Below are 112,475 nucleotides of genomic sequence, written 5' to 3'. Positions count from 1 at the left end.
GCATCGAGAATCCGCCGTCAGCGCCGCTCATCGGGCCCTGGGAGTAGCCCTCCGAATACATGGGCACGGAGAAGAAGATCGGCTGGGTATCGGCCACCGGCAGGTCGGGATGGCTCTTCCAGAACAAGTGCACCTCCGCTGGTGCTACATCACCGACCGGGACGGGTTCGGTCGTCGAAAAGATGACCGGGGAGAGCAGATGGTCCTGCAGGTTCTTACCCACTCCGGGCAGATCGTGCACTGGTTCGATACCGACCTCACGCAGCTCTGCAGCAGGGCCGATCCCGGAGCGCAGCAGAAGCTCCGCCGAATTGATCGCTCCAGCACAGAGAATCGTTTCCCCGGCGCGCACCGTCTTGGTCTCACCGTCGTGCTCGAACTCGACACCCGCGACCGTCGTGCCCTCGACGATCAATCGACGTACATGAGCACCCGTGAGAAGAGCCAGGTTTGCGTTCTCCACGACTGGACGAAGGTAGGCGTGCCAGGTATTGAACCGCTTGCCGTCACGGACATTGAGTTGCATGCGGGAGACACCCTCGACGTCGCCTGAGTTGTAATCGTCATTGAGCTTGACGCCTACTTCCACGGCGCCTTCCAGCATCGCCTCCTGGATGGGGTTTCGGCTGAAGTTCTGGACCACGTCCAGCAGTCCCGCATCCCCGCGCGTGTCTGAGGCACCGCCGTCATACTTCTCGATCGCTTTGAACACGGGAAGGACATCCTGCCATTCCCAGCCGGGGCATCCGGCTTCAGCCCAGCCGTCGTAGTCCGACCGGTCGCCTCGGACCCAGATAGTGGCGTTCAGCGCGTGCGATCCGCCCATGACTTTGCCGCGTGGCAGATGGATTCGGCGGCCGGCGCAGCCGACCTGCTCGGTGGTGAAGTAGTCCCAGTCCTGTGGGCTGTGCCAAAGGGCGCCGAGGTTGTAGAGGTGCTCGATGTTCGGGTTGATGTCCTGGTCGCCTGCTTCGAGGACGGCAACGCGCTTGCCGGCGTCGATGAGCCGACGGGCGATGACGTTACCGGAAGATCCGGCGCCAACGACGATGTAGTCGAATTCCTGATGTGTCTGAGTTGTCATGGCTGGCTTTCGGGTTGGTTGGCGCTGCTGTGCCGGAGGAAGGAGGACGACGTCAGCCGCTGATGACCTGCGGGGACCCGAGGCCCTTGAGGCCTTCGACGCCGAACTCCAGGCCGTAACCGGACTGCTTGGCGCCACCGAAAGGCATGCGGGGATCAACTGCCCCATGCTTGTTGATCCAGACTGTTCCGGCCTCCATGCGCGCTGCCACTTCCCGCGCCTGCGCTGGATCCGCGGACCAAACAGAGGCACCGAGGCCGACATCGAGGCCATTAGCCATGGCTATGGCCTCATCGACATCGGAGTACTTGATGATGGGAAGCGCCGGCCCGAATTGTTCCTCGGTGACCAGCGGATTGGTGTTGTCGATGTCCGCGATGAGCGTGGCGGGGTAGAAGTATCCGGGCTGGTCCTGCTGCGGGTTGGCCCCGACGACGACGCGGGCTCCTGCGCTTGTGGCCGCATCGACGAGGTTGGCGACGATGTCATATTGAGCTTTGTTCTGCAGTGGTCCCAGCACGTTGTTCTCGTCGAGGCCCACCCCCATCGGCATTGCTGTGGCCACCTCGGCCAGGGCTGCGACGACTTCCTCATAGATGTCCTCATGGACGTAGAGGCGCTTCAACGCGGCGCATGTCTGCCCGGTATTGATGAAAGCTCCCCAGAACAGGTTCTCAGCGATCGCCTTCGGGTCGGCGTCGGGCAGGACGATGCCGGCGTCATTACCACCGAGCTCCAATGTCAGGCGCTTCACCGTGTCAGCGCTGGAGCGGATGATGGCTTTCCCGGTAGCCGTAGAGCCCGTGAACATGACTTTGTCGATGTTCGGATGGGAGGCGAGGGCTTCGCCGACTTCCCGGCCGCCGGATACTACATGCAGCACCTCTGCCGGCAGTACCGTGTTCAGCACATGAGCGAGGGCAAGAACGGACAACGGGGTGTATTCGGAAGGCTTCATCACCACCGTGTTGCCCATGCGGAGGGCCGGGGCAAGCTGCCAGACGCTGATCATCATCGGCCAGTTCCAGGGACCGATCGCGCCGACCACGCCGAGCGGGCGGTAGTGGAGCTCTGCGAGTCCGCCCTCGTCGTCGACGAGCACTTCGGGGTCCAAGGCGAAGGAGGCAGTCGCGCGCAACCACGCGGCACAGGCACCGACTTCGAAGCGGGCGTTGGGCCCATTCAACGGCTTGCCCTGCTCGCGGGAGAGCAGTACGGCGAGTGGCTCCGCGTTCGCCTCGACGGCATCCGCGGCGAGGTTAAGGTAGTGGGAGCGCTGGGAGTGTGTCAGGGCGCCCCAACCGGGCTGGACCGCCTGCGCGGCGGCCACCGCTGCGTCGAGGTCTGCGGCAGTGTGCTCCGGGGCCAAGCCGACGACCTCCCCCGTGGCCGGGTCATCAATCTGCCTACCGCCCTCGAGTGGTTGGATGACGGCGAGGAGGTCATCTGCAGTTGCATAGACACTCTGGGTGGTTTCGGTGGTCATAGCGTTCTCCATGTTCGTCAATGAATTGTGGAGCGAATGAGTCAGTGGGCTACACGGGTAGGGGAACTACGGGCCCCGCAACAAATACGTGGTTGCTGGACAGGCATGTTCTCCTCCTTGAGAACGACTGACTTCTGTCCTTGCCAGTGTTCTCGCTCAGGCGCGCATGACTGTTAGCTTCACATGCACGCTAATAGTCACTGCGCGCACAGTTGTGTCCTGCGTCACCGAACTACCGCTTGGCGCGTTGCACTAGCACCGAAGTCCTGGAAAGCGGTGGGTCATGAGTGGCCGGGAAGTTCGTCGCCTTGCCCAGCTTCCATGACGGGGCAGAACCTATTCGCGGCAACAAGTCCAACGGGTGGAGGGGCACGGTGGATACCGCGTTTGCTCCCCCATGAAGCGCCGACCGTGCAGCCCGACGCATAGGCGAGAGGCAGCAAACTATGTCCGCAGGTTCAACCCGACATAACGGAGGTCATCGGCGATCTAGGATCAGACGTATCGCCGCTACTGCATAAGCACCCACGTGGTGCTTGCAGCTCCATCGTGCGGAACCGAACAGCACGCGTCGACCGCCTCACCCCTTCAACTCGTCACTGACCTTCAGCACTCCACGACGTTGACGGCCAGTCCACCCATGGCTGTTTCCTTGTACTTGGAACTCATGTCCCTGCCGGTCTCCCGCATTGTGATGATGACTTCGTCGAGGGACACCCGGTGTACCCCATCCCCCCAGAGCGCCATTTTGGCGGCGTTGATCGCTTTCGCCGCGGCGATGGCGTTCCGCTCGATGCAGGGCACCTGAACCAGGCCACCGATGGGATCGCAGGTCAGACCGAGATTGTGTTCCATTGCGATTTCGGCCGCATTCTCAACCTGCGACGGGCTGCCGCCCATCACTTCGGCCAGGCCGGCGGCAGCCATGGACGATGCAGAGCCCACTTCGCCCTGGCAGCCCATTTCGGCACCCGAGATCGAGGCTTGTTCCTTGTAGAGGACTCCGACCGCACCGGCGGTCAGGAGGAACTTGACCACTACGTCGTCGCGATCCTGCTGGTTGGCCTCCTGCATGCCGGGCGCGAAATGCAGGGCGTAGTACAGCACGGCGGGGATGATGCCCGCCGCTCCGTTCGTCGGCGCGGTGACTACTCTGCCCCCGGATGCGTTCTCCTCGTTGACGGCAAGGGCGATGAGGTTCACCCACTCCTGCCAGTATCGGGGGTCGCGGTCCTTGTCCTCCTTCAGCAAACGGTCATGCCAGTCGGGGGCGCGTCGACGGACCTTGAGTCCGCCGGGTAGCAGTCCTTCGCGGGTGAGGCTGACCTCTGCACACTTTTCCATGACCGAGTAGATGTGGAGGAGGCCCTGCCGGATCTCCTCCTCCGTGCGACTGCCCTTCTCGTTGGTCAGCATCACGTCGCTGATACCGAGGGAGGTTCGACGGCAGTGCTCCAGCAGTCCCGCAGCGGTTCGGAACGGTAACGGAAGCTCCGTCCTGGAGGTATCGAGGTCCTGCCGGGCGACGTCCTCCTCACCGTCCCGCGCGATGAAGCCGCCGCCGACCGAGAAGAAGGTGGCCTCATGGAGGACCTGCCCGGCTGGGCCGTAGACGGTGAAGGTCATGCCGTTGGTGTGACGGGGCAGGATCGTCAGGGGGCGCAGGACGATGTCCTTGACGCCGTAGCGCAAGGACACGCTTCGACCAAGCTGCAGGATGCCGGTGCTGGCGATGATCGCCAACCGCTCCTCCACCTCCTCGGGCTGGATCAGCTCCGGGTAGAAGCCTTCGAGACCGAGGAGGATCGCCGTCATCGTTCCGTGCCCGTGCCCTGTCGCAGCAAGTGACCCGTAGAGGTCGATTCGCAGTGATTCCACATCGGCGAGCACCCCGGAAACCCTCAACTCGTCGCTGAACGCCGCAGCAGCGCGCATCGGTCCGACGGTGTGCGAGCTCGAAGGTCCTATCCCGATGGAAAAGAGGTCGAAAACTCCTACAGCCATGTTGTAGATCCTTCGTGTCTTGGAGGCCCGATAGACGATCCTGTCGAAAGGCGTCGGTGATCCGCCGACGCGGGATTCGGACGAGCCTGACAGCAGATCCTGGACGCCAAAAGCCGTCAGGGGACCTCGGGCGAGGCGTACTCACGCATTGCATCGAGGAGCCACCGGCCCAGAAAGCCCGCGAAGGAGGCGCGGGGAAAGAGCCGGAAACTCTCCTCCCCGGTCTTCTCAAGGATCAGCGGAATGTTGCCCACCTCGGTGTTCACGGCTGTTCCCGGGAGGAAGATGCGGGGGTGCAGGTCCAGGGAGCAACCCTTTTCCAGGACGGCACGCGCCCGGGTGCCGGAGAGCTCGAAGATCGTGCGGTTCGCGGACAGGTCCACCACCTGGCCCGGGTCTCCGCCCAGGGCGGCGGCGAGGGAACCGATGAGGGTGCCGCCGAGCGAATCGTGGGCCTCTTCAGGTGCGACCACCAGGAACTCGCACGGCCCCAGCCAGAGGACGCTGACGCCGTCAGCGCCGCCCACCTCACTGCAGCGGGCAGGCAAGCCGCCGACCACGTCGGCAACCCGTGCGCCTTCCTCGGAGTGTGGGTCCACCCGGAGGCCGACCATGGTCTGGAACGGACTTTCCTCGAGGATCGCCGTCCCCTCGACGGAGCCGGCTTCCATCGCGGTGGCCAGGTGGGAGGCAGGGCTGCGCCGGATGTCCTGGAGTCCATTGATGCCGTCGAGTGCTGCTGTCTCAGCCATCCTTGCGGGTCCCTTCGGGGTCGAAAAGCACGGTTTCGGCGACGACGACGTCGACCAGCTGGTCGCCTGCAGCGGCCACGAGGGTCTCCCCGATGCGGTTGCGGCCGTTCTTGATCAGCGCCAGGGCGAAAGTCCGGCCCAGGGCGGCGCTGTGGTAGCTGGAAGTGACGAAGCCCTGCATCGGGACCGGACCGAGGGCGGGATCGACGTCAATGCCCTGCTCCACCAGTTGCGTGCCTTCGGGGAGCCGGAAGGAACGATCCACGGGCAACACGCTGACCAGGTGCTTGCGGTCCTCGCGCCGGGCATCGGCCCGGGCGTAGGATCGCTTGCCGATGAATTCCTTGGCCTTGGAGACCACCCATTCCATGCCCGCGTCCTGCGGGGTGACGGTGCCGTCGGTGTCCTGGCCGACGATCGGGTACCCCTTCTCCGCGCGGAGCACGTGCATGGTCTCGGTGCCGTAGGGAGTGATGTCGAATTCGGCGCCCGCGGCAGCCACGGCTTCCCAGGTGTTCAACCCGTACCAGGAAGGCACGTTGATCTCGTAGGCCAGTTCTCCGGAGAAGGAGATCCGGCAGACGCGAGCCTGCACGCCGGAGGCGAGGGTGGTCTCGCGGAAGGTCATGAACGGGAAGGCTTCTGCCTCCAGCCCTCCATTCGCTGCCAGGTCCGGTGCCAGCTTGGCGATGACGGCCCGTGATCTGGGCCCGACGACGGCGATGGTGCTCCACTGTTCGGTCACCGAGGTGCAGTGGACGTCGAGATCGGGCCACTCGGTCTGGAGCCATTCCTCGAGCCAGTCCAGCACCTTGGCGGCGCCACCGGTGGTGGTGGTCATGAAGTAACGCTCCTCATCGAGACGGAGCGTGACGCCGTCGTCGAAGATCATGCCGTCCGCCATGCACATGACGCCGTAACGGGCGGAACCCGGCGCGAGTTTCTTGAAGGCATTGGTGTAGATCCGGTTGAGGAACTCGCCGGCGTCCTTGCCTCGGATCTCGATCTTCCCGAGGGTGGTGGCGTCCATGAAACCGACGGAGTCGCGGACGGCCGCGCACTCACGCAGGACGGCGGCGTCCATGTCCTCGCCGGCGCGCGGGTAGTACCAAGGACGCTTCCACTGCCCCACGTCCTCGAACAGGGCGCCCCCGGCTTCGTGCCACGGGTGGATGGACGTCTTGCGGGCGGGGTCGAACAGTTCGCCGCGCTGTCGTCCGGCGAGTGCTGCGAAGGCCACCGGGGTGAACGGCGCACGGTACGTCGTGGTGCCGATGTCACCGATGCCACGCGACGCTTCGCCCGCTGTGCGAAGTGCGGCGGCGATGACGCCGATCGCGTTGACGCCGGAGGTCTTGCCCTGGTCGTTGGCGGTGCTGATAGAGGTGTAGCGCTTGATGTGTTCCACCGAGCGCATGCCGGCCCCGGTGGAGCGCAGGACATCGGCCACGGACTGGTCACGCTGGAAATCCACGAAGTGGTGGTGCCATCCATCCGGCGTGCCGACCTGGCCCGGGACCAGCCACAGTTGGCGGGTCGGGGCGGAGGACTTCGGCTCGCCGACGACCGACGGCTGCGTGGCGGATTCGAAGCCAGCGGCAGCGGCGGCGGATACGCCCGCGGAGATACCTTCGGCCACTACGTCCGCAAGTTCGAAGCTGCCGCGGCCGGAACCGATCGTCTGCTGGTCCGGGACCGCAGTGCTCGGCACGAAGGCAGCCAGTTCATCGTCCCAGCGCAGCTTGCCCTGCCGCTGGGAGTGGAGGTGCACCAGCGGGCTCCAGCCGCCGGAGACCGCCAGCAGATCGCAATGGATCTCCTCGACTCCGGGGGTGAGGCCGCCGTCGTCATCGATGGTGCGGACGGTGACGGTGTTCAGGCGGCCGGTGCCGTCCGCAGAGGTGTCGGCCACCACGCTGCTCATCAACACGCGGGAACCGGCTCCGACGGCGGCGGCTGCCACCGTCGTGAGGCTCGACCGGGCGTCGACGATGGCCGCGACCTCGATGCCGGCAGCACGCAGATCCGCGGCCAGGGTGTAGGCACTGTCGTTCGTGGTGCTGATGACCACACGGTGCCCCGCGGCCACTGCGTAACGGTTGAGGTAGCTGCGGACGGCGGAGGCGAGCATGATGCCGGGGCGGTCGTTGTTCTCGAAGACCAGCGGGCGTTCATGGGCACCGGGGGCCACCACCACCTGGTGAGCACGTACATGCCAGATACGCTGGCGGGAGACGCCGGGTGCTGCGGGGCTGGACAGGTGGTCGGTGCGGTTCTGGACCGCGATGACGTAGTTGGCGTCGTAGGCGCCGAACGCGGTGGTCCGGTTGAGAACGGTGGATTCGGAGCCTGACACCAGTTCGGCCTCGACGTCCGCCACCCATTCCAGGGCCGGCTTGCCCTCGATGGTCTCGGCCAGCCCGGGCGCGGTCGACCCGGACAGCAGGGATCCGCCGAGCTCGGGCTGGTCATCAAGGAGCATGACGCGGGCGCCGGTGCGGACGGCTTCGCGTGCGGCGGCCAGGCCGGCGGGGCCCCCGCCGACGACCAGGACATCCGTGTGGACGTACTTCTTGTCGTACTCGGCTCGGTCGTCCTCCGGGTCCAGCCTGCCCCGTCCGTTGAGCAGCTCTGCCGTCAGTCCGTCCACCAGGGTGACGGTGGTGGCCGGGAGCATGGACTCGGCCGCATGACCCGGGAAGCGTGGGTACACCTTCACCAGGGCGTTCGATTCCTCCACACCGGCGGACATGATGCCGCGTGGGCGGTCCTCGTACAGTGAGTTGCCGACGGCGATACGGCCGTTGGCGAGAAGTGCCGAGGCGAGGGTGTCGCCGGGGTGACCGGTGAAGTCCTCGCCGTCCACGCTGAAACGCCAGGAGATGGTGCGGTCGATGCGCCCACCGGCGTCGAGACGGAAGTTCTGGGACGTCACTTGGTTGCTCCTTCCGGGGCGGTCGTGCTGGCGGGGCCCGTGCTTGTGCCGGAGATGTCCGGAGCCGCCGTCCCGGTGGTGGTGCTGTCCGGGGCGGTGCTGGCGGTGCCGGACTCAGGAGCCGGCGCGGCACTGTCCGGACGGCCCGTACCCATGGGGTAGACCGCCTGGATCTCGTAGGTGACCGTGTCGCGGAGCATGTTGAACCACTGGCGGCAGCCGGTGCTGTGGAGCCAGCGTTCGGCGAAGGCGCCCCTGGTGTTGTCGCGGTAGAACAGGAACTCCGCCCATTGGCGGTCGTCCAGCTCCGCGGGGTTCTCGGGATAGGGCACGTGGGCCTGACCCCCGTAGTGGAATTCGGTCTCGTCGCGGGAGCCGCAGTTGGGGCATGAGATGAGGAGCATGTCCGGCCTCTCCTTCAGTGCGCCACGGCGGCTGCGCCGTGTTCGTCGATGAGGGCGCCGGTCTCGAACCGCTCCAGCGCGAACGGTCTGTTCAGTTCGTGGGGCGTCCCGGTGGCGATGGTGTGGGCGAAGGTGAGCCCTGCCGCCGGGGTCCCCTTGAATCCGCCGGTACCCCATCCGCAGTTGACGAACATATTGTCCACCGGGGTGGTACCGACGATGGGTGAGGCGTCCAGTGTGGTGTCGACGATCCCGCCCCAGGTCCGCAGCACATGTGCCCGCGCGAAGATGGGGAACAGTTCGACGGCGGCGGCCATCTGGTGTTCGATCACATGGAAGGAGCCCCGCTGGCCGTACCCGTTGTAGGCATCGACGCCGGCGCCCATGACCAGTTCACCCTTGTGGGCCTGGGAGACGTAGACGTGGACGTGGTTGGACATCACGACGGTGGGGTGGACCGGTTCGTGGAGTTCGGAGACCAGGGCCTGCAAGGGGTGGGATTGGATGGGGAGCCGGAAACCGGCCATCTCGGCCAGGACCGAGCTGTGGCCGGCAGCGCACAGCCCCACCTTCTCGGTATGGATGGTCCCCTGGTTGGTCTGGACGCCCACCACGCGGTTTCCGTCCTTCAGGAAGCCGGTGACCTCGCAGTTCTGGATGATGTCCACGCCGAGTTCGTCGCATTTGCGGGCGAAGGCCCAGGCCACGTGGTCGTGCTTCGCGATGCCGGCGCGCGGCTGGTAGGTGGCCCCCATGACCGGGTAACGGATGTTGTCGCTGATGTTCAGGATGGGACACAGTTCCTTGACCTGCTGGGGGTCGAGCCACTCGGCGTCCACGCCGTTGAGCCTGTTCGCGCCGACCCGGCGCATGCTCTCGCGGACATCGCCCAGGGTATGGGCGAGGTTCATCACGCCGCGCTGACTGAACAGGAAGTCGTAGTCGAGTTCCTCGGGCAGGATCTCCCAGAGCTTGAGGGCGTGTTCGTAGATGGCCGCGCTCTCGTCCCACAAGTAGTTGGAGCGGATGATGGTGGTGTTCCGGGCCATGTTGCCGCCCGCCAGCCAGCCCTTCTCCAGGACCGCGATGTTCGTCATGCCGTGGTTCTTGGCGAGATAGTAGGCGGTGGCGAGGCCGTGCCCGCCACCGCCGACGATCACCGCGTCGTAGCTCTTCTTGGGGGCCGGGTTGTGCCACAGGAATTCCGGGTGCTCCGGAAGCAGATCGGCCATCATGCCTCCTCGGGTGTGTCGGTGGAGAGGTTCGGGTAGAGGGGGAACTTCCCCGCCAGGATTTCGACCCGCTGCCGGAGCACCGCCACGGTCTCGTCGCTGAAATCGCGCTTGAGTGCTGCGGCGATGATGTCCGCGACCTCGGTGAATTCCGTCGTCCCGAAGCCACGCGTGGCCAGCGCCGGCGTGCCGATCCGAAGACCGGAAGAGACCATGGGCGGGCGCGGATCGAAGGGCACGGCATTGCGATTGACCGTGATCCCGACCCGGTCCAGGCGGTCCTCGCCCTGCTGGCCGTCCAGTTCCGAATCGCGCAGGTCCACCAGGACCAGGTGCACGTCGGTGCCACCGCTGACGACGGTCACACCGGACTCTGCGACATCGGCGGCCAGCATGCGTTCGGCAATGATGCGGGCGCCTTCGAGGGTGCGTTCCTGGCGGTCGCGGAACTCGGGCTCGGCAGCGAGCTTGAACGCGACAGCCTTCGCGGCGATGACATGCTCGAGGGGGCCGCCCTGCTGTCCGGGGAACACCGCGGAGTTGACCTTCTTCGCGATGTCGGCGTCATCGGTCAGGATCACACCACCGCGCGGACCTCCAAGGGTCTTGTGGGTGGTGCTCGTGACGATGTGCGCGTAAGGCATGGGGTTGGGGTGCAGTCCTGCGGCCACCAGGCCTGCGAAATGCGCCATGTCCACCATCAGGTAGGCGCCTACGAGGTCCGCGATCCGCCGGAACTCGGCGAAGTCCAGCTGCCGGGAGTAGGCGGACCAGCCGGCGACGATCAGCTTCGGCCTGGTCTCGACCGCCAGGCGCTCGACCTCGGCCATGTCGACCATGAAGTCATCTTCACGCACCCCGTACGGGACGATCGTGTAGAGCTTGCCGGAGAAGTTGATGCGCATGCCATGGGTGAGGTGACCGCCGTGCGCGAGATCCAGTCCGAGGAGGGTGTCACCGGGCTGGATGAGGGCGGACATCGCCGCTGCATTGGCCTGGGCGCCCGAGTGGGGCTGCACGTTGGCGTATCGGGAGCCGAACAATGACGTCAGACGGTCGATGGCGAGCTGCTCGACCACGTCCACGTGTTCGCAGCCGCCGTAGTATCGCCTGCCCGGGTAGCCCTCGGCGTACTTGTTGGTGAGCACAGATCCCTGCGCCTCCATGACTGCGGTCGGTGCGAAGTTCTCGGATGCGATCATTTCCAGGGTGCCCTGCTGGCGCAGCAGTTCCTGCTGTACAGCGGTATGGATCACGGGATCGGTCTCGGCGAGCGAGCGGGTCAACACGTCGACCATCTGTTCTCCTCCTTCTGCTGTCTAATATCCGCTTGATATATTAGTTCTGTGTTTCTAGTGTTCTACCTCCAGCGGGAAGTGTCAACAGGTCCCTGCGGCTCGGGCGGCGAGCCGTGCAGCAAAAAGGGGCGTGAAGGCGGCCCTCGAGCCGGGCCCCCTTCCTGAGGCGGGAACGTGCCTAGGCCGCGAAGAGGGTCTGGCGTACAGCGTGCTCGAAGCCGCTGACATGGATACGCGCGAGCTCCCCGGCCCGAACTTCGTCTCCGTCGATCACGGCACGGAGCAGGTCCACATGCTCATGCACGTGATGCGACAGATCGGGAAGGCGATCCAGGACCATGCACCAGATTCGTGTCGCGAGATTGTCGTACCGGATCAGGACGTCTTCGAGATGAGGATTGGCGGCGGCCGCGTAGATGCCCTGGTGCACGCGGGCATCCAGGCGCAGGGTCTCGACGACGGATGCCGCACCCGTGTCGAAGGACTCGACAGCATGCATGACAGTCCGCAGTTGCTCCCTCACCGACTCCGTCGCCACCCGCGCCGCCCGGGATGCCGCAAGAGGCTCCAGCTGGGTGCGGATCTCGGATATGAACGCGAGATCAGTGACCTCCACCCACGTCGCGAAAGTACCCCTCCGCGGATAGGAAACCACCAGGCGATCCAGCTCCAGCCGCTTCAAGGCTTCCCGTACAGGGGTCCGACCCACGCCGAGGTCCTTGGCGAGGTCGTCGTCATTGATCAGGTCGCCAGGCTTGATATCGAGCATCAGCAACCGGTCCCGTATGCGTTCGTACGCGACGTCGGCCAGCGACCTCTTCGTCGCATCAGTAGGTGCCAGACTCCCATAAGCCATCCCGTGGCCCCCTTCTCGAACAGGCCGACAGGCTGTTGACCTTCACTTCTGGCCAGTATACGCTCATGACCGGTTCTAATATATCAGTCGTAGGTTGTGGAATATATCTAAGGAGGGGACATGACTCTCGTGGCGACAGACTCATCGACCAGCACGCTGCCCCAGTCGGAGGCCCAGGTGGACGGCCAGACGCGGAGGTTCGTGCTCACACTGTCATGCGTTGAACGCGCCGGCATCGTCCAGGCAGTCACCACCTTCCTCTTCGATCGTGGCTTCAACATCGACGAGCACCAGCAGTTCGATGACGGCCTCCGCCAGACGCTCCATCTGCGGTCCGCCTTCTCCGGCTCGGCGGCCTACACCCCGGAGAGGCTCCAGGAGGAATTCCGCCCGATCGCTGACCGCTTCGACATGAAGTTCAGCTTCCACGACCAGACGAAGCAACGCATCCTCGTGATGGTGTCCAAGTTCGGCCACTGCCTGAACGACCTGCTCTTCCGCTGGCGGGGCGGAAGCCTCGGCGGCGACATCGCCCTTGTAGTCTCCAACCACGAAACCCACCGGGCCATGGCCGAAGCCGCCGGCCTCCCCTTCATCTACCTCCCGGTGACCCCCGAGACGAAGTCGGATGTCGAACAGCGCCTCCTGGACCTGGTGGACGAGCATGACATCGACCTCGTCGTGCTCGCCCGGTACATGCAGGTACTGTCCGACGACCTCTGCCGCGCTCTCGAAGGCCGGGCGATCAACATCCACCATTCCTTCCTCCCGGGATTCAAGGGCGCACGCCCCTACCATCAGGCCTACGATCGTGGCGTCAAACTGGTCGGCGCGACAGCCCACTACGTCACTGCGGAACTCGATGAGGGGCCGATCATCGAACAGGAAGTGATCAGGGTCGACCACAGCTTCGGACCGACCGCCCTCTCGACGGTCGGCCAGGACGCCGAAGCGCTGGCACTGTCGCGCGCCGTGCGGTGGCACTGCGAGCACCGCGTCCTGCTGGACCGGACCAGCACCGTCGTGTTCCGGTAAGAAACACCCCATCAGCAGAGCCACCACACGACCACCAGCAGGAGAAGCCACATGGCATCCACGCCAAGCATTGTCATCATCGGAGCTGGAATCGTCGGCACGAATCTGGCCGATGAACTGGTCGCCCGGGGGTGGAACAACATCACCGTCCTGGATCAGGGACCGCTGAACATGCCCGGAGGCTCCACGTCCCACGCACCGGGTCTTGTCTTCCAGACGAACCCTTCGAAGACCATGGCCGCCTTCGCAAAGTACACCGTCGAGAAGCTCCTGTCCCTGACCGAGGACGGCGTCAGTTGCTTCGACCAGGTCGGTGGGCTCGAAGTCGCCACCACCGAGGCCCGCCTGGCGGATCTGAAGCGGAAGCTGGGATACGCCGCATCGTGGGGTATCCATGGGAAGATCCTGACCCGCGCCGAGTGCAAGGAGCTCTATCCGCTCCTGAACGAGGAAGACATCCTGGGCGGGCTTCATGTACCCACCGACGGTCTCGCACGTGCAGCGCGGGCCGTTCAGTTGCTCATGAAGCGCACGGAGGCCGCAGGCGTCGAGTATCGGGGCAACACCACGGTCACGGGCATCGAGCAGTCCGGCCGTCGCGTAACCGGTGTAGAGACCTCCGACGGTGTCGTTCCTGCCGACATCGTGGTGTCCTGCGCAGGTTTCTGGGGCGCCAAGATCGGCGAGATGATCGGCATGGTCGTTCCCCTTCTCCCGTTGGCCCACCAGTACGTCACGACCACTCCGGTACCGGCCCGGAAGGGCTGCAACGAACTGCCCAACGGCGCTTCGCTGCCGATCCTGCGTCACCAGGACCGGGACCTCTATTACCGCGAACACGGTGACCGCTATGGCATCGGCTCCTATGCGCACCGTCCCATGCCCGTGGACCTTGCGGATCTCGGCTCCTACGAGGCCGCCACCATCAGCGAGCACAACATGCCCTCCCGTCTCGACTTCACGCTGGAGGACTTCCTCCCGGCGTGGGAGGACACCAAGCAGCTGCTTCCGGCGCTGCGGGAAAGCGACATCGAGGACGGCTTCAACGGCATCTTCTCCTTCACCCCCGACGGCGGCGCCCTGGTGGGCGAGTCGAAGGAGCTCGATGGTTTCTTCGTGGCAGAAGCCGTCTGGGTCACCCACTCGGCCGGTATCGCCCGGGCTGTTGCCGAGCTCCTGACCACCGGCAAGTCCCAGATCGACCTCGGTGAATGCGACATCCACCGCTTCGAAGCGGTGCAGCTGACCCCTGAATACGTCAACGAAACGTCCCAGCAGAACTTCGTGGAGATCTATGACGTCCTGCATCCGCTGCAGCCCAAGCTTTCCCCCCGCAACCTGCGCGTCAGCCCATTTCACGCCCGCCACAAGGCACTGGGAGGGTTCTTCCTCGAGTCCGGCGGATGGGAGCGCCCCTACTGGTTCGAAGCCAATGCCGACCTGCTGAAGGAGATGCCGGCCACGTGGCAGCCCCCGGCCCGTGATGCCTGGTCCGCGATGTTCAGCTCACCCATCGCAGCTGCTGAAGCCTGGAAGACCCGTACCGCGGTGGCCATGTACGACATGACCCCCCTCAAGCGCCTCGAAGTCTCCGGCCCGGGAGCACTGAAGCTCCTGCAGGGACTCACAACAGCGGACATGGCGAAAAAGCCCGGGGCCGTCACCTATACACTCCTGCTGGACCACGCGGGTGGCATCCGGAGCGACATCACCGTGGCCCGGCTGAGCGAGGACACCTTTCAGCTCGGAGCCAACGGAAACATCGACACCGCCTACTTCGAACGGGCAGCACGTCACCAAACCGAAAGCGGAACCGCGAACGACTGGGTACAGGTGCGCGACACGACAGGCGGCACCTGCTGCATCGGGTTGTGGGGCCCCCTCGCCCGGGACCTGATCAGCACCGTCAGCAGCGACGACTTCTCCAACGACGGTCTCCGGTACTTCCGGGCCAAGCAGGTGGTCATCGGTGGCGTCGCAGTGACCGCGATGCGCCTGTCCTACGTCGGCGAACTGGGCTGGGAACTGTACACCAGCGCAGACAACGGCCAGCGCCTCTGGGATGCCCTGTGGAAGGCCGGGCAACCCTACGGCGTCATTGCTGCAGGCCGGGCCGCCTTCAGCTCGCTGCGCCTGGAGAAGGGTTATCGTTCGTGGGGCACCGACATGACCACCGAGCACGATCCTCTCGAAGCCGGCCTCGGATTCGCCGTGAGGATGGCCAAGGAGGACTTCGTCGGAAAGGCCGCCCTGGAAGGGCGTACCGAGGAGAACTCGACCCGGCACCTGCGCTGCCTGACGGTCGACGACGGCCGGAGCGTCGTGCTGGGCAAGGAACCGGTCTTCTACAAGGACCAGGCAGTCGGTTACGTGACCAGTGCCGCCTACGGCTACACCGTCGCCAAGCCGATCGCCTACGCCTATCTTCCTGCCGCTGTGAGCATCGGGGGTTCGGTGGAGATCGAGTACTTCGGACGGCGCATTCAGGCCACCGTCACCGCGGATCCGCTCTATGACCCCACGATGACCAGGCTCCGCGGCTGACCCACCCGCCGTACCCGCCGGCGGAGCGCGTCGCCAGAGGTGGACGGGCAGCTGAAGCGTGAGCTCGGGACGTCGACGAAGGACACCACGGCGCACCAGCTGGTGAGCACCATCGAAGCCACGATTGCCCGGGACCCGTCGAGGACGGCTGTCGTCTTGGCTGCCTACCCTCCCGGTTCGATGACAGGAGCTCCCGACATCAGCACCGTGGAGAGGAGCCGGCCGGGATACTCACGAAGGCCGCTGCCATTCTTCAGGCGCTCGGGGCGACCTCTCCTGTATCCGCTCATACTGAGCGGGTACTCACCCTGGCTACAGCACGGCCCTGATGAGGTTCTCGAAGTCGGTGACGTGCCGGGTGGTCAACCGCGCAGCAGCGTCGGAGTCCCCAGCCGCGATGCACTCGAGCAGCTCGATGTGTTGGGCAATGTGCTCGGACACCGGCGGGAGCTTTTCGAGCACCAGGCTCCAGATCCGCGTCGCCAAGTTGTCGTACCGGACCAGGATGTCTTCAAGGTGCCTGCTTCCGGTAGCCCGGTAGATCATCCGATGCACCCGCATATCCAGGCGCATGAGATCTTGCTGCGACTGTATTCGGGGTAGCAGTTGCGCGACTTCGTGCGCGAAGTCGCGGATCTCCTTCCGGAGCTGCGGCGACGCATGTCGCGCAGCCCGCGCGGCGGCCACCGGCTCCAGGAGCTGTCGGATCTCGGAGATCTCGGCCAGGTCCTTGATGTCCACACCAGCGGCGAACGTCCCACGCCGGGGGTAGGCCACCACCAGATGGTCACTTTCGAGGCGTTTCATGGCTTCGCGGATCGGCGTCCTGCCAACGCCGAGTCGGCGGGAGATCACTTCATCATTGAGGGGCTCCCCCGGCTTGATGTCCAGAACGATCAATTCGTCGCACAACATCCTGTAGGCGAAGTCGGCAAAGGATTCCTCGTCGTGTCTCAGCGACGCCGAAGAAGCACCCGCCTCCACCGGTAATCGGCCAGCGTGCCCCATGTCCACGTCTCCTCCCGAGCTGCGTCAGGGCCTCGATGCCCCGACTGCTGTCACCCAGCCTTCCACCAACTGATATATCAATATCTAACCACGAGGACGCAGGGTCGGGTAACCGTGGTGGCTGGGATGGCCTAGGGGCCGGAGGCCTGTATCACCCGGCTGGATCGCAGGCGTGGCGCCGTCGGCTCCGCGCGTCGACGGCCGTCCAGGAACTCTGGACATACCTCCCTGCCTGCAATACAGTCATCTGATATATCAAGACCGGTAGTCAGAACATATCAAGGATTAACCTTCTGAACACAGAGGGAGTACGTCCGCGAAACCGGGGCGCCCGACCATGGAAGGGCTGCACCCACGAAGTTCATATCGTCGACGGAAACGTCATGATCGTCGCATCGGAAGAGGCCCCAGCCTTCCCGGTCTGACTCCCGAGGGCCCTGTGCAACCGCAGGCCCATGCCTCATCGAGCAAAGGACCCGCTCATGGCTTTTGATGGTGACCTCAGACCCCAAGACCCCCCGGAGTTGTCTGCTGAGAACGGGGCGCCACAGGGCTCGCGTGACGCGCAACCTGGAGGTGGGGAGCGGAGCGGAGCAGTCATCGCCGTCTCCACCGATTCCCACAGGATCCCGGCTGCCCCCGGTCCGGAGGGGGAGAACGCGCCCCTGCCGGATGTCGAGTACGAGGAGATCCTCGAGGAGCTGCGTCATGCCAGGACTGAGCAAGCAGTTGCGGATCGCCGGAACCACAAGCTCACCCTCGACAAGACCATCTTCGGCATCACAGGGGCCATCGCCATCGCCTTCGTCATCTGGGGCTTTGTAGGACGGGACAGTCTGTCCAGCACTTCCACGGGCGCCCTCAACTGGGTCATGGAGTACACCGGGTGGCTCTTCATGCTCATGGCATCGCTCTTCGTGGTATTCGTCCTGTGGCTGGCTCTGGGGAAATTCGGCAACATCCCGCTGGGCAAGGACGGCGAGAAGCCCGAATTCCGTACAGTCTCCTGGGTTGCCATGATGTTCGCCGCCGGGATGGGAATTGGGCTGATGTTCTACGGCGTGGCCGAACCGCTCTACCACTACATCTCCCCCCCACCTGGAACCGTGGATGGAAGGACATCGGAAGCAATCCAGACGGCAATGGCCACCTCGATATTCCACTGGACCCTGCACCCGTGGGCCATGTACGCCGTCGTGGGTATCGCCATGGCCTACGGGACCTACCGCTTGGGTCGCAGGCAACTGATCTCCGTCGCCTTCACGTCGATCTTCGGAGTCAGGACGGTCGAAGGACCGATCGGGAAGTTCATCAACATCCTTGCCATTTTCGCCACCTTGTTCGGTACCGCAGCATCCCTGGGCCTGGGTGCCCTGCAGATCGGCAGCGGCCTGACCTCCAACGGCTGGTTCGGCGAGATCGGCACGCCCGTGCTCGTGGCGATCGTCGCCGTCCTCACCCTGTGCTTCGTCGCTTCGGCCGTCTCCGGCATCAGCCGCGGCATCCAGTGGCTCTCCAACATCAATATGGTCCTGGCCGTCGTCCTTGCATTGATCATCTTCATCGCCGGTCCCACCCTTTTCATCCTCAATCTGATCCCCGCCGCGATCGGCGACTACGTCCGCGATCTGGCCGAGATGTCGTCCCGGACCGAAGCGGTCGGCGATGAGTCACTGCGTAGCTGGCTGACCGGTTGGACCATCTTCTACTGGGCCTGGTGGGTGTCCTGGACGCCTTTTGTGGGCCTCTTCATCGCCCGCATCAGCCGCGGCCGCACCATCCGCCAGTTCGTGACCGGCGTGCTGCTGGTCCCCAGCGTCGTCAGCGTCATCTGGTTCGCCATCTTCGGAGGCGCCGCCTTCCATGTCCAGCAGGAAGCCGACGACGCCAACACCCCCGGCCTAGTCACCATGGTCGACGGGACACCGTCCGTCAACTTCGACGGAGCGCTCTTCGACCTGGTCAAGAATCTGAGCATGCCCGACTGGGCCACCACCGCCGTTATCGCGCTGGCCATGGTTCTGGTCGCCATCTTCTTCATCACCGGCGCTGACGCCGCCTCCATCGTCATGGGATCGCTGAGTTCCAACGGCGCGGAGCACCCCCGCCGCGGAGTGGTCATCTTCTGGGGCTGCCTTACCGGCGCCGTAGCGGCGGTCATGCTGATGGCCGGCGGTGATGAACCATCGGAAGCCTTGGCCGGCCTTCAACGGATCACTATCGTGGCGGCGCTACCGTTCGTCATTGTCATGATGTTGCTCTGCTTCGCCCTCACCAAGGACCTGCGTCGCGATCCCCTCTCCTTGCGGCGACGCCTGGCCACGTCCGTGGTGGAGCGAGCCATACGCACCGGCGTGGAACAACACGGCGGGGTGCAGTTCGACCTCGTGACGAAGCACGACCGCGCTGGAAAGTGCGCCGACCCGGACTGCGTGGAAGGCACGTCCACAGAGAGCATTCCGACGGTGAAGGCCCAGCTGCCGGACCCGAACGGTAGATAGCGGCGCACCTCGAGTGGCTACGCACTCAGGCGGCACGCGGCCTGACCCGGCCCGTGCCGCCCGGGCACGCCATCTCGAGCGCGCGACCTGTTCGGTGAGGCGTAGCAGGCCGGCCTGCGGCGCCCGATCGCCTTCCGGACCTGCCGGCCCGGCGGCAACACACCGCGGTCATGCGATCTCAGAGATCGCCTTCGGGTCGGGCGGTGAGGATCCGATCCGCGCTGACCTGCAGGACGTCGAGCGACTCCTGGATCAGGGGGGATGTGATGCTGCCCCTGCGCACTGCAGCGACAATGCGGCGCGTGGGCTTCCCCCTGCCGGTGATGCGCAGACGAACTACGTTCTCGGCACTACGCAGGGGCGCCAGTCGCGGCAGCAGGCCTACGCCCAGCCCCGCACCGACGAACGCGATCTGTGTTTCCCATTCGACGGCCTCGTGGGCGATCCGCGGTGTCACCCCGACCGCCGTGAACGCCGCAGTGAACAGGGAACGATAGGTGGATCCGGCTGCATCGGTGATCCAGGGTTCCGACGCCAGCTCTTCGAGCGTCACCGTTTCCCGCGATGCAAGCGGGTGATCGCAGGGGAGGATCACATCCAGGGGATCATCAAGCAGCACGGTCTGTTCGAAACGGGGATCGTCCTCGACATAGGTGTCGGACTGCATGGCGACGACGACTGCGAGGTCGATCCGCTCGGCAACCAACAGGTCGAAGCAGCGGGCCGGGTCGGCCTCGAGTACCTGCACCTTCAGCCGGGGGCGTGTCGAGCGCAGCGTGGCCGCCAGCGGCGCGAGTAGCTGGGCAGCCGCCGTGGAGAATCCGCCGAGACCGAAATCGGACTGCACCTGGTCGCCGGCCTCCATGGCCGCGGCACGCAGGCTCTCCCATTCCGCAATGAGGGCATCCGAGCCCGCCACGAGAAAGCGACCCGTGGCGGTCAGCCGCACACCCCGACCGTCCTTCGTGAGCAGCTGCATTCCAAGCACGCGCTGGAGCTCCCGCAGTTGGGCGGAGACGGCGGAGGGCGAATAGCCCGTGAGCTCCGCGGTTGCCCCGACGGTGCCGCACTGGGCAAAGACCCGAAGTGTCAGGAGCCGCGGATCGATCATGCACCTATTGTGCACTGTCACCCCCTGAATGTTGCGCTTTTATTGCAGATCGATTCTCCCTACCATCATGACTACGGCGTTGTCGGCAGTGCCGGTCCCACCAGTAACCCCGGGTCTCTATGAATCGCACACTTACTCAGCCCTCCCGGGAGGAATCAGATGTCTGCACCAGTGAACGTGCCCCTGAATTCACGCGGAAGACTCGCTTCATCATTGTCTGCGGAACAGTCGGTGGAAATCACCGAGTTGTTCGCTTTCCGGCGCGCAGGATATTCCCTCGACGCCCCCTTCTACACCGATCCCACGATCTTCACCATCGATATGCAGGCCATCTTCGGTCAGCATTGGATCTTTGCAGCGAGTATCGCCGAACTCCCGGAGCCGGGCGACTACGTCACCGTCGATTACGGGCCCTACTCCCTGATCGTGCTGCGTAACGATGACGGCGGCGTGAACGTCCTGCACAATGTGTGCCGCCACCGCGGCGCCCGCGTCCTGACCGCGCCCGCGGGGACGACGGGAAACCTGGTCTGCGGCTACCACTCCTGGACGTACTCCCCCGACGGCACTCTTATTCATGCCTCGGCACCCGGGGAGACGAAGTTCGACAAGGGCTGCTTCGGCCTCAAGCGCGCTCACAGCCGCGTGGTCGCCGGACTGATCTTCGTCTGCATCGCGGACGAACCGCCAACGGACTTCGACGAGACCGGAAAGATCTTCGAACCCTATCTCGCGCCGCATGACCTGTCGAAGACGAAGATTGCCTACCAGCAGAACATCGTCGAGGAGGGCAACTGGAAGCTCGTCATGGAGAACAACCGTGAGTGCTACCACTGCGACGGCCACCCGGAACTCGCCTGTTCGCTCTTTCCCACCTGGGGTCTGACCGAGGGCCTGATTCCGTTTCATCTGGAGGAGGTGTGGGACCGCAACAAGGAAGCGCAGTCCTTGCTCGAGGAACGTTGCCGCCGCTACGGCCTTCCCTATGAGGTCGTCGAGGAGCTCGACACGCGCGTGGCGGGAATCCGCATCTCACGGGACTCGCTCGACGGTGACGGAGAATCGTTCTCGCCCGATGGGCGTCGACTCTCCAAGAAGCTGCTCGGCGATTTGCGGGATTTCCGCCTCGGCCGCTGCTCCATGCACCTGCAGCCCAATAGCTGGTTCCATTTCCTCGGGGACCACGTCATCACCTTCGCCGTCTTCCCCGTCAACGAACACCAGACACTGGTACGCACCACGTGGCTGGTCGCCGATGACGCCGAGGAGGGCGTCGACTACGACCTGAAACAACTCACCCACACCTGGAAGCAGACCAATCTGCAGGACAAGGCGTTCGTCGAGTTGTGCCAGAAGGGCGCCGGCAGCCCCGCCTACGAACCCGGCCCGTACATGAAGAGCGAATACCAGGTCGAGGCGTTCATCAACTGGTACGTGCAGCGGGTGCAGGAGCACATGGCATGATCGAACTCGGCACCGTCACGGCAACCGAGGAACCACAGCGCATACGCGGTCTGGAGATGCCGTGGAACAGGGTGATGAGCAGCACCGAGGGACCCGCCGGTGCAGCCCGCGCGTTGGGCCCCTGGCATCCGCAGGAGTTCATGGCCGAATGTGTCGAGATCGTCCCCGAGGTCGGCGGCATGATGACCTTCGTGTTCCGCCGCGCCGACGGTGCACCCCTGGCGTTCCGGGCAGGCCAGTACGTGAACGTCGCCTTTCCCGTGAACGGCGAGGACCAGGACGCGGTCGACCGCAGCTATTCGCTGTCCAGTTCACCCACCAGACCGTGGACCTTCGACATCACGGTCAAGCGCGACCCCACAGGGCTGGTCTCACCGTGGGTGCACGAGAACGTCAAACCCGGCACGGTCCTTGAGATGCTCGGACCGGTCGGGGCATTCCACCTGCCGGACGCCGACCGGCGGGCGCGATACCTCCTGCTCGCCGCCGGGGCAGGCATCACCCCCATCATGTCGATGGTGCGGACCATCCATTCCCTGCCCGGACGGGCCGACGTCGTGGTGCTCTATCACGGAGCGGCGGCGGGAGGCTTTGCGTTCCACCAGGAGTTGGCCTACATCGCCTCCGTGGACTCACGCATCAAGGTCTTCTACTCCCTCGGCGACCGCCGCGGACCCGAGGGGTGGGAATGGCTTACCGGGAGGCTGACGACAGCCATGCTCGACGAGGTGGCCCCCGATGCCAATGGCCGCCAGGTTTATGCCTGTGGCCCCGAGGCCTACCTGAACACCGCCGCCGAACTCCTCGAGGAGGTTGGCGTCGACGACACCTCCATCCACATGGAATTCTTCTCGGGAGACCGCCAGACGCTCCTCGAATACCAGGTGGAACTCGCGCATGCTGTGGACATGGCGGAGGAGATCGCCGAGGAGATCGCTGATTCGGCCGAGGACTACTACGAAAGTCAGCCCACCGCGTTCGGGCTCTACGAGCCCGGCTACGACGCCGGGGGAACCCTGCAAGCCACCGGGCTGCCGCTGGAGACCGTCGACCCGAATGTGCCCGAGCCTGAAGCCCCCAACGGCAGTCCGGACGCGGGACCGGATGCGGCGCCCCCCGATGCCTCGGGCTTCGACACGGTTGGAACGGGAGACCTCACCCTGTCCTTCATACGCACCGGCGTCAATGTGCGCATCGACGCGGCCGAACATATCCTCGGGGTGGCCCAACGCGCAGGCGTCAGGATCGGCGCGAACTGCAGGGAAGGCATGTGCGGCTCGTGCAAGGTCGTGAAGCTCTCCGGGGAAGTCGAGATGAACCACCAGGGCGGGATCCGGGCACGGGAGATCGATGCAGGTAAATTCCTGCCCTGCTGCTCCACCGCGCGGACCGATCTGGTGATCGACGCCTAGCCGCCTCGAGCTGCGCCAGGTCGGACAGCCTCGAGATCCGTTCCACAGGAACAACTGCCTTCACCGGATCGGGTCCGCAGACGCCGAACAGGAGGCATCCAGCCACTGCTCCTACAGGCCGCGAGACCTGTCGACGGTTCCCGGATGGTCCCAAGGTAGTGCCGCTCCCAGCGCCGGTGAACGACCACCACCAGCGTCCGAAGGCCTTGACGCAGAACGATCAGCGAATGCCCAGCAGCTGGAGGTCGGATCGCCGGAATCGCCGTTCCTCACCCGGCCCGTTCGAGATCCGCGGATGACGTCGACAGGCGAACTTCAGGGAAGGCGGAGCCAGGACCGGGCGAGGCTGCGCGCGGCTTCCGGGGGCGAAACGGGTCGAGGTCCACGGTGAGGCTCATGGCATGCGGAACGGGGTCCGCGCACACGAGGTCATGCATCACGGCCAGCCACTGCATGGCCGCGGCTTCCTCCGTGAAGTACTCGCCCGGATACACCGCGTGCAGATAGGGCCCCGCCAGAACCTCATCCATCGCGCCCCGGCCCAGCATCGCCGCGGCGAGCACATTCCGGGACGAGGACAGCACATGCCGGGCTCCAGAGGTGATGTCCGTGATGTTGTCGACCACGAGCAGGACGACGTACTGCCGATGGTCCGTCACCTCGAAGCTGCGCCTCAGGATCATCAGCGCATCCACCTCGGAGACGGAGACATTCTTCTTCGCGCGGACGGAGACCGCGCACCGCTCGAAACGGACGATCTCGAAGCGGTCGTCGAAAGTGTAGGCGTTGGTCACGGGGTCTTCCTGGGTCGAATGGGCGCAGCACTGCCGGGGCAGCGTTTGTGTACCAACTCGACGCATCAGCATCGTGAGACCAGCCGGAGAACTCAACGCCCCATTCTAAGGACATCTCCGCTTCCTCGCAGCCCCGGACGGCCCGGCAGTCGAGGGTTGGGCCCACCGGCGCCAGGACCCTACTCGTTGCGCACACCCAGTAGATCAGGTGCTCGGGAACGGTGGGCCGTGCCTCCTCCGGCGCCCCCGCGTAGTGTGGAGAGTGTCGTTTGGGTAAAGCGGTGTACGAATTCTCCATGTCGCGTCCCGGGCTTTCCGAGCGTTGCTGCATCATGAACGCCGATCTCCTGACTAGGAGAATCACCATGAACGACACTTCCCCCTCTTCCTTCGCACCCGAGAACCCGGTTCAGGGCCTGCCGGTGACCACGCACAGCCATCCTGTCCCTGGATCGCCTGCGCACACCGCGATCTTCCTGCAGGACCTAGTCCTGGACGGCAAGGACGTCGACCACTTCCTCCACAACCTTGCACGGGTCGCCGCCGGACACCTGTCCCGACCGGATCACGAGGTGTTCTGCGGGGTGACGCTGCTGCGCCCGCGGCAGGCAGAGACCTTGGCCAGTAGCAGCCCGGCAGCGTTGAAGCTCGACGAGATCCAGTACGCGTACGGCGACGGGCCCTGCCTGACAGCCGCGCGCACCCACGCACTCGTCCACGTCCGCGACACACAGACGGATGACCGCTGGCCCCGGTACTTCACGGCGATCGCCCACGAGGGGATGCGGTCCATCCTCGGAGTCCCCATCCCGCTCGAGGGTGAGGCCGACTGTGCGCTGAACCTCTACTCCTCCTCCATCGACGGCTTCCCGCCCGAAGCGATCGAAGCAGCCGAGGCCCTGGCCCGGGAGGCATCCAGATCCCTGCGCCTGGCCGTGCGCATCGCCCAGCTCTCGGACAAGGCCGAGAACCTGAGCGCCGCGCTGGAATCGCGGACCATCATCGACCTCGCGGCAGGAATCGTCATGGGGCGGAACAAATGCAGCCAGTCGGACGCCATCGCCATCCTCAAGACCGCCTCCAGCCATCGGCAGATCAAACTGCGTGCAGTGGCTACTGAGCTGGTGGCCGGCGTGACCGAGGAAGTCCCGGACACCCACTTCGACTGACACGCCGAGGTGCCTCCCGGAGGGACGCGCCGAAGCGGGAAGCGGGGGCAGGAGTCGGACTGAAACAACGAACGATCCCGACTCCTGCCCGAGAGGCTTGAGCGTCAGCCGGCTTCTTGACCAACTACTAAGCCTACTGACTAGTTGACCACGGATGGGGAGGGGAAGGTCAAGGGTTCACGCGAGATCATTCGATTCCGCCGGCGGAGGTCCGGGTGACATCATCACCGGCCGGCGAACGACAGCGCACGACGAGGCAGCGGGCACGGGGGCCTCGCACGCGTCCCCGACAGCCGGCGCGGGCGACCCTGCGAACGACCCCAGCTCGAGGGCTACGACTCGTCGGTGCCCTCGCCGAGAACTTCGCCGATGTACTGGATCGTGAGCACCGGAGAGTCGACCTCGTCCGTGCCTGCGACCAGCGCAACATACAGGAGTTGGCCGTCGAAGCCGGTGGCGACGTAGTCGAAGCTCTTCCAGGCCGGATGCTCCGCGGCTCCGTGCCAGGCGGGGTGCAGCAGGAGGTCCTCCCATTCGGAGTCGGATGGCAGGCCCTCGAGGCCGAGGGCGGCGACGACGGTGTGCTCGACGGCGACCGGACAGAGGAAGTACCGGTCGGAGGCGTAGGGGCTGATGTCGATCAGGGCGCCCTCGGCCAAGGCCTTCCGCCGGGACGGGCCCGGATGCCTCTCCGGGATCTCGTGCGCGACCTGGTGCTCGAGCAGGTCGACCTGCTCCGTACTCGGCATCCCCTCCGGGTACAGGTAGGGGTTCACCCGGGACGCGGGGTTGTAGGGCACGAACCACGCGGGCGCGCCCTGATCCCTGCCGTCCGGCGCCGGCCGGTAGGTCTCCTCCAACACGCCGGTGTCCTCGATCAGCCCGACCATCATCCGGTCGAGGTTCACCGCTCCAAGACTCGCACCGTACTCGGTGTCGGCGTTCCGGACACCCTTCTTCGCGAAGCAGTAGGCGGCGAGTTCGTGCGCGAAGGTGCGCGGCTCCTCCCAGCCGAGCTCGAAGTCCGAGGCCACCTCGGCCGCGACGACGGCGAAGCGCTGCAGGAAACCGGAGGTGTAGTGGCGTCGGTACGCCGGCGGCAGGCCATCCACGACGCGCGCTCCGGCGGAGGTGATGTAGGCCTGCCCGTCTCCGCCGGCTGCCTCCAGGGTGCGTAGGGCGAAAATGTCCTCGAAGATCCCGGCCAGGACGATCGGGATGGACTGCCGCAGAGCCCCGCGGAGCAGCTGCGCGATCACCAGCTCCCGCAGCCGGGCCTCGGGCGATGCGTAGTTCGCCGCCGGGAGCTCACCGTCCTCGTCGAGCTGCATGCGCCCGATGCAGGCGCCCTGCAGCTCCGGGCCACCGAAATAGCCGAACAGCGTCAGATGGACGCCCTCGAGCTTCCGACCCTCGTTGATCAGCTCGATCTGCCCGGGCGTCAGGTCATGCGGGTCGATCTCCGGTGCCACGGCACTCCTCGGTCGAAGGTTGCGCCAGACTAGCAGCGGCTCCATTCCAGGCGGGTGCATTGATCCGCCGGACGCCTACTGGTAGGTGACGAGCCATGGTTTCGGATCGATGAGCGTGTACGTCTGCGCAGGCGTCAGCATCGGCTTGTCCTCGTCGTAGAAGTTCTTCCAGGACGGCCAGATCCCGCGCGGCATCACGCCCTGCAGGGCCCCCCAGGTCTCGAGCTTCTCCCCGGGCGTTCCGTGTCCGTCGGCGTGCAGGGTGATGGCGAGTTCGCTCCGGGAGACGTCGAGGTCCTCCCGCCCGCTGATCATGTCGACCCGGAACTGGTGGACCATGAAGAGTTTCTGCGGCAGTGCCCGGTCCCGCGTGAGGTCGGCGAGCCAGGTCGATGTCGCATTGAGCTCCGCCGCGCCGACGGTACCGATCTGCTCGAGAGGCACCTGATCGGGGGCGAGTCTCCACTCGGGATCCAGGGCGAGACCCACCGACGGACGGGCCAGGAGCTCCTCGTAGCGGCGCACCTGGGAGAGGAAATCGGTTCTGCCGGACTGGAAGTCGAGGATGACATACACGCCCGCCTCGTCGGCCGCCTCGATCCAGGGTTCGAGCACATCGATGGGGGTCTCGTTCGAGTAGTCGCCGTCGGGCCCGGGATCGCTGCTCGCGACGCTTGCGATGAGGTCGAGCGCCGGCACCACGGGCTCGTCACTGAAGGGCTGGTACTGGGCGGCGAGCTCGCGAACCCTCGCCATCGTCGCGTCGATGTCCTGTTCGCCCAATGCGCCGAGAGAGGGACCACTCGGATGACCGTAGAGGGCGACCATCCGCCGCCCGGGGAACACCGTCTGCCCGCCTCCGGGCAGCTCGACGCCCGTCGCCGCGGCACCGACGCGGGCTGTGAACCGGTCAGCGGGACCGAACCCGTCACCCACCGCGAGAATAGGCGCCTGCGCATGGGCGTGGACTGCACGGACCGCCGCGGGCGTCGAGCGCGGATCGCCGTCGGGGAGGACCTGCACCTCGGCGCCGGCGGCTCGAGCCGTGGCCAGGGATGCGGGCGTCGACGTGGCGGTCGCCAGCACCAACGCGGGCGACGGCTGGTCCGGGGCGCGGAACTCCGGGAGGACGTCCGTCGTCGCCGGGTCGCTCAGGTCCCCGGGTGGGCTCGACGACGGCGCAGCCGGTGATTCCGGCTGTGTCACGTCCAGCACCTGCAGGGCTTCGCTCTCGAGTGCGCTGACCGACGCCACGATCGCGTCGGGCCCGACCCCGACCGCCGTCGCCGGCAGTCGCAGCGACGAGGAGAAGTCCGCGACCGTCATCGGACCCGCGAGCATCTCGCGCTCCCCGCGGAGCACCGGCCAATCAGCAGCGGGGTCGCCGTAGCCGACCACCGTCTCCACGTCGAGCCGGTCGAGTTCCGCCGTCACCTCGGCGAGTCCCGCACCCCCGGGCCCGAGGACCAGTAGTGGGACGTGCAGTCCGGCTGCCGCACTCGCGGCGGGTCCCAGGCCGGCGTCGGTGCGGGCGTAGCCCTCGTCGTCGTGACGCGCGAACACGACGGCTACCGGACTGCGCTCGAACAGCGCACGGCTCATCGCGACCGATGTCTCGCTCCCGGATCCTGCCAATACCTCCCGCTGTCCCGCAGCGAGATCCGACAGAAGGACCGCCGGCGCTTCCTCCGTCGCCGCCGGCGGCTGCTCAGGATCGCCTGCCGTGCACCCAGCCACTGCGAGGGCACCCGCGAGCGCGAGGACACGCAGCCGGCGAACCGTACGACGGGGCACGAGCTGCCGCTTTCCTGAAGAATCCACCCGTCGACCTTACGCCCCGTCGCCGGCCGCCTCGGGAGCAGGACGATCGGAGGTGAGCGCGCCCCGAGCACGGCCTGCCGACTCCCCCGGAGATGGTTAGTGCAGGTGGCTTCCGCCATTGATGTCGATCGTCGTTCCGGTGAGGTAGGCCGCGTCGTCGGACGAGAGGAACGTGATGACGGCGGCCACTTCCTCTGTCGTCGCGGTGCGGCCGAGGGGGATGTCCCTCGCGAGTGCGGCTTCCTGCTCGTCCGTGCTACCCACCCTGATGTTCGTGTCGACGGCGCCGGGAGTCACGGCGTTGACCGTCACCCCGCTGTCGCCGAGTTCCCGAGCCAACGCCTTCGTGAGGCCCAGGACGGCCGCCTTGGCCGCGGAGTAGGGGACCTTCCCGAAAACGCCGCCTCCCCGCTGCGCGGAGACGGACGACATGTTGATGATCCGCCCCCACTTGTTCTCCAGCATCCCGGGCAGGAAGACCCTTGTGACGAGATATGTGCCCGTCGCGTTGACGGCCATGACCTTGTTCCACAGGTCCAGGGTGGTCTCGAGGAACGGGACAGGCGAGGTGATGCCGGCGATGTTCGCGAGAGCGCCGACCGGCGGCAGGATCCCTGCGGAAACCTGCTCGGCGACGGCCCGTTCCGCGCGGATCACCGAATCCTCGTCAGCGACGTCGATGACGTGCCCGAATGCCGGCACCCCGTATTCGTCGCCGATCCCTGCCGCCGTGGCAGCGGACGTGTCGCCGTCGAGATCGAGGATGACGATCGCCCAGCCCTGCCGGGCGTATCGGCGGGCGGTCGTGATGCCGATGCCCTTCTCGGACGTCGCTCCGGTGATGACGGCGGTGCGCTGTGTGACAGGCATGATGCTCCTTCGAATCTGCGAGGATGCGGAACCGGTCCGCGGGCTGGATCTTCTGCGAACTCTTTGTCGACTGTTGACAGCAAAGTGTGCACTGGATCACACTAGCTGAAGCAGTCTGTCGACTGTCAACAGTAAAGTCCCCCATCGAGTAAGGAATCCCATGAGCAACGAAGCTCTCGAGATGCGAGGCCACGTCCATGGGACGAAGGACGCTCGCAAGGTAGCTGTCGGGTCGGGCGTCGGAGCAGTCATCGAGACCTACGACTTCATCGGTTTCGGCACGGCTGCGGCGCTGTACTTCGGCCCGGCCTTCTTTCCGGGCGCAGACCCGGTCACGGCGACCCTGGCTTCGTTCGCAACCCTGGGCGTCGGTTTCGCGGCTCGGCCGCTGGGCGGCATCATCGGCGGTCACCTCGGGGACAAGGTGGGCCGCAAGCCCGTGCTCGTCGCCTCGCTGATCATCATGGGGCTCGCGACCTTCGCGATCGGGCTCCTGCCCACGTACGCCACGGTGGGAATCCTTGCGCCGATCCTGCTGGTGATCGTGCGCATCATCCAGGGGCTGGCCTTCGGCGCCGAATGGGGAGGCGCCATCCTGATGAGCTACGAGCACGCGCCGTGGAAGTCGAAGGGCAAATACACCGGCATCGTGCAGGCCGGGTTCCCCGTCGGACTCCTCCTGGCCAACCTGGTGTTCCTCTCCAGCGCCAACCTGATCGGCGACTGGGCCTGGCGCATCCCGTTCCTGGCCAGCATCGTGCTGGTCGTCGTCGGGCTGATCATCCGATCGAAGGTCCCCGAGTCCCCGGTGTTCGAGGACGTGAAGGACCACGGCGAGATCGTCAAGAATCCCATCGTGCAGGTCATCCGCCAGGACTGGCGCAGTATCGTCCGCGGCATCTGCCTCCGCGTCGCCGAGACGGCCGGGTACGCCGTCGCGGTCACCTACATGATCTCCTACCTCAACACCACGGAGCTCGCCACCCGGACGGAGACCCTGACCTCCCTCTGCGTCGCGTCAGGCATCGGCATCTTCGCCACGATGGCGTGGGCCCGGCTGACGGATCGGGTGGGACGGCGTCCTGTCTACATCTGGTCCTGCGCCTTCGCCGTCCTGTTCGGTATCCCCATGTTCCTGCTCGCCAACACGGGCCTGTTCATCTGCGTGATGATCACCATCGTCATCTCCTACGCCGTCTGCCAGAACTCACTGGCCGGCGCGCAGGGAGCCTGGTTCCCCGAGCTCTTCCAGGCCAAGACCCGGGCCTCCGGGGCCTCCCTGTCCTACCAGATCTCCGCCATGGTCTCCGGGTTCACCCCGTTCATCACCACCCTGCTGTACATCCAGCTCGGCTGGCTCGGCCCGGCTCTCCTGTTCTCCACGTACGCCCTCATCGGCCTCATCGCGGCACTCATGACCCGCGAGACCTGGGGACCGACGGAACGCCGGCTCGCCGCCGAGGCAGCAGAAGCCACCCCGCTCCCCCAGCACGTCTAATCGAACCTCTCGAGAAGGAGTCAGCCATGACCCTCACACCAGAAACGACGGTGGCGCCGTCACCCGACTTCACCGCCCGGGTGGCGGACGTCGAACGATCCGCCTACCGCGCCCGCCACTTCGCCCTGAACATGGGCGAAGTGCAGGGCCAGGGATACGTGGGCCAGGCTCTCGGATCCGCGGACATCTTCGCGTCGGTGTACCGCGACCAACTGCGCTTCCGGCCGGAGGACCCCCACTGGGCCGACCGGGACCGGTTCCTGCTGTCCACCGGCCACTACGCCATCGGCCACTACGCAGCCCTGGCGGAAGCCGGCATCGTTCCCGTCACGGAGCTCGACACCTACGGGTCCGACGACTCGCGGCTCCCGATGTCCGGCATGGCGTCCTACACGCCCGGCATGGAGATCTCGGGCGGCTCACTCGGACACGGCCTGACGGTCGCGGTCGGCATGGCGCTGGGGATGCGGCTGCAGGGCTCCTCGGCCCGCATCTTCAACTTCCTGTCCGACGGCGAACTCGACGAGGGATCGACCTGGGAAGCGGCGATGGGAGCGCATCACCACCAGCTGGGCAACCTCACCGCCCTGGTGGACATGAACGCCCTCCAGGCCGACGGTGCCACCGAGACCGTGCTCGGCATCGAACCGGCCGAGGAGAAGTGGGCGTCCTTCGGCTGGTACACGCAGCGGGTGGACGGCAACAGCGCCCAGGCCCTCCTGGCCGCGCTGGACAACATCGCCGACCGTACCGGCACCACGGGTGAACCGTCGGTCATCCTGTGCGACACGAAGGTCGGCAGGGGCGTACCCCTTCTGGAACAGAGGGAGAAGGCGCACTTCATGCGCATCGAGGAACACGAATGGCAGATCTGCCGGGACCAGTTGACCGCAGGATACGACGGAAAGGCTTCAGTATGAGCACCACCAGCGAGGCCCCGGACACCACGACAGCCACGAAACCGAAGTTGAGGACTTCGGCAATGATCGCGTCCTTCGCCGATCCCGGCCAGAAGACCGCGCCGGCACCCTTCGGCCATGCACTGGTGAAAGCAGCCGAAACCGATCCGCGCATCGTCGGACTGACGGCGGACCTCGGCAAGTACACCGACATGCACATCTTCGCGAAGGCATTCCCGGACCGGTTCTTCCAGATGGGCATGGCCGAACAGCTCCTCCTCGGAGCGGCCGCCGGGATGGCCGAAACAGGGCTCGTCCCCTTCGCCTCGACCTACGCCGTCTTCGCTGCCCGTCGCGCCTACGACTTCCTGTGCCTGGACATCGCAGAGCCCAACCTGAACGTCAATGTCGTCGGAGGCCTGCCGGGTCTGACCACCGGGTACGGGCCCAGCCATCAAGCCACCGAGGACATCGCGATCTTCCGCGGCATGCCCAACCTGACCATCATCGATCCGTGCGACTCGGTCGATATCGAGCAGGCCGTACCCCAGCTGGCAGCCTCCCCCGGGCCGAGTTATCTGCGGCTGCTGAGGGGCAACGTACCCACGGTGCTCGACGAGTACGACTACACGTTCGAACTCGGCAAGGCCAAGCAGCTCCGCCCTGGCACCGATGTCCTGTTCATCTCGAGCGGACTGATGACCATGAGGGCACTGCAGGCAGCCGAGCAACTCGCCTCCCACCACATCGACGTCGCCGTCGTCCACTCACCGACGATCAAGCCCTTCGACACGGCGACGGTCCTCGGTGAACTCGCACCGGATCGGCTCGTCATCACTCTCGAGAACCACACGGAGGTGGGCGGCCTCTTCGAGGCAGTGGCCGGTGTCGCAGTGCGGCACGGCAGCGGGCGGCGCATCATCCCGATCGCCCTCCCGGACCGGTTCCTCGACGCAGGCGCCCTGCCGACCCTGCACGAGAGGTACGGGCTGTCCACCAGCCGCATCGTGCAGAAAGTCCTCTCCGAACTGGCCTGATTCACGGGACTCGTGCGCGTGGTGGTCGGACGGTCGCGTACATCATCGTCGCGTTCCGTAAGATCGATCCTGTCGACAATCCACTGTCGACACCGCGACGAAGGACACGAACCGATATGACGGCACCACCATCGTCACTGCTGGGTGGGCTGGAGAAGACCAATCTGCGTCAGCAGGCCCTCGCTGCGCTTCGCCGCGCCATCACCACCGGCGAACTGGCTCCCGGCGTACACCTCGTCGAGACCGAGCTGTCGGACCGGCTGCAGATCAGCCGTGGCACCCTCCGGGAAGCCCTGCGACAGCTGCAGCAGGAGGGACTCATCGCGGCAGGAGCCAGGGGCCGACTCGCCGTGCGACACCTCGACACGGCCGACGTCCGGGACATCTTCGAGGTGCGGTCCGCGCTCGAATCGCTCGCTGCCCGCACGCTGGCCGGCCGGGACGACCGGGATGAGAGCGTCCGGGAACTCGAGCAGCACATCCGGCTCATGGAGGAGGCAAGCGAGGGGACACTCGATGAGCGGATCCAGGCGGACCTGGATTTCCATCATGCCCTCTGCACGCTGACGGGGAACAGGACACTGGTGCACTCCTGGAAGTCGCTCGAAGGATCCATCCGGATGAGCATCATGTACGCAGGCGTCGATCAGGCGATGAGCAACATGAGTGCCGACCGGCATGCAGGCATCGTCGAGGCCATCAAGACCGGGAACGCGGCGCATGCCATCCACGCCGTCGAGGAGCACATGGGCGAAACGACGCGAAGCCTCATCGGGAACGGCTCGTAGCTCCGGGTAGGGCACTGGAAGCATCGGTCAGGACGAACTCCCTGCTGTGCGGACACGGCGCACCAGGGCCCCGTCCGATCGACGCCTCGCTCATCGTCCCCGACGTGTCGGTCCGGGACCCTGACCGTTCCCGGCCATAATCTGTGGTCTGCGCAACGGGGCGGAACGCGATCGGATGCCCCGGTGCGCACGGCACGGCGCAGAGCGCACCGCCAAAAGAATCCGTCGAGCGCGTCGGGTTCCCGGGAGTAGAGGGACGAGAAATGAAGGTCGCCGTGGTCGGTGGAGGATCGACCTACACCCCGGAACTGGTCGACGGCTTCGCCCGGCTCCGCCACCTGCTGCCCATCGAGGAACTCTGGCTCGTGGACCCGGACGCCTCGAGGCTCGAACTCGTCTCGGGGCTCTCCCGCCGGATCTTCTCGAAGGCCGGGCATCCCGGCAGGATCATGACGACCCGGAGCATCGAGGAGGGCGTCAGCGATGCGGACGTCGTCCTCCTGCAGCTGCGGGTCGGCGGGCAGGCGGCGCGGCAGGGGGACGAGACGTTCCCGCACGAGGTCTGCTGTATCGGCCAGGAGACCACCGGTCCCGGCGGTCTCGCCAAGGCGCTCAGAACCGTACCCGTGGTCCTCGGGATTGCCGAGACGGTCCGGAAACGGGCCAAGCCGGACGCCTGGATCATCGACTTCACCAACCCTGTGGGAATCGTGACCCGCGCACTCCTGCAGGCGGGGCATCGGGCCGTCGGGCTCTGCAACGTCGCCATCGGGTTCCAGCGCAGGTTCGCCGCCCTGCTCGATATGGACCACCACGACATCTCGCTCCTGCACGTCGGGCTGAACCACCTGACCTGGGAACTCGGGGTCGGCCTGAGGACCGGGGGAACCTCGCTCGACGTCCTGCCGCGCATCCTCGATCACCATCTCGAGGAGATCGCACAGGAGGTGCAGCTTCCGGCGTCACTGATCTCCCTGCAGCGGGCGGTCCCCTCCTACTACCTGCGATACTTCTACGCTCACGACCAGGTCCTGCGTGAACAGCGGGCGCACCCGAGCCGGGCGGAGGCGGTCATGGAGGTCGAGAGGGCGCTGCTGGAGAAATACGCGGACCCGGCCCTGGACGTGAAACCCGAGGAACTGTCGCTCAGGGGAGGTGCCTACTACTCGGAGGCGGCAGTCGACCTGATGGCTTCCCTGACCTCCGACCGTGGGGACACCCGGGTCGTCAACGTGCTCAACGAAGGCACCCTGCCGTTCCTTCCCGACGACCACGTCATCGAAGTTCCCGCCGTCATCGGGTCCGGCGGCATCACGGTACCCCCGGTCGGCGCATTGCCGGACGACATCGTCGGGCTCATCAGCCACGTAGCGTCCTACGAGCGCCTCGCCCTGGAGGCCGCACTGCACGGGGGCCGGGACCGTGTCGCGAGGGCGATGCTCGCCCATCCCCTCGTCGGCCAGCACGACAAGGCCGAGAAGCTCACGGACCTCCTGCTGGCCGCCAACGGCGAGCACCTGGCCTGGGCGACATGAGCCCGGCAGGACCAGGCCCCGACCGGCGGCACGGCAGCAGCGGGAGGCCCGTCGTGCTCGCGATCGACGGAGGCGGTTCCAAGACCGACATCGTCGCCGTGACCCTCGAGGGCAACGTCCTCCTCCGCTCCCGTGGCGGCGGGTCCAACCCCCAGGTTCTCGGCCTCGACCGATCCCTGGCGACCATCCGTGGCCTGGCCGACGACGCTCTGGCAGCCATCGACGGACGACCCCTCCTGCAGACGAGCCTCTACCTCTCCGGCATGGACCTGCCCGCCGAGATCGAGGACTTCGCGTCCGCCATCTCGGGTGACGGCTGGGCCACCGGTGTGGACGGGCAGCGACCCGTGGTCGAGAACGACCTCTTCGCCCTGCTCCGTGCGGGCACCGACCACCCGGACGCTGTTGCAGTCGTCTGTGGAACCGGGATCAACGCCATCGGGGTGCGTGCGGACGGCAGGACCGCGAGGTTCCCCGCCCTGGGCATGATCTCCGGAGACTGGGGCGGGGGCGGGCACCTCGGGGCCTGGGCGCTCTGGCACGCGGCGCGATCCGAGGACGGACGCGGGGAGAAGACACTCCTGCAGGATTTGATCCCCAGGAGCTACGACGTCGCCACGGTCATGGACGTGATCGAGAACCTCCACTTCGGGCGGGTACCCGCCCGGTCGGTCATCGACCTCGCGCCGGTGCTCTTCGAAGCGTCAGCCCTGGGAGATCCGGTCGCCACCTCGGTTGTCGACCGTCAGGCGGAGGAGATCGTCGTCATGGCGGTCACCGCGCTCCGCCGGCTCGACCTGCTCGCATCGGAGGTCCCGGTGATCCTCGGAGGAAGCGTCCTTGCTGCCGACGACAGCCGCCTCATGTCCCGGATCGAGACGATGCTGGAGCGGGAGGCACCCGCCGCGTGGACACACCTCGTCACCGCTCCCCCGATCCTGGGGGCAGCATTGCTGGCGCTGGAGGCGGTCGGTGCGGGCGATGCGGCACTGGCACTCGCACGGGAGGAGATCGAGTCTCCGGCCCTCGACCCGGAGCCCGGTCGAAGCAGGCCTACGCCGGGTCGATCAGCTGCTGCAGGAGGGCTCCGTACCGGCGGATGACGACGTCCTCCCCCGCCGCGAGCAGCTGCTCGTCACCCACGACCCACAGCGCATACATGAGCCCGCCGACGAGGGCTGCCGCCAGCCTCGCACGGAGGTTCGCGTCCGGGCCGGTCAGGCGGGTCTCCAGTGGCTCGACGAAGGTCGTCTCGTGGAGGTGTCGCAGCTGCTCGCCGACGGCTCCGGTGTCACTCGCGCGCAGGAGCGTGAGGTAGAGGGGGCGCAGGTGCCCGTCCTCCTCAAGGATGTACCGGACGAAGCGCTCACCCAGGTTGTCCGGATCCCCTTCGAGCAGGGGCTGGTAGTCGGGCATCGACGGCAGTGCCTGGAGGAACAGCGCCTCCTTCGTGCCGAAGTAATGGATGGGGAGTGCACCGTCCACGCCGGCGGCGGACGCCACGGATCTCACCGACGCACCTGCATAGCCCTTCTCGAGGAAGAGGGCACGTGCAGCATCCAGGATCGCCGCACGCGTCTCGGCCCTGCCCTCGATCATGCTCCAACCCTAACTCCAGGCTGCGCGGTCGCCGCCGGGGCCCTCGGCCGGTCGGCCTTCCGCCGTCGACGGTCTGGCTATTCAACACCGTTGAATGTAGCCTGCTGGAACGACCCCTTCCCCGGCGGACCAGCAGAAGGACCAGCAATGACGCAGACCCCTGTCACCCTGACCGCTCACAGCACCATCGAGCAGTGGCTGGGCCACCCCGAAGGAGGGCCGGCCCTGCGAGGCTTCCTGGCGCACGCCGGTACCGACGAGGCCGCTCTCGGTCCGGCCCGGTCCATGCCGCTCCAGCAACTCGTGCCCCTGAGTCAGGGCGCCCTGCCGCAGAGCGCGGTCGATGGGCTCTTGAGGCAGGTCAACGGAGGCGTGATCCCCGAGGCCGACCCCTCGGTCTGGCAGGAACGCATCGTTCCTGGCCGCTTCGAAGGACGCACCGTGATCGTCACGGGAGCGGGATCGGGCATCGGTCGTGCCACGGCGTCGAGGGTGGCCCGCGAGGGCGGGCGCGTCCTCGCCGTCGACATCGCCGCGGACCGCCTCGACGATCTCGCCGCAGCGCTCGAGGGTCACCAGGTGATCCCCATCGCGGCCGACCTCACGGACACGGAGGCAGTGGCCCGGATCATCGCCGGCGCGGACGGCCGTATCGACGCGCTCGCCAACGTGGCGGGCATCAACGACGACTTCAGCCCGCTGCACGAGGTGTCCGACGCGATGTGGTCGCGCGTCTTCGCGGTCAACGTCGAGGCGCTCGTGCGCCTCACCCGGGCGGTCCTGCCGGTCATGCTCGACGCCGGCCGCGGGTCGATCGTCAATGTCGCCTCCGAGGCGGGCCTGCGCGGCTCCGCCTCGGGAGTCGCCTACACGGCGTCGAAGCACGCCGTCGTGGGTATCACCCGCAGCGCCGCGTTCATGTATGCGAAGGAGGGCCTGCGCATCAACGCCGTCGCACCGGGCGGCGTCGCCACCGGCATCCCGATGCCGGCCACGCCGTCGGTGTACGGCTCCTCCCGCCTCGAGGGCGCCCGCGTCAACATCCCCAGCATCGCCGACCCCGCCCACCTCGCGGCCACGATCTCGTTCCTGCTCAGCGACGACGGCGTGAACATCAACGGCGCCATCCTGCCCTCCGACGGCGGCTGGTCCGCCGTCTGATCCGGCGGAGGGCGGGCGGAACCCATCCCGCCCGCCTGCATACAGCGCTGCCCGACGACGGAGAGGTGAGGCAATGACGACGATCGACCTGCGGACGAGACTTCTGGGGCGACTCATCGGCCTGGCGTCCGTGACGAGGCGGTCCGAGGAACAGATCCTCGCCGACCAGCGCCGGGTGATCGGCCACAATCCGCTGACCGACCTCCTGCTCGGCGGGCCGGCCCGGGGCATCCGGATACGGGACACGTCGGCCGCAGGCGCGGTCGGTACCATCCGGGTCCGCACCTACCACCCGCCGACCCCCACGCCGGGCGGGACTCCCCCACTGGTCGTGTTCATCCACGGTGGAGGCTGGACCTCGGGGACCCTGGACACCTACGACTGGTTCGCGAGCAGCATCGCCCGCGACGCACGTGCCGTCGTCGCGTCCCTGGACTACAGGCTGGCGCCCGGCCACCGGTGGCCGGCCGCAGCAGAAGACGCGTACGCGGCGACCGTCGACCTGATCGGCCGCGGTGCGGAACTCGGCGCCGACACGTCCCGGGTCGCCGTCGTGGGCGACAGCGCGGGCGGGAATCTGGCCGCCGTCGTCGCCCTCATGGCACGCGACCGGTCCGGCCCCGCCATCGCGTTCCAGGGCCTGGTGTACCCGGCGACCGACATGACCATGGCGAGTCCGTCGATCGAGGAGAACGCGGACGCCCCGATCCTCACGAAGGCCGATATGCTCGCCTTCCGCGGGCACTACCTCGAGGACCAGGACCCGCGGCATCCGTATGCGTCACCCCTGCTGGCCGATGACCTGAGCGGACTGCCGCCGGCCCTGGTGCAGGTGGCGGAACACGACCCGCTCCGGGACGACGGCCTCCGCTACGCTGCCGCCCTCCAGGATGCCGGGTCCGCCGTGCGCACGACGACCTATTTCGGGATGCCCCACGGCTTCATGGCGTTCCCCAGAATCAGCAGGGCCGTCCCACAGGCTCTCGGCGAGCTGTGCCAGGAACTGCGCCGCGCACTGGCCTAGCTCCACCCGGACGTGTGCGAATCAGGTCTCGTCGCGCCGCGGACTGCCTGGGCGCTCCGAGCCGAGTCACAGCGGGCTCACAGCCCGGACCGGAACTGTCGAAAGGATCGGCAACTCTACTCGTTCCATGACTACTTCACCTTCCACCCGCCGGTTCTGGGTACGCTTCGCCTCGTCCATCGCCGCCCTCACACTCGCGGGCTCGATGGCCGCCTGCAGCACGACGGCGGATCCGTCCGCCATCGGCACGGGCACCACCTCGTCGGCCACGGTCGAAGTCACGACCGAAGCCACGACCGAAGCCACGACCGATGCCACGACGTCGTCGAGCGCCACTGCGTCCGGGACCAGTACCGCCGACAGCACCTCGACGGACGGCGCGGGCACGACGGCGGGGACCATCACCGACACGGCGGCCGCTGCGAACGCTTTCCTCGCGACGCTGACCGCGGAGCAGCAGGGGCTGGTCCTCTACTCCTACGACGACGCGACGAAGACCACGTCCTGGTCCAACTTCCCGGTGACGTTCGTCGAACGGGCGGGCCTGAACCTGACCGAGCTCACGGAGGAGCAGCAGATTGCGGCCCTGGCGGCCCTGGAGTCCCTCCTCAGCGACGAGGCCTACGCAAAAGTCACCGCCATCATGGACGGCGACCAGTACCTCCTCGAGAACAGCACGAGCACGGAGGCCTCCCTCGGCCAGTACTACATCGCGTTCTTCGGGGATCCCTCGGACACCGACGCATGGGACGTCCAGTTCGGCGGTCACCACCTCGGCATCAACGCCTCCCTCGACGGCGCCACGGATGCCATCACCTTCGCCCCCACCCACCTCGGCTCCCAGCCCGCCGCCTACACCGCCGCCGACGGCACCGAGGTCCAGCCCCTGGCCGGCATGTACGAGACCGCCTTCGCGTTCTACGACAGCCTCGATGCCGAACAGCGGACCGCCCTCTATCAGGGGACGGAGGTCCCGAACCTCACCTGCGCCCCCGGCGGCACCTGCGACTACCCGACCGGGACAGGCATCCTCGGGTCCGACCTGACGGAGGAGCAGAAGCAACTGCTGCTCGACGTCATCGCGAACTGGGTCGGCCTCGCGGACGAGGAGACCACGGCCGATGCCCTCGCGGAGATCGAGGCCACCCTCGACGAGACCTCCGTCAACTGGTCCGGTGCCACCGTCTACGACATGACGCAGGGCGACGGCATCTACTTCCAGATCTCCGGGCCCGACGTCTTCATCGAGTTCGCCGACCAGCAAGGGTCGGTCGGCGCCGACGTGGCCGGTGTCGTCACCGGCGGCTGGGGACACATCCACACCATCTACCGCGACCCCACCGACGACTACGCCGGCAGCGCCACCCAGGAGGAAGCCGCCGGCATGGACGGTGGGATGGAAGCCCCCGCCGGGACACCGCCGAACGGCTGAGGGACTGCGACGTCCACCGGAGCACACCGGCAGGCAGCGGCGCGAGGCACCGCCGCTACGGGGTCACCCACCGGCCGGGCCGATCGCCCTGCAGGCGGGCTCTCATGAGCACCGCTGATCCGGCTCACGCCAGGTCTTCGGGGCGCGTGCGCAGTTTCCGGGCGATCACGGCGAGGGCACGCTGGTCGTCCTCGTCCAGGGGGTCGAGGACGCACTGCCGCACCGACCGCACGTGGGCCGGCGCAGCCGCGACGACGACGTCGAAGCCGGCGGGGGTGAGGCCCACGAGGGTGTAGCGGCCGTCCGACGGGTCAGGGGAGCGCCTCACCCAGCCTCGCTGCTCGAAGCGCTTCACCACGTTCGACAGCCGGGAGAGCGATCCGTTGGCGAGGTATGCGAGCTCGCTCATCCTGATCTCGTGATCGGGCGTCTCGGAGATGTGGCTGAGGGTCAGGTAGTCGAAGAGGGTCAGGCCCGCTTCCTGCTGGAGCGGTGACTCCAACCGCCCCGGCATCAGAAGCACCAGTGACACCAGTCCGGTCCAGGCTTCCTTCTCGTCGGGCGACAGCCAGTGGACGGGATCCGCAGCAGCGTCAGGAGGAAGTGGACCGGGGGAGGAAGCCATCACGTCATCCTATCGAGGTCGGAATGACTTCACGCGTGAACTGAATCTGGTATGCTGACTTCACGCTTGAACTCATGGTCCGGTCGGGACCATGATCCACCTGCCGACAAGGACCGCCATGCCCGTATCGCTGATCAACCCCGAGGACCACATCGCCGTCCCGCTGTACCACCACGTCGCCGTCGCGACGGGAAGCAGGCAGGTCCACATCGCGGGGCAGGTGGCCTGGGACCACGAAGGGCACCTCGTCGCGCCCGGAGACCTCACCGGCCAGGTGGTGCAGGTCTACCGCAACGTGGCGAAGGCCCTCGCCGCAGCAGGGGCGACCTTCGACGACGTCGTCCGCTTCACCTGGTACGCCGCCGGCTGGAAGAGGGACATGTACGACGCCTTCACCGCCGGGGTCGAGCAGGCCCGGAAGGAGTTCCGCGTCCCTGCAGCGCCGGCCGCACTCATCGGCGTCGAGATCCTCTTCGAGCCCGGCATCCTCGTGGAGGCCGAGGTCACGGCCGTCATCGCATGAGGCGGGCTCGACCACCCGTCGTATCCGCCGGAGACCCCACAGAGGAAAGATCTTCGTGAGTACCCTGATCTTCACGGCACACCCGGACGGGGATTCCCTCACCCATGACGCAGCCCGGCGCCTGGGCGATCTGCTCGGGGAGCAGGCACTGGAGATCGCCCACCTCGCCCAGGAGGGGTTCGACCCGCGCTTCACCCTCGAGGACCGTCAGCTGTATCGCGGGACGGGCCACCCCACTCCCTCCGTCAGGAGCGAACAGGAGCGGATCGATGCGGCGACCGATGTCGTGCTGATCTTCCCGGTGCACTGGTGGTCCATGCCGGCCCTCCTGAAGGGGTGGATCGACCGGGTCTTCATCGCCGGCTGGGCGTTCGAGGACGAGGACGGCCGCATCCGTCCCCGACTCCGGCACCTGACCATGCACCTCATCCCGCTCGCGGGAACGACCGAGGCATCCTTCGCCCGGCACGGATACAGGACCTCGTTCAGCACGCAGATCGAACACGGCATCGTCGGGTTCTGCGGCATGCTGCCCGGGGTCACGGCCTTCATCCACGACTCCGAATCGACGGACGCGGACGCGACCCGGGCATCCCTCCTGGCCGCGACGGGCCTGGTCGCCGACGCGATCCTGGGCGGCCCCTCGGGCCGGGCGGAGCAGGAAGAGCTCGCCTCAGCGGACCCGGCGTAGGGCCACCGGGCCCTTCGCCGTCGACGGATCGACGACGGCGCCGCGCTGTACCATCTCGGCCAGGCCGCGATCGACGAGCCGCCGGGCGGCGCTGCGGGCGGGTTCACCGAGATCCGCGCCGTCGACCCCGAGGGCCGTCGCGGCGTCCGCGGGATCGACCGTCGCCCGGCGGGATGCCCCCTCCAGCCGTGCCAGGAGCCACTCCTCGAGCTCGGTGTCGATCGGCCGCACCTTCCGGGCCCGGCAGGAGTCGCTGCAGTAGGCGATGGCATCCCAGTTCCGTTCCCACTTCTTCCGCCACTCGATGCGGCGACCGCACGAACGGCACGTCTTGGGCTCGCGCCCCGCCGGCCCGCTCACATGCGGCCGAACATGGCGCGGATGACGGCGAGCGCGCCGGACAGTGCGGTGAACCCGATGAGGATGTGCACCACGGCGAGCGCCGCGAACCCGAAGCGGGCCGTGACATCCAGGGCGCGCGTGTCGGTCGCCTGTTCGACGGCGTCGGCGGCCCGTCCGGCCAGCCCCTGCTGGTCGGCGCTGCTGTCCGTCCTCACCCGTTCTCCCGGCGTCGTGCGGAGCCCTCTCGCAGGCGAGGGCTCTCTGGTGGTTCCTCCAGCATAGGAGCAGAGGCGGGGGCACGAACCGAGCCGGGGTACGACGCGGTAGCGAACCGTTGCCGTTCCGGTGCGAATGTGACGTCGGAAAGCCTTGAGGCGGAGGTCGCGACACGGCAGACTGGACTCGCCAGCCTCACCCGGCACATCAGCGCACACCATGGTCTCACCATTCCTCCAAGGTCGGTTCTACAGCGCTGCCTCGACGACCAGGAGCATCCATGACCAACGACGACGTCGTGATCGAAGGCGGTTCGCTGCGCCTCGCCCAGGAACGGGACCTCATCACCCTCCTGGAGGCGGTGGAGATCAGCACCGACCTCCCCCGTGCAGCGGCCGACGCCACCGAGATCCGCACCGTCGCCGAAGACCTCGGGCGGCTCGACGTCGCGTTCTGGGCGGAAGTCACGGGGCTCGACGCGCTGGCCCGCACCGAGGGCGCCCCCGGGGCGCGGACCCGCGGACAGGAGATCCTCGACTGGGCGCGGGAACAGGGCGACGGGCGGCTGGCCAGCCGCTGCCACGCCCTGATCGCCATGATGGACCTCCTCGCGGGCCACTCCGGCGCCGGGGCCGAGCAGGCGACGATCGCCGTCTCGCTGCTCGACGGCGCCGAGCTGCCGCGCCTCCGGGCGAAGCTCCTGACGCGCCAGGCCCTCGGCCTCCTGGGGGCGGGCCTCCTGCAGCACGGCTTCGACGTGTCCCGTCAGGCGCTCACGCTGGCCGACCAGCTGGCCGACCACGAGCTCCTCGCCCAGATAGCCTCCAATGCCTTCCATGCCGCGCTCGACGAGGCCATGCCCGACGAGGCGCGCTTCTGGATGCGGCGGCTCGAGGCCGCGATCGCCGCGTCCCCCGATCTCGAGCCCGAACTGGGCGACGTCCTCGCCCGCGGCCACCTCGCCGACCACCGTCCCTGGGACGCCCTCGACGTGCTGGAGAGGTCCGGCGAGGGCGATCCCGCGAACACGCAGCCCGAGACGCGCGCCATCCGGATGCTGCTCCTCGCGACGGCGCACCACGGAGTCGGTGATCTGGCCGCCGCGCGCTCCGCGCTCGACGGTGCGGACCGCATCACCGCGCGTCATGCGCTCGAGGAGGTCGCCTCCCTGATCCTCGAGGAGCGCGCCGCCGTTGCGGCGTCGGGGGCGGATTTCCGCCTCGCCTACGAACTCCACCGGCAGTTCCACCAGGCGGCGCGGGCCCGATGGATCGAGGCCCGACGATCGCAGGTGGACCACCTCTTCGCGGAGCAGAACGTCACCGAGGCGCTCGCTCGGGCCGAGCAGGCGGAAGCCGCCGTCGCGGTCGACCCGCTGACCAAGGTGCGGAACCGGCGCTGGGTGGAGGACTCACTGCCCGACGTCGTCCGCGCCTGGCAGACCGACGGCCCCCTCGCCGGTTCCCTGGCCATCCTCGATCTCGACCACTTCAAGCAGGTGAACGACCGCTTCGGGCACCCCGCGGGCGACGACGTCCTGGTCGCCGTCGCCTCCTGCCTGCAGGGGTGCCCGGGCGTGCGGCACGTGGCGCGCATCGGCGGGGAGGAGTTCCTGCTGGTCCTGCAGCGCGACGCCGACCGGGAGCGGGTGGCGGAGTGTGTACTGTCCGCCATCCGGGAGCTCCGGTGGCCGCACATCCACGACGGACTGCGCCTCACCGCGAGCGTCGGCTTCGCGGTCTGCGAGCCGGGCACGACGGCGGCCGCCCTCCTCCGCGAAGCGGACCGGCACCTCTACCAGGCGAAGCATGCAGGCCGTGACCGCGCGGTGGGTTCCTGACAGCACGCCGGCCCGGTGACGTCACGGCCGTTCACCCGTGGCGCGTCAGCCATTCGCCGAGTGCCGACCGCACGAGCTCGGCGCCGTCCGGGCCGCCGTAGTTTGCCGCGAAGCGCGGATCCCCGACGTACATCTCCCCCAGCCCGCGGAGGTACTCGGCGGACGGGGAACCGTCGCGGTTCCGCGGCGTCCCCGGGATCCCGGCGAGCCAGGCGACGTGGCGCCCGGCGAGTCCGAGCGCCTCCTCGCTCGTGGGGGCGATGTTCCTCGACGCGGCGTCGGTCCACCGTGCATTGAGGTCCGCGACCTCCTCCCCGAAGGCGTCCTTCTCCTCCTGCGTCCTGCTGCGCCACCAGGCATCACCGTCGGCGTAGGCCTGATGTCCCCACCGCTCCTCCACTTCCTCCCGATAGCGTGTGTGGTCGAATCCGTCGAACATGTCCTTCGGCATGGGTTCCTCTCCTCGTTCGAGGGCCTCCACCGTGGTGAGGACCGCCGTGATCTGCCGGTCGAGCCGTTGCTGCTCGCCGCGGAGGAAGTCGAGATGGACCCGCAGGGCCGACGCCGGTGCTTCAGCACGCGGATCGTCCAGGACCTCGCCGATGGCCGGCAACGGCATACCCAGCGACCGCAGCAGCAGGATGCGCTGGAGACGCACGAGCGCGTCCGGGTCGTAGTATCGGTAGCCGTTCGTACCCACCCGCGACGGCGGGAGCAGGCCGATGTCGCCGTAATGGCGCAGCGTCCGGCTCGTGGTGCCCGCCAGTCGGGCGACCGCACTGATCGGGTAGTCCACCCGTCCCTCCCCGTGCCGGTGATGGCACCGGCACTGTTCCACTCTAGGAATTGACGCAGCGTCAAGGTCAAGAGCGGGGCGAGGCCCGTTTCATGAGCCCGCGGTCGACCGGACGTGCAGGAGGGCGCTGACGGTCAGCTGTACCAGAACCACTGCGGCGGGCGCCATGACGGCGGGACCGCGTGGGCGTTGAAGGTGCCGCATTCGGAGCAGCTGTAGCTCGTGCTGGCCGGGAGGAGGTCGGTCGAGTGGTCGGCCTGGCGTGCAGGCACGAACTCCTCGAAGATCAGGTAGTCGTCGGTGCGGCAGGTGGGGCAGAAAGGGGATTCACCCTTCTCGCCGGGCGTGGAGGGGAAGTCGCCCAGACGCAGGCTCCGCCCGTGATCAAGTGTTGTCATGGGATTCACCGTTTCCGTCTTGCAACCGACGCTGGTTGCAAGTAGTAAGGGTATTTATACGCACACAGTAGCCCCGCAGTACTCATTGCGGAAGGGCAGGTTCCGCAGTGATCCCGGCACGGCTACTGGCCGAGTACTCCGACTGGCACAATGGCCCCATGACGGCCAGGGCTCCACGATCCGCAGCTGCACTCCCGCCCGAGCAGGCGGCGCCACTACGGCGCGCACTCACCGACAGCCGGGACGTGACGGTCTTCGTGGACGGGACCGCGCACCGGCTCCCGGACGAGGCGCAGGCCGCCGTCGTCGACCTCCTCGCCCGTCTGTCCGACGGCGACTCCGTCCAGGTGACCTCCGTGGCCGAACTGCTGACCACCTCGCAGGCCGCCGAGCTCGCGGGGATCTCGCACAGCTACCTCCGCAAGCTGACGGACGCCGGCACCCTTCCGGTCGAGTACCGCGGTTCCCACCGGCGCCTCCGGAGGTCCGACGTCGAGGAGTGGCTCCGCGGCCAGCTGCGACGCAGGGACGTGCCGTCGGGCCCTGCGACCGGTGACCTCCCCGCGGACGAAACGCGCTGACGGGATCCCTCGACCGCGTCCCTAGCCGAGCTCGAACCGCGGACGGGACCGCCAGCGGCGTGCCTTGAGGGCGAGATGCAGCTCCAGCCGCACCATCCCCGCGAGCGGATCCGCGCCGATCACCGACCGGATCCTCGCCAGCCGGTTGTAGACGCTGCTGCGGTGCAGGTGGAGGTGGGCCGCGACGTCCTGCACGGAGCCGTTCTTGTCGTACAGCAGTTCGAGGACCGGCAGCAGCTCGTCCACGCGGTCCGCCTCGCTCAGTTCGGCGAAGTGGATGCTGCCGTGCGCCGGCGCCTGCCACCCCACCGTCCCGAGGAACTGGTACACGCCGATGTCGGCATAGGAGCACACGTCACCGAGTTGCGGGTCGACCGCCGCGGCCTGCACGGCGTGCCGGGCCTGGTGGAAGGCCTCGGCGAGATCCCGTGGGTCGGCCGTGGGTTCGCTCAGTCCGAGCACCATGCGGCCGGCCGGTCGGCCCGCCCGTCGGGCGGTCCCGGCCCCGAACCTCTCGAGGACCTGCTGCAGTGCGGCCGTGCCGACGCCCGAGGCGCACAGGAGCACCGAGAAGCCCGAAGCGCCGGCGCTGAACAGCACGGGGGCGACGCCGACCGTCGCCTGGAGCGCGAGGGTGCGCTGCAGGAGTGCCGCCTCGTGCGGATCGCCGCCCTCGTCGGGCGCAGGCATGGGTTCATGCACCACCGCGAGGCGCCAGGGCCCGTCACCGCCGAGTTCGCGCCAGCCGCGCAGTTCCTCCACCGCGGCCGCGGCTCCCCGGCAGGCGGCGAGGAAGGTGGCCTCCCGCTGCGTCCGGCGCTCGGAGGAGGCCGTGTCGGTCTCGAGGAGGAGCTCGGCGAGGCGGTCGACCAGCGGCCGGACCCTGGGCAGCGCGGCCAGGATGCCCGAGGCCGGATCCTCGCTCGACTGCTGCTGCACCCAGAGGTAGCCCACCCGGAAACCCCGGACGAGCAGGGGCACGCAGACCCGTGCGAGCATCCCGAGGTCCTCGTTCGCGGGCACGGCGACCGCACGGACCGCCTGCGCGATGCCGTGCCGGAGCTGCCATTCACTGACGTCCGCCGGAACCCTCTTGCTCAGGAGGAAATTCACCCGGACCCGGTCCGCCGTGGCCTGGTGGCTGCTGTAGGCGAGGAGCACGCCGTCCGGGTCCTCGAGCGAGACTCCGCGTCCGAGCGACCGGGCGATCGACTCGACGACCTCGTCGATGGACTGGTTCTGCACCCTCCCACCCTAGGCGGGCGGAACGCGGAGGACGACAATTGCCGCTCCGGAACTCGACATCTGTCGATGGCGGTGCGCTCTGATGCCTGCTAGTGGTCCCGCTCACAGTCCGCGCCGGACCCGCCACGGCGGGCATCCACGCCCGCGACCGGCGCACCCATCGGCGCCGGTCCGGGTGCCGCCATGGACACCGGACCGGAGTGCCGCAGGGCGTGTCCCTATTCTGGTAGCACCCCCGTCCGCCCGATCGCAGCCTGGAGAACCCCATGATCATCGGCGTCCCCAAAGAAGTGAAGAACAACGAGTTCCGCGTGGCCATCACCGCCTCCGGCGTCCATGAATTCCGGGCCCACGGGCACACCGTCCTCGTGGAACGCGGCGCGGGTGTGGGCTCGAGCATCACGGACGCCGAGTACGGGGCCGCGGGCGCCGAGCTGGTCGACGCCGCCGACGACGTGTGGGCACGCGCCGACATGGTCCTCAAGGTCAAGGAGCCGGTCGCCGCCGAGTACCACCGGTTCCGCAAGGGGCTCATCCTCTTCACCTACCTCCACCTCGCCGCGGAACCCGAGCTGACGCGGGCACTCCTCGACGCGGGCGTCACTGCGATCGCCTACGAGACCGTGCAGGACGGGCGGGCACTGCCCCTGCTCGCCCCGATGTCCGAGGTCGCCGGCCGGCTCTCCGTCCAGGTGGGCGCGCAGGTCATGACCGCTCCCGCCGGGGGCCCGGGCCTGCTGCTCGGCGGCGTGGCCGGGGTCCGCCCCGCCAAGGTCGCGGTACTCGGAGCGGGCGTCGCGGGCACCAATGCGACGGCGATGGCCGTCGGCACCGGCGCCGAGGTGACCGTCCTCGACATCGATATCGCCCGGCTGCGCGAGCTCGACGCGCTCTACGCCGGCCGTGTGAAGACGGTCGCCTCCAACTCCCTCGAGATCGAGAAGTCGGTGCTGGAGGCCGACCTGGTCATCGGGTCGGTCCTCATCCCCGGTGCCCGCGCCCCCAAGCTCGTCACCAACGCCCTCGTCGCCCGGATGAAGCCCGGCAGCGTCCTCGTCGACATCGCGGTGGACCAGGGCGGGTGCTTCGAGGACTCCCGCGTCACCACCCACGAGGACCCCACGTTCACCGTGCACGGCTCGCTCTTCTACTGCGTGGGCAACATGCCCGGCGCCGTCCCCCACACGTCGACGTACGCCCTGACCAACGTGACGCTCCGCTACGCCGTCGCGCTGGCGGACCGGGGCGTCCGGGGCGCCTTCGCCGCCGATCCGGCACTCGCCCGCGGGCTCAACGTCGCCGCCGGCGAAGTGGCGCACCACTCGGTGTCGCAGGCGCACGGCCTCGAGCTCGCTGCCGACTGGGCCGCACTCGTCTAGCCCCCTCCTCCCCGGGGAGGAGCACCCTACCGGGTCCCCTTCCTGGCCGGGAAGGTCGCGTGGACCTGCTCGATGATGCGTGCGACGGCGAGCGCGTCCTCCGCCCGCACCGGCGGAGGACCGTCGTCCCTGATCGCGGCGGTGACGCCTGCGTAGAAGGACGTATAGGTGCCGCGCCGGATCGCCAGCGGCTCGGTCCGGCCGGCGCGCCCGAGCAGCCCCCGCGGGCCCCCGTCGCCCCGACCGGGGCCGGTGCCGGCCTGGCCGCCCGGGAGGACACCGGCCGCCAGCTGCTCCTCCTGCGGATCCGTGCCGGTGATCGTCAGGCCGGCCGTCGAGCCCGTGACGTGGAACCGGGGCCGCTCCACGGAAACGAGCGTCCCCGCGTGGAGGTGGCTCCTGACGCCGCCCTCGTGGTCCAGGACGAGGAACACCGAGTCCTCCGCGGCGGCGCCGTCGCGATCCGCCCGCAACTCGGCGAACACCGGGACGGCCGGACCGAAGAGCAGCAGCGCCTGGTCGATGAGGTGCGGACCGAGGTCGTACAGGAGTCCCCCGCCGTCGTCCGCCGTCGCGTCCCGCTTCCACGGTTTCGTGATGGACGCCTTCCAGGACTCCATGGCGGACTCGAAGGTCCGCACGTCGCCCAGGGCGCCCGATGCCACCAGCGACTGCACCGTCAGGAAGTCGCCGTCCCAGCGCCGGTTGGAGAACGGGAGGAGCAGCCGGCGCGCTGCCCGTGCCGCCTCGACCAGGCGCTCGCCGTCGGCGGCGCGCACCACGAAGGGCTTGTCGACGACCACGTGCAGTCCCCGGTCGATCGCCGCGGCGGCCAGGGCGGCGTGCGTGGCCGGTGGCGTGGAGATCGCAGCGAGTTCCAGGTGCGGCACCGCCTGCAGCGCCTCGTCCAGCGTCGCCGCGACGACGGCGGTCGGGTAGGCGGCGCGGGCCGCCGCCCGGCGGTCGGGGCTGCGGGTGACGACGGCTGCGAGGTCGAGACCGGGATCCTGCGCGATGAGCGGGGCGTGGAAGACGCGCCCGCCGTGGCCGAAGCCGATCAGGACCGTCGCGACGGCGCGAGGTGTCGGCCCCATGCGGTCAGGAAGGGTCGAAGTGGGCGCGCGGGACGGAGCCGTTGAATCCGGCCACCATCCCGGCGGCGAGGTCGCGGACCTTGACGTTGCGTGTGTTGGACGCCCGGCGCAGCTTGTCGAAGGCCTCCTTCTGGGAGCAGCGGTCCTGGCCCATGATGACCCCCACGGCGAGGTCTATCTCGGTACGCGTCTGCAGCACGGAGTGGAGGTCCTCCGCCGTCGCGGCGTGCTGGGCCACGCGCACGGAGAGCCTGAGGGCCTGCGAGGCCTGCCGGGAGAACGCGCGGGCCACGCGCCGGTAACCGTCGCTGAACACCGAGGCATCCTCGGCATACAGGTTGAGGGCGGCGCGCGCCGATCCTTCGAGGTCCAGTGGCAGGCAGAACATGGCACCCACCCCACGCCCGGCGATGTGCTCCATGAACCCCGGCCAGCGGCCCTCGCAGCGGACATCGGCGATGAAGACCTCCTCGTGCACGCGCAGCGCGTGCAGGCACGGGCCGTCGTCGTGCTCGTACTGCACCTCGTCCATCGACCGGGCCTTCGCGTCGCTGCTGCCCACGGTCGCCTGCTCGTGGGGCGAGCGCTGCAGCGTGATGCCGCAGTAGGTGTCCCCGTCGGCGCCGAGGGTCTCCGCGGCGAACTCGGCGAGTTCCTGGAGGAAGGCCTGCACGTCGGGGTGGTCGACCAGCAGATCCTGGAGGCGTGCTGCGGCCTCCGCGGGCGGAAGGGCGCGGACCTCCTGCGCGACGACGTGCAGGCGTGGAGCCGGCAGGGGGACGCCGGCCGTCCCGAGGGCGCCGGACATCGCGTCGGGAATCTCCTCCATGCGGATACCAGCCTCACCTCGACACCGCGCGGGGATGCCGGTGTTTTTTTGCCAGTGTACAAGCCTCCCGAGGGGTGCTAGGAGTGGGTCTCCGCCGTCGCGAGGGCCACGACCAGCACGCGCCAGGACGCGGCGAGGCGGGCGTCGGACATGCCCCGGTGTTCCTGGAGGTGGAGCAGGAGCCCGGCGTTCAGGAACGCCGCCAGCTGGTAGGAGGCGAGCTCCGGGTCCTGCACGTCCAGCTCACGCAGCAGCATGGCCAGGTGCAGCCGGACGAGCTGCTGCGTGGGGTGCTCGGGGTCCGGCCCTCCCCGCTGCTCGGCGGCGCGCAGGATCTGCCCGTCGAGGAGCATCCTCCCGATGCTCGCCTCCCCGAAGGCGACGAGCCGCTCGAGCGGGGCCGCCCCCGGACCGAGCGGGGGCGGGCCGGCCATGAACGCCTGCTGGAAGGAGCGCCCGGCCTCGTCGGCGAGGGCGTGCAGCAGGCCCGCACGGCTGCCGAACCGGCGGAAGACGGTCCCCTTGCCGACCCCTGCACGGCGCGCGACGGCGTCCGTGGTCAGCTTGTCCGGCCCGCACGAGGCGACGATCTCGGCCGCCGCGTCGAGCAGGAGGCGCCGGTTGCGTGCCGCGTCGGTGCGCTCTCCGTCGTCGCCCGTGACCCGGAGCAATCCCTCGCTCTGCATGCCGCAACTATAGTCGCGGAATAAAACGGACCGTGGTCCGCTTGAGGAGTGCAGACGCGGTCGCCGCGTTCCCTGTCAGCACCAACCCCGGGAGCACACATGTCCACCACGATCCTCACCCTCGTCGGCAGCCTGCGGGAGGGCTCCATCAACCGCCAGCTCGCCGAAGCCGCAGCGGAGCACGCGCCCGACGCGGTCGACGTCGTCACCTTCGACGCGCTGAGCGAGATCCCGTTCTACAACGAGGACATCGACAACGACACGGACCGCCCGAAGGCCGCGGACGATCTCCGGGCCGCCGCCGCCGAGGCCGACGCCGTGCTCCTCGTCTCCCCCGAGTACAACGGCACCATGCCCGCCGTGCTCAAGAACGCCATCGACTGGCTGTCCCGCCCCTACGGCGCAGGTGCCATCTCGAGCAAGCCCGCCGCCGTGATCGGTTCCGCCTTCGGACAGTACGGCGGGGTCTGGGCGCACGACGAGGCCCGCCGCGCCCTCGGTGTCGCCGGCGCCTCGGTGGTCGATGACGCGAAGCTGTCCATCGGCGGCTCGATCACGCGCTTCGCCGAGGTGCACCCGAAGGACGACGCCGAGGTGGCAGGCGCTGTCACCGGTGTGCTGTCCGCCCTCGCGGGAGCAGTGGTACCCGTCGCCGCGTGATGTCCGCCCGGCCCGATCGGCCCGGGGACACAGCACGACCTGAACAGCACGACGCCGGCGCCTCCCGCGCCGGCGTCTGTCGTTCTCGCCCGACCGTCGTCCCGCTTCCGGTTCGACGAGGGCCCAGGAGGGCCGCCGGCCGAGGCCGCCCGGGGCTCGTCGGGTCACGTGCCCGTCAGCGCCAGAGGCTGTCGGCCCACGCGGCGTCCCGCAGGTAGTCCCGTGCCGGTCCGATCTCCCAGAGCTGGCCCTGTGATTCCAACACGCCGTCGTTCTGCATGGACTCGATGTCCTCCGACGAGCAGCCGAGGGCCTCCGAGAGGTCCGTGTCGTCGATGGCCAGCACGATCGTGTTCCTTGCGTTCATGATGCGGTCCTTCGCTCGGTAAGTGGGGCGGGCCGGCTACAGGGGATCCGGGGCACTCTTCAGGAGGTGGGCCTGGGGTTCCAGGTCCGCGCGTACAGACCCAGGGCAGCCTCCTCGTGGGCGACGAACCCGAGGCGGTTGAGGGCCATGTGCGCCTGGTACACCGTGAGGTGCTGCGCGCTGCGGCTGACGCGGACCTTGTCCGCCCGGTACAGATAGGTGTCGAGGGCGCGGAACCAGCGTCGTCGCCAATTCTGCACCGCGGATTCCGAGGCCGTGGCCGCCATCAGGGCGTGGAACCCGGTCGCCTTGGAGGCGACCTGCGCCGTCATCGCCTCGCGGAGGCCGGCGGCGCGCGGGCCGACGTCGGCCGTGCACGTGCGCAGGTGGCTATCCCAGTAGAAGTCCCAGGAGAGACGGCGCCGGTCCGGCCAGCCCGCGGACCGGGGGCCGCGCATCATGCTCTGCGCCGCGTCGAACAGCACCAGGGCGCCGAGCGCCGAGCGGCTCTGCATGCGGGGGAAGCGCTGGTTGGCCCAGACGGCGAGTTCGGAACTGAGTTCGAAGACCTCTTCCGCGAGGTGGAGGCCCTCCACGCCGCCGTACTTCACGAGGTTCGCCTCGAGCTGGGGATCGGCCGGCTCCTGCCCCCCCGAATAATAGGTGTTGCTGGCCGGAGCGGTGACCTGCTGGCGCACCGCGAGCAGGGGCAGCGTGCGGGCGCTGCGGGCCTGGAGTACCCGGGTGAAGGCTTGGAGTCGGTCGAGGACGCGGGGATGGGCGTGGATGCTGAGCCGGATCTCGCTGACGACCCCCGTCGACGGGTTCTCGCACCGGCTGAAGTACCACCGTTTGGCGCCGAGCGCCTGGGCCTGCGCCACCAGCGGGGTGACCAGCTCTTCGACGATGCCGTCCGCTACATCGAAGCCACCCGTCGAGAGGGAGAGGTGCCACCATCGAGTGCTGACGACCGTTCGTGAGGCGGTTCGAACGGCGGTCACCTGGCTCATGGCTCTCTCCTTCAGGGTCTGTGATCACCCCCGCTGGGGCGGGCTCTGGGTGGGGCTCCCGGGCTCTAGTCCGGGGACCCCTGCTTACTTCGGCCAGTCCCAGCTGCCTGCCGTGAGCTGACCCTTGGGCCAGTCCCAGCTTCCTGCGCTGATCGACTGTCCTGCCGGCACGACGGCTCCCACCACGATCAACAGGCCTGCAGTCGCGCCGAGTACTTTCTTCATGGCGATCCTTCCTCGTCCGTCCGTCGGGGGGTGCCGTGCTGGTCCACCGTGTCCGATGTCCTGCGGGACGCCCCGTCCGGGGGCGTCCCTGCGGGCCGGCTCACTCAGAATGTCCGGCCCCGGCAGGTGGTGTCCAGCCGTACGGGTGGCCGTTTGTGGACATGGCGCGAACAGGACTCGGACGCGCCGCCCGCCCGGCTGGTACGCTGCTTCGCAGTCGGGAAATCCGCGGAATCGCGGGCCCGGACGGCGCCTTCGGTCTCACGAAATTGCCACCCGCCCTGATCTGTCATTAACTGGACATGTCATGTTTTTCGCCTCGTGAAGATGCCGCTACCGCACCGGTGGCCCCGGACAAGGACTGCTCATGCTGGATGCGACGTCACTCGAGGTGTACCGGTACGCCGTCGGGCACCCCGGCTGGACGCGCAACGAGGCGTCGGAAGCCCTCGGCCTGACCCTGCGCCGTATCGAGGCGGCCATCGGCGAGCTCGCCGACCGCCGGCTGCTCAGCCCCGAGGCGGGACGGGCCGACGGTCTCGTCGCGGTGTCCCCCGACGTCGCCCTCGCCGACCTCGTCGACGCGGACGAACGCGCCCTGCAGGACCTCAAGGCACGCATCAGCAGCCAGCGGCGCGAACTCTCCAGCCTTCTTCCGACCTTCCTCGAAGCGCGCAAGAGCGTCCTCGCGAGCACCTCCGTGGAGACCCTCGAGGACCCCCACCTCATCCACCGGGTGCTCATCGACTACGGGCGCGACGTCACGGAGAAGGTGTACATCGCCCAGCCCGGACAGGGCTCGACGGCCGACGTGCACGAGGAGAGCATCCGCAAGGACCTCGAACTGCTGGAGAACGGCGTACGACGGCGGACGCTGTACGACACGAGCCTGCGCGACCACGTGCCGACCCGCAGGGCCGTCGAGGCGATCGCGGCCGGCGGAGGCGAGTTCGGCGTGCTGCCGTTCATCCCCCTGCGCATACTCATCTTCGACGAGAAGCTGGCGCTCGTGGGGCGGCAGCTGACGCGCGACGACAAGGCCGCCCTCGTCATCAGGGACTCCAGCCTGATCAACATCTTCACCCTCCTGTTCGACGTCGCCTGGGAGATCAGCGAGTCCTTCCTCGCCCCCGAGCGGGTCGAGTCCCCGCTCAGCAGCCTGCAGCGCTCCATCATCCAGGGGCTCGCCAACGGCCTCTCCGACGAGTCGATCGCCCGGCGCCTGGACATCAACGTGCGGACCTGCCGGCGCCACATCGCCTGGATGCTGGACACGCTGCGGGCGGAGAGTCGCTTCCAGGCTGCACTGAAGGCGCGCGAGGCAGGCTGGGTCTAGGCGCCGGACAGCGCACTGCTGGGCAACACCTGTTGCCTGATGGTGAACCCCGGCCTAGACTCTGGGCGTGACGTCCTCCAGCGAAGCCCCCGCCGACCTCCTGCCCGCCGAGACCGAAGCAGCCCTCGAGCGAGCGGTCGACTCCGCCACCCGCCATGACCGGCTCTTCTCGTCGCGCGCCGCCAACATCAAGCAGTCCGCGGTACGGGATGTCTTCGACATCTCCATCCGCCCGGGGCTGGTGTCCCTCGCCGGTGGCAGCCCCTACCTGAAGTCCCTCCCGCTCGAGGACCTCGGCCGCACCGCGCAGAAGATCATCGCCGAGCACGGCCTCGAGGCCCTGCAGTACGGCGGCGGCCAGGGCATGGAGGAGCTCCGCAGGCTCGTCTGCGATGTCATGGCGGCCGAGGGCATCGCCGGCGCCAGCCCCGACGACGTCGTGATCACCACAGGCTCCCAGTCGGCGCAGGACGTCGCCGCCAAGGTGTTCTGCGACCCGGGCGACGTGATCCTCTGCGAGGACCCCACCTACGTGGGCGCGCTCAACACGTTCGAGGCCTACCAGGTCGACGTCGTGACCATCCCCATGGACGACGCCGGGCTGGTCCCCGACGAGCTGGAACGCACCATCGCCGAACTCGAGGCGCAGGGCCGCGCCATCAAGCTGCTCTACACGATCCCCAGCTTCAACAACCCCAGCGGCATCACGATGGCAGCCGACCGCCGCCAGCGCGTCGTCGACATCTGCCGTGCCCACAACATCCTCGTCCTCGAGGACAACCCCTACGGGATGCTGCGCTTCGACGGCGAACCGCTGAAGCCGATGCGCGCGGACAACCCCGACGACGTCATCTACCTCGGCTCCTTCTCGAAGATCTTCGCCCCGGGCGTGCGGCTCGGCTGGGCACTCGTCCCCCGCCACCTCCACCGCAGGTTCTACCTCGCCTGCGAGGCCGTGGTGCTCTGCCCGTCGCCGCTCACGCAGATGCTCGTGACCGCCTACCTCACGGACTACGACTGGCGCGGCCACCTGCACTCCATGCGCGACCTCTACCGGGAGCGCTGCGACGCCATGCTCGGGGCCCTGGCCGAGGAACTGCCCGACGGCGTGCACTGGACCACCCCCGACGGCGGGTTCTTCGTCTGGGTGACCCTCCCGGAGGGCATCGACACCTATCCGCTGCTGTACACGGCGATCGACGCCGGCGTCGTCTTCATCCCCGGCGCCGCGTTCACGCCGTCCGACGAGCCCTCCAACAAACTCCGTCTGGCCTTCAGCGCGGTCTCACCCGAGGACATCGTCGAGGGGGTTCGGCGGCTCGCGCCGATCCTCCGGACGGCGATCGAGGAGAACCGCGCCTGAGCACCGCCGGCTGTCGTGCTAGCGCGGCGGGCGCTTCTGCTGGCGTAGCGTCACCGCGATCGAGATGAGTGCCGCGACGATCAGGAGGATCGACAGTCGCGCCAGCGTGCCCAGGCCCGGGAAGGCCGCCTGCAGGACGATCGACGCGACGAACCCGATCAGCACCACGAGCAGGAGCCTGCTCACCGGGTAGCGCGGACGCGGCCTGCCGGGGCCGTCGCCGGGAAGGGGCTGGTTCATGAGCCCACCCTAGTCGAGCAGCAGCGCGGGCTCCTCGAGGATCGAGGCGACATCCGCCATGAAGCGTGCGCTCAGGTCGCCGTCCACCACGCGGTGGTCGAAGGAGCCCCCGAGCGTCGTGATCCAGCGCGGGATGACCTCGCCGTCGAGCACCCAGGGCTTCTGCTTGATGGTGCCGAACGCCACGATCGCGACCTCGCCCGGGTTGATGATCGGCGTCCCGGTGTCGATGCCGAGCGCCCCGATGTTGGTGATGGTCAGCGTGCCGCCCTGCATCTGGGCGGGCTGCGTCTTCCCGGCCCGCGCGGTCGTCGCGAGATCGTTCAGGGCCAGCGCGAGTTCCTTGAGGGAGAGGTCCTGGGCGTCCTTGATGTTCGGGACCATGAGTCCGCGCGGCGTCGCCGCGGCGATGCCGAGGTTCATGAAGTGCTTGACGAGGATCTCGTCGTCCGCCCAGGTCGCGTTGACCGACGGGTTGCGGGCTGCGGCCCAGATGACCGCCTTCGCGAGGATCAGCAGGGGCGAGACCCTGATGCCCTCGAAGTCGCGGGACACCTTCAGCCGCTTGACGAACTCCATGGTCCGGGAGGCGTCGACGTCCACGAAGATGCTGACGTGCGGGGCCGTGAAGGCGCTCTGCACCATCGCCCTGGCCGTCGCCTTCCGCACGCCCTTCACGGGGATGCGTTCGATGCGGCCGCCGCCGAGGAGCTTCCTGTCCGCCCAGAACGAATCGGCGCCGTCCTGCTCGGCGTCCCGCTGGGACTGGTAGCTGATGAGGTCCTGCTTGGTGACCTCCCCCGCGGACCCGGTGGCCGGGACGTCGGCCAGATTGATGCCGAGGTCCCGGGCCGCCTTCCGGACCGGGGGCTTGGCCAGCACGCGGTTGATGAGCTGGTTCAGCGGATTCACCCGGGCGGGCTGCTCCTCGCCTGCAGGCCCCGGGACGGGATGCCGCCCTGCCGAACCCTGGGCCGCCGAATCCACGGGCCCGTTCGGGGCGTCGGCGGACCCGGCAGGTGCACCGGCCCCTGCCGCTCCTCCTGCGCCGGCCGGCGAACCGGCCGGGGCGCTGGTCGACGCAGCGGCCGGACCACCGGTCGCCGTGCCCGCCGACGGCTGCGGCTTGCGGGGGCGGCGCTTCACCGCGTCCGCCTTCGGCCCTGTGCCGACGAGCGGACCGGGCCCGGCCTCCGGCGCGGCGGCGCCGGGTGCGGCAGCCGCCGTCCCCGCACGATCACCGGTCCGGGGGCTCGCATACTCTCCCGGCATGTCGGGCACGGGCAGCGGGGTGTCGTCGGCCGCGTCACCGGCACCCTGCGGCTCGGCGCCGCCAGCGACCGGCTGGTGGTCGGTCCGCGCCCCGACATCGGCCTCGAGGACCCGGACGTCGTCCCTGCCGCCGTCGTGCGCTGTCGCGTCCGGCGAGGCGGAGGTGCCCGCACCACCGCCCTGCCCGCCGCCCTGCGTCGCACCCCGGGTGGACGCCGAGTCCTCGACGGAGATGATCGGGGTGCCGACCTCGATGGTCTCGCCCTCCGCGACGAGCAGCTCCGCGACGGTCCCCGCGTAGGGCGAGGACAGCTCGACGAGCGATTTCGCGGTCTCGATCTCGCAGATGACGTCATTGACGGACACCGTGGCCCCGGGAGCCACCTTCCACTGCACGATCTCCGCCTCGGTGAGGCCCTCGCCGACGTCGGGCAGGTTGAACGTATTGAGCGTCATGGGCGGTCCTTCAGTACGCGAAGGCACGGTCGAGTGCCTCGAGGATGCGGTCGATGTCCGGCAGGTACTGCTCCTCCACACGCGCCACGGGGTAGGGCATGTGGAACCCGCCCACGCGGATGACGGGCGCCTCGAGGGAGAGGAACGCGCGTTCGGAGATGCGCGCGGCGATCTCCCCGCCGATGCCGCCGAACGTCGGGGCCTCGTGGGCGACGATCAACCGGCCCGTGCGGGTCACCGACGCGGTGACCGTGTCGAAGTCGATCGGCGAGATGGAGCGGAGGTCGATCACCTCGACGCTGCGTCCGTCCTCCTCCGCGGCGGCGGCCGCGGCGAGCGCCACGGGCACCAGCGGACCGTACGCCACGACGGTGGCGTCCGTCCCGGACCGCAGGACGGAGGCGGAGAACGGGTCCCCGGCCGGCGCGGACGTGTCCACCTCGCCCTTCAGCCAGTACCGGCGCTTGGGTTCGAAGACGATGACGGGGTCCTCGCAGGTGACCGCCTGCTGGATCATCCAGTAGGCGTCCTGCGCGTTGGACGGCGTGATGATGCGCAGGCCCGCGGTATGGGCGAAGAGCGCCTCGGGCGACTCGGAGTGGTGCTCCACACTGCCGATCCCGCCCCCGTAGGGGATGCGGATGACCACGGGCGCGCTCAGCATGCCGTCGCTGCGCGTCCGCAGCTTCGCGAGCTGCGTGGTGATCTGGTTGAAGCCGGGGAAGACGAAGCCGTCGAACTGGATCTCGCAGATGGGGCGGTAGCCGCGGAGCGCGAGCCCGATCGCCGTGCCGATGATGCCCGACTCCGCGAGCGGCGAGTCGACGACCCGCAGGGCGCCGAAGTCCTTCTTCAGGCCGTCCGTCACACGGTAGACGCCCCCGAGCTCGCCGATGTCCTCGCCCATGAGCAGGGTCTTCGGATCGTTCTCGAGCGACGCCCGCAGTCCTTCGTTGATCGCCTTCGCGATGGTCATCGTCGCCATCAGGCGTGCTTCCCTTCATCGGCGAAGCCGGCCTGGTACTGCTCGAAGAACCGGAGTTCCTCCTGGACCAGGGGATGCGGTTCCGCGTAGACCGCGGCGAAGCGGCTGGCGAGGTCCGGCGCCGTCATGGACAGCACCGACCGGCGAAGTTCCACGGCCATGGTGGCGGCCTCGGTGCCGAGGTCGTCGAAGAAGTCGTCCCCGGCGAGGCCCGCCAAGCGGAGGTAGGTCTCGAGCCGGACCAACGGATCGCGGGGCTGCCACTCCTGCTCGTCGCGGGACAGCCGGTACTTGCTGGGGTCGTCGGCCGTGGTGTGGGCGCTCATCCGGTACGTGTAGGCCTCGATCAGCACCGGCCCCCTGCCGGAGCGTGCATGCTCGAGGGCCCAGCGCGTGACGGCCTCGACCGCCACGACGTCGTTGCCGTCCACCCGGACGCCCGGGAAGCCGTAGCCGTCCGCCCGCTGGGCGAGGGGAACCTTCGTCTGAACGCTCGAGGGCACGGAGATGGCCCATTGGTTGTTCTGGCAGAAGAACACCACGGGCGCGTCGAAGGACGCGGCGAACACCATGGACTCGTGGATGTCGCCCTCCGAGCTCGCGCCGTCGCCGAAGTACGCGATGGAGGCTGCCGGGGGAAGGGTCGGATCGGCGAGCTGGTCCCGCTGCAGGCCCATGGCGTACCCGACGGCGTGCAGGGACTGCGCCGCCAGCACCAGCGTGTACAGGTGGAAGTTCCGCTCGCGGGGGTCCCAGCCGCCGTTCGTCACACCCCTGAACAGGCGGAGGATCTCGGCGAGCTCCACTCCGCGGGTCAGGGCCACCCCATGCTCCCGATAGGTGGGGAAGGCGTAGTCCTGCGGCGCGAGGGCCCTGCCGGAACCGATCTGCGCGGCCTCCTGGCCCGTGAGCGGGACCCAGAGCGCCAGTTGGCCCTGCCGCTGCAGGGCCGTGGACTCCTGGTCGAAGCGGCGGATCAGGAACATGTCCCGGTACAGCGAGCGCAGGTGGTCGGCGTCCGCGGCGAGGTAGGGCGAGAGGTCGACGGTGTGCCCGGCGATGCGCGCGCCGAGGCTGCGGGCCATGGTGCCGTCGGGGGCGAGGACCTGCAGCGTCTCCACGCCGTGTTCCCCGTCGGGGTACGGGGGGTGCGTGGCGCGCACGATCTCCTCGACCTCGAACTCCGCTGCCGGCAATCGGCTGCTGTTCATTCCTGCTCCTCACCCGAGGCAATACATTCCGTGATAGGAATGTGTACCGTAAGTCATACACCGGAGAACATATGTTCCGGCGGCATCCTGACCAAGACTAGTCAGCGCGTGCTCGTGGGCCTATTTAAGACGATCTCACCCCTCGACGGGGCGGTGGCTGTACTCTCCGCACAGCTGCAGGAAACGGGTGTTGGCTGCGTCCTCCCCGATGGAGACCCGCACGCCTTCGGCGCCGAACGCCCGCACCGACAGGGCCCGCTCCGCGGCTTTCGCCGCGAAGTCCTGGGTGTGTTCGCCGAGTGACAGCCACACGAAGTTCCCCTCGGCCTCGGGGATCGTCCAGCCCAGTGCGCGGAGGCCTGCGACCACCCTGGTCCGTTCGTCCACGATGGACTGGACCCGGGCCTCGACCTCGTCGATGTGCCGGAGCGACGTCACGGCGGCGCGCTCGGCGACCTGGGACACGGCGAACGGTACCGCGCTCACCCGCAGGTGTTCGGTGAGCCCCTGCTGGGCGACCGAGTACCCGACCCGGAGGCCCGCGAGACCGTGGGCCTTCGAGAAGGTCCGGAGGACGATGACGTTCGGGTGCTCCCGGTAGAGCTCGATGCCGTCGACGGCGTCGGCGTGCCGGACGAACTCCTGGTACGCCTCGTCGATCACCACGACGACGTGCCGCGGCACCTTCGCGAGGAAGCCGACCACCTCGTCCCGCGTGAGGATCGGCCCCGTCGGGTTGTTGGGCGTGCAGAGCAGGACCACGCGCGTGCGGTCGGTGATGGCGCGCGCCATCGCCTCGAGATCGTGGGTGCCGTCCGCGCGGACCGGGACCTGCACGCCCGTGGCGCCGGCGAGGCCCACGCTGATGGGGTAGGCCTCGAAGGAACGCCACGCGTAGACCACCTCGTCGGGCGCGTCAAAGTCGTTCTGCCCGGCGAAGGTGGCGAGGATCTGGTTCAGGGCGCCGAGGCTGCCGGCCCCGGTCACGATGTCGGTGGGCGGCACCCCCAGGTACGCCGCCAGTTCGGTGCGCAGGGCCGTCGTCAGGGGGTCCGGGTAGCGGTTGATCGAGGTCTCGGCCGCGATCGCCTCGAGCACCGCGGGAAGGGGCGGCAGCGGATTCTCGTTCGAGGAGAGCTTGAAGCTCTCCAGTCCCTCCACGACGACGGGGGGCTTGCCCGCCGCGTAGCGCGGGAGCCTCCCGAGCACGTTCCGCGGCTGGACGCCTGTCCCGCTGCGGGTGTCCGCGGGCGCGTGGTCGGAGGGCGTTGCCGGAAGGTCATCGATCGACGTCATGGGTTCAGCCTAGACCCGCCGTCCCGGGGCCCGCGCGGCGGGGCTGCGGCCCGTGGCGGGTCGGGACGCCGGGTGGCGGTGAAGGAGTAGCGGCGGGCCGTCCCGGTGGCCGCCGCCGTCGCGAGCAGGGCGGCCGCCGGGGCGAGGGACGGGGCGTCGCTCGCGTCCACGAGCCGCGCCCCGGCCGCGTAGTTCGCGAGCGTGTGGGCAGGCCCGAGGCCCGGCCGCCCCGCCAGCGGGCCGTCCCGCCGTCCGGGGCCCGGCACGGGGTTGTCGAGGCCGACGGTGGTCCGGTGGCGGCCGTCCTCGTTGGGCAGCGTGTCGAGCCGCGGCACGGCGTCGTCGCGGTGTTCGAGATGGAGGTACTCGCTCGCCCCGGACGCGTGGATCCCCGTGGGAGCGCCGACGGTCAGGACCAGCTGGACGTCGTACCGTCCCCCCAGCCCGTCCGGGCCGGCGAGGTTGACGGCGTGGAGACCGCCCTGGCTGTAACCGGCGATCAGGAGTGCATCCCCGTCCCGCGCCCCGGCCTGCTCGAGGGCGTCGAGGACGGCCGCTCCGGTGAATCGGCTGTCCTCCCCCACCGCCTCGGCGATCCCGCCCGCGTCGAACGGATTGCTGCCGTCGCCGCGCACCCTCCCCGCCTGCGTGCCCGGGAGGACGACGACGTAGACCGGGTCGGCGGCGGTCCCTGCCCGGAGCACCTCGAAGGTCCCCGGGTCCTCGGCCTCGACGGCGGCCAGGCGGTCGACGACTCCCGTGACCGTGCCGTCGAAGGCGACGTCCGCGCCGGTGTCCCCGCCGTGGAGCTCGATCGGGCCCACCTCCACCGCCCCGCTGTCGATGGCTCCGCGGGCGAGGGCCCGTGCGGTCGCCGCATTCCTCGACCGGGCCGCCTCGGTCACGGCGACGGCGACGCCGTCCGCCAGCCGGTAGGCCAGCAGGCTCGCACTCAGCCTGTCCCCGGTGGCGGACAGGGTGCGGCCGTTGTCGAGCGCCGAGGTCCACGCCGCATCGAGGTGGGCGAGGGCCGCCTGGTAGGACGGTCCTGCGACGCCTCCGGGCGGCTGGAGGTGGAGGATCCGCCAGGGCAGGTCGGCCAGGTCCCGGTCGAGGTAGGTGAGCGCGGCGGCCACGTCTTCGGTATCGGTCGCGAGGAGCGCGAGTACCCGCGCGGCCTCCTCCAGCTCCTCCCACTGGAACCGGATGCCGCCCACACCGCCGCGGAGGACCAGGGGACCGTCGTCGCCCTGCACGGGTCCGAGGCCGTCCGTCATTCCGCCCCCTGAGCCTGCAGGAGTTCGGCCTCCCGGAGGAGCCCTCCGTAGACACCCAGTTCTCCGGCCGCCGATTCGAGCAGGTCGACGGTCCTGGACAGCTCGGTGCAGCGTTCGGCGAGATACACCGTGAAGGCCGTGCCGGCGGGCGACTCCCAGGCGAGCAGGGACACCGACAGCGCGTGGTGCCGGATGCCCTCGAGCTGCCCCGCATGCCACCGGAGGGCGGCCGCCATCGCCTCGACCCGGCCGCTGGCGGCGGCTCCGGGCTCACAGGCTGCAGCGCCCGCTCCGCTGTCCATCGCGTCCCCCTTCCTGGCATACCCCGATGCTAGGAGGGCGCGTGGCCGGCCGCGGAGGGACCGGAGGCGATGTGGACAGCGGCACGGGCCCCCCACCCGTGCCGTGGAATGATGGGAGCATGGCTGACTCCTCACTGTCCCGGGTTGAATTCGCTGCGCTGCCCCGAGGCGAGGGGACCTCGCTGACCCTCGGCCCGCTCGACGGCCGGTACCGGGAGGCGGTCGCCCCGCTCATCGATTTCCTCTCCGAGGCGGCACTCAACCGGGACCGCGTGCACGTCGAGGTCGAATGGCTCATCCACCTCACCGGCCGCTCCGTCCTCCCCGGCGCCGAGCCGCTCGGCGCGGAGCAGGAGGCCGGCCTCCGCGCCGTCGTCACCTCCTTCGACGCAGGCTCCGTGGCCGAGCTCGGCGACATCGAGGCCGTGACGGTGCATGACGTCAAAGCCGTGGAGTACTACCTCGGACGGCGCCTGGAGGGTCTCGGCATCGGCCGCCTGAAGCCCCTCGTCCACTTCGGCTGCACCTCGGAGGACATCAACAACCTCTCCTACGCCCTGGGGATCAAGGGGGCCGTCCTCGAGACGTGGCTCCCTGCCGCCCGCGACCTCGTCGCGTCGATCGCGGATCTCGCGCGGTCCACGAGGGACACCCCGATGCTGTCCCGTACCCACGGGCAGCCGGCCACGCCCACCACGCTGGGCAAGGAGATGGCCGTCGTCGCGCACCGCCTGACCCGGCAGCTCGAGCGCATCGCCGCCACGGAGTTCCTCGGGAAGATCAACGGGGCCACCGGCACGTACGCCGCCCATTACGCCTCGGCACCGCAGGCCGACTGGCAGGACGTCTCCCGGTCCTTCGTCGAGGGTCTCGGGCTGACCTGGAACCCCCTGACCACGCAGATCGAGTCGCATGACTGGCAGGCGGAGCTGTACTCGGACATGGCCCGCTTCAACCGGATCCTGCACAACTTCTGCACGGACGTCTGGAGCTACATCTCCATCGGGTACTTCGCCCAGATCCCGGTGGCGGGGGCCACGGGTTCCTCGACGATGCCCCATAAGGTCAACCCGATCCGTTTCGAGAACGCGGAAGCCAACCTCGAGATCTCCTCGGCGCTGCTCGACGTCCTGGCGTCGACCCTCGTGACCTCGCGCTGGCAGCGCGACCTGACGGACTCGTCGAGCCAGCGCAACATCGGCGTCGCCCTCGGCCACTCGCTGCTCGCCATCTCGAACGTGGCGAAGGGCCTGGCCCGGCTCGACGTGGCCGACGACGTCCTCGCGGCGGACCTCGACGGGAATTGGGAGGTCCTCGGCGAAGCGGTGCAGATGGTCATGAGGGCCGAGGCGATCGCGGGCGTGCCCGGCCTCGACGACCCGTACGAGCGGCTCAAGGAGCTGACCCGCGGGCACCGTGTGGACGCGGACCGGATGCGGGAGTTCGTCGGCAGCCTCGGACTGAGCGACGACGCCGAGCGGCGCCTGCTCGCCCTGTCCCCCGCGCTCTACACCGGTATCGCCGGCCGGCTCGTGGACCACCTGGGCTGAAGCCCGCCCTGGAACGACGGCCGTCCTGACTGCACCGTGAGGACCGGGTCGCCGGCGTCCTGGTGATGCCGTGGAGCACCCGGACGCCGGCAGAACGCGCCTCTCCTCGGCGCGGCCGTCCCTCTTGACGGCGTCTCCGCGGGAACACGACGCTGGAGGCATGGAGTGGGTGACCGGGGTCCTGACGGCCGAGGACTACGAGGTGGGCCGGCAGATCGTGCAGCGCGGCGTGGCGGCCGTGTACCTGATCGCCTTCCTGTCGGCGGCAGCCCAGTTCCCGGCCCTCCTCGGCGAGAAGGGCCTGATGCCCGTGCCGGCGTTCCTCGAGCGGGCCGGCCACCGCGCCGGCCCCTCCCTCTTCCACCGGCGCTACTCCGACCGCCTGCTCCTGGCGGTGGCCTGGACGGGCGCGGCGGTGTCCGGGTTGCTGGTCCTCGGGCTTCCGCAGGCCGGACCGCCCTGGCTGCCGCTCGCGGCGTTCCTCGGCGTCTGGTGGCTTTACACGTCGATCGTGAACGTGGGCCAGACCTTCTACGGGTTCGGCTGGGAGAGCCTCCTGCTCGAGGCCGGCTTCATCGTGGCGTTCCTCGGATCCGACGAGGTGGCACCGCCCTTCCTGGTGCTGCTGATGATCCGCTGGCTCGTGTTCCGCCTCGAGTTCGGTGCGGGCATGATCAAGATGCGCGGCGACCGCTCGTGGCGTGACCTGACGGCCCTGTACTACCACCACGAGACCCAGCCGATGCCGAACCCGGCCAGCCGGTTCTTCCACCTCCTGCCCAGGCCGCTGCACCGGGTCGAGGTGGCGGGCAACCACGTCACGCAGCTCGCCGTGCCGTTCCTCCTCTTCGCACCCCAGCCGGTCGCCGGCTTCGCCGCGCTGGTGATGATCGTGACCCAGGGCTGGCTGGTGCTGTCCGGCAATTTCGCGTGGCTCAACACGCTGACGATCATCCTGGCGTTCGGGGCCGTCCCCGACTCCTTCTACGAGGCGGTGTTCCCGGCGCTCGACCTGTCCGGCTCCTACGCACCGACGCCCCTGTGGTTCACGCTCGTCGTCGTCCTCGCGATGCTGCTCCTCGCCTACCTCAGCAGGCCGGCGCTCGTGAACCTGTTCGCCCGCCGGCAGCTGATGAACGCGAGCTTCAACCGCTGGCACCTCGGCAACGCCTACGGTGCGTTCGGCAGCGTCACGCAGGTCCGCTACGAGGTGATCGTGGAGGGGACGCTCGACGACGTCGGCCCCGGCGCGCAGTGGCGCGAGTACGAGTTCAAGGGCAAGCCCGGGGACCCCTCCCGGATGCCGCGCCAGTTCGCGCCCTACCACCTGCGCCTCGACTGGATGATGTGGTTCCTCGCACTCGGATCCGACGGGGGCTGGTTCACGCCGTTCCTGGCCAAGCTCCTCCAGGCGGACCCGCTGATCCTGAAACTGCTGCGGAAGGACCCGTTCGACGGCGCCCGGCCCCGCTACGTGCGGGCGCGCATCTTCGTCTACCGGTTCGCGACGCGGGAGGAGAAACGGCGGACGGGTCTGGTGTGGATCCGCGAACCGGAGGGCGTCCTCGTCAGCCCGGCGTCACTGCGGGCCGGAGCCCGCTGACGGCCCGTCGCCCCCGCCGAGCAGCACGAGGCGCTTCTCCTTCGCGTCCCAGCGCCGGACGATCCCGGCGTCGAGCCGCTCGGGCGGACGGTCCCGCAGGATTCCGAGGGCCACGGCCAGTTGGTCCGCGGAGAGACCGTGGCCGAGGGTGATGTGCGGCGTCCACGCCCCGGGGACGGTGGTCGGCACGGCGTCCGGGACACCGTCGAGGGCCGCCCAGATCCGCCGGTGCAGCTCGGTCAGGGCGGCGTCGGCCACGACCTGCCGCGCGAGCACGAACTTCCGCCGGGTCGGGAAGACGAGGAACCCCGCCGTGACCAGCGCCGGCGCGTCCCCCTCGGCGGCGGAGGCGAGGTCGGCGTCGTAGCGGTCGTCGATCCGCGCCGCGGCCGCCAGCGTGATGTGCGGGGCGTTACTGAAGGACTGGTGCTGCGACTGGTTGGGCAGGCCTGCGGCCTCCAGCGCGGCCCAGTCCTCGAGCAGGAATCCCTCCGACGCCGGGGCCAGCAGGAGTTCGACGCTATCGGCCATGCCGTACGCGCCCTCCTGCCGGCCTCCGCGACGGGTCCGGTGCCCGGACCGTGATCAGCGCGGCTGCCGTCGGAAGTCGCCGACGCCCGCCGAGCCGTCCACCTCGGTGGCACCGGTCCGGGGATTGCGCTGCGGGCGCTGGTAGGACAGCTCGCCGCCGTTGCGGCCGCCGAACGGCCTGCCGTGGTCCGCGTACTCCTCCCGGAAGAAGGCCAGGGCCCAGGCGCCGAGCTGGATCCGCGCACCGGTCCTGAGGATCGAGGGCTCCCGGCCGTTCACGCTGCCCGTGATCGCTCCGTGCGGGACCAGCACGTACTCGTCGTCGTCGGTGTGGAGGATCTCCGCGTGGAGGTCCTCCAGGCCGGCGAGCATCAGCATCGCATCGTCGGCGCTGCCGATCGTGGTGCGGTCGGCCACGAGTTCGAACTCCCGCGGCACCTGACCGTCCCAGACCTGCGAGTTCTGCACGAAGATGAGCCGGGGACGGCCCCCTCCCCGCACGTAGTGCGTCGTCGTGATGGTCCGCCTGATCCGGCGGTTGACCGTCGGCACCAGGGGGAGCGGGGTGGACGGCGGGAGGAGCGACGGCGCGGAGCCCTTCTCGAGCGCGCGCCGCCCGATGCCGAGCAGCGGCGCGAGCGTCCCCGGCGCCCCGAGCCGGATGTGCGGCGAGCGGGTGATCAGACGCTGCGCCATCGAGGTCTCCACCGCGCCGAGGCTGACCAGCGGCCCCTTGGGACCGGTGACGGAGACCGCGAGTCCGCGGCGGGCAAGGAGCCCGGCGAACGCCCGTACCTGCCCGATGCTGGGCAGGTTGTTCCCGCGGAAGGCTGCCGGATCGTCGACGAAGATCTCGACCGTGGTGCCGGCCGCCTTCACGGTGCCGGACAGTCTCGCCTCCGGCTTGCCGTCGGTGGCAGGCTCCCCGAGCGAGAAACCGATGTCGATGTCGAACCTGAGTGACGAGGCCATGGCGGTCGGGGCGGTTCAGCCCTGGGAGGTGCCGGCGGTGTTGTCGCTCGTGGTGATGCGGAGCGTCCCGTCGAACTTCCAGGTGGCACGCGGGGCGTCGGGGCCGATGTCCCGCGGGACCTCGATGGTCATGTCCTGGAGCGTGTAGTTGATGGCGGCGCCCCGGCCGGTGAGGTAGGACCACATCTCCTCGGCGAGGTCGGTCCAGTCGCGGATGGTGTGGGTCTCGCCGGCGCTCGCGCTCGAGGTGTTCTCAGTCATGTCGATTCCTTCATCGGTTCTTCAACAATGACAGACGTCCTCTGACTCCGTCTGACGTGGGTACTGCACACCCTAGCCGAGGCGCCTTGCGACCGGTACCCGCCGGCGATACGTGCGTACCGCCGGCGGGTCCCGCCGCTCCGCGGGTCACCACTTCGGGTGGACGGTGGCCCTGAAGTGGTGGTCGTAGATCCCCGCGGCGGCGGTGCCGATCCGGGCCCCGAGGTCCGCATGCCCGGCAGCGGCGGCATTCGCGCGGGCCTGTTCCGGGTTGCGCGCTCCGGGGATGACCGTGCTGACGCCGTCCTGCGCGATGATCCAGGCGAGGGCCGCCTGCGCGGTGGTGACGCCGTCCGGGACCAGGTCGGCGAACTCCCGGGCGGCCTGCAGCCCGGTCTCGTAGTCGACGCCGGAGAAGGTCTCGCCGACGTCGAACGCCGCACCGCCCCGGTTGTAGTTGCGGTGGTCGTTCTCGGCGAACGCGGTGTCCTTCGTGTACTTGCCGGAGAGCAGGCCGGAGGCGAGGGGGACGCGTGCGATGACGCCGACGCCCGCGGCCTTCGCCGCGGGCAGGACCTCGTCGAGCGGCTTGAGGCGGAAGGCGTTCAGGATGATCTGCACGCTGGCCGTGTTGCCGCGGGCGATGGCGGCGAGCGCCTCGTCGGTGCGCTCCACGCTGACGCCGTAGTTCCGGATGACGCCTTCGTCGACGAGCGTGTCCAGGGCGTCGTAGACCTCGTCGGAGCTGTAGACGGAGGTCGGCGGGCAGTGCAGCTGCACGAGATTGAGGGCGTCCACGCCGAGGTTGGTCCGCGACCGGTCGATCCACCGGCGGAAGTTGGCCAGCGTGTAGTTCTCGGGGGTCTGATCGACCCGGCGGCCCATCTTCGTGCCCACGAGGATGTCGAGGTCCGGGTTGTCCGCGAGGAACCGCCCGATCGTCGTCTCGCTCCTGCCGTCGCCGTAGACGTCCGCCGTGTCGAAGAAGGTCACACCCGCCTCGACGGCGGCGTCGAGGACGGCGACGGCATCCTCGTCCTCCACCTCGCCCCAGTCCGCGCCGAGCTGCCAGGTGCCGAGGCCGACGACGGAAACGGGGCGGCCGGTTCTTCCAAGGGTTCGTTGTTCCATGGTTCCGACTATAGGCCGGGCAGCGTGGACTGGGCCGCCGGCGCCTCCTGCTCCGTCCGGGCGTCCGCAGGGCGCTCCTCCAGCGGCGCTCGCGCCTCTGTCGGCGTGCGGGCGTGCGCGGCGCGGTCCCCGTCCGCCGACGTCGGCCCCTTGCCGGGAACCCACCGAGCCGCCTCGTGCTGCAGGTCCCTCTGCCGCTCGGTATCCATGCGGTCGAGGAGCACCACGACCATGTTGGACCGCGGGTTGCGGGCGAACAGGTCCCGGTAGTCCCGAATGAACTCCCAGTACAGCGCGTCCCAGCTGAACCGCCAGGGGCCGTCCTTGAAGTCGCTCATCTTCTTGATGTAGTTGCTGCCGCTGACATAGGGCTTGGTCGTGATCATGGTGCCGGCCGCGTACTGACTCATGGCGTAGACGTTGGGGACCATCACCCAGTCGTATGCGTCGATGAACATCTCCATGAACCACTCGTAGACGGAGTCGGGTCTGGCCCGCATGAGCAGGGCCGCGTTCCCGAGGATCATGAGGCGCTCGATGTGGTGGGCGTACGCGGTGTCCAGGACGCGCGTGATGACGGAGTCGACGGGTTCCAGCCCGGTGTCCCCGGTCCACCAGCGGGGGTCCAGGTCGGCCGTCAGCTCCAGCGTGTTGCCGGTCCGCATCTCCCGGCCGCGGAGCACGTAGGAAGCACGGATGTACTCCCGCCAGCCGATGACCTGGCGGATGAAACCTTCCACGCTGGCCATCGGCGTCCCGTGGCGTTCGGCGAAGTCGAGTGCGAGGTCCACCACCTCGGCGGGGCTGAGGAGCCCGGTGTTCATGCTCGAACTCAGCGCCGAGTGGAACAGGTACGTCTGTCCCACGGCGATCGAGTCCTCGTACGGGCCGAAGAGCTCGAAGCGCTCGGTGAGGAACGCCTCCAGCGCGTCGGAGGCCTGGCGGTGCGTCACGGGCCAGTTGAAGGAGTCCGCGTTGCCGGGGTTGTCGGGGAAGGCGACCCCGACCCAGGCGATGGCGTCCTCCACCTCAGGAGGCCGCTCGAACCCGGGGAGGTCCGGCAGGGCGACCGTCTTCGGCAGCTTCTTGCGGTTCTCGGTGTCGAAGCTCCACTTGCCGCCCGTCGGGGAGCCGTCCGCCTCCACCAGGATGCCGAGCCGCTTGCGCTGCCACTCGTAGAAGGTCTGCATGCGCCAGTTGTGCGAGGAGAAGTAGGTGCCGATCTCCTCCCGCGGCGTGAGGAACTGCGGCGTCTCGAGGATGTGCGCCTCCACCGCGGCGTCGGCGAGGGTGCGGGTGAGCCGGCGCTCGAGCCAGTCGTCGACGACGTCGTAGTAGGTCACGAGGGTGGCGCCGCGATCGGCGAGCACGGCCGACAGGCGTTCCTGGCTGGTGTGCTCGGCCGATGTCCCCACGTAGTCCACGCCGAAACCGGCGTCCTCCACGCGGCGCGCGAAGATGGTCATCGCCGCGCGGTGCAGCACGAGTTTCTGCTGATGGAAGCGCAGGCTGCGGAACAGCAGGTCGTCCTCGAGGAACACGAAGTGCGTCTCCCGGGAGGCCTCGAGGTGCTCCTCGAACAGTTGGTGCGGCAGGACGAGTCGAACGTGCACCGGGGGCGCCTTCCATGCGGGAACAATCGTCGTCGCCACCTTAGCGCCCGCCTCGGACACGGCCCCGGGCCCGGTGTCGGACGCTTGACTGTAAGCAGGCTTAGTGGTTCCGTGGGATCCATCGTTCGGCTCCTGGGAGGACCACCGTGAGATCACTCTGGCTCGACACCGCCCCGACCATCCCCACCGACCCCCTGCGGGCCGGCGCGCGGTACGACTCCGTGGTGGTGGGAGCCGGGCTCACGGGCCTGACGACGGCGCTCCTCCTCGCCCGGGCGGGCCACCGCGTGGCGATCCTCGAGGCCCGGACAACGGGGGCCGTGACCACGGGCAACACCACCGCGAAGCTCTCCCTCCTCCAGGGCACCACCGTCTCCACCGTCCTCGAGCACCACGACGCCGACCTGGCGCGGGCGTACGTGACCGGTAACCGGGAGGGCCAGAGCTGGCTGCTGCGCTTCTGCGACGAGCACGGGATCGGCTACGAGCGGCGCGACGCCGTGGACTACGCGACCACCGACACCGGCGCGCGGAAGCTCGACGCCGAGCACGAGGCCTGCACGCTCGCCGGCCTCGCCACCGAGCTCGGCAACGCCGCGGAGCTCCCCTTCCCCGTCCGGAGGACCCTGCGCCTGAAGGACCAGGCGCAAGTCCATCCGCTCGAGGTCCTCGCCGGGCTGGCGTCCGAGTTCCGGCGGCACGGCGGCTCGCTGATCGAGGGCGTCCGCGTCGAGGGTGTCGCTAGAACGGGGGCCGACGGCGTCGAGCTGAGGACCAGCGCGGGCGCGGTGACGGCGTCGAACGTCGTGCTCGCCACGGGCATCCCGATCCTGGACCGCGGCGGGTACTTCGCCGTGCTGCAGCCCATGCGTTCGTACTGCGTGGCACTGACCGTGGACGACGACGTGCCGGAGGACATGTACCTCAGCGCCGACTCCCCCACCCGGTCCCTGCGCACCGCGACGGTCGACGGCAGGAAGTACCTGGTCGTCGGCGGCAACGGCCACAAGGTGGGCCACACCTCCAACACGCAGGCCCGGGTGGACGACCTGACGCGCTGGGCGCAGGAGTACTTCCCCACCGCCAGGCCTGCCTACGCCTGGTCCGCCCAGGACTACGCCCCTGCCGCCGCCGTGCCGTACGTCGGCAAGGTCCCCGCCGGCGGCGGGCACATCTACGCGGCGACGGGCTACAACAAGTGGGGCATGACCAACGCCGTCGCCGCCTCCCTGGCCCTCGCGGCCGAGATCCTCGGCGGCAACATGCCGTGGGCGGACACGCTCTACCGCACGAAGGTCAGCCCGGCCGATGCCCTGCAGACCGCCCAGAAGAATGCCGTCGTCGGCCTGGATCTGGTGACCGGATGGCTCTCGGGCCTCGCGAAGACGGCATCGACCGCACCCGCCGAGGGCGAGGGGCGCGTGATCCGCGAGGGCGCGCGGCCCATCGGGGTCTGCACGGTCGACGGCGTACAGCACCGCGTCTCGGCGGTGTGTCCGCACCTGAAGGGCATCCTCAGCTGGAACGACGCCGAGCGCTCGTGGGACTGCCCGCTGCACGGCTCGCGCTTCACAGCGGACGGGAAACTGCTGGAGGGCCCGTCGACGTCGGACCTGGCCGACACCCGGAGGTAGGCCGGACCGACCCGGGGATGCCCGACGCGCGCAGGACCGATCAGGTGGCCGGGGCTCCCTCGATGGCCAGGATGGTGACGTCGATCCGGCCGACGGTGAGGCCGTGCGCCCGGATCAGGTCGGCGGCGAGGTCCTGCGCCTGCCGCGCCAGGCCGAGTGCGGATCCGTTGATGTCGGTGGCGACGTCGACCTGCAGGTCGAGGACCGCGTCGGTGAGCGTGAGGAGCAGTCCGTCGCGGGTGACGGCGGGCGGCGACGCGGCGGGCCTGAGCTCCCTGTGCAGGTGGTCGAGGGCCGTCGGCGTCCAGCGGTCGATGATGCTCCGCACGGTCGGTTCCAGACGCACGACTCCGGGATGCCCGGCGAGGGCGTCGGCGAGCGCGTCGAGGTCGGTGACCTGCGCCTGCAGGGGCTGCTCAGACGTCATAGAGGTCCTCCACGATGATGTCGATCTGCTGCATGGTGATAGCCGTCTGGGCGCGCACGATGGTGTCGACCCGTTCACGGAGCAGATCCATGGTCGCGGGAATCCTCACCTGTGAGGAGATGGCCACGGTGAGGGTGATACGCACGTCTGCGGCGTCCACCGCCGCGGTCGTAAGTGGCCCCCGCGCAGTTCCGGCTGGGACGCCGCCACGGCGGCACCGCTCCCGGATGCTCACCCCGCATGGGGATGATCCGTCAGCCAGGCGAGCCCTTCGCTGCGGTGGTCGAAGTGCCGGGTCGGGTACGGCGGGTGGTGCACCTCCGTGAAGAACGCCGCGAGGGTCCTGTCCACGGCGGACGGGCCGATGATCGCCATGGCCGCGATGTTCAGGGTCCGCGCGAAGAGGATGAGTGCGCCCCGGCTGAGGCACACCATGCCGTTGAGCTCCACGAGCATCGGCGGGCAGACGTCCGGGGCCAGGGCATTGGCTCGCCCGACCAGCGCGGCAGCAGCATCATCGCTGACACTGGTGCGCTCCTGCCAGCCGATCCACAGGACCCCGTCCCGCATCGCGGCGGAGAAGGGCTCCCCTGCAGCACCTGGCGCATCGCTCACTGCCCCGCCCCCGTGATCTTTCCGGCAGCCTCCTGGCCGCCGCTGGTATGCACACTACCGACAGTCCTTGCCTCCGGTGCCCACCGGGGACAGGTGGGGATCAGGGAGGTGACCGGACAACCATGTCAGCCGGGGAACCTCGACCGTGAGGTACCGGGCGGGTCCAGGGAACCCGACCGCCGAAAGTCGTCCGCGAACCCGTGACCGGTGCTGCTTCACCCGGAAGGACCGACCAGGGGCCCTGCGGGAAGATCGAGGTCGATGGGGAGTGATGGGGCGAGCCGGCGCAGGGATGTGAAGGTCGGCACGAGGGCGTTGTACAGCTCGGCGTAGACCGGCAGGAGGGAGGCATAGACGGCGGCGGCGGCGGGCCGCGGGCGGACGACCTCCTCGATGTCGACCATGTCGGCGACGATGTCGATGGACTCGATGAGGCCGAGGGCCTCCATGCCGAGCAGGGCGGCGCCGAAGCCCGAGCCTTCCTGCCCGTGGGCGAATTCGATGGGCATTCCGAAGGTGTCCGCGAGGAGTTGGCGCCAGAGTGGGCTGCGCATGACTCCGCCCGTGGCCCGCACATGATCGACCTCGAGTCCGGCGGCGCGCATGGAGTGGAGTACCAGTGCCAGTTGCAGGCAGACTCCCTCGATGGCGGCTCGTACGAGGTGTTCGCGGCGGTGGGCCCTGGTGAGGCCGACGTATGCGCCGCGGGGTATCGAGCTCCAGTGGGGTGCCCGCTCGCTCAGCAGGTACGGGAGCATCAACAGCCCCCCGGATCCAGGGGCGACCCGTGCGGCCAGGGCGAGCAGCTCTTCCTCCGCTGGTTCGGCCAGGTCCGGTGCGATCGCGTCGCCGGCCCACCCGAGCACCACTCCCCCGTTGTTGATCGCTCCGCCGACGACCCACCGGGTGGACGTGAGCGCGTAGCAGAAGACCCCGCCGAGCGGATCGACGGCGGGCCTGTCGACGGAGACACGCAGGGCCCCGCTGGTTCCGACCGAGCATGCTGCGACGCCCGGGCGTACCGCGCCTACCCCGAGGTTCGCCAGGGGTCCGTCCGCGGCTCCGACGACGACGGGTGTCGCACGGGGCAGGCCCAGGGCAGCGGCCGTGTCATCGGTGAGCGATGGCAGTACCGTCGTGGTCGGTACGATCTCCGGCAGCTGTTCGGGCTGGATGCCGGCGAGCGTGAGCGCTTCTTCATCCCAGGCCAGGGTGCCCATGTCGAGCAGGCCGGTTGCCGAGGCGATGGAGTGGTCGATCACCAGCGCGCCGCAGAGCCGTAGGAGCACGAACTCCTTGATGCCGACCCAGAACCCGACGCTCTCGCACAGCTTCGGCTCCTGTTCCCGGAACCAGACGAGTTTGGGCAGCGGGGACATGGGGTGCACCGGGGTGCCGGTACGACGGTGGAGGGCGAGCCCGCCGGTAGAGGCACGCAGTCGCTCCGCCTGGACACGTGAGCGGGTGTCGGCCCAGGTGACGACGTCGGTCAGCGGATCTCCGGTCGGGGACAGTCCGATGAGGCTGTGCATCGCCGAGCTGAACGAGAGACCCGCGACGCGGTGCGCACCGACCTGGTTCACGACGTCGCGCACGGACTCGATCACTGCTGCAAGGATGAGCAGCGGGTCCTGGACGGCGTGCCCGGGGTGTGGTTCATCCAGGGGGTAACCCACCGAATGCGACGCTTCGAGGGTGCCGTCGGTGCGGAAGGCGACCGCTTTCGTGTTGGTCGTGCCGAGGTCGACGCCGATGACGACCCGCTCGGACGCAGCCGGATCCTGCTGCGTCCTGGCTCCTTCGGCTGTACCAGCGGTCATCGCTCGTCACCCCAGAGGGAGATGACGACTTTCCCGGAGGTTCCGGAGTCCTTCGCGATCGCGAAGGCTTCGTGTGCCCGGCCGGCCGGCAGGACATGCGTGATCACGTCCTCGATGGCGGGGTTGTCAGTGAGCAGTTCGATGGCGCGGTCGATCTCGTCGTCGAATCTGAAGGCTCCCCGGAGCTGGAGCTCCTTGGAAACGAGGGGGGCGAGGTTGATGCCTCGAAGTTCATTCGGGACCATTCCGACCTGCACCACGATTGCTGCGCGCCGGGCGGCGATCAGGGCTGCGTTGACGGCGGCGGGAACGCCGGAGCACTCCAGCACGACGTCGAAGGCCATGGCCGGGACGTCCTCCGCACCGATCCGGACGGTGCCGTGGACGCCGAGGCGTCGGGCACGTTCCAGTGGTCCGGGAAGTACGTCCGTGGCGACGACTTCAGCTGCACCTTCAGCGAGGCAGGCGGCCATGGCGAGGAGGCCGATCGGTCCTGATCCGGACACGAGCACGCGCTTGCCGTGGACTCCCCCGCTGACAGTGATCGCGTGCAGTCCTACCGCGAGGGGTTCAGCCAGGGCTGCCCGCCGCAACGACAGACCGTCGGGGAGGGTCCGCACCATGCCCTTGTCCACGAGGAGGAATTCGCTCATCCCGCCCTGAGTATGCGGTCGGGTCGACGCGCTGCCGAGGTAGGCACCTCCGGGCCACAGGTGGCGGCGGTCCTCGATGCCGGGTTCGGGATCGCCGAAGGTGGCAGGATGCACGGTGACGGGAGTACCTGCAGCGAGGTCACCCGACGGGTCCAGGTCCACGGTCCCCGATACCTCGTGGCCGGGCACGAGAGGTTCGCGCACCACGTACTCTCCGTTGGCGCCCTCGTTGTAGTAGTGGAGGTCGGATCCGCAGATGCCTCCGAAGGCCATCCGGAGCCGGACCTGCCCGAAGCCGGGCTCGGGTGTGGGTAGTTCGGTCTCGGCGAGATCGAGCTTCCCGTTGATGACGAGCGCTCTCATGTGGTGCCTTCCCTTTCGATTCCACCCGAGGCGGCCCCGGCTGTTCACACGGTTGTCAGACGACGGAGGTCATCCCGCCGTCGACGAAGATGTTCTGACCGGAGACGAACGTCGATGCGTCGGAGGCCAGATAGACGAGTGTGCCGACGATCTCTTCGAACTTCCCCCATCGTTGGGCCGGTGTGCGGTTGATGACCCATGTGTTGAAGGCCTCGTCCTCGACCAGCGCGCGGTTCATGTCGGTCGCGAAGTATCCGGGGGAGATCGCGTTGACCTGGATGTTGAATCGCGCGAGGTCCGCGGCCATGCCCTTGGTGAGCATGACCACGGCGCCCTTCGTGGCCGAGTAGGGGGCGATGGTCTGCCGGGCGAGCATCGACTGGACCGAGCCGATGTTGATGACCTTCCCCGAGCCGCGTTCTGCCATCGCCCGGGTGACCTGCTGGGAGACGTAGAAGACGCTGGAGAGGTTCGTCGTGACGATATCGTCCCAGTCGGCGGGGTCGAAGTCGTTGAACGGTGCGCGCCGCTGTATGCCCGCGTTGTTGACGAGGATATCCGGCACCCCGTGATCCGCGACCAGCGCGGCGATGCCCTCTGTCGCGGCGGACGCATCCGTCACGTCGAAGGTCGTCGCCGCCGGCAGCCGGCCGGTCGCCTCGCCGATGCTGCGGGCGGCTTCCGCCACGGCCCCGGCATCCCGGCCGTGCACCACCACGCGGGCTCCGGCGTGCGCCAGACCCGTTGCAAGGGCATAGCCCAGGCCGCGGGAGGAACCGGTGACCAGGGCAAGCCGGCCTGTGATGTCGAAGGCGCCCGACGTCATCAGCCGAGCCAAAACACGAGGAGGGTCAGTCCGAACCCGGCCACGGATTCAAGCGACTGCTGAACGGTCCAGGTCTTGAGCGTGGTCTTCACATCCATGCCCATGAGACGACCGACGAGCCAGAAGCCGGAGTCGTTGACGTGGCTGGCGAACACGGATCCGGCCGCACTGGCGAGCGTGATGGCGACGATCTCGAGAGGGCTGAACCCGCCGGAGAGCACAGCGGGCGCCATGAGTCCCGCGGTCGTGACGAGCGCCACCGTCGCCGAACCCTGCGCGACACGAAGGATGACGGCGATGACGTAGGCCGCGAGGATGATCGGCAGGCCGATCGAGGCGAGGGAGTCCGAGAGCGCATCGCCGATACCGGAGGCACGGAGGACCCCACCGAACATCCCACCTGCGCCGGTGATGAGGATGACGGAGCAGACCGGACCCAGCGCGGAGTCGAGCACCTTTTCCAGGGCAGTGCCGTTCTCGCCCCGCCGGTGACCCAGAACCGCGGTCGCGACGAGTACCGAGATGAGCAGGGCCACCGGCGATGATCCGATGGCGGTCAGGACCTGCACCCAGATCTGCTCCTCGGCGTTGACGACCCCTGCGGCATTGAGGAAGTCCAGACCGGTGTTCATGAAGATGAGGACGAGTGGCAGCAGCAGCATGGCGACCACGGTGGAGAACGCGGGCGGGTTCGTCGGCTGGTCGTCGTCGAGCGTGCCGAACAGTGCCGGGACCGGAAGGATGTACTTCGTCGCGACGAACTTGCCCCACAGGTAACCCGTGACGTACCAGACGGGGAAGGCGATCAGCAGACCGACGAGGAGCACCAGCCCGAGGTTCGCGCCGTAGAGCTCGGTGGCTGCGACCGGGCCGGGATGCGGCGGCACGAAGACGTGCATCACCGAGAAGGCCGTGGCCGCGGGGATGCCGTACAGCAGTACGTTCGTCCCACCCATGCGCCTGGCGACGGCGAAGATGATGGGGAGCATGACGATCAGGCCCGCGTCGAAGAAGATGGGGAAGCCCATGATCAGGGAGGCGAGCCCGAGGGCGAACGGCGCACGCCGTTCACCGAAGACGTCGACCAGCTTGTCCGCGAGGACCCGGGCTCCACCGCTGTGCTCGATCATCTTGCCCAGCATCGCTCCGAGCCCGATGAGCAGGGCGACCGATCCGAGGGTGGTGCCGAAGCTCGTCACCAGGGTGGAGACGATCTCGCTCGTCGGGATCCCGGTTGCGAACGCAGTCAGGAGTGACACGAGGACCAGGGTGAGGAACGCGTGCACCTTGAACCGGATCACCAGGATGAGGATCAGAGCGATTGCACCTGCCGCGATACCCAGCAAGGGTCCTGCGCCTAGTGTTTGGGTCCAAGTTTCCACAGAACTCTCCATCGATGTTCAGGCCCGGTAGGGGCGATTTCCCGCTTGGAGCGATAGTGTGTCATAAAGATCACATCTATGCCAAGAAAGATGACACCTTTGAGTCGCAGCGTGCCAGACCCATCGCCTGCCCCGGTGCTGCACAACTCCGTCCTCGAGCGCCTCGGCGTCGAGATCGCACAGGGCGTCCGACCACCGGGCAGCACGATCACGCTCGCTCGACTGGAGGACGAGATCGGCGTTTCGAGAACGGTCATCCGTGAGGTCGTACGCATCCTCGGGTCGATGGGCATGGTGGAATCCCGGCGACGCGTCGGCGTGACCGTGCTCCCGGTCTCGGCGTGGAGTGTCCTGGACCCTCAGCTGATCCGTTGGCGACTCAAGGGGAATGAACGGCTCGCGCAACTGCACCGACTCACCGAGATGAGACTTGCGCTCGAACCGACTGCCGCCCGCCTCGCTGCACACAGAGCAACCACCGAGGTAGGGATCGAGCTGCTCGGACTCGCCAGCCGCCTGCGCATTCTCGGTGAGGCAGGTCAAGGGCACGAGCAGCCCTACCTCGAGGCCGACATCGCATTTCACGCACTTCTCCTCGCCGCGAGCGGCAATGACATGATCGCCTCCCTCCACGGGATCGTGACGGAGGTGCTGGCCAGCCGCACGGACCTGGGCCTCTCGCCTGCACACCCGGTGGCGGTAGCGTTCGACAACCACGAAGGGGTGGCCCGTGCCATCCTGAACCGCGACGAGGACCTGGCGGAGCAGTACGCCCGGGCCGTCGTGGTGGAGGTGTGGCAGGAACTGGGAGATCCCTGAACCGGCGAGGCCGAGCGGCATGCGGGACCAGGGCGACCGGGGCCTGTCGGCGGATGGATCATCAGCCTGAAGCACCTGGCCCCGAGGGGCGTCAGGGGATGGACTCCGTCCAGTGCCAGGACGTCACGACCGTGACGGACTCGACGCTTCCACGTTGCCCGTGGGGGGAGGGGAACGCCGGGCGGGCGTCCGCCGGGAGATGGACGTCCGCGTCCTCGTGGAGGGGCAGGACGGTCAGGAGGATCCCCTCCCCCGGGGATACGGGTGCGGCGTCGAGGTCGACGATCCAGCACGATCCGTCCCAGAAGCGATCGGCGAAGAGGCCTGCACCGCCGGCGAGGTGCGCGCAGTCGCCGGTCCACCGGATCTCGAGCTCTCGACGCGTGGTAGGCGCCTGCTGACGTGACGGGAGGCTGATCTCGTAGGTGGCGCCCAGTGACTGGATGGTCTCGCCGCTCGGTGCACTCGCTCGACCGCCCGACGTGCCGTAGGTCGGAGGCACCGTGCCGGCAGGCCTCCCGGGCGTCACTGTCGGCCGACGCCGGCCCACTTCACCAGGGGCTGCCCCGGTCCGCACCGCGGTGAAGGACCGCGTCGACGGGGTGTAGCGGAGGACCCCGGGCCGGAGGGTCTCCGAGCGTCCGTGGAGCGTCCCGTCGGTCTCGAGCCAGAGCGGCTCGTCGGACAGCAACAGCTGACGCCCGCTGCCCGAGCCGAGAACCCAGGCCCTGGATGCCTCCGCCGCGGGCAGGACGACGACGTCGAGGTGGGCCGTCGCGGTCGAGCACCGGTACGTCCTCAACTCCGTGACGGACCCCGGATCGGGACTCCCGGCGGCGTCGTCCGGCTGGTCCGACGTCACCGTGATCCCGTCCGCCCATTGCCAGGCCACGGGGACGCCGGGCTCCGCGGTGAGGACGAGGACGCTGCCGTCCTCGCCGCGCAGGACCGTCAGGGGCGAAGCGGTCGCCCACTCCAGCCCGATCCCGTCGACGACGAGGCCGACGGGCCAGTGGGCGATCGTTCCGGCCGGGATCTCGAGGGGCACGGGAGGGAACTCCACGGCGGCACCGTCCATCATCACCGAGAATCGCGCGCCCGCGTAGGGCGGGAGCGGCTCGTGGGGCTGGTGCCAGGTGATGAAGACGAAGGCGGTGCGTCCGTTGCTGCGCACGGCCCAGCGAAGGGTCGTCGTGTCGTCGACCCCCGAGGGCCGGACATCGGGGAGCCGTGACGGCAGCGGAGCCAGGAGTGCGCCGAAGGCGTCCAGGAAAGCGTGCTGGCGTCGAAGGTGGGCGTGGCTCGGCGCGAGACGGCCGGACGCCCCGACCGGTGCGTGGAAATCGTAGTCGTACCGGGGTAGATCGTTCGGATACCCGGTGTCCTGCGATTCCTGCAGGCTCGTCGTGTAGGCGTGGTCGCGAGGTGAGGGATTCGTCCCTCCGGAGTACATGTAGTACCCCTGCCAGGCGGAACCGCTGCCGATCTTGTTGTGGGCGACGGCGGCGATGTCGAGCCCGTCCGGGCGGGGCCGCCGATGGTACGCGGTGGCCATCCCTCCGCCGAGTTCGCACGTCGCCGGCGGGTACGGACTGGCCGCGGGGCCTGCCCTCCCCGGTGCTGTTCGCAGGTCTGCGCCGATGCCGGGGTCGTCCCAGTCGTGCGAGTAGAAGTAGTGTGCCCGGAAAGTAGGGTCCCACGGCTGGTCCGCATCGACCCAGAACCCGTCGCCGTAGCCGCCGAAGAGCGGGACGACGTCGTCGAGCGGAAGGTCCGCCCCACCCCACGCCGTGGCCGTCCACAAGGGCGCGGTGATACCGCTGTGGATCGCCATCTCCTTCAGCGTGCTGATATGACCTGGCTGGTCGTACAGTTCGTTCTCCAGCTGGATCGCGAGTACGGGCCCGCCCGGACGGCAGAAGACGTTGATCTGTCGTCCGATCTCACGCAGCCAGGGCGCGACGAGCGCCAGGTAGGCGGGGTCGTCGGTCCGGTGGTGCACGGCTGACTCGAGCACCCAGTCCGGGAAGCCGCCGTTGCGGACCTCGCCATGGCACCAGGGACCTATCCTGACGACGACGGCCAGGTCCAGCTCCTCGCACAACAGGATGAAGGCGGCGAGGTCGAGTCGATCCGCGAAGGACACGGCTCCTTGCCGGGGTTCGTGGTGCAGCCAGAACACATAGGTGGCTACGACCGTGATCCCTCCGGCCTTCATGAGGTTGAGGCGCTCCCGCCACTGGTCGCGGGGCACCCGGCTGTAGTGCATCTCCCCGGAGACGGGGATGACGGGGAGCCCATCCTTCTCCATGAATCGTCCGGTGAGGCGGTAGCGGGACGATTCGTCCCCGCTGACCGGCGGTCTCGCCGTCTCCGTCGTCGGCCCTGATCGTCCATCGATCTCCAGGGCGGTTCCCGGCCTACTCGTCATCACTGGCTGCGGACCTCCCGCCGGCCGTCCTGCCGGCTTTCCTGCCTGGAGCACTAGCTCGGCAGCGCTCAGGCGGCTCCGCGAGGAACCGATGCCGCACGGTGTGGCACGAGGATCATCTAAGCAAAGCACGCCATCGAATCAAACATCCGCCGACATATGTGCAGGATCGTCCATATTCCCAACGCATATACCTATGTCGGACGAACCCCTCCGCGCCTAGATTTGCCGCAGCGGACTCCTCGGGTCCCTTCCCGTCCTGCAGTGCAAAGGAGCATGTAATGTTCGGCAACCACTTCTCGAGCCGCCGGTCGGTACTGGCCGCATCGGTGATCATCGTCCTCTCCGGTGGGCTCACTGCCTGCAGCAGCTCCGGCGGCGAATCCGCACCCGCGGCGCAGGACGGGCCCGTCGACATCACCTTCCAGTCCTGGGTCCCCAACATCGATCAGGCCGTCGACGCCTACAACGCTTCCCAGGACGACGTGAACGTCACCCTGGAGACGATCACCGCCGGACCCGACGGCGGGTACGCCAAGATGCTGTCCGCCGTCCAGGCAGGCAACCCGGCCGACGTCGCCCAGCTCGGATACGACGCGATCCCGGACTTCCTCGTCAACGATGCGCTGGAGGACATCACCGAGTACGTCGGCGATCAGGAGGGCGAGTTCGTGCCCTGGCAATGGGAGACCGGGGTCTTCAACGACAGCGTCTATGCAGTGCCCCAGGCGAGTGGACCGCTCGGTCAGTTCTACCGCAAGGACATCTTCGACTCCCTCGGCATCACCTATCCCACCACCTGGGACGAGTACTACGAGGCCGCCAAGACGATCCGGGCCTCCGATCCCGACCGGTACATCACGGCATTCGCCTTCAACCAGGCCCCCTGGCTCATCGGCCTCTCCCAGCAGGGCGGCGGGAATTGGTTCGCCGCCGAGAACGATGCCTGGACCGTCACCATCAACGACGACGAAACCCTCGAGGTCGCCGACTTCTGGCAGAAGATGATCGACGAGGACCTCGTGAAGATCGAAGCGGACTTCTCGAGCGAATGGAACGCGGACATCCAGAACGGCAACGTCGTCTCGTGGATCTCGGGATCATGGGCGGACGCCATCCTCCGAGGCACGGCACCGGACACGGCAGGGCAGTGGGCTGTCGGGGCCATGCCCCAGTGGGAGGCCGGGGGGAACGTCTCGGCGACCTGGGCCGGTGGTTCCGCCAGTGCCGTCCTCAAGGGCTCGGACCACCCGAAGGAAGCGGCCGAGTTCGCTGCCTGGCTGAACTCCGACCCGGAGAGCGTCAGCATCCTCACCAGTGTCGGAGCAGGATGGCCGGCCATTGCCGACACCAGTTCCATAGCGTCCCTCCAGGACGATCCGGAGGTCTTCGCCTTCTACGGCGGTCAGGACATCTGGGACGTCTTCGCCGAGTCCGACAAGAACGTCGACACCACCTGGAAGTGGCCTCCCCTGTCCTCGACCCTGTTCGCCTCGCTCAGCGACAACGTCAAGACAGCCGTCGAAAGCGGGACGCCGCTCAAGGACGCGTACAACAGCACGCAGGACGACATGAGCACCGCTCTCGAGGACAAGGGAATCGCGGTCAATTGAGCCAGACCCGAGCGGCGGGGCGCATCGAGCGCCCCGCCGCGGCCTCGACACCCTCCCATGGCACCCCCCTCACCCCCGCGACGGCACGGGCCAAGCCCCTCCGGCACTCCAGGGGAGCGGTGCTGGTGATGGTCGCGCCGTTCGCGGTCATGTTCGCCGCGTTCTTCATCGCCCCCATCGTCTACGCGATCAATGACAGCCTCTTCTCCACGAAAGCATCAGGACTGGGCTTCGGGGCGCCCGAGAAGACGTTCGTCCTCTTCGACAACTACGCTGCCGCCCTCGGCAATGCGTCCTTCCGTGAGAGCCTCGGGCGGCTCCTGGCCTTCGCGGCCATCGAGGTACCGCTCATGGTCGTCACCGCGGTCGCCCTCGCACTGCTGATCGACTCCGCCAGTGCACGGCTCCCCCGGCTCTTCCGGGTCGTCTTCTTCATTCCGTACGGTGTGCCCGGAGTCATCGCCGCCCTGCTCTGGGGCTTTCTCTACATCCCTGCGACAAGCCCGATCCTGCAGATCCTGTCCTCCCTGGGCATCGACCTGAATCCGCTCGACACCGACAGCATCCTCTTCGCGATCGCCAACATCGCCCTGTGGGGCTTCGCCGGCTACAACATGCTCATCCTCATCGCGGCACTCAATGCGGTCCCCTCGGAACTCTATGAGGCCGCGAAGATCGACGGCGCCTCCGAATGGGCGATCACCTGGCGTATCAAACTGCCGCTGGTGCGTCCCTCCGTCATCCTGATCACCGTGTTCACGATCATCGGCACCCTTCAGCTCTTCGTGGAGCCACTCGTCCTCAGGCCACTGACGACGGCGATCAGCTCCGACTACACCCCGAACCTCGCTGCATACAACCAGTCGTTCTCCCAGGGGAACCCCAATCTGGCCGCCGCCATGGCCGTTCTCGTCGCGCTCCTCGGCTTCGCCTTCTCCTTCGGGTTCCTCCGGCTCGTGAACCGCAGAGGAGACCGCGCATGGTGAGGACCAGCAGGCCGATACGCCAGCCTCTGACCAGCACCCTGGTGGTGAACGGCGTGCTCGCCATCGCCGCCCTCTACTTCCTCCTGCCCATCCTCTGGGTCCTCGTGGCGGCGACCAAGAGCCCGGGAGAACTGTTCAGCAGCTTCGGCCTCTGGTTCACCGACTCGCCCCAGGCCTGGCAGAACATCACCAACGTCTTCACCCAGGACGGCGGTATCTTCACGTCCTGGGTCCTCAACAGCATCCTGTACTCCGCCGCCGGCGCCCTGGCAGCGACGGTCCTCTCCGCCGCGTGCGGCTACGCGATCGCGAAGTTCCCCTTCAAGGGCCGTGAACTGCTGTTCTCGATCATCCTCGGCGGAGTGCTCGTTCCCGCCACGGTGATCGCGCTGCCGCTCTACTTCCTCCTCAACGCCGTCGACCTCACCGGTACGTACTGGTCGGTCCTTCTTCCCAGCATGGTCAGCCCGTTCGGCGTCTACCTCGCCCGCATCCACGCCAACGCCGCGGTACCGGACGAGATCCTCGAGGCCGCCCGCATCGACGGCGCCGGTGACCTGCGCATCTTCGGGGCCATCGCGGCCCGGATGATGACCCCGGCGCTGGTCACGATCTTCCTCTTCCAGTTCGTGACGATCTGGAACAACTACCTGCTGCCGCTGGTCATGCTCAGCGAGACGAGGACGTTCCCCCTCACCCTCGGACTGACCCTGTGGAACTCGCAGACCCAGCGCGACCCAGCGTTCTACCAACTGGTCGTGACCGGATCGGCGCTATCGGCGATCCTGCTGGTGGCGCTCATGATCGGACTGCAGCGCTTCTGGAAGGCCGACCTGACCGCGGGTGCCACCAAGGGGTGAGCGCATCCCCAGCGCGGCCCCCTTCACCAGCCTCCGTCCGTCCGAGCAGCAGCCCTGCGGTCCCTCCTATCCCTTCCGCTCCGACCGGTAGGCACTCGGGCTCGATCCGTGCAGGCGACTGAACTGGCGGGAGAAGTAGAACTGGTCGGACATCCCGATCTCCTGCCCCACCTGCTTCACGGACAGGTCCGTCGTATCCAGGAGCCGCCGGGCCCGCGCCATCTTCAGGGCCAGATGGTGCGCAAGGACGCCTCCCCCGGTAGCCTCCCGGAACAGCTTGCTGAGCTGGGACGACGACACGCCGACGACCGCGGCCAGATGAGGTACGCGGATCGCCCCGTCGATGCGTTCCTCGAGGAAGCGCATCGCCTGCTCCAGGGGCGTCCCCTGCTCAGGGGACCGGCGGTCCACGGCCAGGGAGGTCAGCAGACGCCACGCCATCCCGGCCGTCGCGACCAGACGTGCGGGTGACTGGTCCCGTTCCAGCGCGCTGATGAGCTCATCCAGTACTGCCGTCAACCGGTCCACGGCGATCAACCCGATCAGCGGCCGGTCGGGCGATACGCCGGCCTCGGCGATGAGCTCCGGCACGTCCGTCCCCCGGACGTGGCACCACCAGATCGTCCATGGATCGTCCTCGTCGGCTCCGTACGCGTGGGGAAGGCCGGTGTTCCCGGGGAGGACGACCGCCGTCGACTTCTCCACCCGCATCCGGACGCCGGCAACCTCGACCCACCCGCTGCCTGCCGTGCAGAGCATGACGATGGTCTCGGACGCCCCCCTCGGACGGTGCCGCCCGTGACCGGTAGCAGTAGGGAAGAACCCTGCATCGGTGACGAGCATCCGACGGGTGACAGGACGGCTGAGCGCCTCCCTGACCAAAGGACGCGGGACGACGACCAGGCGCTGGTCGTCGAAACCCGCAGCCCGTCCCACGGCGGGCTGAGGCGTGTCGGATCGTCCATGCATACCTCATTATGTGCCATGGCTGTCGGGACGACCCGTTCCTAGTGTTGATCCTGTGAGCCACGCCGATGACGTCCAGAGTTCCATCACCCTGCCCCCCGCGCCCGAGGATCAGCAACGTCTGCTCGATGCGGGCGGCGTGGCCTGCTGGAGCGAACCGGTACTCATCGACACCTATGCGCCAGCAGAACCGGACGAGTATCCGATGTTCCTGGACCGACGCGTGTATCAGGGATCCAGCGGGCGGGTATACCCCATTCCGTTCACCGACCGGATCTCGACGACGAAGGCGCCCCGCCTCTGGCAGGCGGTGCACCTCGAGAACCGGTGGATCCGGCTGATGATCCTGCCCGAACTCGGGGGACGGATCCATGTCGGCTACGACAAGACCAACGGATACGACTTCTTCTACCGCAACAACGTCATCAAACCGGCCCTCGTCGGACTCGCGGGACCGTGGATCTCCGGTGGGGTCGAATTCAACTGGCCCCAGCACCACCGCCCCGGCACCTACCTGCCGGTCGAGACAGCCATCGACCGGTCCGAGGACGGCGCGGCGACCGTCTGGCAGAGCGACCTCGACCCCCTGCAGCGGATGCGTGGCAGCCACGGCATCCGGGTCCGTCCCGACAGCTCGCACATCGAGGTCGCCGTCCGGCTCTACAACCGCACCGACGAGCCGCAGACCTTCCTGTGGTGGGCCAACGTGGCCGCCCATGTGCACGAGGACTACCAGTCGTTCTTCCCCATGGACGTGCAGTACGTGGCCGACCATGCGCGACGAGCCATCACTGCCTTCCCCCGCGCGGACCGGCCATATTACGGGGTCGACTACCCTGCATGCGTCAGCCCGTCCCGACCCGACGCCGACCGGATCGACCACTACGCGAACATCCCTGTCCCCACCTCGTACATGGTCGCGGAAAGTCGCGACGACTTCTTCGGGGGTTACGACCATCAGGCCGGAGCCGGCTTCGTCCACTGGGCCCCCCGGTCCATCGCGCCCGGAAAGAAGCAGTGGACCTGGGGCAACGGTCCCGTGGGACACGCCTGGGACCGGCTCCTCACCGATACGGACGGCCCGTACGTGGAACTCATGGCCGGGGTCTTCACCGACAACCAACCGGACTTCAGCTACCTCGCACCCGGCGAGACCCGGACCTTCAGCCAGTACTGGTACCCCATCCGAGCCATCGGGCCCGCTCAGCAGGCGACCCGGGACCTCGCACTCTCCCTGCGCCGCACGGGTGCAGGGCAGGAAGGCCGGCATGCAGTCCAGGTCGGGGTGGCGAGCGCGGTCGTCCTCGAAGAAGCCCGGATCATGCTCACCAGCGGGGGTACGCCCGTCTGGGAGACGGTGACCCCGCTCGCACCTGCGAGGCCCTTCACGATGCCCGTGCACCTTCCCGACGCCCTGGCCCCTGCACCGCTCACCGTGCACGTCCTCGTCGACGACGTCGAACTCATCAGCTGGACGATGCCACCCGAGCAGCCCGACGCTCCACCTCTCGGCCCCGAGCATCGCGGGGGCGAGGAACCGTGGGTTGCGAGCGAGCCGGCACAGCCGGTCGCGATGGCCTCGACCGACGAGCTCTACGTCACCGGTGTCCACCTCCAGCAGAACCGCCATCCGACGCGATCCGCAGCCCCCTACTTCGAAGAGGCACTGCGCCGCGACCCGCACGATTCCCGGGCCTGCCTCGCCCTCGGAGCCTGGTACCACCACCGGGGGGACTACGACGCGGCTTCGGATCTCTACACGAGAGCACTCGTCCGCCTGACGAGCCGGAACCTCAATCCACCGACCGGGGAGGCGCACTACAGGCTCGCACTTCTCGCCGAACGAGCCGGGCGACTCGAGGAAGCAGAAGGCCTCTTCAGGAAGGCCGCCTGGGACAGGGCCTGGGCCCACCCGTCCCACCTCGGTGCAGCTCGCGTGGCACTTCGGCTGCACAGGACCTCCGAAGCCCTCGAGCAGGCCGAAGAGGCGAGGCAGTACGACTCCGCAAGTCCTGCAGCGCACCACGCCACGATCATTGCGTGGCGGCGGAAGGGTGATCATCGCGCGGCCGAACGCCTGCTGCGTCGGAGGCTCGCCGCCGATCCTCTCGACCCCGTCGCGCAGGCCCTCTCGGGGGACTTCGCGCCGATCGATCCGCGGACCGTCCTGACCGTCGCCTGCGAGATCCGACGGTTCGGTGACACGACGGGCGCGCTGGACCTCACCCGGACCGCTCTGGTGTCGTCGCCGAGCACCTTCGGCAACCAGGAACCGATGCGGCACTACCTCAGGGCACACTGGTTCGAGACACTCGGTGACCGGGCAGAAGCGGCAGCTGAACGAGAGGAAGCCCGACGGACGACGACGAAGCACGCCTTCCCCTCCGGTCTCGACGAGTACGACGCACTGGTCGCCGCGATCACCGCTGAACCATCCGACGACGTCGCCCATGCACTGCTCGGAGCCTGGCTGCTCGATGCAGGACGCACGGCGGAGGCACGCCGGGTCCTCGAACGGGCAACCCGCATGGATTCCACCGACGCTGTGGCATGGCGGAACGCGGGTGTTGCCACGATCAACAGCGGTGGGTCCATCGCGGACGGGACCGCCTACTTCGACCGGGCACTCGCCCTCCGGGCCGGAGACCCCCGCCTCGTCTTCGAGCGCGCGCTCCTGGCCTCCCTGGCCGACGAGCCCCTCGAGTCGAGGCTGCACCGGATCGAGCAGTGCGGGCCGTCGGTGCTCGTCCGCGACGACCTGGCCCTTCACTACGTCAATCTGCTCGTGGACGCGGGCCGGGCCGAGGATGCCTTGGCCATCATGCGGAACCGGACCTTCCAGCCCTTCGAAGGTGGGGAGGGAAAGGCACTCGAGGCCTACGACCGGGCGTCCCTTGCTGCTGCCCGACGCCTCCTCGACACGCATCCCCCCTCCGCAGCGCACCTGTTGAGGCAGGGGATCGAGGCTCCCCCGAACCTGGCCGAAGGACGCCACCCAGCGGGCAGTCCTGCCGAGCGATTCGTCCTGCTCGGAGATGCACTCGGGGCATCGGGTGACGTCGAGGAGGCGCGCACTGCCTATGCCCGGGCATGCGACGTCGCGGGTCCCCAGGCCGTGAGCCGTACGATCGACCGTGAGGATTACTGGAGGGGAGTGGCCTGCCTCAGGCTCGGCCGCGACGGTGAGGCGGCCGAGGTCTGGATGGGCCTCGAGCGCAGGGCGTCGGACCTCGAAAGAGCCGGCCCGGAGGTCGACTACTTCGCCACGTCGCTGCCTGAGTTGCTGCTGTTCACGCGAACCGCCGGGACGGAACAGCAGCTGCTGGCCCACCAGCTCAGGGCTCTCGCCGACCGCGGCAGGAGTCTCCAGGCGAAGGAGCTGACCGCATCATGAGCGACCGATACCTCGGCTCAGGAACCCTCGATCCCTCCCACGCGGGACTGACCGGACCGGTTCCCGAACACCTTCCCTCCCGGCTCACCATCAGCCTGTGGGACTTCTCCTGGTACACCCGGGCAGAGGCGGGCGGACCCTACGCCGATCTCGACGCGGCATGCGCTGCAACAGCGGCGCTGGGATACAACACGATCAGGATCTGCGCAGCCCCCCTGCTGCTCTTCGGGAACCTCGGCCTGGACGACCTCGCATCGGCATTGGAGATCGAAGGCCTGGGCCCGCGGCCGGACGGCGGGTACTTCGGACAACGCACCCGCTGGTACGACGCTCCGGGCGGCTACACGCTCGACCTGGCGGCACGCCTGACGGAGCTCTTCGATGCCGCATCCAGGCACGGCCTCGTCGTCATCCTCGCCAGCTGGGAGTACCAGCAATCCCCTGCTTTCGCTCGATCGGAGGACTGGTTCCGTGCGATCGACGCGGTCCCTCTCGCGGACCGGTACGCCCTCCTCGCCGGCGCGTGGCATCGCTTGATCCTCGCCCTCACCGACGCGGGTCATCGACAGCGGATAGCACTCGTCGAGCTGCACAACGAGGTCGACTTCTCCATCCTGCCCCGACTCCAGGACGGCGGCAGTGAGGCCGTGCGCCACCTCCGGGAGCTCCATCCCGACCTCCTGGTCACGGCGAGCTACGGAAAGCCCCCCCATCTCACGATGCACGAGCTGCCGGACGGCCTCGGGGCGGCCCAGTTCCATATCTACAGCTACGGGGTCCTCGACGCGCTCCAGAAGAGGATCGACATACGGTCAGAGAACAGCCCTGATTTCCCCAATCCGGAACTCACTTCCCTCCTGCAGCCCGGCGCCCCGACACCCGCCTGCTACGGACGGCCGGCGGAGTGGAAGTTCGCAGCCACCGTCGTGACCGACCAGATGGTGTACGGCTACGACTGGATCGACGCCGAGGCGTGGGACGCCTGGCTCTACAACGAATACGGTGCCTACCGCGAGGTCATGCGCCGAGAGATCGAATCGCGGGTCATCGCCGTCGCCGGATGGGCGCGCTGGCGACACATCCCGGCGATCGTCGGTGAAGGGTGGATCGGCTACACGCCACTCCATGGCACCTTCGAGGAAGGACCCATCGGCCGGGACCTCGCGGAACACGGCATCAGGATCGCCCTCGAGCACGGGGTCTGGGGCATGGTCCTGGGATCGAACGCGGCACCGCACCACCCCTTCTGGTCGAACAAGGAATGGCAGCTCCGACTGAACGCGTTGATCCGGGCGCACTGATCCTGCTCCGTCACGGGCTGGTGGAAGAGGTTGTCGGCAATCCTCCCGCATGGCCCGTAAGTGCTGGACTGATGGCGGTCAGGAGCGGGGAGGATCAGTCACCTGCGCGGATGGTGACCAGGGACCCGTCCATCAGGCCCTCGATCGCCGGCACGTCGTCGAAGGTGCCGAGCGGGACGATCCCGGCGTAGTAGCCCACCTGGTCGTAGTACAGGATGAGCCGCTGATCGGGGACGTAGTAGCCGATCATCCCCGGGTCGGCATTACTGCCGGCCGGTGCGCCGTCGAGGTCGAGAGGTTCGGGGAGTTCCGCGACCTTTTCCTGGCCGCCGACATCACGGAAGGGCAGGGTCAGCGGGAGCCGGCCGAGGAGCGACGTGGAGGCTGCGCTGTCATCGAGCCTTCCAGAGATGGCGGTTCCATCGAGGTCGAGCACGAGCGGCCTGCTGCCGGCCGCAGCATCACTTCCTGGATCGGAACCCCCGCCGTGGCGATCGGACGTCGGGCCAGGTGAGGATGTCATGGAGGCTTCCCGGGTCGTCGAGGATGCTGCGGTGTCGGAATCCTCGTCCGAGGTCCCGGCGCATCCGGTAAGTGCTGCGGTGACGATCAGGGCGGCAGCGGCTGACAGGTTCCGGATGCGGAGGGTGCGGGTGATGAGATTCATCAGCCGACGGTCTGTCCGCCGTCGACGACGAGCGTGTGCCCGACGGTGAAGGCGCTTTCGTCGGCTGAGAGCCAGAGCACGGCGGAGGCGATCTCCTCCGGGGTGCCGAGCCGTCCGATGGGCTCCTGGTCCACCATCGCCTGGCGTCCTTGCTCGGTGCCACCGGACACGCGGCCGATCATCCGGGTGTCGATGATCCCCGGCGCGACGACGTTGATCCGCACGCCGTCGCCGATGCTCTCCAGCGCAGCGGACTTGCTCAGGCCGATCACCGCGTGTTTCGTCGCGGCGTACGCGGCCTGCCCGGCGATACCGATGACGCCTGCTCCCGAGGAGGTGTTGACGATGGTGCCGCCGCCGTTCGCGGCCATGAACCGGATCTCGTGCTTCACAGGTAGACCCCGGTGAGGTTCACGGACAGCAGGCGGTGCCATTCGGCGTCGTCGAGCTCGGCCACGGTGTCGTGGGACTGCTCGATGCCCGCGTTGTTGAACGCGGCATCGATGCGGCCGTACGTGGACACGACCCGGTCGAGTGTCGTCATGACGTCGTGGCTGTCGGTGACGTCGCAGTCGCGGGAGGAGGCCGCTCCGCCGCTGTCGGTGATCAGGCGTGCCGTTTCGTCGTGACCGGCGCCGGGCAGGTCCGTGGCGACGACGCGGGCCCCCTCGGCGGCGAAGGCCACGGCGGTGGCGCGGCCGATGCCGCCTCCGGCGCCGGTGATGAGGACGACCTTGTCGATGAAGCGATGGGACTGTGCCATGGGAATCTCCAGGGTGGGTCTACAGAGGTCGGCGTGAATGATCGAGGGTGCCCCGGTGGTCCGGAATCGGCTGCACCGAGGGCGGAGATGCGAGAACCGGGGTCATTCTCCGGCCGGGTACTGCCCGTCATCGACCGTGTCGCCCCAGACGGTCTCCGGTTCGTCGCCGTCGGTGGGTGCTTCCCAGAGGGCGAGGTGGCACATGAAGTTGTCGGCGGTCGCACCGTGCCAGTGCCACTCCCCTGCCGGCGTGTACACGGTGTCGCCCGGGTGCAGCTCGATGACGCCCTCACCCCGGGATTGGACATAGCCCCGGCCCTCGGTGACATGGAGTGTCTGGCCGACGGCGTGTCTGTGCCAGGCGGTGTGCGCACCCGGCGTGAAGCGGACGAGGTTCAGCCGTGTCCGCGAGGGCGCCCGGCCGGTGTAGTAGGCGTTGACGTACACGTCGCCGGTGAACCACTCCGCCGGACCCTTGACGGTGGCGGTCCGGGGTTGCTTCTGCGTGCTCATGAAGATTCCTTGTCTCTCGTGGTGTCGGGCTGTCAGAGCCGGGCGCGGAACGCGGTGCGGCGGCCGCAGATGGTCAGCAGCAGGGCGATCACGCCGAAGGCGATCATGATGACGGGGAGCACGAGACCGTCGAAGTGGGTCAGGAGAGCGGCACCCAGGATGCCTGCGATGAAGATGGCGACGTTGAAGGCCACGGGCAGGAAGGAGTTGGCGACGTCGGCGTTCTCGCCTCCGACCGAGGTCAGGGCGGCCTGGAGCTGCGCAGCGGCTCCCCCGAAGGTGATCCCCCAGAGCACTGCCGCGATGACGATCACCGGTGTCGAACCGACGCCCACCAGGAGCAGTGCGGCCGCTGTGATGAACAGGGCGACACTCGTGTGCAGGAGGGGGCGGGGATGCCGGTCCAGGAGGGCTCCGGTGATGACGACGCCGGAGATGGAGGCCACCCCGAAGACGAGCAGGAGGACGTCGACGGACATGGTGCTGCTCGTCGCCCGCAGGTAGGGCGAGATGTAGGTGTAGATGGTGTTGTGCGCCAGCATCCAGGTCAGGATGACGGCCAGGATGATCGCGATGCCCGGAATCCGGAAGACCTGCCGCAGGGGGAGCTTCGGCTGTCGATCGGAGACCGTGCCCCGGCCGCCGGCATCGGGGGCGAGTGCTGCGATGAGGACGGCTGCGACGACAGCGACGAGACTGAGCCCGATGAAGGACCAGCGCCAGTCGAAGGTCATGCCCAGCCACGAGCCGAGGGGCGTGCCGAGGGCGAAGCCGACCGGAGCCCCCGTGGACACGATGGCCAGGGACAGGCCTGCATGGCGGGGTGGGCTGATGCGGCGCCCGTACGCGGCGAGCATCCCCCAGATGACACCGGAGAACGCGCCGGCGACGAAACGCGCGATCAGGGACAGGGTGACGTCGGCGGAGAACGCCGTTGCCGTGTTGGACAGGATCAGGCCGGCGATCGCTGCGAGGAGCAACGGTTTTCTCCGCAGCCCGCGGGTCAGGGCGATCGCGGGGACGGTCGCGATGACCGCGCCGAGGGCGTAGGCGCTGACGAAGAGACCCACCGTCCCCTCGGTGGTGCCCATCCCGGACGCGATGACGGGCAGCAACCCGGCCGGCATCGTCTCCATGGCCACGAGGACGAACCCGATGACGGCCAGGACGATCAGGGTGGGCAGCGGCAGCCGCTGGGGTTGTTCCGTAGCCGCAGATGCGGTCAGGGCGCTGGTCGTAGTCATTCGGATCCTTCTGACAGTCGGTGCAGGAGTCGTGGTGGACGAGTGGCGGGGCCGGGGAGCGACGACCCGTGACGCGTTCGGTCGAGGGTCAGCAGGACCTTCGTGGCGCGGCGTTCGGCCATGGCCCGGTGGCCTTCTGCGGCGTCCTCGAGGGGCAGGGTGAGATCGAACACCTTGCCCGGGTCGATGGCGCGGTCCCAGATCAGTCGGATCAGGTGGGGCAGGTAGCGGCGCACCGGGGCCGGCCCGCCGAGCTGCTTCGCGGCGAGGGTTCCGTCCGCGCAGGGGATGCGTGCCTTGTGGGCCTGCGTGCCGACGACGAAGTCGCCGATCGCGATAATCTTCACCTCGGAGCCGATCTCCTCGACGACGCCCACGTACTCGTGGCCCATCGGGGTGTGGTCCACGGGCTCGATCCCGCGGTAGGGCCACAGGTCGGACCCGCAGATGCAGGTGGCGGTGAGACGGACGATCGCGTCCGTCGGTTCGATGATGGTCGGGTCCTCGCGGTCCTCCACCCGGACATCGCCCGGGGCGTGCATGATGACTCCACGCATGGTGCTACTCCGTCGGCTGGATGGTCATTGCCTCCAGTCAAACCCCGTATCGGAACGGGGAGGAGGCCCTGTCGAGGGATGTACCGACAGGGGACCCCAGCGCCCGGGAGGGCGTTCTACGCTTGGTCCTATGGATAATCGAGCCGAGGTCCGCGCGTTCCTGATGTCGCGGCGCGCGAAGGTGACGCCGAAGGAAGCAGGGCTGATCGCGGGCCTGAACCGCAGGGTGACCGGGCTCCGCCGCAGCGAGGTGGCAACACTCGCCGGCGTCAGCGTCGAGTACTACTCGAAGCTGGAACGCGGCGCCATCGCCGGGGCGTCCTCCTCCGTCCTGGACGCACTCGCCCGGGCCCTGCAGCTGGACGACGCCGAGCGCACCCATCTGTTCGACCTCGCCCGCGCAGCGGACGGCATTCCCGCCTCCGGCCGCCCCCGGCAGCGCAGCCCGAGGAAGGCACCGGCCCGACCGAGTCTCTTCTGGGCGCTGGAGTCCATCACGGACGGCATCGCCTTCGTCCGGAACCAGAGCCAGGACCTCCTTGCTGCGAACGCCCTCGGCCGTGCCTTCTACTCACCGCTCATCGGCGACGGCGGGCTCACCCCCAACCTCGCACGCTTCCAGTTCCTCGACCCCGCATCCCGCGACTTCTACCCCGACTGGGACGCCTTCGCCGCGATGTGCGTGGCCATCATGCGGGCCGAAGCGGGAAGGGACCCCCACAACCGCGCGCTGCAGGACCTCGTGGGCGAGCTCTCCACCCGCAGCGACACCTTCCGCACCCTGTGGGGCGCCCACGACGTCCGCAGCCACGGGACCGGGACGAAGCGCTACCACCACCCCCTGGTCGGCGAACTCACCCTGGCCTACGAGGAGTTGCTGCCGACGGCCGAGCCAGGACTGGTCTTCATGATCTACACGGCCGAGCCCGGATCACCCTCCGCGGAGCGACTCCGACTGCTTGCGTCCTGGGCCGCCGACCACACGACCGCGCTCATCAGTTCCGAGCAGTGAACCGGACCGCCGTGATCGGAGCCGAGCTCCTCGAGTTCGCATCGGCCCGCGGTGCGGCCGGGACGGACGCCCGCGGAGCTGCCGCGCAACGACTGGGCCTGCCTCGTGATTCCTGACGACGAGCCGCGGAGCCGGCGACATCGCCCGTTCCGGCTGTTCCTGGGTGTCCTCCTCCTCGGGGTGCTCGCGTCGGCGGTGGTCCTCCTGGGGCCCGGCCTGCTCGACAGCGTGCGCTCCGGGGGTGGGGTGCTGCCCGTGAGCTCCGAGTGCACGGTCGAGACTCCCGGCGGGACCGTCGGGCTGGACCGGGACGAGGCGAAGCTCGTCACGACGGCTGTGGCGCTCGCGGCCCGTGGCCTCGCGGCCCCTGACACCGCCGGCATCGACGAGGCGGTGGTGCAGCAGCTGGCCGACGGGCCGATCGATGACGCCGGTCCCAGCCTGAGCTGCCGGGGATCGGCCGCGGCGGACCTGTCGGTGGAGCAGATCACCGCCGGCGGCCTGACACCCCGCGCCGAGCGGGTCCGCGCGGAGATGGCCGGGGTGTTCGGGGACCAGAGCCTGGGCGGGTTCGCGCCAGGCGGTGTCGGTCAGGGGCACGGAGGGGACTCGACGCACTACGACGGCCGCGCCATCGACGTCTTCTTCCGCCCGGTGTCCGAGGAGAACCGCCGGGACGGGTGGATCCTCGCGCACTGGCTGGTCGCCCACGCCGCGGACCTGGACATCCAGTACGTGATCTTCGACGACCGGTTCTGGAGCGCGCACCTCGCGCGGGGGCGATGGCACGACTACGACGCACCCGCGCCCGGCAACGAGATCCTGCGCCACCTCGACCACGTCCATGTCGACGTCCTCGGCGGGGGCACCGGCTGAGGGTGCCCCCGGATCGGGTCGCAACCCCGTACGTCAAGTTGTTCGTCATGGAACAGGGCGGCAACGCCGTCGAAACGGGCGCCTCCCACGATGAAGTCATGACGCGCTCCTCAGGTTCCACTGCCGCTTCACTCCGTTGCGATTCCTGCGGGCAGCTGCCCGAGCCGGGCAAGGCCCGGCTGACTCTCGCCAATGTCGCGGTCATGCTGCCCATCGAACTGGCCGTCCACGCCGTGGTCGTCCAGACGCACCTCAGCTACCCGGTCAAGGTCCTCCTCCTCGCACTCACCGCCACCGCGCTGGTCATCTGGGTGGCTGAACCCTCGGTCATGAGGTTCCTCCGGAGCTGGCTCCACGCGCCGGCCCTGAGACAGCGCCAACGCCTCGACACGGCGACCGATCTCTGGCGCGCGCGGGTCCTGGTCGACGACAGTCCGGGGTCCCTGGAGCGCATCTCGCACCAGCTGGCACGGCGCGGCGTCAACATCCTCTCGCTCCACATCCACCCCGGCGCACAGGCCAGTGTCGACGAGTTCGTCCTCGCGGTCCCGGCGGGAGTGGACGAGCAGGACCTCGTCCGGGCCTTCTCGACCGGCGGCTGCCTCTCGGCCCGGGTGTGGCCGTCGACCGCCCTGGCGCTCGCCGACGGGCAGACGAAGGCTCTCTCACTCGCCTGCCGGGTCGCACAGGACCCTCTGGAACTGCGCTACGCGGTCGCGGAGCTGCTCGTCGCCGAACCGGTGATGTCCCCGTCGCCTGCCGTCAGGTCGTTCGTCGAAGGGTCCGAGTTCCTGAAGATCCCCTCCCCCGCCGGGGAGCCGATGGTGTTCTCCCGGATCGGGGAGCCCTTCACGGCCGCCGAATCCGCACGTGCCCATCGGCTGTCCGAGCTGGCAGCGGTGGCCACGCACCCCACCGGCCATGCTCCCTGAGGAGTGCCCGCGGGTCAGTCCCGGCTACGCCGTACCCTCGCGGCGAGGCCCGCGACGGGATCCGCGGATCTGCTGACGAGGATGACGAGGGCACCGAAACCGCCGATCGCGGCGGCGATCCCGACCGCGTAGAGCAGCACCGCGACATAGCCGGACACCGGATCGAGGAACGGGTACGGGACCCAGCCGTCGGTGGCGCCCCGCACGAGTACCACCAGGAGCCAGATCAGCGGGTAGGCGAGGATCAACCGGAGCACGCGGTAGGACAGCGGCCGGCGGTCGCTCGTCGTCACCCAGTCCAGCAGGGCATAGATCGGGAAGGCCACGTGCAGCACCCAGTTGGCCCACGGAAGCTCGACTCCGCCGGCGAGCCCTGCGAGCAGCAGGTTGTAGACCACGCCGACGACGAGCATGTACGTGGTCACGGCGGCCCGGACCGGGACGAGCCACTCAGGGTCGTCGGCGCCCCGCACGTGCAGGAGCGCCGTGAGGAGCAGCACGACGGCGGCCGCGATGTTGCTCTGCATCGTGAAGAACCCGAAGAAGTTGAACGGGTTGACGGCGCCGCGGGAGGCCGTGTCGAGGAAGGTCGCCGCGACGGCGACGAGGACGACGGCGACCACGGCGATGCGCACTCCCGCCCTCAGCGGGACGGTCCGCGGAATGCGCTCGGACGCCGCCGCTCCGGTCATTGCCGTGCGTCCCGGCCGGCCATCTCCCGCAGCAGGTCACGCATCTCGGTGAGGAGGGCCGTGTCGACGGGCATCGGTTCCTGCTCGACCTCCGGGGCGGCGGCGTGTGCGTGCAGGCGTGCAGTCGCGCGGTTCATCGGCACCACGAAGAGGAAGTACACGACGGCGGCGGTGATGAGGAAGGTCACCGCGGCCGTGATGACGGCGCCGATGTCCACGAAGGTGGCGTCATTGCCGGGTCGGATGCGGAATCCGAGGCCGGACGCGTCGATGCCGCCCGCCGAGGCGATGAGCGGGTTGATGATGTTCGCGGTGAACGCCCCGACGAGTGCCGTGAAGGCGCTGCCGATGACGACGGCGATCGCCAGTTCGATGACGTTGCCGCGCAGGATGAAGTCGCGGAAGCCCTTGATCATGCGGTCCTCTCGTGGTCGTGGTCAGGTGTCGGGCGGGCGCCTCGGCGGTGCCCGGTCGGGCTCGCGCCCGTCAGGAGTGCGCCGTCTCGTTGCCGCGCCGGCTGACGATCAGGTCGACGACGTCGAGCAGTTCCTCGATCTCGTCGCGGCTGGTGCGTCCCGCGCCGTCCGTGGCGAAGAAGGCGGCGTCGTAGTAGAGCCCGTCACCGAGCAGTTTGACGGCCCGGGCGGCGGTCCGGTCGCCGAGCTGTGCCTGGAGTGCGCCGAGCCACCCCTCCTGGATCTCGGCGAGAGAGGACTTGGCGGTCGGGTGGCCCTGCTGGGCGAGCCGTGCCATGGAGACGAGCGCCCTGTCGAGCGCGCTGTCCTCGAAGACGGAGGTGCGCACGTAGTAGCGGGCCGCCCCGTCCTCCGCCGAGGCCATGGCCTCGCGGTCGCGGTCGGCCAGCCCACGGAGACGGTCTGCGAGGCCGTCCACGAGAGCCTCCTTCGAGGGGAAGTGGTAGAGCAGTCCGCCCTTGGAGACGTCGGCGGCGGCGGCGACCGCCTCCATGGTAGCGGCCCTCTCGCCGTCGCGGATCAGCGCGTTTTCGAAGCTGTCGAGGATGCGCTCACGGGAACTGGACACCCGCTCATGATACCGGTCACCTTTCTTGTACTGTACCGGCTGGACGGTATAGCCTTGAGGCATGACCACTACACCTTCCTCCTCAGCACGTGTGTCCGAGGTGAACCCGCGTGCCGTTCTGTCCTCCTCCCCCTCCCTTGCCGGCCGCCGCGAGTGGTTCGCCCTCGCCGTGCTGATGCTGCCGGTGTTGCTGGTCTCGGTCGACAACACCGTGCTGAGCTTCGCCCTGCCGGAGATCTCCCGGCACTTCGCCACGAGCGGCACCATGCTGCTCTGGATCGTGGACAGCTACCCGCTCGTGCTGGCAGGGCTCCTGGTGGCGATGGGCAGCTTCGGTGACCGCTTCGGCAGGCGCCGCCTGCTCATCATCGGCGCGGCGGGCTTCGCCCTGTTCTCCGTCGCCGCCGCCTTCGCACCGACCGCAGGCTTCCTCGTGGCGTCCCGCGTCGGACTCGGCGTCTTCGGCGCCATGCTCATGCCCTCGACGCTCTCGCTGATCCGCAACATCTTCACCGACCGCAACCAGCGCCGGATCGCCATCGCCGTGTGGGCTGCGGGATTCTCCGCCGGAGCGGCGCTCGGACCCCTGCTCGGCGGCCTGTTGCTCGAGCAATTCTGGTGGGGCTCCGTCTTCCTCCTCGCAGTGCCCGTGCTCGTGCTCATGCTCGCCCTGACGCCCGTCGTCGTCCCCGAGTCGAAGGACTCGAACCCGGGGCGCGTCGACTACGCGAGCATCGTCCTCTCCATCGGGACCATGCTGCCGGTGGTCTACGCCATCAAGAACCTCGCGAAGGGCGGACCGCTGCTGGTCTCGGTGACCGCGGCGTTCATCGGTCTCGCCGCGGGCACGGCGTTCGTCCTGCGGCAGCTGCAGCGGCGCGATCCCATGCTCGATGTGCGCCTGTTCACGGTGAGGGCCTTCACGGGCGCCGTCCTGGTGAACCTGCTCGCGATCTTCTCGCTCGTCGGGTTCCTGTTCTTCGTGTCGCAGCATCTGCAGCTGGTGCTCGGCTACACACCGCTCGACGCCGGCCTCGTCCTGCTGCCGGGCCTGCTCATGACGATCTTCGCGGGGCTCGGCGTGGTGCCGCTCGCGCGCCGACTGCCGGCGCACGTCGTCGTCTCGGTGTCGCTGCTCTTCTCCGCCGTCGCGTACTCGATGATCGCGCTGCTCGGGGAGGGCGGATCCGCCGGCTTCCTCATGATCGCGTTCGTCGTCCTCGGCGTCGGCGTCGGCGCGTCGGAGACGGTGTCCAACGACCTCATCCTCTCGACCGTCCCGGCCGCGAAGGCCGGTGCCGCGTCCGCGGTCTCCGAGACCGCCTACGAGGTGGGCTCCGTCCTCGGCACCGCCGTGCTCGGCAGCATCCTGCTGGCGTCCTACCAGCGGAACCTGCTGCTGCCCGCGGGCCTCAGCAGCGCCCAGGCGGAGTCCTCCACCGAGACGCTCGGCGGCGCCGTGGAGGTCGCTGCGCAGCTCGGCCCCACCAACGCGTCCCTCCTCCGGGACTCGGCGTTCCACGCCTTCGACAGCGGCGTCACGGTCACGGCCGGCATCGCGGCGCTGCTCATGGTGGGCGCGTCGGTCCTCGCTGCGTGGAGCCTGCGGAGCACGACGGCGCAGCGCGTCGACCACTGAGCGCCCGCAGAACGGGACAAGGGCCCATTCCGGCAGGAATGGGCCCTTGTCCGTCTCGGGCGTGCTCCGCGAGCCCGCCCGGAACCTCGACCTAGTGGCCGGTGCGGTTCGGATCGTTGACGCTCGAGGCGCCGTTGGCACGGTGATCGACGTGCTCCTTCTTGTTCTTCTTGAGCAGGCCCGCCAGGCCGAGGAGGCCGAGGAGGCCCCACAGGCCTGCGTCGCCGTTGCCCTCGTCGCTCTGCTGGGTCTGCTCCGTGGCGGGAGCGGTCTCCTCAGCGGCGGTGGAGGGGGCTGCCATGCCCATCAGTACGGCCAGGGTCAGAGCTGCGGTGGCTGCGGTCTTGCGCATCATGGTGTTCCTTAAGTAGGGGAAGGCTCCTGTCGAAAGCCCGGTAATCAGCCTACTTACTACCCGTCGCCCGATGCCGGGAAGAAAGTCGCCCCAGATGCTTGCCGGGGACGGGGCGCACGGGGTAGACGCACACGCGCCAGTCCCGGATCGGCGTCCGCCGTTGTCGGCCGAGGAGCCGGGTGGAACAGTGGGTCCATGGTGATCGAGGTGCGTCCGGCGACGGCATTCGCCGATGTCGCGGCGATGGTGGGGCCCAGGCGAGCGGACGCCAACGTCTGCTGGTGCCTCAGCTACCGCCTTCCCGCGAAACAGAATGTGGCGCTGGTGGGGCCGGATCGGGGCGAGCTCGTGCAGCGCCTGTGCCGCCAGGACCCGCCGCCCGGCGTGCTCGCCTACGACGGCGACGAGGTGGTCGGCTGGGCCGCCGTCCATCCGCGTGCCGATACCGGGTTCGCCCGCAGCCGCACGATCCCGCATATCGACGACGTCGACGTGTGGTCCGTCTGGTGCATCCGCGTGCGGCCCGGTCATCGGGGCAAGGGCGTCTCGCATCGGCTGCTCGCCGGCGCGGTCGACTTCGCGCGCTCCTACGGAGCGCCGGCGATCGAGGGGTACCCGGTGGACAACCGGGGTGCCCGCGTCGACACCACCATGGCCTACGTCGGCACGCGAAAGCTCTTCGACGAGGCCGGCTTCACGAAGGCGGCCGGGACGGAGTCCGTGGTGAACGGGTTCCCTCGTGTCCTCATGCGGCTCGAGCTGCCCTGACGCCCCGGCCGGGGTCGGACGTGCCGCGATCAGGGCCCCTACCCATGCGCACAGCGAACAGCGGCCCTCCCCGGCCGGGCGCGCGCCGTCATCGGCGACAATGGAAGGGTGGCCCTGCTAACCGAATCCCCTGTCCTCGACGCAGACGCCGTCCGCCGTGAGGCCGGACGCCGTCGTACCTTCGCCGTCATCTCGCATCCCGATGCCGGGAAGTCGACACTGACGGAGGCACTCGCACTGCTGGCGCGCGCCATCCAGGACGCCGGCGTCACGCACGGCAAGTCCAGCCGCCACGCCACCGTCTCGGACTGGATGGGCATCGAGCAGGAGCGCGGTATCTCGATCAGCTCGGCCGCCCTGCAGCTGACCTACCGCGACACCGTCCTCAACGTCGTGGACACCCCCGGCCACGCCGACTTCTCGGAGGACACCTACCGCGTCCTCGCCGCCGTCGACTCCGCCGTCATGCTCATCGACGCCGCCAAGGGCTTCGAACCGCAGACCGTGAAGCTGCTCGCCGTCTGCAAGGCGCGGAACATCCCCATCATCACGGTCATCAACAAGTGGGACAGGCCGGGCCTCGACGCCCTCGGCCTGATCGACGACGTCGGCGAGCGCACCGGCATGACACCCGTACCGCTGACCTGGCCGGCCGGTATCGCCGGGGACTTCCAGGGGCTGATCGACCTGCGCGCGGAGCGGGCCATCGCCCTCCAGGCCGTCGAGGGTGGCGCGCAGGCCGCAGCGCAGACCGACGTGGACATCGACGCCCTGGAACCACGTGACGCAGGCGTCTGGCTCGACGCACGCGAGGAATCCGGGCTCGTGGAGTCCTCGAACGGCTCCTTCGACCGCGAGGAGTTCGAAGCGGCCCGCCAGACGCCCGTCCTGTTCGCGGCCGCGGCCAAGAACTTCGGCGTCTCCCAGCTCCTCGACATCCTCGTGGACGTGGCCCCCTCCCCCTCGCCGCGGCCCTCCAAGGAGGAGGAGCCGCGTCCCATCGACGCACCGATGTCGGGCTTCGTCTTCAAGGTCCAGGCCGGGCAGGACAGCGCACACCGCGACCACATCGCCTACCTCCGTATCTGTTCCGGGACGTTCGAGCGCGGCATGGTCATCACCAACCAGCGCACGGGCAAGCCCTTCGCCACCAAGTACGCGCACCGTGTCCTCGGACGCAGCCGAGAGGTGGTGGACACGGCCTGGCCGGGCGACGTCGTCGGCCTCGTGAACGCGACGAGCCTCCGCGTGGGCGACAGTCTCTTCGCCGAGCAGCCCGTGCAGTTCCCCGACATCCCGCGCTTCTCCCCCGAGCTCTTCGCCGTCGCCCGCGCCAAGGATCCGGGGCGCTACAAGCAGTTCCGGCGCGGCATCGAGCAGCTCGAGCACGAGGGCGTGGTGCAGGTGCTGCGCTCGGACCTCCGTGGCGACCAGGCACCCGTGCTCGCCGCCGTCGGTGCCCTGCAGTTCGAGGTCGCCGCCCAGCGGCTCGGTACGGAGTTCAATGCGCCGACGTCGCTCGATCACATCTCCTACACGCTCGCCATGCGGGTGGCCCCGGAGAGCCAGGGCGTCCCCCAGACCTTCCGCGGCGGCGAGATCCTGTTCCGGTCCGACGGGGAGATGGTCGCGGTGTTCGGCGACAAGTGGAAGGTGGGGCACTTCAGGAAGGACTTCCCCGACGTCGTGCTCAAGCCGATCGGCGCGGCCGTCGACTAGCAGGGCCCGCTCTCTTCGGCCGGGCGTCGTGTAGCTGCCTGGTACCTACCCGGTAACCGCCGGTGACTGTTCAGTAGCTGCCCGACGCTCCGCCGCCGCTGAAACCGCCGCCCCCGTTCATCGAGGAACCCGAGGCGTTGCCCCCGCTGCCACCGGAGTACAGCGCGGGGTTGGCGATGTAGAGGGGGAGCCAGAGACCAGGGTTGCTCACGGCGTCGGCGCCCCGGTGGCTGTACCGGTACTTCCGGTAGTCCTCACGCTGCTTCTCCGTCAGGCGCAGGTCCGGATCGGCGTCCTCGGCGGCCCGCAGCTCCTCGTCCGAGAGACGGCGGCGGCGGCGGGAGTCCGCTGCGATCAGCCAGACGATCCCTCCGAGGAGGACTGCGATACCGCCTGCCACTCCCGCGAGGAGCACCCAGTCGAAGGGCTCCTCCACAGGCTCCTGGCCCTGCGCATAGCCGTAGATCCGCCCGACGGCATCGGTCAACCCCGCGGCGTACTCCTCGTCGGCGAACGCCGGTTCGAGGACGTCCTCGATGACCTGCTCGGCGTCGTCGTCGGAGAACCCCTCGCGTGCGCCGTCGGCCGTCTCGATGCGCAGCTCGCGCTCCGCGGTATCCGCGACCACCAGAACGCCGTTGTCGGCGCCGTCGTCGCCGACGCCCCAGTCGGTCGCGACGGAGCGTGCGTAGTCCTCGATGGACCCTCCGGCGCCCTCCACCGTCAGGACGGCCACGCGCGCCGCGTCAGTGCGGGTGTTCTGCGCGTCGATGAGGGCGTTCAGCTCCTCCTCCTGCGCAGGGGTGAGGACGTCGGCCGCATCGAGCACGTTGCCCTCGGGCGGCGGTCCCGGGACGGACGCGGCATCGCCCCCGCCGCACCCCGTCAGGAGGAGCAGCACCAGGGCCGCGGTCGCCGTCATCGCTGCGCGATTGTCCTTCATGATGGTCCCCCTGCGCCGACGGGGCGGAACCGGCGTCCCGCTCCCGGTCATTCTAGGGGAGACCCCGGGATGGCGCCGGAGGGCGGGATCCCGCCGGTCGGGCATTCCGGAGGTACCGGGACGGAGTGGGCTAGCTGTTCCTGCCCCGCCCCGCGACGGTCCAGCGGTCCTCGACGACGCCGTCGCGAGCCACCTGCACCTCGTCCACGAGGTTGACGGTGAGGCACACATGGTTGGGGACGACGCGCACCCGCGTGCCCAGCGGCGGCATCTGCGGCCCCGGCCACTCGACGGTGGCATGGTGTTCGGAGAGGGCGACGATGCGGGCGTCTGGGTGGTCCAGCAGGCGGCCGTAGCCCGTGGCCCAGGCCGCCCTGTCACTGCCGAGGACCTTGCTGCCGGCGTCGAGGACCAGGCGGTCCGCCTGACCGGCTGCGCCGGCCCGACGACTCACCACCGTGCTCTCGACGGTGAGGGCGATGTCCTCCGGCGCGCAGTGCCCGAGCTCCCACTGCTGTGCGTCGCCGAAGACGTAGACCCCCGGACGCAGCTCCGTCAGGGTGTCGCCCGCGGCCAGCGACGCCGACGGTGTGGACCCGCCGCTGAGTTCGAGGTCCTCGAAGCCCGCGCCCCGCAGGGCGGTCGCCGCCTCGCGGATCGACTCCCGCTCGTCCGCGGCGGCCCGGGACGCCGCCGCCGGCCCGTAGCTGTGGCCGGGGAAGGTGAACAGCCCCGTGACGGCCAACCCCGCGTCCGCAGCGGCCCGGGCGAGCCCGACGGCCTCGGCCGGGGGTACGCCGCTACGGTGGTGTCCACTGTCGAGCTCCACGCGGACCGCCACGCGGGAGACGGACGTGCCGAGCATGCGCGCGAGCTGCCGCGCGCCGTCCGCCGACTCGATACCGACGGTCACCCGGGCCGCCCCGGCCAGGGCGAGCAGGCGCGCTGCACCCTGCCGGTCCACCCACAACGGGTAGGCGATGAAGACATCGACGGTTCCACTGTCGACGAAGACCTCGGCCTCGCCGATGGTCGCCACGGTCAGCCCGACGGCGCCCGCCGCGATCTGCCGCTGTGCGATCTGCGGCATCTTGTGGGTCTTGGCATGGGGTCGCAGGGAGAGTCCCCGCTCCTGCGTGGAGCGCGCCATGGAGGCGATGTTCCGCTCCAGGACGTCGAGGTCGACGACGACGGCGGGCGTCGCAATGCCCGGGAGGGGAGCCATCGACAGGTCAGGCGTCGAAGTGCGTCTCGGGGGTCTGCTGCCCGATCGATGTGATGACCGCCGCCGCGATGTCCGCCAGCTTGATGTTGCGCCCGCTGGACGCTGCCTTGAGGATGGTCATCGCGGTCGCGTGACTGCACCGGTTCTGCCCCATGACGATGCCCGCCGCGACGTCGATCGTGGTCCGGGAATCCAGTGCGGCCCGGAGGTGCTTGCTCGTATCCACCGCCTGCGCGATCCGGACGGCCATGCGCAGCGACTTCGAGGCCTCTCGGGCGATGTCGCCGGCAGCGGCGATCGCCGCGTCGTCGAAGGCTCCGGGCTGCGGCGAGTAGAAATTGAGCCCCGCCGCGGCGAGCCCGTCGAGGGGGATGGGCAGGCCGAGGGCCGAGCGGATCCCGTGGTCGACGATGGCGGCGGTGTACTCCCCGAAGCGCGATTCGCCGCGGAAATCTGTGACGACGTACGCCTGGCCCTCGCGTGCCGCGCGGAGGCAGGGGCCGTCGTCGAACGCGTACTGGACCTCGTCCATGCGCTGGGCGTGCTCGCTGCTGCTCGCCACCGTCCCCTTGGACCGCGGCCGGAGGAGGGTGATACCGCAGTACACCTCCGTGCCACGGGTCGAGACGGCGTCAGCTGCCACCTTCACCAGCGCATCGAGGAACTCGTTGATGTCGGAGCTCTCCAGCACGAGGTCCTGGAGCATCCCCGGCAGGGAGATGTCCCCGAATGTCTGGTTGTCGGTCACAGCTTTCTCCCCTCAGGTCGCTCGAGGCAGCCCGCTGCCGCCCGCGGGTGCCACGCTACCGGGCCCGCACCCGCGGAGGAAACGGCGGAAAGTCCTGCGCAGGGCGGCCGTGGCGTGTCGGGCGGGGACTGCGCCCCCGCGGGGCCGTGGGACGACGACGGCGCGGCTCGCCGTCTCCGGTTCGCCGCGCCGTCGCCCGCGGGGCGCTAGGAGGCGAGCCCGGGAGGAGTGATGCCGCCGGAGCAGGCCGCACCGGGCTCGCGGGTCTGCTCGCCCTGGATGTACTTGTCGAGGAAGGTGCCGAGTCGCGCGTCGTCGGCGGAGTCGACCTTCAGCTGCAGGCCCCACGCGCTGGCGGCGATCGGGGTGTCGAGGCCCGGGTAGGGGCTGAGCAGCACGTAGGAGCGCGTCCCCACCAGTTCGGTGAGCTTGTCGATCTCCGCCCGGTCCATGTCCGGGTCGTACGTGATCCACACGGCGCCGTGCTCCATGGAGTGCACCGAGTTCTCACTGGGGACGGGCTCGGTGTAGACACCGCAGTTGGTCCAGACCGGGTTGTGGTTCCCGCCCACCGGAGGCGACTGCTCGTACTCGACCGCGCCCTCGACGTGATCGAACGTGACGTCGGGGTATTCCTGGACGCCCTCGATCCCCTGCGAGGCCGCTGCCTCACGGTCACGGTTCACCTGGACCTGGTTCACGATCACGAGGGTCACCGCGATGATGACGGCGAGGATCACGGCGCCGATGCCGCCGAAGATCAGGGCGTTGCGCTTGCGTTCACCAGCACGCTGCTCGGCCTGGATGGCGGCCAGGCGCGCCTGACGGTCCTGGTTCTCCTGGGATCGCTTCTTGTTCAACGGGGTGTCCTTCGTACTGGAGCGGCTGCGGCGTCGACCGCGGGGCGGATAGCGCCGGAAACCAATCTACCGGCGAGGCCCGTCGGTCCGGGACCGCCGTGCGGGCGCGTCCCGGACCGACGGGGCTACAGGGCGTCGAGCATGTTCTGCATGAGCGTGATCTCGGCCTGCTGGCCGGACTGGATCTTCGTCGCGAGGGTGCGGACCTGCTCCGTCCCGGCGAGGTCGGCGCCGGCCTGCGCCATGTCCACTCCCGCTTCGTGGTGGTTGATCATGAGGTTCAGGTACAGCCGTTCGGCGTCCTCCCCGCGCGCCGCACGCAGCTCGTCGAGCTGGGCGCCCGTCGCCATGCCGGGCATGAGGCCCTCGGGCGGCATGGACGCCGTGTCCGCCCCCATCCCCATGCCGCCGTGGCCGGCCCCGGTCATCCACTCCATGCGGGGCTGCGCACTGCTCTGGTCCAGGCCCCATTCCTCGAGCCACGCGTACATCTGCCCGGCCTGCTGCTGCTGGGTGAGGGCGATGTCGTAGGCGATCGAGCGCAGCGTCTCGTCGGTGATGTTGTCGCGGACGATCATGGACATCTCGACGGCCTGGTTGTGGTGCACCTGCATGTCGCGGGCGAACCCCGCGTCCGGGCTGGTGGTGCCCGGATAGGAGGGGCCCGATGAGACGCGGCCGGCGGTGAAGGCCAGCGCGAAGAGCGCAAGGACTGCGATTCCGGTGAGGGCCAGGAGAACTCGCTTCTGCCAGCCCGACAGCGAGAGGGTCATGAACGTCCTTGGATCGGGGGTGTGCCATCAGCCAACGTACGGCATGGCGCTGGGCGTTCCCTCGATGCGGCGAACCCGCGGCGGGAATAGCACCGCACCCTGGCGGGTTATACCCCCCAAGGGTATAGTTGACACAGGAGAGGAGCCACCATGGGCATTCCCGACACCGGGCACACGGCACCGCACGGCTACACCGCGGACAAGGACGCCTACCTCAAGCGGCTTCGGCGCATCGAGGGGCAGGTCCGCGGGATCGCACGCATGGTCGAGGAGGACCAGTACTGCATCGACGTCCTCACCCAGGTCGCAGCCGTCAACAAGGCACTCCACGCGGTCTCCATGGGACTCCTCGAGGACCACATCTCGCACTGCGTCGTCGGAGCCGCCCGGGAATCCCAGGCCTCCGGCAGCACCGACGCCGTCCAGGAGAAGGTCCAGGAGGCGACGGCGGCCATCGGCCGGCTCCTGCGCTAGACCACCCACCCACCAAGGAGAAGAATCATGACCACCACCACGATCGGCATCACCGGCATGACCTGCGGCCACTGCGTCAGCGCCGTACAGAGCGAACTGTCGGAGCTGCCCGGCGTCGAGAGCGTCGCCGTCGACCTCGTCAACGGCGGCACGTCCACCGCCACCATCTCGTCCTCCGCACCCCTGGACACCGCATCGATCGACGGGGCCGTCGCCGAAGCCGGTTACACCGTGGTGCCCGCGTCCTGACATGACCACCCAGCAGATCCCGGGCACCGGGCAGGAGCCGCGCGTCGTCGAACTCGCCATCCAGGGGATGACGTGCGCCTCCTGCGTGGGGCGGGTCGAGCGGAAGCTCGGCAAGCTCGACGGCGTCGAGGCGAGCGTCAACCTGCCGCTCGAGAGCGCGGTGGTCCGGGTCCCCGCCTCCGTCAGCGACCAGGACCTCATCGACACCGTCGTCGCCACCGGGTACGGCGCGCACGTCGTGCACCCCGACCACACGGGCGACGACGCGCACGATTCCACGGCGTCGCTCCTCGGAGCGCGCCTGGTCCTCGCCGCCGTCCTGTCCGTCCCGGTGCTGCTGATCTCCATGGTGCCCGCCCTCCAGTTCCCCGACTGGGGCTGGGTGGTCCTCGCCCTCGCCCTGCCCGTGGTGACCTGGTCCGCGTGGCCGTTCCACCGCGCAGCGGCGATCAACGCGCGCCACCTCTCCTCCACCATGGACACGCTCGTCTCGATCGGCGTCACCGCCGCCTTCCTCTTCTCGGCCTGGCAGCTCTTCGCCGATCCTGCGCTCACCCGCCACGGCGGTACCGAGGGGATGAGCATGGACGCACCCTCGCTCTACTTCGAGGTCGCCGCCGTCGTCGTGACGTTCCTGCTGCTCGGCCGCTTCCTCGAAGCATCCGCCAAGCGACGCGCCGGGAACGCGCTGAAGTCGCTCCTGAGCCTCGGCGCCAAGGAGGCGCACGTGCTGCGCACCGTCGACGGCGAGCGCACCGAGGTCACCCTCCCGGCGGACACGCTGATCCCCGGCGACGAGTTCGTGGTGCGTCCCGGAGAGAAGATCGCGACCGACGGTGTCGTCACCGAGGGCCACAGCGCCGTCGACACCGCACTCCTGACCGGGGAGAGCATCCCGGTGGAGGTCACACCGGGCGATGCCGTCACCGGAGCCACCATCAACACCTCCGGCAGGCTCGTGGTCCGCGCGACCCGGGTCGGATCCGACACCGTGCTCTCCTCCATGGGCCGCCTGGTCAGCCAGGCACAGAGCGGCAAGGCGCGCATCGCACGTCTCGCCGACCGCATCAGTGCGGTCTTCGTCCCCGTGGTCCTGGTGCTCGCGATCCTCACCTTCGTACTGTGGCTCGTCCTCGCCGGAGACCTCGACGCGGCCTTCACCGCATCGGTCACCGTCCTGGTCATCGCCTGCCCCTGTGCACTGGGACTCGCGACCCCGACGGCTCTCCTGACCGGCACCGGGCGCGGCGCCCAGCTCGGCATCCTCATCCGCGGGCCGCAGGTCCTCGAGGACACGCGCACCGTGGACACGATCGTGCTGGACAAGACCGGCACCGTCACCACCGGCGTCATGGCCGTCGACGACGTCGTCGCCCTGGCCGGCCCCGCCGGTGCCCCGGCTCCCTCCGCCGAGGTCTCCGCCGCCGGAGTGCTGCGCCTCGCGGGCGCCGTCGAGGCGGCGAGCGAGCACCCCATCGCCCGGGCCATCGCGCGGCACGCCGCGGCGTCCGGCCCGCTGCCGGAGGTACACCACTTCTCGAGCGCCCCCGGAGGCGGTGTCCGCGGGGAGGTCGACGGCGTCATCGTCACGGCCGGGCGTGCGGGTTGGCTCGACCGGAACGGCATCCGCCCCACCGACACCGAGACCGCGGCGTTCGAAACCGCAGAAGACACAGGGGTGACGGCCGTGTGGGTGGCGGTCGACGACGTCGTGGCGGGCTTCATCACACTGTCGGACACCGTCAAGGACGGCTCCGCGGCCGCCGTCGGACGCCTGCGACGGCTCGGTCTCCGCCCGGTGCTGCTCACGGGCGACAACCGCGCCGTCGCCCTGCGGGTCGCCGCAGCGGTGGGGATCGACGCATCGGACGTGCGGGCCGGAGTGACGCCCGAGGGGAAGGTGGACGCGATCCGCGACCTCCAGGCCGCCGGGGCCACCGTGGCGATGGCGGGCGACGGCGTGAACGATGCCGCGGCGCTGGCCCAGGCGGACCTCGGCATCGCGATGGGTTCCGGTACGGACGTGGCGATCGAGGCGGCCGACCTGACGGTGATGGGCAACAGCCTGGAGCAGGTGGCGCAGGCGATCGAACTCTCGCGCCGCACGCTCGGCACCATCAAGGGGAATCTCTTCTGGGCGTTCTTCTACAACGCCGTGGGCATCCCGGTCGCGGCTCTCGGGCTGCTCAACCCGATGCTCGCCGGAGCGGCGATGGCGGCGAGCTCGGTGCTCGTGGTCGCCAACTCGCTGAGGCTGCGGAGCTTCGGCCGGTAGTCCACCGTGGTCGGTCACGCGGGCAGGTCGACCGACCGGTCGACCTGCCCGTCGACGGCGTAGTGAGCGATGATCACGCCGGTGGTGGTGGTGACCGAGCGCTGGAGCGTCAGGTTCCTCCGGTCGGAAGCCCCGAAAAGTGGAGTCCCCGATCCGAGCACGATGGGGTGGATCTGAAGGACGTACTCGTCGACGAGGCCGACCTCCTGCAGGGCACGCACCAGCTCGCCGCTTCCCAGGATCGTGATACTCGAATCCGTCTCCTCCTTCAACCGGTGGACCGTCCTGCGTGCGTCGCCGTGGAGCAGGGTGGAGTTCGGGAAGGAGAGCTCGGTGGTGGACGAGCGGGACACCACGTATTTCCGCACGTGCGTCAGGTAGTCGGTGAACGGGTTGGGTTCGGTCGCAGCCGTCCAGTAGGCCAGCACGTCCTCGTACGTCCGACGGCCGAACAGCATCACCCCCTCCCCGCTCAGGCCCTCACTCATGAACTGCATCGAGACGTGGTCCTGGTAGCCGTCCCCCCACCCTCCGTGGGTGAACCCGCCGCGCGTATCCTCGTCCGGCCGCCCGAGGCCCTGCATGACGCCGTCCAAGGTGATGCTCTCGGTGACGCTGATCCGTCCCATCCGGCTGCTCCCCTTCGCTGTAGGAATTCCTGGTCGACGGATCAGACGGAATGGGAGGCCGGGAATCATCGCCGAATCCCGCCCCGCCGGCCCTGGCCCGCAGGTGGACGTTCCGTGTCCACGCATCCCGGGTGACCGGACACGCCCGGCGTGAGATCCCCGCGAGGGTCAGAGGGTGAGGGTGCGGTTCAGGACTGCTTCTGCGGTGTCGCGCAGGCTGGTGTTGTGTGCCCGGGCGTGGGAACGGAGGCGTTGGAAGGCTTCGTTGGTGTCCACGGTCGAGATGTGGGAGATCAT

General features: G+C 68.7%; 106 protein-coding genes and 1 pseudogene (1 of these 107 running past the window's edge). 41 read left to right on the top strand and 66 right to left on the bottom strand.

The window, feature by feature from the left end; genetic code table 11:
• From CXQ97_RS14215 to CXQ97_RS14175, 9 genes are all read right to left on the bottom strand, one after another.
• A protein-coding gene (locus tag CXQ97_RS14215) for a GMC family oxidoreductase (RefSeq protein ID WP_104181525.1) crosses the window boundary here: on the bottom strand, window positions 1–1,084 show its 5' portion. Its footprint begins 464 nt before the window's first position; the window shows 1,084 of its 1,548 coding nt (coding positions 1–1,084); its start codon is at window positions 1,082–1,084; the stop codon falls past the left edge of the window.
• 52 nt (window positions 1,085–1,136) lie between these two features.
• Entirely contained in the window at window positions 1,137–2,570 is a 1,434-nt protein-coding gene (locus CXQ97_RS14210; RefSeq protein ID WP_104181524.1) for an aldehyde dehydrogenase family protein, read from the bottom strand.
• A gap of 606 nt (window positions 2,571–3,176) precedes the next feature.
• On the bottom strand, window positions 3,177–4,574 hold the full coding sequence (locus CXQ97_RS14205; RefSeq protein ID WP_104181523.1) for an L-serine ammonia-lyase: 1,398 nt from the start codon (window positions 4,572–4,574) through the stop codon (window positions 3,177–3,179).
• Window positions 4,575–4,690: 116 nt separating this feature from the next.
• Complete coding sequence (locus tag CXQ97_RS14200) at window positions 4,691–5,326, bottom strand: sarcosine oxidase subunit gamma (protein WP_104181522.1); 636 nt, start codon at window positions 5,324–5,326, stop codon at window positions 4,691–4,693.
• Window positions 5,319–8,261, bottom strand: a complete 2,943-nt coding sequence (locus tag CXQ97_RS14195; RefSeq protein ID WP_104181521.1) for a 2Fe-2S iron-sulfur cluster-binding protein — start codon at window positions 8,259–8,261, stop codon at window positions 5,319–5,321. Before CXQ97_RS14195 ends, CXQ97_RS14200 begins: the two co-directional genes overlap by 8 nt.
• Entirely contained in the window at window positions 8,258–8,665 is a 408-nt protein-coding gene (locus CXQ97_RS14190) for a sarcosine oxidase subunit delta (protein WP_104181520.1), read from the bottom strand. Before CXQ97_RS14190 ends, CXQ97_RS14195 begins: the two co-directional genes overlap by 4 nt.
• A 14-nt stretch (window positions 8,666–8,679) precedes the next feature.
• Window positions 8,680–9,897 (bottom strand): sarcosine oxidase subunit beta family protein, encoded by a 1,218-nt coding sequence (locus CXQ97_RS14185; RefSeq protein ID WP_219815430.1) that lies wholly within the window; start codon window positions 9,895–9,897, stop codon window positions 8,680–8,682.
• Window positions 9,897–11,195 carry a serine hydroxymethyltransferase gene (gene glyA, locus CXQ97_RS14180; protein ID WP_104181518.1) on the bottom strand — a complete coding sequence of 433 codons (1,299 nt, stop codon included), beginning with the start codon at window positions 11,193–11,195 and terminating at the stop codon, window positions 9,897–9,899. Before glyA ends, CXQ97_RS14185 begins: the two co-directional genes overlap by 1 nt.
• A gap of 178 nt (window positions 11,196–11,373) precedes the next feature.
• A complete protein-coding gene (locus CXQ97_RS14175) occupies window positions 11,374–12,051 on the bottom strand; it encodes a GntR family transcriptional regulator (RefSeq protein WP_104181517.1) in 678 nt (225 codons plus the stop codon).
• Window positions 12,052–12,171: 120 nt separating this feature from the next.
• On the opposite strand from CXQ97_RS14175, the gene purU reads away from it, so the two are divergent.
• Window positions 12,172–13,086: a formyltetrahydrofolate deformylase gene (purU, locus tag CXQ97_RS14170; RefSeq protein WP_104181516.1), complete on the top strand. Its 915-nt coding sequence runs from the start codon at window positions 12,172–12,174 to the stop codon at window positions 13,084–13,086.
• 51 nt (window positions 13,087–13,137) lie between these two features.
• Window positions 13,138–15,630, top strand: coding sequence for an FAD-dependent oxidoreductase (locus CXQ97_RS14165; RefSeq protein ID WP_104181515.1), 2,493 nt, complete (start codon window positions 13,138–13,140; stop codon window positions 15,628–15,630).
• Between the two features lie 312 nt (window positions 15,631–15,942).
• Here CXQ97_RS14165 and CXQ97_RS14160 read toward each other — a convergent pair whose 3' ends face one another.
• Window positions 15,943–16,638, bottom strand: coding sequence for a GntR family transcriptional regulator (locus CXQ97_RS14160; protein WP_104181544.1), 696 nt, complete (start codon window positions 16,636–16,638; stop codon window positions 15,943–15,945).
• 482 nt (window positions 16,639–17,120) lie between these two features.
• On the opposite strand from CXQ97_RS14160, the gene CXQ97_RS14155 reads away from it, so the two are divergent.
• Window positions 17,121–19,139 (top strand): BCCT family transporter, encoded by a 2,019-nt coding sequence (locus CXQ97_RS14155; RefSeq protein WP_258062602.1) that lies wholly within the window; start codon window positions 17,121–17,123, stop codon window positions 19,137–19,139.
• Between the two features lie 178 nt (window positions 19,140–19,317).
• Here CXQ97_RS14155 and CXQ97_RS14150 read toward each other — a convergent pair whose 3' ends face one another.
• Entirely contained in the window at window positions 19,318–20,250 is a 933-nt protein-coding gene (locus CXQ97_RS14150) for a LysR family transcriptional regulator (protein WP_104181513.1), read from the bottom strand.
• Window positions 20,251–20,409: 159 nt separating this feature from the next.
• Here CXQ97_RS14150 and CXQ97_RS14145 point away from each other — a divergent pair, with 159 nt between their 5' ends.
• Both CXQ97_RS14145 and CXQ97_RS14140 read left to right on the top strand, forming a co-directional pair.
• A complete protein-coding gene (locus tag CXQ97_RS14145) occupies window positions 20,410–21,714 on the top strand; it encodes an SRPBCC family protein (protein WP_104181512.1) in 1,305 nt (434 codons plus the stop codon).
• Window positions 21,711–23,126, top strand: a complete 1,416-nt coding sequence (locus CXQ97_RS14140; RefSeq protein ID WP_104181511.1) for a ferredoxin reductase — start codon at window positions 21,711–21,713, stop codon at window positions 23,124–23,126. The genes CXQ97_RS14145 and CXQ97_RS14140 overlap by 4 nt, the downstream gene beginning before the upstream one ends.
• 269 nt (window positions 23,127–23,395) lie before the next feature.
• Here CXQ97_RS14140 and CXQ97_RS14135 read toward each other — a convergent pair whose 3' ends face one another.
• Window positions 23,396–23,920, bottom strand: a complete 525-nt coding sequence (locus CXQ97_RS14135) for a hypothetical protein (protein WP_104181510.1) — start codon at window positions 23,918–23,920, stop codon at window positions 23,396–23,398.
• 365 nt (window positions 23,921–24,285) lie between these two features.
• On the opposite strand from CXQ97_RS14135, the gene CXQ97_RS14130 reads away from it, so the two are divergent.
• Window positions 24,286–25,089 (top strand): GAF and ANTAR domain-containing protein, encoded by an 804-nt coding sequence (locus tag CXQ97_RS14130; protein WP_104181509.1) that lies wholly within the window; start codon window positions 24,286–24,288, stop codon window positions 25,087–25,089.
• A 332-nt stretch (window positions 25,090–25,421) separates the two neighbouring features.
• Here CXQ97_RS14130 and CXQ97_RS14125 read toward each other — a convergent pair whose 3' ends face one another.
• The 3 genes from CXQ97_RS14125 to CXQ97_RS14115 all read right to left on the bottom strand — a co-directional run bounded on the left by CXQ97_RS14125 (window position 25,422) and on the right by CXQ97_RS14115 (window position 29,252).
• Window positions 25,422–26,561, bottom strand: a complete 1,140-nt coding sequence (locus CXQ97_RS14125; RefSeq protein WP_104181508.1) for a hypothetical protein — start codon at window positions 26,559–26,561, stop codon at window positions 25,422–25,424.
• Window positions 26,562–26,636: 75 nt separating this feature from the next.
• The gene (locus CXQ97_RS14120; RefSeq protein WP_146069653.1) at window positions 26,637–28,382 is read right to left on the bottom strand and encodes a hypothetical protein; all 1,746 of its coding nucleotides are present in this window, start codon (window positions 28,380–28,382) and stop codon (window positions 26,637–26,639) included.
• 96 nt (window positions 28,383–28,478) lie between these two features.
• A complete protein-coding gene (locus CXQ97_RS14115; protein WP_104181506.1) occupies window positions 28,479–29,252 on the bottom strand; it encodes an SDR family NAD(P)-dependent oxidoreductase in 774 nt (257 codons plus the stop codon).
• A gap of 160 nt (window positions 29,253–29,412) precedes the next feature.
• Between CXQ97_RS14115 and CXQ97_RS14110 the strand changes: the two genes are divergently transcribed.
• The 6 genes from CXQ97_RS14110 (at window position 29,413) to CXQ97_RS14085 (ending at window position 36,112) form a co-directional block, all read left to right on the top strand.
• Window positions 29,413–30,750, top strand: coding sequence for an MFS transporter (locus CXQ97_RS14110; RefSeq protein WP_104181505.1), 1,338 nt, complete (start codon window positions 29,413–29,415; stop codon window positions 30,748–30,750).
• A 26-nt stretch (window positions 30,751–30,776) separates the two neighbouring features.
• Window positions 30,777–31,670, top strand: coding sequence for a transketolase (locus CXQ97_RS14105; RefSeq protein ID WP_104181504.1), 894 nt, complete (start codon window positions 30,777–30,779; stop codon window positions 31,668–31,670).
• Window positions 31,667–32,686 (top strand): transketolase family protein, encoded by a 1,020-nt coding sequence (locus CXQ97_RS14100; RefSeq protein ID WP_104181503.1) that lies wholly within the window; start codon window positions 31,667–31,669, stop codon window positions 32,684–32,686. Before CXQ97_RS14105 ends, CXQ97_RS14100 begins: the two co-directional genes overlap by 4 nt.
• 116 nt (window positions 32,687–32,802) lie before the next feature.
• Window positions 32,803–33,474, top strand: coding sequence for a GntR family transcriptional regulator (locus CXQ97_RS14095; RefSeq protein ID WP_104181502.1), 672 nt, complete (start codon window positions 32,803–32,805; stop codon window positions 33,472–33,474).
• A 263-nt stretch (window positions 33,475–33,737) separates the two neighbouring features.
• Window positions 33,738–35,009, top strand: a complete 1,272-nt coding sequence (locus CXQ97_RS14090) for a 6-phospho-beta-glucosidase (protein WP_104181501.1) — start codon at window positions 33,738–33,740, stop codon at window positions 35,007–35,009.
• Window positions 35,006–36,112, top strand: a complete 1,107-nt coding sequence (locus tag CXQ97_RS14085; RefSeq protein ID WP_104181500.1) for an N-acetylglucosamine kinase — start codon at window positions 35,006–35,008, stop codon at window positions 36,110–36,112. Before CXQ97_RS14090 ends, CXQ97_RS14085 begins: the two co-directional genes overlap by 4 nt.
• Here the strand turns inward: CXQ97_RS14085 and CXQ97_RS14080 are convergent.
• Complete coding sequence (locus tag CXQ97_RS14080; protein ID WP_104181499.1) at window positions 36,063–36,608, bottom strand: TetR/AcrR family transcriptional regulator; 546 nt, start codon at window positions 36,606–36,608, stop codon at window positions 36,063–36,065. The two genes, CXQ97_RS14085 and CXQ97_RS14080, sit on opposite strands and share 50 nt — an antisense overlap.
• Before the next feature lie 147 nt (window positions 36,609–36,755).
• Here CXQ97_RS14080 and CXQ97_RS14075 point away from each other — a divergent pair, with 147 nt between their 5' ends.
• The 3 genes from CXQ97_RS14075 (at window position 36,756) to CXQ97_RS14065 (ending at window position 40,225) form a co-directional block, all read left to right on the top strand.
• Window positions 36,756–37,769 carry an SDR family NAD(P)-dependent oxidoreductase gene (locus tag CXQ97_RS14075; protein ID WP_104181498.1) on the top strand — a complete coding sequence of 338 codons (1,014 nt, stop codon included), beginning with the start codon at window positions 36,756–36,758 and terminating at the stop codon, window positions 37,767–37,769.
• A gap of 73 nt (window positions 37,770–37,842) precedes the next feature.
• Complete coding sequence (locus CXQ97_RS14070) at window positions 37,843–38,793, top strand: alpha/beta hydrolase (RefSeq protein ID WP_104181497.1); 951 nt, start codon at window positions 37,843–37,845, stop codon at window positions 38,791–38,793.
• Window positions 38,794–38,920: 127 nt separating this feature from the next.
• A complete protein-coding gene (locus CXQ97_RS14065) occupies window positions 38,921–40,225 on the top strand; it encodes a DUF3500 domain-containing protein (protein ID WP_104181496.1) in 1,305 nt (434 codons plus the stop codon).
• Between the two features lie 124 nt (window positions 40,226–40,349).
• Here CXQ97_RS14065 and CXQ97_RS14060 read toward each other — a convergent pair whose 3' ends face one another.
• Window positions 40,350–40,850 carry a MarR family winged helix-turn-helix transcriptional regulator gene (locus CXQ97_RS14060; RefSeq protein ID WP_104181495.1) on the bottom strand — a complete coding sequence of 167 codons (501 nt, stop codon included), beginning with the start codon at window positions 40,848–40,850 and terminating at the stop codon, window positions 40,350–40,352.
• A gap of 118 nt (window positions 40,851–40,968) precedes the next feature.
• On the opposite strand from CXQ97_RS14060, the gene CXQ97_RS14055 reads away from it, so the two are divergent.
• Together CXQ97_RS14055 and CXQ97_RS14050 are read left to right on the top strand one after the other, a co-directional pair.
• Window positions 40,969–41,373 carry a RidA family protein gene (locus tag CXQ97_RS14055; protein ID WP_104181494.1) on the top strand — a complete coding sequence of 135 codons (405 nt, stop codon included), beginning with the start codon at window positions 40,969–40,971 and terminating at the stop codon, window positions 41,371–41,373.
• Window positions 41,374–41,428: 55 nt separating this feature from the next.
• Window positions 41,429–42,064, top strand: a complete 636-nt coding sequence (locus tag CXQ97_RS14050) for an NAD(P)H-dependent oxidoreductase (protein ID WP_104181493.1) — start codon at window positions 41,429–41,431, stop codon at window positions 42,062–42,064.
• On the opposite strand, the gene CXQ97_RS14045 is transcribed toward CXQ97_RS14050, so the two are convergent.
• Window positions 42,047–42,424, bottom strand: coding sequence for a DUF2256 domain-containing protein (locus CXQ97_RS14045; RefSeq protein ID WP_104181492.1), 378 nt, complete (start codon window positions 42,422–42,424; stop codon window positions 42,047–42,049). The genes CXQ97_RS14050 and CXQ97_RS14045 overlap by 18 nt on opposite strands.
• On the bottom strand, window positions 42,421–42,621 hold the full coding sequence (locus CXQ97_RS14040) for a hypothetical protein (RefSeq protein ID WP_104181491.1): 201 nt from the start codon (window positions 42,619–42,621) through the stop codon (window positions 42,421–42,423). Before CXQ97_RS14040 ends, CXQ97_RS14045 begins: the two co-directional genes overlap by 4 nt.
• A gap of 281 nt (window positions 42,622–42,902) precedes the next feature.
• On the opposite strand from CXQ97_RS14040, the gene CXQ97_RS14035 reads away from it, so the two are divergent.
• The gene (locus tag CXQ97_RS14035; RefSeq protein ID WP_104181490.1) at window positions 42,903–44,462 is read left to right on the top strand and encodes a diguanylate cyclase; all 1,560 of its coding nucleotides are present in this window, start codon (window positions 42,903–42,905) and stop codon (window positions 44,460–44,462) included.
• A gap of 31 nt (window positions 44,463–44,493) precedes the next feature.
• Here the strand turns inward: CXQ97_RS14035 and CXQ97_RS14030 are convergent, their stop codons facing one another.
• Both CXQ97_RS14030 and CXQ97_RS14025 read right to left on the bottom strand, forming a co-directional pair.
• The gene (locus CXQ97_RS14030) at window positions 44,494–45,258 is read right to left on the bottom strand and encodes a MerR family transcriptional regulator (RefSeq protein WP_104181489.1); all 765 of its coding nucleotides are present in this window, start codon (window positions 45,256–45,258) and stop codon (window positions 44,494–44,496) included.
• Window positions 45,259–45,392: 134 nt separating this feature from the next.
• Window positions 45,393–45,656, bottom strand: a complete 264-nt coding sequence (locus tag CXQ97_RS14025; protein WP_104181488.1) for a hypothetical protein — start codon at window positions 45,654–45,656, stop codon at window positions 45,393–45,395.
• Between the two features lie 158 nt (window positions 45,657–45,814).
• Between CXQ97_RS14025 and CXQ97_RS14020 the strand changes: the two genes are divergently transcribed.
• Window positions 45,815–46,237: a helix-turn-helix domain-containing protein gene (locus CXQ97_RS14020; RefSeq protein WP_104181543.1), complete on the top strand. Its 423-nt coding sequence runs from the start codon at window positions 45,815–45,817 to the stop codon at window positions 46,235–46,237.
• A gap of 21 nt (window positions 46,238–46,258) precedes the next feature.
• On the opposite strand, the gene CXQ97_RS14015 is transcribed toward CXQ97_RS14020, so the two are convergent.
• Window positions 46,259–47,482 carry a CdaR family transcriptional regulator gene (locus CXQ97_RS14015; RefSeq protein ID WP_104181487.1) on the bottom strand — a complete coding sequence of 408 codons (1,224 nt, stop codon included), beginning with the start codon at window positions 47,480–47,482 and terminating at the stop codon, window positions 46,259–46,261.
• A gap of 266 nt (window positions 47,483–47,748) precedes the next feature.
• Between CXQ97_RS14015 and ald the strand changes: the two genes are divergently transcribed.
• Window positions 47,749–48,861, top strand: a complete 1,113-nt coding sequence (ald, locus tag CXQ97_RS14010; protein ID WP_104181486.1) for an alanine dehydrogenase — start codon at window positions 47,749–47,751, stop codon at window positions 48,859–48,861.
• Window positions 48,862–48,887: 26 nt separating this feature from the next.
• Here the strand turns inward: ald and CXQ97_RS14005 are convergent, their stop codons facing one another.
• The 3 genes from CXQ97_RS14005 to CXQ97_RS13995 all read right to left on the bottom strand — a co-directional run bounded on the left by CXQ97_RS14005 (window position 48,888) and on the right by CXQ97_RS13995 (window position 51,470).
• Window positions 48,888–49,955: a Gfo/Idh/MocA family oxidoreductase gene (locus CXQ97_RS14005; protein WP_104181485.1), complete on the bottom strand. Its 1,068-nt coding sequence runs from the start codon at window positions 49,953–49,955 to the stop codon at window positions 48,888–48,890.
• A 4-nt stretch (window positions 49,956–49,959) separates the two neighbouring features.
• A complete protein-coding gene (locus CXQ97_RS14000) occupies window positions 49,960–50,784 on the bottom strand; it encodes a GAF and ANTAR domain-containing protein (protein WP_104181484.1) in 825 nt (274 codons plus the stop codon).
• 77 nt (window positions 50,785–50,861) lie between these two features.
• On the bottom strand, window positions 50,862–51,470 hold the full coding sequence (locus tag CXQ97_RS13995) for a TetR/AcrR family transcriptional regulator (protein ID WP_104181483.1): 609 nt from the start codon (window positions 51,468–51,470) through the stop codon (window positions 50,862–50,864).
• Window positions 51,471–51,569: 99 nt separating this feature from the next.
• On the opposite strand from CXQ97_RS13995, the gene CXQ97_RS13990 reads away from it, so the two are divergent.
• Window positions 51,570–52,130: an NAD(P)H-dependent oxidoreductase gene (locus CXQ97_RS13990; RefSeq protein WP_104181482.1), complete on the top strand. Its 561-nt coding sequence runs from the start codon at window positions 51,570–51,572 to the stop codon at window positions 52,128–52,130.
• A 175-nt stretch (window positions 52,131–52,305) separates the two neighbouring features.
• Here the strand turns inward: CXQ97_RS13990 and CXQ97_RS13985 are convergent, their stop codons facing one another.
• From CXQ97_RS13985 to CXQ97_RS19900, 3 genes are all read right to left on the bottom strand, one after another.
• Complete coding sequence (locus CXQ97_RS13985) at window positions 52,306–52,497, bottom strand: hypothetical protein (RefSeq protein ID WP_104181481.1); 192 nt, start codon at window positions 52,495–52,497, stop codon at window positions 52,306–52,308.
• Window positions 52,498–52,556: 59 nt separating this feature from the next.
• Window positions 52,557–53,507: a lantibiotic dehydratase C-terminal domain-containing protein gene (locus tag CXQ97_RS13980; protein ID WP_104181480.1), complete on the bottom strand. Its 951-nt coding sequence runs from the start codon at window positions 53,505–53,507 to the stop codon at window positions 52,557–52,559.
• A gap of 84 nt (window positions 53,508–53,591) precedes the next feature.
• Window positions 53,592–53,732, bottom strand: coding sequence for a hypothetical protein (locus CXQ97_RS19900; RefSeq protein WP_181035080.1), 141 nt, complete (start codon window positions 53,730–53,732; stop codon window positions 53,592–53,594).
• A gap of 367 nt (window positions 53,733–54,099) precedes the next feature.
• Between CXQ97_RS19900 and CXQ97_RS13975 the strand changes: the two genes are divergently transcribed.
• Entirely contained in the window at window positions 54,100–55,068 is a 969-nt protein-coding gene (locus tag CXQ97_RS13975) for a LuxR C-terminal-related transcriptional regulator (protein ID WP_104181479.1), read from the top strand.
• Between the two features lie 67 nt (window positions 55,069–55,135).
• Complete coding sequence (locus CXQ97_RS13970) at window positions 55,136–56,431, top strand: PLP-dependent aminotransferase family protein (protein WP_104181478.1); 1,296 nt, start codon at window positions 55,136–55,138, stop codon at window positions 56,429–56,431.
• A gap of 18 nt (window positions 56,432–56,449) precedes the next feature.
• Here CXQ97_RS13970 and CXQ97_RS13965 read toward each other — a convergent pair whose 3' ends face one another.
• The 7 genes from CXQ97_RS13965 to CXQ97_RS13935 form a co-directional block, all read right to left on the bottom strand.
• Window positions 56,450–56,671 (bottom strand): hypothetical protein, encoded by a 222-nt coding sequence (locus tag CXQ97_RS13965; RefSeq protein ID WP_104181477.1) that lies wholly within the window; start codon window positions 56,669–56,671, stop codon window positions 56,450–56,452.
• 9 nt (window positions 56,672–56,680) lie between these two features.
• Entirely contained in the window at window positions 56,681–58,399 is a 1,719-nt protein-coding gene (locus tag CXQ97_RS13960; RefSeq protein WP_104181476.1) for a dihydrolipoamide acetyltransferase family protein, read from the bottom strand.
• Between the two features lie 10 nt (window positions 58,400–58,409).
• Window positions 58,410–59,384 (bottom strand): alpha-ketoacid dehydrogenase subunit beta, encoded by a 975-nt coding sequence (locus CXQ97_RS13955; RefSeq protein ID WP_104181475.1) that lies wholly within the window; start codon window positions 59,382–59,384, stop codon window positions 58,410–58,412.
• On the bottom strand, window positions 59,384–60,595 hold the full coding sequence (gene pdhA, locus CXQ97_RS13950) for a pyruvate dehydrogenase (acetyl-transferring) E1 component subunit alpha (RefSeq protein ID WP_258062596.1): 1,212 nt from the start codon (window positions 60,593–60,595) through the stop codon (window positions 59,384–59,386). The genes CXQ97_RS13955 and pdhA overlap by 1 nt, the downstream gene beginning before the upstream one ends.
• A gap of 135 nt (window positions 60,596–60,730) precedes the next feature.
• A complete protein-coding gene (locus CXQ97_RS13945) occupies window positions 60,731–61,891 on the bottom strand; it encodes a histidinol-phosphate transaminase (protein ID WP_104181474.1) in 1,161 nt (386 codons plus the stop codon).
• A complete protein-coding gene (locus tag CXQ97_RS13940; protein WP_104181473.1) occupies window positions 61,888–63,168 on the bottom strand; it encodes a hypothetical protein in 1,281 nt (426 codons plus the stop codon). The genes CXQ97_RS13945 and CXQ97_RS13940 overlap by 4 nt, the downstream gene beginning before the upstream one ends.
• Window positions 63,165–63,470, bottom strand: a complete 306-nt coding sequence (locus CXQ97_RS13935; RefSeq protein WP_104181472.1) for a hypothetical protein — start codon at window positions 63,468–63,470, stop codon at window positions 63,165–63,167. The genes CXQ97_RS13940 and CXQ97_RS13935 overlap by 4 nt, the downstream gene beginning before the upstream one ends.
• 119 nt (window positions 63,471–63,589) lie before the next feature.
• Between CXQ97_RS13935 and purB the strand changes: the two genes are divergently transcribed.
• On the top strand, window positions 63,590–65,020 hold the full coding sequence (gene purB / locus CXQ97_RS13930; protein ID WP_104181471.1) for an adenylosuccinate lyase: 1,431 nt from the start codon (window positions 63,590–63,592) through the stop codon (window positions 65,018–65,020).
• A 160-nt stretch (window positions 65,021–65,180) separates the two neighbouring features.
• Complete coding sequence (locus tag CXQ97_RS13925) at window positions 65,181–66,623, top strand: lipase maturation factor family protein (RefSeq protein ID WP_104181470.1); 1,443 nt, start codon at window positions 65,181–65,183, stop codon at window positions 66,621–66,623.
• Here CXQ97_RS13925 and CXQ97_RS13920 read toward each other — a convergent pair.
• The 5 genes from CXQ97_RS13920 to CXQ97_RS13900 form a co-directional block, all read right to left on the bottom strand.
• A complete protein-coding gene (locus CXQ97_RS13920) occupies window positions 66,600–67,154 on the bottom strand; it encodes a 2'-5' RNA ligase family protein (RefSeq protein ID WP_104181469.1) in 555 nt (184 codons plus the stop codon). The two genes, CXQ97_RS13925 and CXQ97_RS13920, sit on opposite strands and share 24 nt — an antisense overlap.
• A gap of 54 nt (window positions 67,155–67,208) precedes the next feature.
• Window positions 67,209–68,126 carry an FHA domain-containing protein gene (locus tag CXQ97_RS13915; RefSeq protein WP_104181468.1) on the bottom strand — a complete coding sequence of 306 codons (918 nt, stop codon included), beginning with the start codon at window positions 68,124–68,126 and terminating at the stop codon, window positions 67,209–67,211.
• A 15-nt stretch (window positions 68,127–68,141) separates the two neighbouring features.
• Complete coding sequence (locus CXQ97_RS13910; protein WP_104181467.1) at window positions 68,142–68,387, bottom strand: hypothetical protein; 246 nt, start codon at window positions 68,385–68,387, stop codon at window positions 68,142–68,144.
• A 147-nt stretch (window positions 68,388–68,534) separates the two neighbouring features.
• Window positions 68,535–69,518, bottom strand: coding sequence for an aldo/keto reductase (locus tag CXQ97_RS13905; RefSeq protein WP_104181466.1), 984 nt, complete (start codon window positions 69,516–69,518; stop codon window positions 68,535–68,537).
• A gap of 8 nt (window positions 69,519–69,526) precedes the next feature.
• Complete coding sequence (locus tag CXQ97_RS13900) at window positions 69,527–71,131, bottom strand: cryptochrome/photolyase family protein (RefSeq protein ID WP_104181465.1); 1,605 nt, start codon at window positions 71,129–71,131, stop codon at window positions 69,527–69,529.
• 146 nt (window positions 71,132–71,277) lie between these two features.
• Between CXQ97_RS13900 and CXQ97_RS13895 the strand changes: the two genes are divergently transcribed.
• Window positions 71,278–72,765, top strand: a complete 1,488-nt coding sequence (locus CXQ97_RS13895; RefSeq protein WP_104181464.1) for an FAD-dependent oxidoreductase — start codon at window positions 71,278–71,280, stop codon at window positions 72,763–72,765.
• Between the two features lie 40 nt (window positions 72,766–72,805).
• On the opposite strand, the gene CXQ97_RS13890 is transcribed toward CXQ97_RS13895, so the two are convergent.
• The 7 genes from CXQ97_RS13890 to CXQ97_RS13865 all read right to left on the bottom strand — a co-directional run bounded on the left by CXQ97_RS13890 (window position 72,806) and on the right by CXQ97_RS13865 (window position 78,851).
• Entirely contained in the window at window positions 72,806–73,192 is a 387-nt protein-coding gene (locus CXQ97_RS13890) for a hypothetical protein (RefSeq protein ID WP_104181463.1), read from the bottom strand.
• Window positions 73,182–73,352, bottom strand: a complete 171-nt coding sequence (locus tag CXQ97_RS19895) for a hypothetical protein (RefSeq protein WP_181035079.1) — start codon at window positions 73,350–73,352, stop codon at window positions 73,182–73,184. Before CXQ97_RS19895 ends, CXQ97_RS13890 begins: the two co-directional genes overlap by 11 nt.
• A 71-nt stretch (window positions 73,353–73,423) precedes the next feature.
• A complete protein-coding gene (locus CXQ97_RS13885) occupies window positions 73,424–73,807 on the bottom strand; it encodes an STAS/SEC14 domain-containing protein (RefSeq protein ID WP_104181462.1) in 384 nt (127 codons plus the stop codon).
• Between the two features lie 215 nt (window positions 73,808–74,022).
• Window positions 74,023–75,627, bottom strand: coding sequence for a gluconokinase (locus tag CXQ97_RS13880; protein ID WP_104181461.1), 1,605 nt, complete (start codon window positions 75,625–75,627; stop codon window positions 74,023–74,025).
• Window positions 75,624–76,643: an L-idonate 5-dehydrogenase gene (locus tag CXQ97_RS13875; protein ID WP_104181460.1), complete on the bottom strand. Its 1,020-nt coding sequence runs from the start codon at window positions 76,641–76,643 to the stop codon at window positions 75,624–75,626. The genes CXQ97_RS13880 and CXQ97_RS13875 overlap by 4 nt, the downstream gene beginning before the upstream one ends.
• Window positions 76,644–76,698: 55 nt before the next feature.
• Complete coding sequence (locus CXQ97_RS13870) at window positions 76,699–77,469, bottom strand: glucose 1-dehydrogenase (protein WP_104181459.1); 771 nt, start codon at window positions 77,467–77,469, stop codon at window positions 76,699–76,701.
• Window positions 77,469–78,851 (bottom strand): GntP family permease, encoded by a 1,383-nt coding sequence (locus CXQ97_RS13865; protein ID WP_104181458.1) that lies wholly within the window; start codon window positions 78,849–78,851, stop codon window positions 77,469–77,471. The genes CXQ97_RS13870 and CXQ97_RS13865 overlap by 1 nt, the downstream gene beginning before the upstream one ends.
• Window positions 78,852–78,962: 111 nt before the next feature.
• On the opposite strand from CXQ97_RS13865, the gene CXQ97_RS13860 reads away from it, so the two are divergent.
• The gene (locus CXQ97_RS13860; RefSeq protein WP_258062592.1) at window positions 78,963–79,670 is read left to right on the top strand and encodes a FadR/GntR family transcriptional regulator; all 708 of its coding nucleotides are present in this window, start codon (window positions 78,963–78,965) and stop codon (window positions 79,668–79,670) included.
• Between the two features lie 91 nt (window positions 79,671–79,761).
• On the opposite strand, the gene CXQ97_RS20565 is transcribed toward CXQ97_RS13860, so the two are convergent.
• Complete coding sequence (locus CXQ97_RS20565) at window positions 79,762–81,981, bottom strand: beta-galactosidase (protein ID WP_219815427.1); 2,220 nt, start codon at window positions 81,979–81,981, stop codon at window positions 79,762–79,764.
• Window positions 81,982–82,382: 401 nt separating this feature from the next.
• Between CXQ97_RS20565 and CXQ97_RS13850 the strand changes: the two genes are divergently transcribed.
• The 3 genes from CXQ97_RS13850 to CXQ97_RS13840 are packed head-to-tail and all read left to right on the top strand — an operon-like array spanning window position 82,383 to window position 85,560.
• Window positions 82,383–83,714: an ABC transporter substrate-binding protein gene (locus CXQ97_RS13850; RefSeq protein ID WP_104181455.1), complete on the top strand. Its 1,332-nt coding sequence runs from the start codon at window positions 82,383–82,385 to the stop codon at window positions 83,712–83,714.
• A complete protein-coding gene (locus CXQ97_RS13845) occupies window positions 83,711–84,700 on the top strand; it encodes a carbohydrate ABC transporter permease (protein WP_258062591.1) in 990 nt (329 codons plus the stop codon). The genes CXQ97_RS13850 and CXQ97_RS13845 overlap by 4 nt, the downstream gene beginning before the upstream one ends.
• Entirely contained in the window at window positions 84,694–85,560 is an 867-nt protein-coding gene (locus tag CXQ97_RS13840; protein WP_104181454.1) for a carbohydrate ABC transporter permease, read from the top strand. The genes CXQ97_RS13845 and CXQ97_RS13840 overlap by 7 nt, the downstream gene beginning before the upstream one ends.
• A gap of 66 nt (window positions 85,561–85,626) precedes the next feature.
• Here CXQ97_RS13840 and CXQ97_RS13835 read toward each other — a convergent pair whose 3' ends face one another.
• Window positions 85,627–86,529 (bottom strand): AraC family transcriptional regulator, encoded by a 903-nt coding sequence (locus CXQ97_RS13835; RefSeq protein ID WP_258062589.1) that lies wholly within the window; start codon window positions 86,527–86,529, stop codon window positions 85,627–85,629.
• Between the two features lie 52 nt (window positions 86,530–86,581).
• Here CXQ97_RS13835 and CXQ97_RS13830 point away from each other — a divergent pair, with 52 nt between their 5' ends.
• Window positions 86,582–89,920, top strand: a complete 3,339-nt coding sequence (locus tag CXQ97_RS13830) for a DUF5107 domain-containing protein (RefSeq protein WP_104181452.1) — start codon at window positions 86,582–86,584, stop codon at window positions 89,918–89,920.
• A complete protein-coding gene (locus tag CXQ97_RS13825) occupies window positions 89,917–91,221 on the top strand; it encodes a cellulase-like family protein (RefSeq protein ID WP_104181451.1) in 1,305 nt (434 codons plus the stop codon). The genes CXQ97_RS13830 and CXQ97_RS13825 overlap by 4 nt, the downstream gene beginning before the upstream one ends.
• A gap of 94 nt (window positions 91,222–91,315) precedes the next feature.
• Here CXQ97_RS13825 and CXQ97_RS13820 read toward each other — a convergent pair whose 3' ends face one another.
• The 6 genes and pseudogenes from CXQ97_RS13820 to CXQ97_RS13800 all read right to left on the bottom strand — a co-directional run.
• Window positions 91,316–91,888, bottom strand: a complete 573-nt coding sequence (locus CXQ97_RS13820; RefSeq protein WP_104181450.1) for a cyclophilin-like fold protein — start codon at window positions 91,886–91,888, stop codon at window positions 91,316–91,318.
• Window positions 91,888–92,280, bottom strand: coding sequence for an SDR family oxidoreductase (locus tag CXQ97_RS20115; protein ID WP_219815426.1), 393 nt, complete (start codon window positions 92,278–92,280; stop codon window positions 91,888–91,890). Before CXQ97_RS20115 ends, CXQ97_RS13820 begins: the two co-directional genes overlap by 1 nt.
• Window positions 92,277–92,651 carry an SDR family NAD(P)-dependent oxidoreductase gene (locus CXQ97_RS20110; RefSeq protein ID WP_219815425.1) on the bottom strand — a complete coding sequence of 125 codons (375 nt, stop codon included), beginning with the start codon at window positions 92,649–92,651 and terminating at the stop codon, window positions 92,277–92,279. The genes CXQ97_RS20115 and CXQ97_RS20110 overlap by 4 nt, the downstream gene beginning before the upstream one ends.
• Before the next feature lie 102 nt (window positions 92,652–92,753).
• The gene (locus CXQ97_RS13810; RefSeq protein WP_104181449.1) at window positions 92,754–93,164 is read right to left on the bottom strand and encodes a cupin domain-containing protein; all 411 of its coding nucleotides are present in this window, start codon (window positions 93,162–93,164) and stop codon (window positions 92,754–92,756) included.
• Between the two features lie 32 nt (window positions 93,165–93,196).
• Window positions 93,197–94,408, bottom strand: coding sequence for an MFS transporter (locus CXQ97_RS13805; protein WP_104181448.1), 1,212 nt, complete (start codon window positions 94,406–94,408; stop codon window positions 93,197–93,199).
• Between the two features lie 83 nt (window positions 94,409–94,491).
• Window positions 94,492–94,965 (bottom strand): annotated as a pseudogene (locus CXQ97_RS13800) (alcohol dehydrogenase catalytic domain-containing protein); the annotation flags it as partial.
• A gap of 130 nt (window positions 94,966–95,095) precedes the next feature.
• On the opposite strand from CXQ97_RS13800, the gene CXQ97_RS13795 reads away from it, so the two are divergent.
• From CXQ97_RS13795 to CXQ97_RS13785, 3 genes are all read left to right on the top strand, one after another.
• Window positions 95,096–95,977, top strand: coding sequence for a helix-turn-helix transcriptional regulator (locus tag CXQ97_RS13795; protein ID WP_104181446.1), 882 nt, complete (start codon window positions 95,096–95,098; stop codon window positions 95,975–95,977).
• A 105-nt stretch (window positions 95,978–96,082) separates the two neighbouring features.
• On the top strand, window positions 96,083–96,853 hold the full coding sequence (locus CXQ97_RS13790; protein WP_258062588.1) for a hypothetical protein: 771 nt from the start codon (window positions 96,083–96,085) through the stop codon (window positions 96,851–96,853).
• A 98-nt stretch (window positions 96,854–96,951) separates the two neighbouring features.
• Complete coding sequence (locus CXQ97_RS13785) at window positions 96,952–97,785, top strand: amino acid-binding protein (protein WP_104181539.1); 834 nt, start codon at window positions 96,952–96,954, stop codon at window positions 97,783–97,785.
• 14 nt (window positions 97,786–97,799) lie between these two features.
• Here CXQ97_RS13785 and CXQ97_RS13780 read toward each other — a convergent pair whose 3' ends face one another.
• The 3 genes from CXQ97_RS13780 to CXQ97_RS13770 form a co-directional block, all read right to left on the bottom strand.
• A complete protein-coding gene (locus tag CXQ97_RS13780; RefSeq protein WP_104181445.1) occupies window positions 97,800–98,477 on the bottom strand; it encodes a Pr6Pr family membrane protein in 678 nt (225 codons plus the stop codon).
• Entirely contained in the window at window positions 98,474–98,893 is a 420-nt protein-coding gene (mscL, locus tag CXQ97_RS13775) for a large conductance mechanosensitive channel protein MscL (protein ID WP_104181444.1), read from the bottom strand. Before mscL ends, CXQ97_RS13780 begins: the two co-directional genes overlap by 4 nt.
• 70 nt (window positions 98,894–98,963) lie before the next feature.
• Window positions 98,964–99,521 carry a TetR/AcrR family transcriptional regulator gene (locus CXQ97_RS13770; protein ID WP_104181443.1) on the bottom strand — a complete coding sequence of 186 codons (558 nt, stop codon included), beginning with the start codon at window positions 99,519–99,521 and terminating at the stop codon, window positions 98,964–98,966.
• A 61-nt stretch (window positions 99,522–99,582) separates the two neighbouring features.
• Here CXQ97_RS13770 and CXQ97_RS13765 point away from each other — a divergent pair, with 61 nt between their 5' ends.
• A complete protein-coding gene (locus CXQ97_RS13765; RefSeq protein ID WP_104181442.1) occupies window positions 99,583–101,160 on the top strand; it encodes an MFS transporter in 1,578 nt (525 codons plus the stop codon).
• 91 nt (window positions 101,161–101,251) lie between these two features.
• Here the strand turns inward: CXQ97_RS13765 and CXQ97_RS13760 are convergent, their stop codons facing one another.
• Window positions 101,252–101,515: a WGxxGxxG family protein gene (locus tag CXQ97_RS13760; RefSeq protein WP_104181441.1), complete on the bottom strand. Its 264-nt coding sequence runs from the start codon at window positions 101,513–101,515 to the stop codon at window positions 101,252–101,254.
• A gap of 195 nt (window positions 101,516–101,710) precedes the next feature.
• Between CXQ97_RS13760 and CXQ97_RS13755 the strand changes: the two genes are divergently transcribed.
• Complete coding sequence (locus CXQ97_RS13755; RefSeq protein WP_104181440.1) at window positions 101,711–102,283, top strand: GNAT family N-acetyltransferase; 573 nt, start codon at window positions 101,711–101,713, stop codon at window positions 102,281–102,283.
• Window positions 102,284–102,391: 108 nt separating this feature from the next.
• Window positions 102,392–104,002 (top strand): peptide chain release factor 3, encoded by a 1,611-nt coding sequence (locus CXQ97_RS13750; protein WP_258062585.1) that lies wholly within the window; start codon window positions 102,392–102,394, stop codon window positions 104,000–104,002.
• Window positions 104,003–104,072: 70 nt separating this feature from the next.
• Here CXQ97_RS13750 and CXQ97_RS13745 read toward each other — a convergent pair whose 3' ends face one another.
• From CXQ97_RS13745 to CXQ97_RS13725, 5 genes are all read right to left on the bottom strand, one after another.
• Entirely contained in the window at window positions 104,073–104,945 is an 873-nt protein-coding gene (locus CXQ97_RS13745; RefSeq protein WP_181035078.1) for a TPM domain-containing protein, read from the bottom strand.
• Between the two features lie 130 nt (window positions 104,946–105,075).
• On the bottom strand, window positions 105,076–106,170 hold the full coding sequence (locus CXQ97_RS13740) for an alanine racemase (protein ID WP_104181438.1): 1,095 nt from the start codon (window positions 106,168–106,170) through the stop codon (window positions 105,076–105,078).
• 7 nt (window positions 106,171–106,177) lie between these two features.
• Complete coding sequence (locus CXQ97_RS13735; protein WP_258062584.1) at window positions 106,178–106,918, bottom strand: GAF and ANTAR domain-containing protein; 741 nt, start codon at window positions 106,916–106,918, stop codon at window positions 106,178–106,180.
• Between the two features lie 206 nt (window positions 106,919–107,124).
• A complete protein-coding gene (locus CXQ97_RS13730; RefSeq protein WP_104181437.1) occupies window positions 107,125–107,778 on the bottom strand; it encodes a DUF3105 domain-containing protein in 654 nt (217 codons plus the stop codon).
• A 125-nt stretch (window positions 107,779–107,903) separates the two neighbouring features.
• Window positions 107,904–108,551, bottom strand: a complete 648-nt coding sequence (locus CXQ97_RS13725; RefSeq protein WP_104181436.1) for a DUF305 domain-containing protein — start codon at window positions 108,549–108,551, stop codon at window positions 107,904–107,906.
• A 150-nt stretch (window positions 108,552–108,701) separates the two neighbouring features.
• Between CXQ97_RS13725 and CXQ97_RS13720 the strand changes: the two genes are divergently transcribed.
• Genes CXQ97_RS13720 through CXQ97_RS13710 form a run of 3 tightly spaced genes read left to right on the top strand, consistent with a single transcriptional unit; the run spans window position 108,702 to window position 111,549 of the window.
• Window positions 108,702–109,025: a metal-sensitive transcriptional regulator gene (locus CXQ97_RS13720; protein ID WP_104181435.1), complete on the top strand. Its 324-nt coding sequence runs from the start codon at window positions 108,702–108,704 to the stop codon at window positions 109,023–109,025.
• 27 nt (window positions 109,026–109,052) lie between these two features.
• Window positions 109,053–109,274: a heavy-metal-associated domain-containing protein gene (locus CXQ97_RS13715; protein WP_104181434.1), complete on the top strand. Its 222-nt coding sequence runs from the start codon at window positions 109,053–109,055 to the stop codon at window positions 109,272–109,274.
• A 1-nt stretch (window position 109,275) separates the two neighbouring features.
• Entirely contained in the window at window positions 109,276–111,549 is a 2,274-nt protein-coding gene (locus tag CXQ97_RS13710; protein WP_104181433.1) for a cation-translocating P-type ATPase, read from the top strand.
• Window positions 111,550–111,563: 14 nt separating this feature from the next.
• Here the strand turns inward: CXQ97_RS13710 and CXQ97_RS13705 are convergent, their stop codons facing one another.
• Together CXQ97_RS13705 and CXQ97_RS13700 are read right to left on the bottom strand one after the other, a co-directional pair.
• A complete protein-coding gene (locus CXQ97_RS13705) occupies window positions 111,564–112,178 on the bottom strand; it encodes a dihydrofolate reductase family protein (protein WP_104181432.1) in 615 nt (204 codons plus the stop codon).
• A gap of 168 nt (window positions 112,179–112,346) precedes the next feature.
• Window positions 112,347–112,475: an ANTAR domain-containing protein gene (locus CXQ97_RS13700; RefSeq protein ID WP_146069652.1), complete on the bottom strand. Its 129-nt coding sequence runs from the start codon at window positions 112,473–112,475 to the stop codon at window positions 112,347–112,349.

The sequence above is a fragment of the Arthrobacter sp. B0490 genome (genome assembly GCF_002929355.1).
In the GTDB taxonomy this organism is placed as follows: domain Bacteria; phylum Actinomycetota; class Actinomycetes; order Actinomycetales; family Micrococcaceae; genus Arthrobacter_D.
This window is presented reverse-complemented; position numbering and strand designations above follow the sequence as displayed.

Excerpts from the sequence above, each read along its gene's own strand:
- CXQ97_RS14210 (WP_104181524.1), bottom strand. The coding sequence starts at position 2,570 with ATGACCACCGAAACCACCCAGAGTGTCTATGCAACTGCAGATGACCTC.
- CXQ97_RS14205 (WP_104181523.1), bottom strand. The coding sequence starts at position 4,574 with ATGGCTGTAGGAGTTTTCGACCTCTTTTCCATCGGGATAGGACCTTCG.
- CXQ97_RS14200 (WP_104181522.1), bottom strand. The coding sequence starts at position 5,326 with ATGGCTGAGACAGCAGCACTCGACGGCATCAATGGACTCCAGGACATC.
- CXQ97_RS14190 (WP_104181520.1), bottom strand. The coding sequence starts at position 8,665 with ATGCTCCTCATCTCATGCCCCAACTGCGGCTCCCGCGACGAGACCGAA.
- CXQ97_RS14185 (WP_219815430.1), bottom strand. The coding sequence starts at position 9,897 with ATGGCCGATCTGCTTCCGGAGCACCCGGAATTCCTGTGGCACAACCCG.
- glyA (WP_104181518.1), bottom strand. The coding sequence starts at position 11,195 with ATGGTCGACGTGTTGACCCGCTCGCTCGCCGAGACCGATCCCGTGATC.
- CXQ97_RS14175 (WP_104181517.1), bottom strand. The coding sequence starts at position 12,051 with ATGGCTTATGGGAGTCTGGCACCTACTGATGCGACGAAGAGGTCGCTG.
- purU (WP_104181516.1), top strand. The coding sequence starts at position 12,172 with ATGACTCTCGTGGCGACAGACTCATCGACCAGCACGCTGCCCCAGTCG.
- CXQ97_RS14165 (WP_104181515.1), top strand. The coding sequence starts at position 13,138 with ATGGCATCCACGCCAAGCATTGTCATCATCGGAGCTGGAATCGTCGGC.
- CXQ97_RS14160 (WP_104181544.1), bottom strand. The coding sequence starts at position 16,638 with ATGGGGCACGCTGGCCGATTACCGGTGGAGGCGGGTGCTTCTTCGGCG.
- CXQ97_RS14155 (WP_258062602.1), top strand. The coding sequence starts at position 17,121 with ATGGCTTTTGATGGTGACCTCAGACCCCAAGACCCCCCGGAGTTGTCT.
- CXQ97_RS14150 (WP_104181513.1), bottom strand. The coding sequence starts at position 20,250 with ATGATCGATCCGCGGCTCCTGACACTTCGGGTCTTTGCCCAGTGCGGC.
- CXQ97_RS14145 (WP_104181512.1), top strand. The coding sequence starts at position 20,410 with ATGTCTGCACCAGTGAACGTGCCCCTGAATTCACGCGGAAGACTCGCT.
- CXQ97_RS14140 (WP_104181511.1), top strand. The coding sequence starts at position 21,711 with ATGATCGAACTCGGCACCGTCACGGCAACCGAGGAACCACAGCGCATA.
- CXQ97_RS14130 (WP_104181509.1), top strand. The coding sequence starts at position 24,286 with ATGAACGACACTTCCCCCTCTTCCTTCGCACCCGAGAACCCGGTTCAG.
- CXQ97_RS14115 (WP_104181506.1), bottom strand. The coding sequence starts at position 29,252 with ATGCCTGTCACACAGCGCACCGCCGTCATCACCGGAGCGACGTCCGAG.
- CXQ97_RS14110 (WP_104181505.1), top strand. The coding sequence starts at position 29,413 with ATGAGCAACGAAGCTCTCGAGATGCGAGGCCACGTCCATGGGACGAAG.
- CXQ97_RS14105 (WP_104181504.1), top strand. The coding sequence starts at position 30,777 with ATGACCCTCACACCAGAAACGACGGTGGCGCCGTCACCCGACTTCACC.
- CXQ97_RS14100 (WP_104181503.1), top strand. The coding sequence starts at position 31,667 with ATGAGCACCACCAGCGAGGCCCCGGACACCACGACAGCCACGAAACCG.
- CXQ97_RS14095 (WP_104181502.1), top strand. The coding sequence starts at position 32,803 with ATGACGGCACCACCATCGTCACTGCTGGGTGGGCTGGAGAAGACCAAT.
- CXQ97_RS14090 (WP_104181501.1), top strand. The coding sequence starts at position 33,738 with ATGAAGGTCGCCGTGGTCGGTGGAGGATCGACCTACACCCCGGAACTG.
- CXQ97_RS14085 (WP_104181500.1), top strand. The coding sequence starts at position 35,006 with ATGAGCCCGGCAGGACCAGGCCCCGACCGGCGGCACGGCAGCAGCGGG.
- CXQ97_RS14080 (WP_104181499.1), bottom strand. The coding sequence starts at position 36,608 with ATGATCGAGGGCAGGGCCGAGACGCGTGCGGCGATCCTGGATGCTGCA.
- CXQ97_RS14075 (WP_104181498.1), top strand. The coding sequence starts at position 36,756 with ATGACGCAGACCCCTGTCACCCTGACCGCTCACAGCACCATCGAGCAG.
- CXQ97_RS14070 (WP_104181497.1), top strand. The coding sequence starts at position 37,843 with ATGACGACGATCGACCTGCGGACGAGACTTCTGGGGCGACTCATCGGC.
- CXQ97_RS14065 (WP_104181496.1), top strand. The coding sequence starts at position 38,921 with ATGACTACTTCACCTTCCACCCGCCGGTTCTGGGTACGCTTCGCCTCG.
- CXQ97_RS14060 (WP_104181495.1), bottom strand. The coding sequence starts at position 40,850 with ATGGCTTCCTCCCCCGGTCCACTTCCTCCTGACGCTGCTGCGGATCCC.
- CXQ97_RS14055 (WP_104181494.1), top strand. The coding sequence starts at position 40,969 with ATGCCCGTATCGCTGATCAACCCCGAGGACCACATCGCCGTCCCGCTG.
- CXQ97_RS14035 (WP_104181490.1), top strand. The coding sequence starts at position 42,903 with ATGACCAACGACGACGTCGTGATCGAAGGCGGTTCGCTGCGCCTCGCC.
- CXQ97_RS14025 (WP_104181488.1), bottom strand. The coding sequence starts at position 45,656 with ATGACAACACTTGATCACGGGCGGAGCCTGCGTCTGGGCGACTTCCCC.
- CXQ97_RS14020 (WP_104181543.1), top strand. The coding sequence starts at position 45,815 with ATGACGGCCAGGGCTCCACGATCCGCAGCTGCACTCCCGCCCGAGCAG.
- ald (WP_104181486.1), top strand. The coding sequence starts at position 47,749 with ATGATCATCGGCGTCCCCAAAGAAGTGAAGAACAACGAGTTCCGCGTG.
- CXQ97_RS14005 (WP_104181485.1), bottom strand. The coding sequence starts at position 49,955 with ATGGGGCCGACACCTCGCGCCGTCGCGACGGTCCTGATCGGCTTCGGC.
- CXQ97_RS14000 (WP_104181484.1), bottom strand. The coding sequence starts at position 50,784 with ATGGAGGAGATTCCCGACGCGATGTCCGGCGCCCTCGGGACGGCCGGC.
- CXQ97_RS13995 (WP_104181483.1), bottom strand. The coding sequence starts at position 51,470 with ATGCAGAGCGAGGGATTGCTCCGGGTCACGGGCGACGACGGAGAGCGC.
- CXQ97_RS13990 (WP_104181482.1), top strand. The coding sequence starts at position 51,570 with ATGTCCACCACGATCCTCACCCTCGTCGGCAGCCTGCGGGAGGGCTCC.
- CXQ97_RS13985 (WP_104181481.1), bottom strand. The coding sequence starts at position 52,497 with ATGAACGCAAGGAACACGATCGTGCTGGCCATCGACGACACGGACCTC.
- CXQ97_RS13980 (WP_104181480.1), bottom strand. The coding sequence starts at position 53,507 with ATGAGCCAGGTGACCGCCGTTCGAACCGCCTCACGAACGGTCGTCAGC.
- CXQ97_RS19900 (WP_181035080.1), bottom strand. The coding sequence starts at position 53,732 with ATGAAGAAAGTACTCGGCGCGACTGCAGGCCTGTTGATCGTGGTGGGA.
- CXQ97_RS13975 (WP_104181479.1), top strand. The coding sequence starts at position 54,100 with ATGCTGGATGCGACGTCACTCGAGGTGTACCGGTACGCCGTCGGGCAC.
- CXQ97_RS13965 (WP_104181477.1), bottom strand. The coding sequence starts at position 56,671 with ATGAACCAGCCCCTTCCCGGCGACGGCCCCGGCAGGCCGCGTCCGCGC.
- CXQ97_RS13960 (WP_104181476.1), bottom strand. The coding sequence starts at position 58,399 with ATGACGCTCAATACGTTCAACCTGCCCGACGTCGGCGAGGGCCTCACC.
- CXQ97_RS13955 (WP_104181475.1), bottom strand. The coding sequence starts at position 59,384 with ATGGCGACGATGACCATCGCGAAGGCGATCAACGAAGGACTGCGGGCG.
- pdhA (WP_258062596.1), bottom strand. The coding sequence starts at position 60,595 with ATGAACAGCAGCCGATTGCCGGCAGCGGAGTTCGAGGTCGAGGAGATC.
- CXQ97_RS13945 (WP_104181474.1), bottom strand. The coding sequence starts at position 61,891 with ATGACGTCGATCGATGACCTTCCGGCAACGCCCTCCGACCACGCGCCC.
- CXQ97_RS13940 (WP_104181473.1), bottom strand. The coding sequence starts at position 63,168 with ATGACGGACGGCCTCGGACCCGTGCAGGGCGACGACGGTCCCCTGGTC.
- CXQ97_RS13935 (WP_104181472.1), bottom strand. The coding sequence starts at position 63,470 with ATGGACAGCGGAGCGGGCGCTGCAGCCTGTGAGCCCGGAGCCGCCGCC.
- purB (WP_104181471.1), top strand. The coding sequence starts at position 63,590 with ATGGCTGACTCCTCACTGTCCCGGGTTGAATTCGCTGCGCTGCCCCGA.
- CXQ97_RS13925 (WP_104181470.1), top strand. The coding sequence starts at position 65,181 with ATGGAGTGGGTGACCGGGGTCCTGACGGCCGAGGACTACGAGGTGGGC.
- CXQ97_RS13920 (WP_104181469.1), bottom strand. The coding sequence starts at position 67,154 with ATGGCCGATAGCGTCGAACTCCTGCTGGCCCCGGCGTCGGAGGGATTC.
- CXQ97_RS13915 (WP_104181468.1), bottom strand. The coding sequence starts at position 68,126 with ATGGCCTCGTCACTCAGGTTCGACATCGACATCGGTTTCTCGCTCGGG.
- CXQ97_RS13910 (WP_104181467.1), bottom strand. The coding sequence starts at position 68,387 with ATGACTGAGAACACCTCGAGCGCGAGCGCCGGCGAGACCCACACCATC.
- CXQ97_RS13905 (WP_104181466.1), bottom strand. The coding sequence starts at position 69,518 with ATGGAACAACGAACCCTTGGAAGAACCGGCCGCCCCGTTTCCGTCGTC.
- CXQ97_RS13890 (WP_104181463.1), bottom strand. The coding sequence starts at position 73,192 with ATGACGTCTGAGCAGCCCCTGCAGGCGCAGGTCACCGACCTCGACGCG.
- CXQ97_RS13880 (WP_104181461.1), bottom strand. The coding sequence starts at position 75,627 with ATGACCGCTGGTACAGCCGAAGGAGCCAGGACGCAGCAGGATCCGGCT.
- CXQ97_RS13875 (WP_104181460.1), bottom strand. The coding sequence starts at position 76,643 with ATGAGAGCGCTCGTCATCAACGGGAAGCTCGATCTCGCCGAGACCGAA.
- CXQ97_RS13870 (WP_104181459.1), bottom strand. The coding sequence starts at position 77,469 with ATGACGTCGGGCGCCTTCGACATCACAGGCCGGCTTGCCCTGGTCACC.
- CXQ97_RS20565 (WP_219815427.1), bottom strand. The coding sequence starts at position 81,981 with ATGGAGAAGGATGGGCTCCCCGTCATCCCCGTCTCCGGGGAGATGCAC.
- CXQ97_RS13850 (WP_104181455.1), top strand. The coding sequence starts at position 82,383 with ATGTTCGGCAACCACTTCTCGAGCCGCCGGTCGGTACTGGCCGCATCG.
- CXQ97_RS13840 (WP_104181454.1), top strand. The coding sequence starts at position 84,694 with ATGGTGAGGACCAGCAGGCCGATACGCCAGCCTCTGACCAGCACCCTG.
- CXQ97_RS13835 (WP_258062589.1), bottom strand. The coding sequence starts at position 86,529 with ATGCATGGACGATCCGACACGCCTCAGCCCGCCGTGGGACGGGCTGCG.
- CXQ97_RS13825 (WP_104181451.1), top strand. The coding sequence starts at position 89,917 with ATGAGCGACCGATACCTCGGCTCAGGAACCCTCGATCCCTCCCACGCG.
- CXQ97_RS13820 (WP_104181450.1), bottom strand. The coding sequence starts at position 91,888 with ATGAATCTCATCACCCGCACCCTCCGCATCCGGAACCTGTCAGCCGCT.
- CXQ97_RS20110 (WP_219815425.1), bottom strand. The coding sequence starts at position 92,651 with ATGGCACAGTCCCATCGCTTCATCGACAAGGTCGTCCTCATCACCGGC.
- CXQ97_RS13810 (WP_104181449.1), bottom strand. The coding sequence starts at position 93,164 with ATGAGCACGCAGAAGCAACCCCGGACCGCCACCGTCAAGGGTCCGGCG.
- CXQ97_RS13805 (WP_104181448.1), bottom strand. The coding sequence starts at position 94,408 with ATGACTACGACCAGCGCCCTGACCGCATCTGCGGCTACGGAACAACCC.
- CXQ97_RS13795 (WP_104181446.1), top strand. The coding sequence starts at position 95,096 with ATGGATAATCGAGCCGAGGTCCGCGCGTTCCTGATGTCGCGGCGCGCG.
- CXQ97_RS13785 (WP_104181539.1), top strand. The coding sequence starts at position 96,952 with ATGACGCGCTCCTCAGGTTCCACTGCCGCTTCACTCCGTTGCGATTCC.
- CXQ97_RS13780 (WP_104181445.1), bottom strand. The coding sequence starts at position 98,477 with ATGACCGGAGCGGCGGCGTCCGAGCGCATTCCGCGGACCGTCCCGCTG.
- mscL (WP_104181444.1), bottom strand. The coding sequence starts at position 98,893 with ATGATCAAGGGCTTCCGCGACTTCATCCTGCGCGGCAACGTCATCGAA.
- CXQ97_RS13765 (WP_104181442.1), top strand. The coding sequence starts at position 99,583 with ATGACCACTACACCTTCCTCCTCAGCACGTGTGTCCGAGGTGAACCCG.
- CXQ97_RS13760 (WP_104181441.1), bottom strand. The coding sequence starts at position 101,515 with ATGATGCGCAAGACCGCAGCCACCGCAGCTCTGACCCTGGCCGTACTG.
- CXQ97_RS13755 (WP_104181440.1), top strand. The coding sequence starts at position 101,711 with ATGGTGATCGAGGTGCGTCCGGCGACGGCATTCGCCGATGTCGCGGCG.
- CXQ97_RS13745 (WP_181035078.1), bottom strand. The coding sequence starts at position 104,945 with ATGAAGGACAATCGCGCAGCGATGACGGCGACCGCGGCCCTGGTGCTG.
- CXQ97_RS13740 (WP_104181438.1), bottom strand. The coding sequence starts at position 106,170 with ATGGCTCCCCTCCCGGGCATTGCGACGCCCGCCGTCGTCGTCGACCTC.
- CXQ97_RS13725 (WP_104181436.1), bottom strand. The coding sequence starts at position 108,551 with ATGACCCTCTCGCTGTCGGGCTGGCAGAAGCGAGTTCTCCTGGCCCTC.
- CXQ97_RS13720 (WP_104181435.1), top strand. The coding sequence starts at position 108,702 with ATGGGCATTCCCGACACCGGGCACACGGCACCGCACGGCTACACCGCG.
- CXQ97_RS13715 (WP_104181434.1), top strand. The coding sequence starts at position 109,053 with ATGACCACCACCACGATCGGCATCACCGGCATGACCTGCGGCCACTGC.
- CXQ97_RS13710 (WP_104181433.1), top strand. The coding sequence starts at position 109,276 with ATGACCACCCAGCAGATCCCGGGCACCGGGCAGGAGCCGCGCGTCGTC.
- CXQ97_RS13705 (WP_104181432.1), bottom strand. The coding sequence starts at position 112,178 with ATGGGACGGATCAGCGTCACCGAGAGCATCACCTTGGACGGCGTCATG.
- CXQ97_RS13700 (WP_146069652.1), bottom strand. The coding sequence starts at position 112,475 with ATGATCTCCCACATCTCGACCGTGGACACCAACGAAGCCTTCCAACGC.